Raw genomic sequence first — 115,343 nt, forward strand, 5'->3', positions numbered from 1 at the left:
GGTGATAACCCCGTCCGGAATCTGTCGACACCGTTGGCGGAGTGAGTTGTGCGTCCTTCCCGTCGGCGAGGGCGTGCAGGGTCCGTCTGGTCGTTACTGACGAACGATCAGACGGACCCGGCTCACGTCGCATGGTCTGACGCCGTTCGCGTACTGCTACGAATCTTCAATCATCAATGTGTGAAGGACCTTTCCGATGAACGTCCCGACTTCGAGGTCGAACTCGCGGCCGGCTGTGCGCAGCGGTTCGATGAGTACTGCCGAGATCAAGGCTCGGATCGAGGCGATGTACGCCGACCGAGGCACTCTCGTTCCGAAAGGCACCGGAACAAAGTCCTGAATATTCGCTGGGGCCGATTGGGGAGCGGCAGCGGGGCCGTCCGTAGCCGCTTACGGAAATTAGTGGGTCAGGGTTCGGTGGGGAAGCCGTAGCGGCGGCGCATGCGGGCGAGGGCGGCGATGTCGTCGTCGGTGCACGCGGTGGCGGCGATCCATCGGCAGGCTTGCTGGTAGGCGGCGTGCGTGCGGGCCCGGCTCTCACCGGTGATGCCGACGTAGGGGCAGTGTTGTGTGTACTCGGTGTCGTCGGTCTCGAATAGGGAGAGGTAGGCGGCGAGGACGGCTGCATCCCGCCGGAATCTATTGAGCACGGAAACCTCCGCCAGAGCAATGCGGGGAGGGACCTGCCACGTGGCGCGGTGCCGAAGATGGGTGTTCTGGCATCGGTTGAGGTGCTCCACTCGGCCCCGACCTGAGGAAGTGCGTGCATGATCAACAATCGAGATTGACGGTAACATCACCCGCCTGTGGCTATCAACAAGCTACCGGGCGCAGTGTTCGGGGTTCCGGGGTGCGGAGAAGGATGGCGGCGATGGAACCGGCGACGGAAGTTGCGGTTTGCGTGCGGTTTTCGGTTGCGTCTTGCGCGAGCGGGCCGCGGCGTGTGCGGTGTTCACGGTCGGAGTGGCCCGCCGACGTCGGTGGTGAACTGTCGTCGGCGGGCCGTGCGCGCCTGACCCTGGCAGGTGAGGCGGGCAGTCTTTTGCAGACCGCGGGTCCGGGCGATGGTGGCGATGGACTCGCTCCGGGTGCAACCTGTGCGCGGTGTGTGCTGCGCCCGATGATGGTATCCAATCGCAGTTGCTGATTATCCGCGGGACGAAGTGGTCGCAGGGAACCTGGGTGCGGAGTTTTCGGTCAGCGATGTGTGACCGGTGGCGATCGGAGACTCTTTCGCGGGCGATTCGCCGGCTGCTGGTGACGGCAGCCGGCGAATCGGGCGTATCCCGTTGGCTCGCGTTGTGTGGGATGCGCGCGGGCCGTTGCCGGTTGGTGCTTGCCGGGAAGGGCCCTGTTCGGCGACTCGTTGCCTGGGCAGCGTTCCGCCGTCAGGGTGGGGTGCCCGGTAAGGCGGGTGGTGAAACCGGTGCAGCGTCAGGACCACCGCGGTACCGGCCCCGACCGCGACACCGGCCACCACGTCGGCCAGAAGAACCCCGACGGTGACACCGAGGACTGTTGCGGCCACGATCGCCAATGCGACATCGGCAGGCGCCGGCCGAGGACTGGTGATCGCACTTCTCCTTTCGCGACAGTCGACGACGTACTCGCACAGATCATCACACGGCGTTTGGCGCGGACGTCGGACCCACGCTGTTCAATGGGACGGGAACCGATTACGAGGAGGTCAGGCCATGTGTGGGCGCTATGCAAGCACAAGCTCAAGCAAGGAATTGCAGTCGTTTTTCGACACGATGCAGACCGTCGGCGACGAACTTCCCCCGTCCTACAACGTCGCACCCACCCAACCTGTCCGGGTGATCCTCGAACGAACCCCACACGAGGAACCCGACGCCGAGCCACAGCGCCAGCTCCGGACCGTCAAATGGGGGTGTTGACCGGACTAAGCGACGACGCGCCGTCCTGGTTGCGGTTCGAGTTGAAGGCAGTGGCATAGACCTCTTTTGATGGCAACGGCTCTCGGAAGGGGTGGATGGTGGATCGCTTACGGATTGAACTTGAGCGATGGGGTGGGCTGGGGGCGTGGCACGGGCTTGTCACGTCGGGTCGGCTTGGGGCGATACCTAGATCATGAGGGTGAGGAAAGTCGCGTCAGTTGCCAGCGCTGTTATCGCGATCGCAATCGCGGCCTGTGCCTGCTCGCCCGGCGATGACGCCGAATCGCACGATCCGACCGTCTTCGTCCAATCCACACAGTTCGCCCCGCCGCCCCCGCCGATCACCGATCTTGTGCCTACCGCCGAGCAATTGACTGCCCTGTACAACGCCACCACCAACTACTCGATACGCGAGGAGGACCGCGCACGACTCTTGGAGGGCCCCAGCGACCAGACGACCTTGCGAATCGCGCGGGCTTGGGGTGCGCTGCCCACACCCCAATACATCCATTTCACTACCGCGGAACCCGTCGGCCCAGACATGATCAACGCGACTGGGCAGGGGCGCGTCGAAGGCATGGATCCTTACCCAGTGGGACCGATCCCCTTCGTGCGTTCCGACAACGAGTGGAAGCTATCTCGCACCCACGTGTGCGACTGGCTGGCCGTTCTCCCAGAACAGAACTGCGACTAAGGATCGCCGGCACGCGCAACCAATTTTTTTCAGATCGGTGACCGGTCGCCGATCCTCATCCGGCGATTCGGCGTTCCTCATTGACCTGGCAGGGGCGCGTTTCGGTAGTCCGGAAAAGGGCCTGTTGCCTGCCTGGTCCAAGGATCGGAAGATGGCGTCCAAACTCATCAACGCCCGCAGTGAAACCGTCACGGAGAAGCCGTCATTCAGAAGTAGTGCATCCAAACGGCGTGCCATAATCCCGGCCACAGGATACTACGAATGGATGAAAAGTGAAGCAGGGTCGAAGATTCCATACTTCCTTCACAGCGAGGATGACATCCTTGCAATGGCCGGACTGTACGAATTGTGGCCCGATCCTGAACTGCCCGAAGATGATCCGAACAAATGGGTATGGACCTGCACAGTCTTGACTCGGCCAGCCAGCGATGCCACGGGACACATACACGACAGATCCCCGCTGATTCTGCCCCAATCGTTCTGGGAACACTGGCTCGACCCGACACTCACCGATAAAGGTGAAGTCCAGGCCATGATCAACTCCGTTCCGGAGCCGCACCTCGAACCCTACGAAGTCTCGACCGCTGTGAACTCTCCGAGGAACAACGATCCGATCTTGCTCGAGCGCGTGGCCCGACAGTAGCGATCTGGACCTCTTTCGATACGGTTCTGATCGAACTTGTGTTCGAGTATCCTGGGTGTGCGGGACGTACGCGCGGATCCAGGAAAGCGGGGCGACGATGAACCAACAGCCCCACTCATCAGCAACAACAGTGCTGACCAAGGCGGAAAAGCTCGAACAGCTACGCCGCAAGATGGCCTCGATCCCTGCCCGCTCCGACGGCACCGAACCCGCTACGCCGTCGGTGATGCTCAAGCCCGTAGGCGAGCGCGAGCCGACCCCGATCGTGGCCACCGCGCAATCGACCCTCCGGATGCTTCCCGTTCCGGAGCCGATCGGTGATCTGCTCCCACGCGGGGGGCTGGCACGCGGAACCGTCGTCAGCGTCGACGGCGCAGCGTCAGTCCTGATCGGACTCCTCGCCACCATCACCGCAGCCGGCGGGCACGTGGCGGTGATCGGAATGCCCGGACTCGGACTCCTCGCCTTCCACGAGCAAGGCGGAGATTTAGCGAAGCTCGCCCTCGTCCCTCAGCCAAAGGGTGCCGGAATCGACTGTGCAGCAATTCTGCTGGAGGGTTTCGACGCCGTTGTCCTGGGACTCTCTGGTGGCGCTGTAACGCCCTCACGAGGACGAGCGGTCGCTGCACGTGCGAGGAGTAAGGGATCGCTGCTTATCGTCACTGAGGGGCAATGGGACGGCCCGGATCTGCGGATCTCGTCCCGCGTCTCCAGATACTCAGGATTATCAGCGGGAAGAGGGCGAGTGACAGGCGTTCAGCTCGACGTCGCGGCCGCCGGCAAAGGATTCCAACAACGCACAGGCAGCCTGGAGATCCGCGATGAGAGCGGACAGCTCCGCTGGGCAACCGTCGACGACAGCACCCGCGCAGCGACACTGCCACTCCGGGCAGCGCAGTGATCAATACCGACCACTGGACCGAACGCTGGCCCGATCACCCTGTGATCAGGACATTCGACGAGCCGAGGGCAGTGAAAGTCGACATCGGCCGCGCGCTCCCGCTCGGGCGCGGGGGAGCGTCACGCGCCGATCATGTGAGCATGCGGGTGAAAACGTCCGCGCTCTACATGTCCGGATACCTCGACGGCGTTCTCAAATTTTGGGCAAGGATGCACGATGGGCAATGGCTGGCCGGAGTAACCGTGCGCGTCACCGATGCCGGCGGAACCAACCTCGTCGAAATCGACATGCTCGTGACCGCCGACGCCGTCACCGAAGCGCCGGGGTGAATATCTCCTGGGTGCACATGTGTTTCGGCTGGGAATAGCGGGTCTGACACGAGGACCTGGGGCTCACCGACAAAAGCGAGACTGTGAGCGCGCTGTCGGTGAGCCGTGCGCACCGAACCCTTGCAGTCTGACGGTGCGCAGTTCAGGTGACCCACCTCCGGGGGAAATGACACCCGGTAGGCGGGTCCGCGCGGCGGACCGTGTGTCCGAGTTCCACCGCCGCGACGAGGGTGTTGCCCTCTCGTTCACTGTTTAAACCCCCGACCGGGAAGCCGATGGATCGGGGGTTTTCGAACGTCGTCCGCTCGCGATGCGGAGACCCACATGCCGTACCGAACCGCCAGAGGTGGCCCGACGGAATCCACTCTAGAACCGCGCCAAGCCTGCGTACAGGGATCAAAGGATTGCTCGTTACGCAGCCCGGCCGGTCGGATCAGCTACTGCATCCGCCTGCCCGGCGGCCCGGCCACCTGCGGTGTCCCCCGAAGAGAACTCCGCTTCGCTCCGTCTGCAAAAGCGTTCTATTTGTTTTCCCTTCTGGCCTTCCGATCTTGACCGGCGGCGACCTGCGCGCAACCGCTGACTCCGCTTCGCTCCGGCCTTCGGCTCGAAAGACTTTTTCAACCCGCACTCGCAAGCTCGCAGAAAAACTCTTCCGCTCACCAGTTGCACTTCGGCCCCCTCATGCCGGTCCAACTCTCCTATGCCAGAAGGGCAAAAAAATTGGCGGGGCACGGGATTAGTCCCCAGCCACGAACGAAAGGTCACCGATGAGCGACGGCTACGACTACACCGAGGGCGGCGACTACAGCGCGGCAACCAGCCACTACGCCGGACTGACTTGCGGGTGCGGTGACTACTCCTGCCCTCGCATGCACAACGACGCCGCACAGTGCGTCAACGCCGAGTAACGACAACCACCCACCAACCTCGAGCAAAGGAAAAACGATGAGCAACGAGACGAACTGCGACTGCGGCCAAACCTCCTGCCCTGCAATGACAGACGACACGCAGATGTGCATCTACCCGGACCCCGGCGACTACGCCTGCACCGCGCAACGATCCGGCGACGAGGAATGCATCTGCGGTTGAGCGACCCACCACCCACCACAAAGGAGCCCCACATGAGCACCCAAACCGACACCCTCGCACCCGCGCTCGTCGCTGTTGTCGAGGCGACCGCAGCGCTCGATGCAGCGATGTTCGACCGCAGCCGCGAAGGATTCGTCGACGTCACCGCCCTGGTCGATGCCTTCGCAGCCGCCCGCGCCGCAGCTCGCGACGCTGGACACACCGAGGAGGACATCGACGCCGCCGCCACCCCCACCAACTAACCACCCACCAACCTCGAGCAAGGAAGCGCAGCATGACCGACCACAACCGCCCGACCGAAGGAGAAAACGATGTACGGCTACGACCTGCACAACATCTGCGAGAAAGCAGATGCCTGGGCGAAGTTGTTCGAGACAGCCGAGTATCTCGCCAGCGTCGTCGAGCACAACTGCTGTTCGGAAATCGACGTGTTCGTGGAGCTGCTCATCGCGCTCGACTACCACGGCCACGCCTCCGCCCTGATGGACGCACACACCCGGGCCGATAGCTGCCGAGAGCGCCACCCCACGGCCGATCACGTGATCTTGGAACCGGCCACCGCTTGAGACCGAAAACCCTACGGAAACAACACAACACCGGGCAGCTGATATCTGCCCGGTGTCGTGTCCCGAAGTCTACGAGAGGCAACACCGTGACCGCAACACACACCGCCCCCGCAGCAGCACTCGAGGTCGCGCAGCTGCACCCCGACGCCCTCGACATCGGCGAGAACGTCCGCGACAGCGTCGATCTGGCGCGGACCCCCGACTTCGTCGAATCCATCCGCGAAAACGGAGTACTCGAAGCGATCAGCGCCGTCCGGACCGCAGACGGCGCGATCGTCGTCCGCGACGGCCAGCGCCGCACCCTCGCCGCCCGCGAAACCGGCCTGGCCAGCATCCCTGTCGTGATCTACCCCGACACCGAAGGCAGCGACAAGGCCCGAGCCGTCGACCGGATCGGCAAGCAGATCACCGCCAACCGGCACCGCGAAGGGCTGACGGCAGCTCAGCACACCCGAGGAGTTGCGCAGATGCTCGAATTCGGCGCATCCATCACGAAGGTGTCCAAGACCCTCGCGATGGACAAAAAGGACGTGAAAGCCCAGGCAGCGGTAGGGAAAGCCGAGGCAGCCCGCGCCGCCCTCGACGCCGGACAGCTCGACCTCGCACACGCGGCAGTAGTGGCCGAGTTCGAGGAAGCCGGTGATACCGAAGCCGTCGAAAAGCTCCTGACCACACGGCCTTACAACTTCGACCACGTAGCGGAGCGACTACGCGGGTTGCGCGAAGAACGGGAGGCATACGCCCTCGCCGCAGCCCCGTTCGAGGAGAAGGGATTTACGATCCTTCCGCACGATCACATCAGTTTCGGGGAGGAGGTGCCGTCCCCGTCCGACCTGGTCACCACAGACGGCGACGAGGTCACCCCGGAGGTGATCGACGCAGCCCCGCAGTTCTGGGCGGTGTTCCTGGGATTGAACGACGCGTTTTTCGACAAAGCGACCGGCGAGCGCGTCGATTACGACGACGTCGATTGGGACACCGAGGACGACGATTCCGCCGTACCCGACGAAGGGCTACGGCACGCCAATACCGTCGACTACCGGCCCGAGTACCTCCCGGAATACTGGTGCATCGACCAGGAAGGCGCAGGACTTGAACCGCGTCCGATCATCGACGCGGTTCCCGCTGCCGCAGGTGGCAGCGGAAACGGCCCCGCCGAGGCAGCTCGGGCAGTGCGCGAGCAGGAAGGGAAGGACAAGCAGGAACGCCGACGAGTCCGCGAGCTGAACAAGCAGGCCGAGGCCGCGACCACCGTCCGCCGCGAGTTCCTGCGCACAACCTTGCTCGCCCGCAAGACTCCACCGAAAACGGCAGCGACCTACGTCGCGACCACCCTCGCCCGCGATCCCGGACTGATCTCGGAATACAAGGCAGCGGAATCACTCGGTGAGCTGCTCGGATTCAAGGGCTACTACCCCGGCCGAGAGTTGGCCGAGCAAGTGGCGAAGGTGTCCGAGGCTCGCGCTCAGGTGCTGCTCCTCGCGCTGGTGATCGCCGCGCAAGAGTCCCGCATGGTCAAGGACGCATGGCGATCCAAGCCCAAGAACGCCGACCAGTACCTCAGTTTCCTGATGGAACAGGGCTACACCCTCGCCGCCGTCGAGGAAATCATCACCGGACAGCTCACATTCGACGAGGTAGCGATCGACTAACCCGATGTTGCGGCGATCCCCGGCCCGAAAGGGTTGGGGATCGTCCGCCCTTCCGCCCCGCACCTTCCACCTCCGGCCGGCGGTCAGAGCCACCGGCGGACCGGAAGGGCGGAATACGGACACCACCACAGACACTCGAGAAAGCGCCCGGCAGCCGGACCCTAACCACACGATAAAAGCGCAAGGAAAAGGAGCCGACCCGCCCCGGTGTGAACATTCTTCTATCCCGACACTCGCGCATCAAGGCCGCTCCAGAAATAATATCCACACGCGCCACTCGCACGCTCGAACAACGGCGCTACGATATTTTTTCCTACACTCACCTTGACCCACTCCTGTCGAGACCAGAATATCGGCACATGCCGGGGGAGGGGGAGAAAGTGCAGGTAGTGCGCTATGAGGGTAGCTGTGTACATCACGGTTTAGATTAGTGAAAGAATGCGAAAAATGATTGAAGATGTCATTAGCTAAAGCGGAAATGAATCTAAGAAATACCTGCGAAAGTATTGGTTTATATCGCATTGTTCGATAGAATGAAATCAATAAAGAATGACCGACGAGGGGGAATGGCGATCACCGTATACACCTAGCCCGCATGTGTGCAATGCAATGCCACGTACCGCGCACTCGACAAAGCGGGAATCGAATACCACGTCATCGACATCACCGAAAACGTCCAGGCCCGCGATTACGTCATGAGTCTCGGATACCTGCAAGCCCCCGTCGTCGTCGCAGGAGAAAACCACTGGAGTGGATTCCGTCCCGACGAAATCTCCAAGCTCACCCCGGCCGCCTGACCACACACTTTCACCAGCGAAACGAGGACACCATGACCGCAGCAGCATTCACCTTCACCCCCGATGCAGACTTCGTCGACCGCGCACTCGACGCCGAGCTCCGCCGAGACAGCGAATCCGTCGACCGCAAACTCCGCACCATGCTCGCCGCCCTCGACGACTCCCTCGCCGGAATCAGTGATGCACGCGAAGAGCTACACACCCTCTACATCGCCCCTGACGCGGACACCGGCGAAGACGTTGTCGCCCATGACCAGGACATCGCCACTCACCTCGCCGAGGCTGCCCGCAACCTCCGCGCGGCCGCCGAGATCCTGCGCAGCCACCGGCAACTCACCTCACCGCGACCCTGACCTCCCATGCCCACCGGCGACAGCAAGGACCCCGACGTGACACTCTCACTGGCCACCGCCCCCGACTTCGACGACCTCACCGACAACGACAGTGAGATCGACGAGTACAGCACCGCCCTCGACGTCGAGGCTCAACTCCTGTGCTCGCTGCTCTGGGCGCCGGCCGAGAGCGCGAAACGCGCCGTCGCAGCCCTGACCAGCGCAGACTTCTACCGACCCGTGAACGCGGCACTGTTCACCGCCATCGAGGAGCTAGTCACTTCCGGCAAACCACACAACAGTGCCCACGTCTTCACCACCTTGCAGCAGGAAGGACGCACCAGCGGACACCTCGGGAAACAACTCACCAAAGCACTCACCGACATCACCACCATCGGCATCCCGTCCGCCGAACTCGAGCACAACATCGCAGCAGTCCTCACCCAGGCCTACCGGCGCGGATTCCGCGAAGCAGCACGATCCCTCGCCCAAGCCGCCGAAGAACTCCCCGAAGACCAACTGTTCGAACACCTGCTCAGCATCGGCCGCGAACGCCGCGCAGCCTCCCAGCGCCTCGCAGCCATCCGCGAAGGCAGGCCATGACCGACACCCAGTCGCAGCCGAAACACCGTGCCAGATCAACACATTTCATCGCCAACATCGCCTTTGGGATCCTCTACCTGGCGCTCGCAGTATTCGTCCTGACCGTCGCCATCACCGGCACCACCGACGGCCCCATCCTCGCGGTACTTGCCGGAACAGGGTTGATCGCGTTGGCATTTCGCTACTTCATCGCAGCCTGCAAACTCCGCCACACGCCCTCAGCGAAAGGTGAACACCAGTGATGAACGACGACGAACACGACGCCTGGCAACTGCACGACCACGGAGCCAGCTGGGAAGACATCGGCATCGAAATGGGATGCAGCCAGGCAACAGCGCAAACCCTCGCGGCCGCCTACGAGAAACGCACCGACACAGCAGCCCACGACGCGCAAAACGCCCTGTTCTGACCCCTCAAAACTGCAATCCCTGTCGGACCCGCACGGCACACTCATCGCCTCCTCACCAGCGAGATCGCCGGAGGCGAAGCAATCGCCCGCGGACTCGCCGAACTAGCATCACAACACCTAGATAGCTTCGGGACCTTGGATGCGCGGAGCTGAAACAGACGAGAGGGCATACATGACCACATCTGATCTAGATCTCGATATCGGAAGTAAGACAACAGGTTCCGAATCCCCTGAGGGGTGTAACGATCCGCGTCTCGTCGAAGCGACATACACGCTTGATGGAATGGTGATAGCGGTGCTGGGCGCGGGAAAGATCGGGGAGGCCCTTATAGCGGGTCTACTGCGCGGTGGGCACAAGCCCGAAGAGCTCCTGTTTACCGCGCGTCGCGCCGACCGTGCGCTGCAGCTGACCGAAGAGTACGGCGTGAAATCCGTCGAGACGTGGGTAGCCGTCGATCAAGCGGACGTGCTGGTCGTGTCCGTGAAACCGCAAGACATCGACGCGATGCTCGAAGAGTTGAGCGCCGGGATGGCAGCCCACAAACTGGTGGTGACCGTGTGCGCCGGCCTGCCGACAGCGCTGTTTGAACGACGCCTTGGCGACGTGCCAGTCGTCCGGGTCATGCCGAACACCCTGATGATGGTCGGCGAGGCGATGAGCGTTGTTGCCGTCGGCCAGCACGCCACCGCCGAACATGTGGCCACCGTCAAGACGATGTTCGAGTACGTCGGCGAAGTTATAGAGCTAGCCGAGCCACAACTCGACGCCGTCACGGCGCTTTCCGGGTCAGGGCCGGCGTACTTTTTCTACCTCGTCGAAGCTATGATCGACGCCGGCATCCTGCTCGGTCTGCCGCGAGGAGTCGCCAAAAAGCTGATCATTCAGTCGGCTGTGGGATCAGCGAAGATGCTCGACGAGTCGGGAGAGCATCCGATCATTTTGCGGGAAGCGGTCACTTCGCCCGCAGGGACGACGATCAGCGCAATTCGTGAGTTGGAAAATCACGGAGTCCGTGCCGCCCTATTTGCGGCGATCGAGGCCGCTCGCGATAGATCCACTGAGCTGGGCAAACAGTATGACAACTAGATTTTCCGTACCGTTGTCGAGTGACACCATGTCTTACGACAGACCTATGTTCATGATCTTCTTGGGCCCGTGTGCCGCCCGAGTAGCTCGGCAGTGACAACTGCCGGCTGTGCGGGCCGCCGGTCAAGCAAGAACTCAGATCGACCATCTGCAGCAGACTATCGCCGAAGGAACCTCTGATGCGCTGCTGCCGTCGACCGGCGAACGTAACGGTGAGTTCAGGACTACTCGCACATCGAACCGAGCGCGGCGGCCGAACGGAATGCCCTCAGACCGTTGCAGAACGTGTGACCCGCACCAACCACAGCGAAAGCAGCGCCGCGACCGCGACGAGCACAAGGCTGCAGATACTGGAGGCGACCAGCGAAGACACGTAGTCGGCGGGTTGCCCTCGGGAACCGAGTACGGCGAAGAACACGCCACCGATGCCAGCGATTCCGATCGTGCTGGAGAACTGCTGGACGGTGGTGAGGACACCGGAAGCCGCGCCCGCGTAAGTCGGGCGGATCCGGGCGAGCACCTGCCCAGTCACTGTCGGGACCGCAATCCCGTTCCCGATTCCGACAAACATCATCGGAATCGCAAGCTCCACGGCGGTCAGACTCTCCAACCGTGCACTAGCGAGAACGATCACCGTCGCGAATGCGACGATGACGAGTACGGTGCCGACGACTATGGCACGTGCACCGTATTTCTGTACATACGGTCGGGCAACGATGGATGCAGCAGCGAAGCCAATACCAAGCGGCCCAAACGTCAAACCGGCATGTAAGGGGTCCAGACCGATCCCGTCCTGTAAAACCAGGGTCACACAGAAGATGAAGCTGAAGAAGGCAGAAAGCAAGACGACTGAGAGGAACAACCCGAGGTTGAATGCCTTCTCGGTGAACAGTTGAAGCGACAAGATTGGTGTTCCGCCGGAGTGCTGGAGCCGCTGCTCCCACGCGAGGGCGGCAACCATAACCGGGACCGACCCGATCAGCATCGCCCAAGACCACCACGGCCAGCCCTGCGAACGACCGACGATCAGCGGGAACAGCAGCAGCCCCAGACTGGCGGTCACGCCCACGGCACCCGGAATGTCGAGTCGAGCGCGCCTACTGCTCTCGTGTAGCGGCAAGCTCCGCAGTGCGAGCGCCACCGTGACGATCGCGATCGGGACGTTGACGAAGAAAATGACTCGCCACCCAAGACCGGCGATATTCGCTTGTAGAAGCATCCCGCCGATGACCTGCCCGGTAACCGCGCCTACTCCGATTGTGAACCCGAACCAGGACAGCGCCTTCGGCCGCTCGGCTGGCGGGAAGGACGAGGTGATCAACGCCAGTACCTGTGGCATCATCGCAGCCGCAGTCACGCCCTGTAGGAGACGGAACCAAACGAGCATGGCCCCTGAAGTGCTCACACCGCACAGCAGCGACGCGACACCGAAACTTGCCATGCCAATGACAAACATTCGACGGTGTCCGATGATGTCGCCCAGCCGGCCACCGGTGATGAGTCCGGCGGCGTAGGTAAATGCGTACCCGCTGACGATCAACTGCAGCGCCGCGTCGCTCGCATTCAGATCGTGCTGCAAGACTGGCAATGCAACATTGACCATATATAGGTCGAACTGCGCCATGAACATCGCGACCAGGATCACCGGCAACATGTGATGGCGTCGAGGAAACCACTCGTGAGTGGGTTCGCCCGGGGACGCATTCGACTGTGGTTGTGTTCCATTGAGTTTGGCGCCTAGTGTTTCCCGAGCCTGGGTCACGACTCTCCTTTACTCGATGATCATCGTAAGGTCAGACTAAGACTGCGCGACTCGGTGGCATCGACGGCACCAGGGCAGATTTGTTGCGCGGACACGAATGCTCCGAGGTTGGTTGTAGGAGCTTCATGCTCACTGATCGTTCGCGTCCGTTCGCTCAAATATCCTGCTGGGCAATAAGTTACCGCAGGACAGTAGCCATTACCGGACTACGTTGCGAACCCTGTGTCGGTGGTGTTCATTCAAGCTTCCTGGCCGGCGGAGTGAGGGCCTGCCTGGGGGCTCCGGCGAGCATCCAGGTGTGGGGGACCGGTGGATTCTGCACGGCTGCTGTCGTCACTGAGCCCTAACCGTCACAATCGAGCGTATGCCCCTGAATATCGTTGCCATGAAATCAGTTTGGTTAGATCGACGTTCGATCAACAACACTTCGGCCAGAATGAGTTTTGTCGCTGAGCTTCGGCGTTGGATCCGAATGCGCAGCCGCAATGGTAGGCGGGCTCTTCGGTTGTCGGCCGCGACGAGCCTCGACTGCCGCAGCGAGGCGATCGAGCTGGGTTTCGGTGGTGGCCCAGTCGATGCAGGCGTCGCTGATCGATTGGCCGTAGGCCAGCTTGTCTGACTTACCGAGGGTCAGGTCCTGGCGACCGGCGACTAGGAACGACTCAAGCATCAGGCCGACCACCCCTCGCTCACCCGCGGCGATGCGGGTGGCGATGTCGTCGACTACGTCAACCTGCCGGTTGTGGTCTTTGTTGCTGTTTCCGTGGCTGGCGTCGACGACGACACGCGGGGCCAGCGACGACTTTTCCAAGCGCGCCTTCGCCTCGGCGACCGAGGCCTCGTCATAGTTGGTGCCGTTGCTGCCGCCGCGCAGGATGACATGGCAGTCGGGGTTGCCGGAGGTTCGAATCAGCGCGGAGCGGCCGTCGAGGTCGGTGCCGGGGAAGACGTGGCTGGCGGCGGCGGCGTGCACACCGTCAACCGCGACCTGCACGTCACCGTCGATGCCGTTCTTGATCCCGACTGGCATCGACAGTCCACTTGAGAGCTGCCGGTGGACCTGGCTGGCGGCTGTCCGCGCCCCGATCGCGCCATAGGAGACCAGGTCAGCGATGTATTGCGGGGTGATCGGGTCGAGGAATTCACACGCGACGGGCAGACCGAGCGCGGTGATCTCGACCAGAACCTTGCGGCCGAGGCCGAGGCCGGTGTTCACATCGAACGAGCCGTCCAGATGCGGGTCGTTGATCAGACCCTTCCAACCAAGTGTGGTGCGGGGCTTCTCGAAATACACGCGCATCACCAAGTGCAGCCAATCGCCCAGCTCGGCGGCCTTCTCGGCGAGCTTGCGGGCGTACTCAAGCGCGGCCACCGGGTCGTGAACTGAGCACGGGCCGACGATCACCATGAGACGGTCGTGGTCACCATTCAGCGCGTCGACGGTGGCCTTGCGACCTAGGCGGACAGTGTCTGCGAGCGCGTTGGTCAGCGGGTTTACTTGGCGGACCTCGGCGGGCGAGCGCAGCGGGCTCACGCTGATCGTGCGCTGGTCGTCCAAAATGGGATGCCACGAGTCGAGGCTGGCTGCGGTGGTCATGTGTGGGGTCCTATTCAACGGCGGCTCGGCTCTACCAGCGACTTATCGGCGAGTGCGCGGGATGGATGGCTGGGCAGTAATACTGAAGCACCGCCAAGGGTCGGCGATCACCATCGCATCGAAGGGATTAGCGTGATCGATCCGGGTTTTCAGTCGTAGGCGTTTCCAGCCATCATCCGCTTGAAGCCATCGTTATGCTCGACGTATTCGGCGATTGTTCCATCCGGAAGCATGGCCCGCATGTTGTGTCCTGAAGGAACCACCTTGACATCGTTAATAATCTTGACCCCAGCCTGGATCAAATATGCGCGCACATCGTCCAGTTCCTCCACCACCCAGGTCAACTTGGTAGCCTCGAACTGTTCAGTATCGGCTTTATCTCCCGCGATCAGCATAATGTTTCCGATCGCTACCAGGTCGAGCCTAAACGCCTCGTAGTAAAATTCGTGATGTGGACGGTCCACTCCTTGGAGTGCCATGTAGAACTTTTTGTATGCTTCAAGTTCTGTCTTCCGCAGGTATATCCTGGCAAAAAATTTGACCATCTTCATGGCTACTCCCGACTTAGGGTATTGACATCACAGCTCACCCTGCACGCAGAATCTGTTCACACTCCGACAAGGACGCGACGGAATTACCAGCTGCCGTCGAGGGCATTTCGAGTTAGCGTCCTAAAACGATCCCAGTGCACGCTCGGTCAGCATCGTCGACCCCTGCACGAGGGTTCTCGCTTTGAGCAACGTGTCCATCAGCTACGAGAGGCGATTCTTACTTACAGGACGATGTGACGGCTTCATCGTTCCTGCCGCCGCTCTGTTAGGAAATTGAACGCCTTATCTTTGATGGTGATGGTCATGTGCATTCCCGACCCTTCGGTGGCCGCTGCACCCGAGATCATGTATGGCATGTGCCACTGATACTGCACGAGGATTCCGCTTTCCGAACCGGAGTCCGACCCGTCATATTGTGAGACGTCGCCGTAGTTGTTGACGCCGAATCGACGGGGGTACGCAGCAAATCCTGGCAACCACGCCGCCCCTGCTCTTGCAAAGTCCTCTGGGGTTTCCAACTGTGCCACTGCTTTCTCAGCTTCGACTGCCAGCTCCTTGTAGTAGTCGCGAATCTGATCTCCACTGCAGCGAGAAACGACCTCGTGCGGAACGAACAGGAACAGGAGATGATTTCCGAAGAGGAGACTCGACGCATACGAGGCGTTCTTCATTACCATAAGGTTTTCACTGGCGCGGTTGAGAAATTCCGCTTTGACCATGTCGAGATGTGCACCGATCTTGCGGGCCGGTTCGACGGTCTCTCGAAGCTTCCAGGGCATGATTCGCGAGCATTCATCATCATCAATGAACGGCTTCCTCGCCGGGAGATATTGGTCCAGGTCAGCGGTCTGCAACTGAATTTCGGCTATCGACTCTGCAATGCGGAAATGGTCCTTGCCCGCCATCATCGTGGCCATCAACGCTTGATGGAAGCGGAAACACCTGTAGCCGTCGTTCATCGACATGGGAAAGACTGTAAAGATGCCCTGAATATCGGGGTTCGACTTGTAGGTGACGGACATCAACAGGAAGCCGTCGTAGTAATTTGGGTACTCGTCGAACACGATCTCTTGGAAGGATGAGATCGGGAATTCTTCCGGACTCTCGAATTGTCGCTCGATCAGATAGCACTTCGAAAAGAATGGATTCTCGTCGAAGTAATAACTGACTGCGTCTCGAAAGTCGCCAAGCGAGAATGGCTGTTCGACGTTGTACGTTGAAAGTGCCGGGTAAAATTGTCCCACACCAAGAGGATGTGGGAAGGACATCAGGGAGAGTCGGATAATTTTGTCAACTATCGACAACGGCATGGTCTAATCAACTCCGATAGACGAGTACGAGGAGAAGTCCCGGAAAGCGTTTCGGTCGGGGCTCGGAAAATCGCGAAAAATGTCCGATTCGGCGGCTAGCTAACTCCCTTCTGCAGGGACTGGCGAAAGCTAGACTCCCGTCGGTTCAATCACTGGCTCGTCCGGAGCGGTGGCCGGAGCCGCGTCCTCCGCTGGTGCGGAAGGGGACTCTGTGCGCCAGGTGCACCCGTCGCCTGACTGTTCGCACGACACCTTAATGTCCGGTTCTACGTAGCGGGTGGCGATGGCCGTGTTGAGTTCCTGGCAGTACGGGCACGGTGACGAGAATGTCAGGGCGACGCCGGCTCGTGCAGCTTCTTTCCGGTACCGGAGGATCCCGCAGTCGGCGTTTCGCAGGACGCTGCCCGAGGGCTGATCCTCGGTGGACACTGCCGAGTCGTACAGCAACAGCTGACGTTGCAGCCGGTTCATGAAGTGATTGGCTGCCGATTCCCCATCGGGCCGTTGGACTCGTAGCAAATCCGCGGTGATGCGGGAATTCGCCTCGATCCATCCGGAGAGGCCTTCTTCGCCGTGCTCTCCCAGAACGAACTCTTCCGCGGCGGCCTGGGCCTCGAAGTATCGCTGACGCCACAGGTCGACCTTCTCTGCCGGCTCGAGCGGGGTCGTTTCACCGGTCATGGTCTGTGTTCTTTCCGGTGACGTTGTCCAACTCGGCGAAGACCTCATGGGCGACACGAAGTCCGTTGTGGGCGACCGGCCAGCCGCCGTAGTAGGCGAGCTGAATGATGACTTCGATGATCTTCTCCCGCGACATCCCGAGGTTCAGGGAGGCGCTGATGTGGCCCCGCAGCTCGAAATCGGTGCGCGCCAGCGTGACCGCGGTTAGTGCGATCAGTTCGCGTTCCTTCAAGCTCAGGTGCGGGCGGGCCCAGATTTCACCGAACAAGTGGTCGACGGTGATCTGGGTGAAGTCCGGGGAAGACACTGGGCGCGGTTCGCGGCCGAAGACCTCCTTGAAGATGGCTTCACCCCGATCACGCCGGGTAGATGGCTGATTCATCGATCAACTCCTCCATATTGAGGCTAAGTTGGCTGCGGTTGGGAAGCTGTCAACATTGGCTGCTGCCTTCGGATTCATCACAGGACGATGCTGAGCTTGCCGTGCTCGTACAATGTCTCGTGGTCGAGCACCACGACCCGTTTCCGGATCCGGAACGATCCGCCTCGAGGGACGAGTTCGAACCGGTATTTTCCGACGTAAACGTCGGAGCGCCGGTGCCCGAAGCGGTATGCGACGACATTCGCCGCAACCTCGAGGTAGCTGCCCTGATCAGCCAAAATTTCCACGTTGCTGACAATGCGATTCGTTCGCGACCGAGGGTTTTCGCACCACACTTCGCCATCGAGGATTTGCTTGATCCGCTGACGAAGTCGGGCTGCATCGTCGTCGATGAGCCCGAGCGCTTCGTCCGACTCGCCACGGACATCTGTAGCAGGCACCACGTAGCGGATGTCATCGGTCAGCATCTCGTCGTACCACTCCGTCAGGCGCCACTCGTCGAGCAGTCGGGCCTCACGGAAAATGAACTGGCTCACCTGGTGCCAAAGTCTCACCTGGGCTGCATCGTCGACCGTCAGTTCGTTGGTCATTGCTGTTTTGCCCCTTACAACTCGGCCTGGTGAGCGACCTCGACGCGACCGTCGTCGCCGTGCATCATCCGGTCCCACTGCCGCCAGAATTCGCGAGCAGGAAGCTCATCGGTCGTCTCGGGAATCTCCTTGTTCATACCGCGTGACAGATCCGAGTAGCGCACCGTGCGGTTGAGATAGCCTCGCTGGCACGACTCGACGATCTCGATGTCGTCGGGAGTGGCGAAGCCGGCAGGGCCGAGGAACGTGAGATAAGAACTCTTCCGGAGTTCCCGAATCTCCGGATCCTCATCCTTGGGGGCCAATGCAACCGATGTAATAGACATCCGGTCGGCACCGACCGGGTCGATCTTGCGAATCGTGATCGCTTGCCCATCGATAATCATCAAGTTCGGGAAAATCAGCAAAGCGCGATTGGTACTGGTGATCCGTTCGGCGTGTTCAGTGCCGAACCGCTCGACGAAATGTGCAGCGATAGCCTCGATTTTCGGCCGGACCTTGTCACCGAACATCGGCGTCCAGTAGGCGAGTGGGCGGGCCGCGGCCGGCGGCATCTCGTTGGCTCCATGACCCAGGCCGAGCGCGCGACCGAAACCACCTCGTCGTCGTGGCGCCTTCCCCCCGAGCGACTCCATGTAACCGACGTAGCGTTTGTGCAGTGCACTGAAGTGATACAAGTCGACGCTGTTCTCCATCAGGAGCTTCCAGTTCGCTTGAGCCCCGTGCAGTTGCGCGCCTTGGATCACCTCCATCCCGGACTCGGACTGGTCATCGATCAGATCGAGGTACTCCGTGGCTCCCGCTAAGTACTCGGTCAAGGTGCGCGGCTGTTCCGGATCGAAGGTGAGGAAGACAAACCCGCGGTAACTGTCACTGTGGTGCTGTGCCAGGCCGAAGTCCGCCTTCTTGAAGCCCGGCCCGTACCCGTCCGGCATTGGGACCCCGGTCAATTCACCCCGATTGGAGAACGTCCAGTCGTGATAAGGGCACCGGAACGACTTCGCCTGCCCGGTCGGCTGTGAACAGATCAAAGCACCGCGGTGAGTGCAGGCGTTCGCAAACACCCGGATCACCCCGTCGGACCCGTGCGCCATGACCACCGGGCGCCCGCCGACATCGCGTGATACGAAGGAACCCGGCGCGGGCACCTCCGATTCGTGCCCGACGTACAACCAGCAGCGATCGAAGATCCTCGCGATCTCGCGCACGGCCACGGCGTCGTCGGTGTAGGCGCGGTGATCCACCCGGAACGAGGGGATCTCTAAATCATCGATGACGATTGGGTCGTCCACCGCCCGCTGCAGTTCAATCGTCACTGCTCCCTCTTTCGCTGTAGTTTCTGAACGGTTCCGGACACAAGAGCGGGCATTGAACCCCAGGGGCAGACTCGGGCGACGCACTGACCGCAATATCGGCTGGCGTCACCACAGCACCTCTTCTCGCACTGTCGGTTTCGAATGTATCCGGTGAGGGAGGAAGCCCACCACTACTCATTCAGGTAGCGACGAAGTTCGGGCGTCAAACGGTTGCGCAGCGCTGAAGGTTCCGATGATGGGCATTGAAAAATCCCGGCTGGCCTTGTTGCGGTACGGATTTGATAGAGCGAGGTGTCGCCGGTGTTCGGCATGGTGTCAGTCAGTCTCCGACGCCCTCGGTGAGCGAGCGCAGGTTTGTCAATGAAGTGCTTCGCGGCGACATCGGTGAACAGCTGGTCGTCGCGGCCAGCGAGCTCAACGACGAACGACGTAGATGACCTTCTCAGACGGGGCGAGAAAATCTGTATCGCAACGCAATTCGCTGTTCCAGGCAGCCAGTTCCATGGATCGCCACACGGTACTGCCCGACCAGCAACACCGAAGCAGAGAGCCCTGATCCGTCAACATATTCGTCAACGTATTCGTCAATATGCAGACAGCTTCCAGTTGTTCGTGAACATCAGATACGCCTCGTCGATCACGAGTACGTGTGTACGGACACGCCCTTATAGGCTCTGCGACAATAACTTTGAAGGCATTGAGGATCAGCTGGCACCTACTGGCAATGCCGCTGCAGACGGACTTTAGCTTTGCAGCGCGATGCGTGGGCTGCCACTACCTACCCGGTTGAGTGGTAGCCGCCCTACGAATCACAGTTGCGTGGCCGCGATTCGCGCTAGTTCCACCCGCGAGCAAATACCGAACTTTTCGAACACCTTTCGCAAGTGGTAGTTGACGGTGTGGGTGGACAACTGCAGCTTCCGTGCGATCTGGGCATTCGTCATCCCCTGACTCACATAGAGCGAGATAGTGCGCTGTGCGTCGGTGAGGGCCGCCCACTCCTCCGCAAATTGTGATTCGACCGTCACTGGCGACACTCCTTCGTGCCGACCCAGCATCAGCTCGGCATATTGGGCGGCCCCAGCCTCGCGGTATCGCCGGGACGCGGTCGTGATACTGATTCCGGTCAGCCGGTGCTGGGCGCCGTACATCTTCTGCCGCAACTGGCCCAGATGTTCATGAGCCAGTGCAGAAGCCCACGGGTCGGCATAGGAGTTCGCGGCGTCGCGAAGTTTGAGTTCATCGCGACCGATCAAGGCCCTGGCGTGAATGGCGGAGTGACGGATGGCGTGCCAGTCGGGATTTCGAGCAGCCAACTCCTCGACCGCATCCAAGACCACAGTGGCTAGCGCAATATCCGCATGGTCCAGTGCGGACTGCACCAACCAGGGTGCTGCACCGGCTTCTTCGATGAATAGCTGCCTGGAAGTCAACAGCAGGGGCAGCCGGGTGGCGGCCAAGGTTTTTGCCCGTTCGAAGCCGAGTTGTGCGCACGCGATCCGGAATTCGCTCCAGTCGGATCTGATAGATGGGAACACCGTGCCAAATTCGGCAGCTTCTGCGCGGGAGCGCCAAACGTGGTTCGCGGCTGCACCGACCTCACCGGCACGCAACCGTACCAGCGCCGCAACTCCGGCGGCGAACGGCTCGATCCATTGATTACCGGAACTCGCGGCCAGCACAAGGGCATTGTTTATCTCCCGCTCAGCTTCCTGGAACCTCCCTTGTTGCAAGCGAATCCGGCTCGAGATCACTCCCGCGCAAGCGGTCGCGGCGAACGGTTCATGGTCGGCGCGCACCAGCTTGTCGACCCGGCTCAGCAGGCTCTCCGCCAACGCGAACCGGCCGTCGTCTGCGAGTTTGGAGGCATACGACAGCAGCGGATACGGAGTCCAAGGCGACGGCGGAGCCGATTCTGCGATTATGACCGCGCGCTGTCCCCATTCAATGCTGTTGTTCAGAGACCCCGTCGCCCACATCAGGTTGGAAATTACTGTGCAGGCCACCAATACGTCCAGGTCCAGGCAGCCTGCTGGAACCTCATCAACAATCGCCATCGCCCGCTCAAGCACGAGGGCAGTGTTGTTATGCAGAAGCCCGACGATATTCGCACTAACCACACAAGGGTTGCGAGCACCACCCAACTGCGTCGACTTGGCCATTTCGAACAGTAGATCCTCACACAGTACGCTGACCAGAGGCTCAGGCAACGGGGTTCGCAATACGTTTCTCGCGAGCAGGATTGCGGGCCACAATCTGTTGGAACCGTCCCGCGCAACATAGAATTGGCGGCGCTTGTCGGGCGTCGTAGTATCCGTGAACCCATGCCCCAGGACCAGGGCAAGATCATTACCACTAGTCGACATCGTATGTAATTGCAAATCCCCGGTCACGAAAAGAATCAACCCCCTGATTCAATGCACTATGAATGGATGGACGGTAATCCGTGTGCCTACCGTCCGGTCCGGAGCGGCTGGGAACATTAATACATAACCTTAGAGTGCGCGCATCACGAAATCCGTTTCAGTGCCCGAGGTCACAAAACGGACCGTTCGACTTCTTATTGAAACATGCTGGTCAGGGTGCCGTAGAGGCGTAGGTAGGTCAGGCTAACAGATGGGAATGATGTCACGACGCATGCCAAAAGTAATTATCTTGCTCTAATAGACTAAAGTTCAGGTAAATTGGGCATTTTAAAGATTGGGTAAATTCGAGCCACTCACGCTGATTTTGTACGGTCTTTCCTTGCCGCTATCCAGTTTATTTCGATTGATGAACAGCGTCCGCATGTCCAGGTCATTTTCATGTAGAGCAAGTTTGCCGCTCAAATTCGCCGGATGTCCTGATGTCGGGCCGACAGTGTCGACTGCGGCGAATGGCGGGAAATTTATCTACTTGCCCAGCTTGTGGCGGCATACGCCGCTTTCGGTTCCCTTGAAGCTGGCCACCATCGGAAGGTGCTACGCCAACGGCCACAACCTCGATGATGCCAGTGCTCCGTTCACACGCAGTGGGTCCACTGAAATCGATAAGAATCGTTGCCGATAAGAGTTATTATGTCACTCTAACGATGAAAAGTGCTGCACTGCAGCGAAATACGTCCGCGTCGAGTGTGCATCGTCAGTATCGAGTGGCGGCATCGCTACCAGAGTGCGAGCGGACGTCCTGCAGCCTCGGCCGCAGCGATGCGCTCTCCGATCGTGGCGACGTCCAAGTTCTGTTCGATCCCGATACGGATCGCGGCAGCGATGGCGCGAGTGCGACCCGCAGGTCCCCGGACGTCGGCGAGTGGGCTGGCGATGTTGCGTCGCCGAAGCTCGTATTCGCTGCGGTTGCTGCGATTGGTTCCCAAGTGCATATGTGCCGGATTGGTGCAGCCTGCGAAGTCGCATTGATGACACAGCACCGCGTCATCGGTGTTGGACCAGCCCAACCTCGATATGACACCGTATTCGAGCTGGTATGCGAACAAATGCGCCGGCACGGTCCCACGCCGCGACGGCCCGGGCAGGCTCGCCGCTCGGAAGGAACCGTGCCCGGTCGATGACACGCCGCCGATCCATGGCCAACACTGCTCCTGGCGGCGTCGAAAGCGTTTGGACTCGAAGCGAGAAACGACGGCAGGATCGTCGAGCCACGAACGCCACAGACGTTCGGGGATACGTACCGGGTGGGGCTGCCCGATCAACGTCATCTGGAACGCCGGTCGCGCGGGAGTGCCGTGGGGCATGCCGGGCAGTGGCGGTGGAGCATCGTTGACGAACGTCATCGTTTGTTCCTGACGCTTGATCCGGGCTGTTACCGGGTCTGAATGTAGAGACAAGTGCCGACAACCAGTTGAAGATCCGGGGTCTGACCTGTGGTGGGGGTCGGTAACAGTCCGCGGGGCGTCTGAGCAGCACCTGGCGCGGAGAGCGGAGTCCGTCGAAACGGGGTGTAGTCCCAAACCTGGAACAACCTGTTCTCCTCTCCGTAAATAGGGACAGGCCAGGCAGGGTGTGTTCTTGCATGAGGCGGGTCATGAGGGCTTGGGAGCATGTCGCGCTCGTCAGAGTCGCGTACGTCGGGCATGGGTCGAGCGTGGTCCCAGCCCTTCAGATCACACGTCGACGCCGTCCGATGGGCTGCCAAAACGAGTTGCATCACCGCATGATGACGACAAACGCCAGTAGGGCCTCGGGTCCAGCCGAGGCCCTACTGGTTTGTCCGGAGGGGATGTGATCTACGAACTGGATGCCCGAGTCCGCATTCCCTCCACATCAGGTCCGGGGATCTAATGCTTTGGACGTAGGTGCGAAAGTTCGTCCGCATTCCCCTCAGGGTTGGCAACCGGGAGGGTTCCTGGCCACTCGCCTTCTCCCCGATTGGAAGTCGGGTTCCGGGCTAGTGGATAACTTGCTTTCGCGCCTGGGAAGAACAGTACAGGGGCTATTTGAACTTTGCAACTGTGGATCGACCTACGACGAATAGTGGCCGAGTTACCCCTTTCGGTCCGACGATCGAGTGTCGCTGCCGATTGATCCTGCGACGGTTGGAGGCTCGAATATTGGGTATGAGCTGCAGAAATGTTGTAATCCTGATACGTACGAGTTGGCAATGTGTCCTGCCGGTCGGCGGATTGGCAAACGTGTTTGATCTTCTGAAGTCGCAGAAAACCTGGAAGACTGCAAGCAGGGGAAGGTGGACAACCGCCTCGCAGTTGATTAAACGAACCACGACTTGTAGATTATTAGGTACACGTTAGTTGATAAGTCAGTCACCGCTAGGTGAGTGAAGTATGGAGGACATGAATATGACCGGGGAGGCCACTGTAGGGAGCGGCGGCCAGGGCACGAGGAAAATGGGCGCTGAACAGCCAGTTAGTGTCTCCAAAGAGTCTATAAAACTCGCAAAGGAGATTCTCAAAACATCGAATCGGCGAGTGGACATACCCGTGCGGAATTCGTTCGTCCGAGATTCGGAAAACAACGGCGAGACACCCCTGTCACGTCTCGTTGCGGCGAGGGGCCGCGGCAATGCCGTCGCCATTCGACTCTTCCTCGCTCTGATCTGGCGTTGCTCGTCGCCTCCCTTCGATACCGAAATCTCATCTCGAAAGTGGGCAACGCTGCTGAGCCTTGACGATCCCGAGAAGGGGGGCGCGAAACGAATCTCGGATGCACTGAAAACCCTCGAGCGCGAAAAACTCATCAAACTGACCCCCCATCCAGGGCAGCCCTCGACCATCGAGCTTCTCGAAGAAAGCGGTACCGGAGCTGCCTACGAGCTCCCGTCCACCGCCTACGTTCGATCTGGTGATCAGAGAGACCGGCATCTCTACTTCAAAGTGCCTTCTAGATTGTGGACTCGAGGACATATTCAGACGTTGTCGGCCCCTGCGCTAGCTGTGCTGTTGGCTGTTCTTTCGAGCCAAGAAGGACCCGGGAAGCCGGTCTGGTGGTCAACGGCGTTATTCCCTGCGCGCTTTGGCCTTTCACCCGCAACCAGAGCTCGCGGAACCAAGGAGCTTGTCGATCATGGCCTACTGAAGGTCGGGAAGACTCTTGTCACAGAATCGAGTTTCTCCAAACGAGATTTCTCCCGAGAGCGGGTTCGAAACGTATATCGTCTGACCGGAGCAGCCGGGCCTGCCCCAGCCGTCAAGAAACGGCCCAACCGACCCGCCGCAGTGAGTCCGCCCGCAGTTACTGCCGGGACGGCAGCGTTTTTCGTCCAGCGGCCGAAGTAAGGTTCCGTGTTAGCTAGATGCCGGCGGCACCCTCATTCCAGCGTCGCTCGACGAGCCTTGGTAACTACACCACCAATGGATCAAGCTGGGAGCACCTCGCCGCTGGCATGGGGTGCCGCCAAACCTGGGCATCCAATTTCCAATTCGGCGCGCCACAGAGAAACGCACTGCCAACGCCCAAACCACACCCCTTTTCCTCCTCCGCACAGGTCCGTTGACCCCAGGAAACTGGCAGTGATCAGGTAGAATAGTCAATGGTGCGCAGCTCCCCTGCGCACCGCCACCCTCGCCCGAGTCGACGAAGGAGCGCCGGTGACCACCGCACGCAACGCGCACTCGCACATGACCGAAGCCCAGATCGACCGAGCCATCGCCGCCGCCACCGCCGGACACCGCATGGCCGGCATGGAACCCAGCGCCACCGACCTCGAAATCGGCCGCCGGCAACTACGCGGAGAAATCACCGGCGACAAAGCCGTCGAACTCGCAGTCGCCGCAGCACTCGCCGAATACGAGGCAACACAGCCCGAGTGAACGATCCCTACGAGATCGCCCCCGGCGTCCTCAAAAACAGATACGGCATCACCGACCCCGCGAAACTCGCAGTAGTCGAACGCGCAGCCGCCTACCAACGCATCCTGCAACTCGAAACACAGCCCATCCCAGGTAATTTCGACTTCGACCACCTCAAAAAGATCCACCAATTCATCCTGCAAGACGTCTACGACTGGGCCGGCACCCTCCGCACCCGCGACACCGGCGCCGTCGGCATGAACCTCCCACACTGCCGACCCGAACACATCGAAAACCAAGCAGCGTTCATCTTCCGCGGAATCGCCAAAGACAACTTCCCCCAAGGACTCCCGAAAGACCGCGCCGTCGACCGACTCGCATACCACTGGGGCGAAACCACCGTCCTGCACCCGTTCCGAGACGGCAACTCCCGCACACAACGAGTCTTCTTCGACGAACTCCTCAAATCCTCCGGCTGGACCATCGACTGGCAGAAAGTCCACGCCTCCGCAGTACAAGCAGCCCGCTACGTCGCCATGGAAGCAACCCACACACCGCTCCGCGACGTCCTCGCCCCCGGCGTACACCGCAACAACACCGAACCGCCCACACTCGCCAGCACCCAAGGCAACGTCATCCACCTCGAGGTAGCCGAGCATCACAAAGCGATGATCGAGCACCTCCGCAGCGGAAACCGCGAACCCTACAACCCCAACGAACTCAGCGACATCGCCAACCGCGCCCGCATGAGCTTCCCCGCATCACCCACGCACCGTGCCCGCAGCGCGGCCCCCGAAGACACCACACCGAAACGGCCGGCCACACCGAAACGCGAACACGACCTCGGCAGAGACTGACCCTCGCGGTTGCGCGGAGTCAGCGCAGGTCAGCCGCATCGACGACATGCGACACTGTCGGCACGTTCGGCGTCCGCCGGGTACTCCCACACGTCTCACACTTCCCCGAACCCTGTGGACTACCGACCACAGTTGGCATCGATACCCACACCCCACCGCACAGAACGCCCGGCGAGATCACTTCTGAACACGGCTGCGTCACCGGCGTTGACTGATCCATCAACCCACCGTAGGACAGATTCCGACTCGTGTCAGACACACTCGCACGTAACCCGAAAACCAGAGCGAAGGCGCCACCGCCGCTTAACCGGCTCATCCCAATCGGGGGTGTAGGAGTTGGGGTCTGAAGCCGCCGGTCTCGAGCAGGCTTCGGGCGATGTAGTTGGTCAGGTTGCGGAACCCGAGTGCGGAGCCGCGCAGGTGTTCGAGCCGTCCGTTGAGCGCCTCGGTCGGCCCGTTGCTGGTGCCGGGTCGTTCGAAGTAGGCGAGCACGTCAGCGGCTCGCTTCTTCAGGGTCCGGCCCAGGGTGGTGAGCTCGGTGAGCACCTTGGGGACGCCGGCGCTGAGGTCGGTGATCAGCTTCTCCATGAGCTCGCGGCCACGTTGCCGGTCCTCGTGGCGATAGGCGGCGATCATGCGCTGGTAGACACCCCAGGTCGCCTCGACCTCGACGTGAGCGTCATCAACGAACAGCGCGCGTAGCCTGTCGCTCTGCTTGTCGGTGAGCAGGTCCGCGCCGGTGTGCAGCGTGCGCCGCGACTTGTAGAGCGGGTCGTCCCTGAACCCACGGTGCCCGTGGATCGCGAGTTGGACCCGGCGCCGGCACCTGTCGAGGGCGTCACCGGCCAGGCGCACGACGTGGAAGGGATCCATCACCGTGACCGCGTCCGGGATCTCCTCTGCAGCGGCGGTCTTGAACCCGGTGAAGCCGTCCATCGCGACCACCTCGACCGCGTCACGGAAGGCGTCGTCGCGGTCGGCGAGCCAGGTCTTGAACGCCGCCTTCGACCGGCCCTCGACCATGTCCAGCAGCCTTGCTGGGCCGGCGCCATCGCGGACCGGGGTGAGGTCGATGATCACGGTGACGTACTTGTCGCCACGCCTGGTGTGGCGCCAGACGTGCTCATCGACGCCAATGACCTTCACGCCCTCAAACCGCGTGGGGTCGTTGATCAGCAGCCGCTTGCCTTCAGCCAGGACCGCGTTGTTGGCGGTGTCCCACGCGAACCCGAGTCCCTCGGCGACATGGGCGACGGTGAGGTGTGCGACCACGATCCCTTCCAGCGCCCGCAGCCCGGTGCGCGAGAGCTTCGCGCGTGGCTCCGCCGCGGCGCTGGTGTCTTGGCGCCACACGTGTCCGCAGTCGGCACAGCGGTAGCGGCGCACTACAACTTCCAGCACGGTCGGTCGCCAGCCCAGCGGCTCGTGGGCCAACCGCCGGATCACGGTGTCACGAGCAGCGCCTTCGCTGCCGCACCGTCGGCACCACTGATCTGGTTCCACCACGCGGCACGCGAGGACCGCACGATCCGGTTCAAGTCGTGTTGTCCGGTCACGCCCTGACCTGACCGCCTTCGCGTCTCATCCCAATCGACCCTGATCGAGTCTGCTGACCCCCTCGACGAGAACGCAGCGACATCACAGCCACCCAACCCCGACCGTCCGGGAAGCCGGGACACGTCACATGGCCTGTGCTGCGGGCGTGTCGAGTGGGTCGTCCAGGGGCGACGCAGGAGCGTCGACGCGACGTGCTGAGAGGTGGTTCCAGTCGAGCACTAGGACACCGGCTACAGGCATGGCGATAGGTCAGGAACGGCGTCGCTCCCTACGCAGGAGGGAGCGCAGAGTCTCGGCGTTCGCGTAGCCGACCCGTAGCGCGATCTCGGCGGAGGTGAGGTCCGTGGTTGCTGAGAGGTGCCGAGCTCGTTCGATGCGAAGCCGTTGGACGAAGCCGAGCGGAGTGAGGTTGAGCGCCGCACGGACTCGTCGTTCGAGGGTGCGCCGGCTGGTGCCGAGCGACTGCGCGACGAAGGCGACGTTGAACGGTTCGTCCAGGCGGGCGCGCACGAAGCGTTCGAACTCGACGACGATCGGGTCCTCGTGCCGGAGATGTTCGTAGGCGACGAAGGCCGCCTGCGACGGACGCTCGTCGATGATGAGGAGCTTGGCGACATGTTGGGCCAGGTCGGGGCTGATCGATCGCACGAGTGAGAGCGCGAGGTCGATGTGGGCGAACGCGGCGCCGGCGGTGACGAGGTTCCCGTCGACCACGACCATGGTGTCGAGATCGAGGGCGACGGTCGGATAGCGCTTCAGGAACTCCGGCCCCAGGAACCAGCTGGTCGTCGCCCGCCGATGATGCATCCGTCCGGTCTCGGCGACAGCGAACACGCCGGTGCACGCCGCGGCGATCCGGGTGGTCGCGTCGTCGAGGCGCCCGAGCGAGGCGATGACCGAACGAGCATCTCGGCTCTGGAGGGCGTCGTTGGTAGCGGCGGCCGTGAGGGTTCCAAGCGCAGGGACGACGACCACGTCGAACTCTGCGGACTCCGACAGCGGGTGGTCCACCGACAGGGTCATCGATGCCGTCGTGGTCACTCTCCGTTTCGGTCCGAGGATGGCGAGTTCGATCGGGTCGATCCGCGGGTCGACATCGCCGCGGGCTCCGTCGGCCACCCGCACGATGTCGATGACCGACGCGACAGCCGAACCGAAGCAGCCGTCGATCGCGATCAGTCCGATACGCATGGCGCGAACAATAGCAATACTGCCGTATACGCCACTTCTCACATGCCCTTGCTCGTCATACGCTGAACTCGCTTCACCAAGAAACCTCGACACCTAGGAGAGCCCCTCATGTCCACACCCGCATCACTTCCGTATGCCTTCGTCGCCAAGATCGTCGCGGCCGATGGACAGCACGACGCGCTCGCCGATCTGCTCGCCGGCGCTGTCGCGCTCGCCAACGAAGAAGTAGGAACGATTGTCTGGTTCGCGGTCAGGACCCACGCCGACACCTTCTGGATCTTCGATGCATTCCCCGACGAGGCCGCTCGCGACGCCCACGCCAACGGCGCCATCGTCGCAGCCCTGATGGCCAACCAGCACCTCCTCGGCGCAGCACCCGAGATCCTGGCGGCCGACGTCCTCGCGTCCAAGCTCCCGTAGTCCGCCAACGCACGAGACGATCGCGCCCCGCCGAGCCGTCGCCAGGTCGCGACGCAACGCCACGCTGCGTTGCCGAGCGGTACGAGGCCTATCGGCACACGGACAGGATGCCGGCCGCGAGCGCTCAGCCGGCGAGGGGTCCGTCGCAGAGGAGAGCGACGTCGGTGTCGGGCAGAGCCGTGAGGCCAGCGCATCGCGCGACCACCAGAACCGAACCGCCCCTGCCCTGCGTTTCCGCAGGTCAGGGGCTGTTCGCCGGAGCCGCCTGTCGGAATCGAACCGACGACCTAATCACGTCGGCTTTGCGTCTATCGCTTGATGCGCCCACTGGGCGAACGAGCCGCTGAACTGCGCAAACGCCGAGCGTGGGGGACGCCGCCATCCGGTGGTGACCGACGACGACCGACCAGTACCGACCGTTTCACCGGAGCTTGCGGCGGCGTCGAAGCCGAGCAAGCTCCATTCCTTTAGCTCACCGCGCCCTCCTCCTCGCCGGTCCCGTCGTCGTCGAAGACGTTTCAGGGGTCTTCTCAGATGACGGTGTAGGTCGGCCGGGCGCGTCGGTCCGCAGATAGACGTCGAGGTCTCCCGACGACGGAGGTTCCTACGCCATCCATCCGAAAGACCTCGACGTGTCCGACGCTACCCCGCCGGCCGGCTTCGGCCGCCCTGACCTGACCGCCTTCGCTCGACTCGACGGCCTCGGTCTGAGCGTGACCGGACAACACGACTTGAACCGGATCGTGCGGTCCTCGCGTGCCGCGTGGTGGAACCAGATCAGTGGTGCCGACGGTGCGGCAGCGAAGGCGCTGCTCGTGACACCGTGATCCGGCGGTTGGCCCACGAGCCGCTGGGCTGGCGACCGACCGTGCTGGAAGTTGTAGTGCGCCGCTACCGCTGTGCCGACTGCGGACACGTGTGGCGCCAAGACACCAGCGCCGCGGCGGAGCCACGCGCGAAGCTCTCGCGCACCGGGCTGCGGGCGCTGGAAGGGATCGTGGTCGCACACCTCACCGTCGCCCATGTCGCCGAGGGACTCGGGTTCGCGTGGGACACCGCCAACAACGCGGTCCTGGCTGAAGGCAAGCGGCTGCTGATCAACGACCCCACGCGGTTTGAGGGCGTGAAGGTCATTGGCGTCGATGAGCACGTCTGGCGCCACACCAGGCGTGGCGACAAGTACGTCACCGTGATCATCGACCTCACCCCGGTCCGCGATGGCGCCGGCCCAGCAAGGCTGCTGGACATGGTCGAGGGCCGGTCGAAGGCGGCGTTCAAGACCTGGCTCGCCGACCGCGACGACGCCTTCCGTGACGCGGTCGAGGTGGTCGCGATGGACGGCTTCACCGGGTTCAAGACCGCCGCTGCAGAGGAGATCCCGGACGCGGTCACGGTGATGGATCCCTTCCACGTCGTGCGCCTGGCCGGTGACGCCCTCGACAGGTGCCGGCGCCGGGTCCAACTCGCGATCCACGGGCACCGTGGGTTCAGGGACGACCCGCTCTACAAGTCGCGGCGCACGCTGCACACCGGCGCGGACCTGCTCACCGACAAGCAGAGCGACAGGCTACGCGCGCTGTTCGTTGATGACGCTCACGTCGAGGTCGAGGCGACCTGGGGTGTCTACCAGCGCATGATCGCCGCCTATCGCCACGAGGACCGGCAACGTGGCCGCGAGCTCATGGAGAAGCTGATCACCGACCTCAGCGCCGGCGTCCCCAAGGTGCTCACCGAGCTCACCACCCTGGGCCGGACCCTGAAGAAGCGAGCCGCTGACGTGCTCGCCTACTTCGAACGACCCGGCACCAGCAACGGGCCGACCGAGGCGCTCAACGGACGGCTCGAACACCTGCGCGGCTCCGCACTCGGGTTCCGCAACCTGACCAACTACATCGCCCGAAGCCTGCTCGAGACCGGCGGCTTCAGACCCCAACTCCTACACCCCCGATTGGGATGAGCCGCCAAAGTTGCCTCGTCGGTGATGCAAGTAGCCAACTTGGATCGGTCGGTGAGTTACTACTGCGACGTGTTTTCTTGCCGTGTCGCCTTGCGTGAACCCGATGCGGTACTTCTTCTGACACCGGATGATTTTCAGATCTACATGTATGTGCAAAAGGGCGCATCCCGGCGCAACATGAGCAACATCGGCGTCCACTACGTCATGTGGTCCGCTGATACAGAAGAGGAACTTACGCGGATCAGTGAGCGTCTACGTGCATATGATGCCTCCACCTTCACCCAAGCAGTCGGTGGAGTGACCTTCGTCGACGGCTGCGATCCTGACGGTATCCGCGTTATCGTCGCCTACCCGGGCCCCGAGCAACTACCCCGAGAGCTGATCGCACAACGATTCCACGGATAACGTGCCCGTCGACCGCAGGTAGCGGTGCGTCGGGCACGTCAGTCCTCGCTGGTGGAGCGGTTACCGATCCACTCCAGGAGGTCGGGATCGGATGACGTCAGGCGCTCTACTTCCTCGCCCCCGTCGCAGCGTCGTAGTGACACCGTAATCGATGTGGAGGTGCGCCGTAGAACCCGCCACGTCGCTCCCGAGTCGGACCATCGCGAAAGCGTCTCCACCGGTTGCTCTTCCGTCATGTCGGCTCCGCTCAGGTATTGGCCCAGCTGTCCGGTCCGAAGACTTCGTAGTGGATATTCTGCGCCGGGACGTCCCTTTCGAGCAACGATGCGCGCATCGCCAACATGAACGGCATCGGCCCACAGAGGAACGCCTGGGTATCCGGTTCGACAGTGATATCGCGCAGATCAGCCCGTCCTTCGTGTACCGATCCGAACGGTACGTGCGTGCCGAGATCCTCGTACCAACGATGCAAGGTTGCGGCGGGAATCTTCTCGACGAGCGTGCTGAGTTCTGCTCGGTGAGCATGATCGGCGATGGATCGATCAGCATGAATGACAGATACCGAACGGTCAGCGCCGGTGTCTGCAAGATGATTGAGCATGCCGATCATCGGTGTGCAACCGATTCCGGCCGACGCGAGCAGGAGCGGTGAGTCGTCGTCCGGCATCATCAGATCACCGAAAGGTGTGGTGACCGACAGCTCGGAACCTTCGAACGCGTTGTTGTAGAGGAAGTTCGACACTTCGCCGTCGGGCGTGCCCGAAATTCGCTTGACGCTGATCCGCCAGTCTGCGCTGCTCGGTATCGAACACAAGCTGTACTGACGGATCTGGCGAGCGCCGTCGGGCAGCGTAACCCCGACCGAAAGGTACTGTCCGGGAGCAAAGGTGGGGAGAACGCTGCCGTCGAGCGAGGTGAGTGTCAGGGACACGGTGTCGGCGGACTGCAATACCCGTTCGGTGATTCGCACCATCCGCCAGACGTCACCGGCCTCGACTCCGACGAGCTGATAGAGGCCTCGCTCCATCGTGATCAATGTTTCGGCCATCAGCCAGTAGACCTCGTCCCAGGCTGCTGCGACGTCGGGAGTGACTGCATCGCCGAGTATTTCGACGATTGCGGCAAAGAGGTGTTCGTGCACGATTGCGTACTGGTCGGGGGTGATTCCCAGCGACGCATGCTTGTGAGCGATACGAGAAAGGATGAGATCGACCTTGGCGCTGTCCGGCTCGAGCTGAAGCGTCGCGAATGCTGCGATGGCGCCGGCGAGAGCTTTCTGCTGTTCGCCCTGCTTCTGATTGCCGCGATTGAACAAATCGCGTTCGAGTTCAGGATGTGCGTCGAACATCGTGCGGTAGAACAGGGTTGTGATATCGCCGATGGCGGCGTCGACCACGGGAAGGGTGGCGCGAATGACCTCGGTTGACTGTGGGGAAAGCATGAGCTGCTCCGTTCGGTCGAAATTGACGTTGATCAGCTTGCTTCGTCGCTCCGGGTGGTGAGGCGAAGCAGAACAGTTTTGGACGGCTGCCGGATGACGTCTTCGATCGTGACCGCGTCGAGTGAAACGAAGAACGCTTCCTGAGCGTCGCGTAATGCACTTCGAAGGAGGCAACCGGCGCGCAGTGGGCACGGCTTGTCGCCTTCGCAGTCGACGACTTCACCCGGGCCTTCGAGGCGTCGGGCCAGCCAGCCGATGGTGGCGGTGCGGCCGAGTTCGGTGATGGAAAGCCCACCGCCGCGGCCGCGCCTGGTTGTCACGATGCCGAGCTCACCGAGCCGTGTAACCACCTTGGTGGCATGGGAATACGACACGTTGAGCTGCTCCGCAATTACCCGCGTACTGGGAGAAGCATCGGCGTCGAGTACGGCCAACCGCATGACGACGCGCAATCCCAGATCGGTGAACTGCGTCAGTTGCATGACCCGAACCTACATAATTCGTATCTGAGATGACTATTTATGTGAGGGGGATCTCAACCGAAGCCTCAACGCATCACGTCGACATGGTCGAGAACGCTGTGAAGCGGCACCGATCGTGCAAAATTGGTTTGTCGACGAAAGATCGAACCGGGCACATCGGCCCGTAGCGCACGCTCAGAGGGCGGAGGTGAAACCGTACCGTCGACGCATTTCCTTGATGGCGGCGACGTCGTTTGCGCTGAAACTCGTTGCAGCTGACCATTGCAGCGCTTGCGCGTAGTCCTCTCGCCACTGGTCGATCTCACGTGCGGTGAGGCGAGTGACGGTCGGTTTCTGTCCCTCGGCTACGGGTTCGAATTGGGCCAGAAACACGGCGAGTAATGCCGCTTCGCGCCGACACCTGTTCGTCATGGTGCCACCGCTTTGATGCTGATACCGGCAACGCGGAACGGTGCTGCAATGATCCCGCAAGCGTCGGTCGGATCTCGGTGAGGCCGATCGATGCGTCGAACGCAACGACGAACAAATGATGTACAGGGACTTTCGTTCCGGAAATGCACTGTGCTACATAGTTTCATTACAGATGGAGCTCCATTCGGCCCCGACCTCATGAAGAACGAACAACTTTCAAGTAGCTCACCGTAGCAGTACGATTCGGATTATCGCTAACCTCAAGCTACCGGCGGTTCGCTCACCGTACATCGCACCGAACGGCAACTGTCAACGGGGGTAGCGACGGTGGACTTGATCTGGAATCGGTCCGCCGCCGAAGTCCGTCGTATATTTTTTGCGTCGAGCGACTCGCCAACGGTCACGCCCGAGATCGCACGTGGAGGCTTCGGCTCCATGGTGTGCGGTTCTGTCTGCCACGATCTTTCTGCCGAAGATTTTGTGGCACTTGTATTACCGGGCTTCTCCTCGGAAGGTCGCGGAGGAGTCATCGAGGGGTGCAATGAGATCCTCAACGACACCCGTCCCGACGTGCTCAAAGACATCCACCGTGCGTACTTCGCCGCTGGTGCCGATGCCGTCGAGACCAACACCTTCGGTTGCAACCTGCCCAACCTCGCCGACTACGACATCTCTCACCGGATCCGCGAACTCGCGGAAAAAGGCACTGCTCTCGCCCGTGAAGTAGCGGACGAGATGGGACCAGGCCGCGACGGCATGGCCCGATTCGTACTCGGCTCGATGGGACCGGGAACCAAGCTCCCCAGCCTGGGACACGCACCGTACGCAGTCCTGCGTGACGCGTACACCGAAGCTGCGCTCGGCATGATCGACGGTGGCGCCGACGCCATCCTCGTCGAAACCTGCCAGGACCTGCTTCAGGTGAAAGCTGCAATCCTCGGCAGCCAGCGTGCGATGGAGCAACTCGGACTGCGGTTGCCGATCATCACGCACGTGACGGTCGAGACAACCGGAACGATGCTCCTGGGCAGTGAGATCGGTGCGGCGCTGACGGCACTCGAGCCACTCGGTATCGACATGATCGGTCTGAACTGTGCCACCGGGCCGGCCGAGATGAGTGAACATCTCCGTCATCTGTCCAAGTACTCCACGCTGCCGGTGTCGGTCATGCCCAATGCCGGCCTGCCGCAGCTCGGCCCCAAGGGTGCCGAGTATCCGCTGACTGCCGACGAATTGGCCGAAGCCCTCAGTGGTTTCGTCTCCGAGTTCGGACTCGGCCTCGTCGGTGGCTGCTGCGGTACGACGCCCGAGCACATCAGCGCGGTCGCCGACGCGGTTCGTCAGGTCGAGAAGGCCCAGCGCACGCCGATCCACGAGCCGAGCACCTCTTCGCTGTACTCGGCGGTGCCGTTCGAGCAGGACGCCAGCATCCTGATGATCGGCGAACGCACGAACTCCAACGGCTCCAAGGCTTTCCGCGAGGCGATGCTCTCCGCGGACTACCAGAAGTGCCTGGACATCGCCAAGGACCAGACCCGCGACGGCGCACACATGCTCGACCTCAACGTCGACTACGTGGGCCGCGACGGTGCCGCCGACATGTCGGAACTTGCCAGCCGCCTGGCGACGTCCTCGACGCTGCCGATCATGCTCGACTCCACCGAGCCTGCCGTGCTGCAGGCCGGCCTCGAGCACCTCGGTGGCCGCTGCGCCGTCAACTCCGTCAACTACGAAGACGGCGCCGGCCCCGAATCGCGTTTCCACAAGATCATGACTCTGGTCAAGGAGCACGGCGCGGCGGTCGTCGCCCTGACCATCGACGAAGAGGGCCAGGCTCGCACCGCCGAGACGAAGGTCGCCATCGCCAAGCGTCTGATCGAGGACATCAAGGGAAACTGGGGACTCGCCGAGTCCGACATCATCGTCGACGCCTTGACCTTCCCCATCTCGACCGGTCAGGAAGAGGTGCGACGCGACGGCATCGAGACCATCGAAGCGATCCGTCAGCTCAAGGCTGCGTACCCGGAACTGCACTTCACCCTGGGTATCTCGAACATCTCGTTCGGTTTGAACCCGGCAGCTCGTCAGGTCCTCAACTCGGTGTTCCTGCACGAGTGCACCGAGGCAGGTCTGGACACGGCGATCGTTCATGCGTCCAAGATTCTGCCGATGGCCCGAATTCCTGACGAGCAGCGTGAAACCGCACTCGACCTGGTCTATGACCGTCGTAGCGAGGGGTACGACCCGCTGCAGAAGCTGATGGCTCTGTTCGAGGGTGTCTCGGCTGCGTCGGCGCGCGAGTCCCGTGCGCAGGAACTGGCGGGACTTCCGTTGTTCGACCGGCTCGAACGCCGCATCGTCGACGGCGAGCGCAACGGCCTTGACGACGACCTCACCGAGGCGATGACGATCAAGCCTCCGCTGGCCATCATCAACGAGACCTTGCTCTCGGGCATGAAGACCGTCGGCGAGCTGTTCGGCTCCGGACAGATGCAGTTGCCGTTCGTGTTGCAGTCGGCCGAGGTCATGAAGGCTGCCGTGGCATTCCTCGAACCGCACATGGAGGCGAGCGACGAGGACGGCAAGGGGCGCATCGTGATCGCGACCGTCAAGGGCGACGTTCACGACATCGGCAAGAACCTGGTCGACATCATCTTGAGCAACAACGGCTACGAGGTCGTCAACATCGGTATCAAGCAGCCGATCGCGACCATCCTCGACGTCGCGTTGGACAAGAAAGCCGACGTGATCGGCATGTCCGGACTGCTCGTGAAGTCCACTGTCGTGATGAAGGAAAACCTCCAGGAACTCAACGCACGCGGAGTCGCCGAGAAGTTCCCGGTTCTGCTCGGTGGTGCGGCGCTCACGCGCTCCTACGTCGAGAACGACTTGCAGGAGGTGTACGAGGGCGACGTCAGCTATGCCCGCGACGCCTTCGAGGGTCTGAACTTGATGGACCAGATCATGACGACCAAGCGTGGTGGCGGCCCGGCGCCGGACAGCCCGGAGGCCATCGCTGCTCGCGAGAAGGCTGCCGAGCGTAAGGCACGTCACGAGCGTTCCAAGCGCATCGCCGAAAAGCGTAAGGCTGCAGCGGTTCCCGTGGTCCTGCCGGAGCGTTCCGATGTCGCAACCGACATCGCGGTGCCGACACCTCCCTTCTGGGGCTCGCGCATCGTCAAGGGAATCTCGCTGTCCGAGTACTCGGGGCTGCTCGACGAGCGCGCTCTTTTCCTCGGCCAGTGGGGCCTTCGCGGTCAGCGCAAGGGCGACGGTCCGACGTACGAGGAACTGGTCGAGTCGGAAGGCCGTCCGCGACTTCGGTACTGGCTCGATCGGCTGACGTCCGAGGGCATCCTCGCGCATGCCGCGGTCGTGTACGGGTACTTCCCGGCGATCTCGGAGGGCGACGACGTCATCGTGCTCACCGAGCCGAAACCGGATGCACCCGAAAGGTTCCGATTCACCTACCCGCGCCAGCACCGCGACCGCTTCCTGTGCATCGCGGACTTCGTTCGCTCGCGCAAGGACGCCGAGGCCACCGGGCAGGTCGACGTACTCCCGTTCCAGTTGGTGACGATGGGTCAGCCGATCGCGGACTTCGCCAACGAGTTGTTCGCGTCGAACTCGTACCGCGATTACCTCGAGGTTCACGGAATCGGTGTCCAGCTCACGGAGTCTCTGGCCGAGTACTGGCATCGACGCGTCCGTGAAGAGCTAGTGCTTCCCGAGGGTCACACCGTCGCGGAGCAGGATCCCACCGAGGTTGCCGGCTACTTCGATCTCGAGTACCGCGGCGCTCGTTATTCGTTCGGATACGGCGCGTGCCCGGATCTCGAGGATCGAGCCAAGTTGGTGGCGTTGCTCGAACCCGAACGAATCGGCGTCGAATTGTCCGAGGAGCTGCAGCTGCATCCCGAGCAGTCCACGGACGCTTTTGTCCTGCACCACCCGGAAGCAAAGTATTTCAATGTCTGAGCTGTCGACCGAAATATTCGAAGACGGCCCCTCGCCGTTCGCTCGCCGCGTCCTCGACATCATCGACCGTATCCCTGCAGGACGAGTGATGACATACGGACTGATCGCTGACACCGTCGACGCGCATCCTCGCCAAGTCGGGCAGGTCATGACCCGTTGGGCGGACGAAACACATTGGCATCGCGTGGTCTACGCCAACGGCACTCCCGCTACCTGTCACGGCAATAGTGCTCTCGTCCTACTGCGCGGCGAAGGGACGCTCATGCGTGGCGGACGGGTCGACCTCGTACACGCGCTGTGGGATGGATGATCCACCGGACGTGATGGCGAGAACCGTCCTGCAATCACCTTTGATGAATGCCATGTCCACCATGTGAATAAGTCTTCTTCACCCTGGTATCTGCTCCCCGGGACCATGTCTTAAATCTGGTATGTCGGATGAGACACGGCCCCTCGCTGCGCGGCCTCGGCATGCTCTCAGTGAAATGGCAGTTGGCGACACATCCGGGGGCAGTGTGTAAGGCGCGAGAGCGTGTAGCGCCGGCGCGGCGTGTGAACGGGGTGAGCTCAGCGTCCGAGAGGTCCGTCCGGTATTGGTTCGGTGATGTAGACGGTCAATTGATCACTGACGAACACAGATGTGTTCGCGCTTCGCGCTTCGCGCTGAACCTCTACGTGAAGGAAAAAGATCTCTCACAGGGCGAGCGAGCGAATTGCGGTCTGGACGATCGGCAACACGTCCTTCTCGAACCACAGGTTCTTGGCAAGCCACGGCTGGTTGCGCGGAGAAGGATGTGGGAGGGGAAGATACCCCAACGGCAGGTAATCCTTCGCTGCTTTCACGGTCTCGGTCAGCGTCGGCTTGCGCCGACCACGTAGATAATGTGCCTGCGCATACTGACCGACCAACACCGTGAGTCGGACGTCGAGCAAACGATCGTTCAGTGCCTCATGCCAATGAGATGCGCATTCGGATCTCGGTGGTTTATCGCCCGACCTGGCTTTGCCTGGATAGCAAAAGCCCATCGACATGACGGCTACCTTGTCCGGGTCGTAGAACTCTGTGGGCGTCAGACCGAGCCACGTGCGCAGACGGTCACCTGAAGGATCGTCCCAGGGAACGCCTGTCGTATGGACTTTGCGGCCGGGCGCCTGGCCGATCACACGCAGCCGAGCCGATGAGCCTGCTTGCAGCACGGGACGCGGTCCGCACGGCAGGTGGTCCGCGCAGAGCGTGCATCGTCGGATGTCCCTGAGCAACTCAGCCAATGGTTCCGGCATATTCCCTCATCTCCGGGGTCGAGGCAAGCATTGAAGTGACCTCGTTATCAGATGCGTTCAAGGTCGTCGGCGTACCGGGAAATCACCGAAATCTAGTTGGAAGGCTCGCAGTCGCGTCGGTAGGCCGGCTGACAGGTCCCTCAGTCAGCGGGCAGCGGGGGCGTCGAGTCCCCCAGTATTTGGCACGGTTTCTCCTATGTCTCCAACCGTGCCTCGAAGACGCATATACCCGTCGGACAATGTGTAGGTGACGCCGACGATCGCGCAGGCGCCTTTGTCCACTTTTTCCGCGATGATCCGCGACCTCTGCATGATCAACGACCCTGTTTCCACCACATGACGACCTTCGAGTTCGTCGACCGTGGACAATCCCTCGCGACGGCCCATCAGGATCGAGGGGGCGACGCGTTCGATCACACTACGAATGAAACCGTCGGGCACCGTGTTCTTGTCCAAGGCATCGAGAGTGGCTTTCACTGCGCCGCAACTGTCGTGGCCGAGGACGACGATGAGTGGCACGTCGAGCACGTCTATGGCGTATTCGATCGAACCGAGCACCGAATCGTCGAGCACGTGACCTGCGGTGCGGACGACGAACATGTCGCCGAGACCCTGATCGAAGATGATCTCGGCGGCTACGCGCGAATCACCGCAACCGAACAGGACCGCGGTGGGATGCTGTTCGTTGACCAGTTTCGCGCGGTCGATGATTCCCTGGCTCGGGTGAATGGACGCGTCGTTGACGAATCGCTCGTTACCTTCGCGAAGAGACTTCCAAGCGGAAAGGGGGCTTGAACGTGGCATTCATTCATTGTGCACACGACGTCTTCCGCATTGCTGACAGGGTTGCACTAATCCACAAGTGGTGAGGTACGACCAGAAGGTAAGCACGAACGCGTCCGTTCGATACACGTATCTGTACTCCGTGATCGACTGCAGTACCTCGTCGACCTCACGGCGAGAGTCGACAACGAACCTCCTGTACCAACGGTCGCTGTGAGAGCGAATGACCGCATATGTTCGTGACTGCGCGGGGACGTGGCCGGATCGAGCGCGCGATCACCAACAATGGATCATGCCGTCGGGTAGTTGGGTTTCCGTGTCTGCGGAAACTCGTCGGCTCACTTCGTCACCGCGCCCACTCAGCCCAGTACGCTCAAGGCGACGTCTCCGACGAGGCCGGGTAACTCACACGCGACCCGTCAACGCGCGCGAACGAGGTGAGCGTATGCGGAGGTGCCGACTTCTTGGTCATGATGTCGAGGACGAGGACACCGCGCACCACGAGCGCATCACCGATCATCGAGCGATGGCATCGCCACGGCACAGCTTCCGCGCACATGATTGCTGCATCGCTGTTGTGGCCTCGCTTCACGAGCAGGTCGATCGCGTCGGCGAACTCATCCGTCTGCATGTAGTCCGCGTAACCCTGGAATGACGCGTTTCGCCAGGCGCCGTTGACGCTGTCTTTGCGTACATGACGTAAACCGCCCAATGCCGTCATACGGCGGTACGTGATCTTGCGCGCGCGCACGCTCGCCGCCAAAGCAGCCTCACCGAACTGCGGATTGTGCCGGGACTTGGCGATGGTACGGACGTCGATCAACTTCCTGATCCCGTACGTCTCCAAGAGATCGACGAACTCGTCGATCGGGTGCGTCGAGTGCCCGACAGTGTAAATCGTGATAGCTGACATGACGCCACGCTACGTCGCATCCACCCTCGCGGAGACGACGTACCGAACCGAAACATGCGGTCGTCGATGCCCGACGCCTGCCCGGCGGCGGGCCACCTTCGGTGTCCCCCGAAGAGAACTCCGCTTCGCTCCGTTCTGGAAAAGCGTTCTATTTGTTTTCCCTTCTGGCCTTCCGATCTTGACCGGCGGTGACCTGCGCGCAACCGCTGACTCCGCTTCGCTCCGGCCTTCGGCTCGAAAGACTTTTTCAACCCGAACTCGCAAGCTCGCAGAAAAACTCTTCCGCTCACCAGTTGCGCTCCGGCCACCTCATGCCGGTACAACTCTCCTATGCCAGAAGGGCAAAAAAATTGGCGGGGCACGGGATTAGTCCCCAGCCGCGAACGAAAGGTCACCGATGAGCGACGACTACGACTACACCGAGGGCGACGACTACAGCGCGGCAACCATCCACTACGCCGGACTGACTTGCGGGTGCGGTGACTACTCCTGCCCTCGCATGCACAACGACGCCGCACAGTGCGTCAACGCCGAGTAACGACAACCACCCACCAACCTCGAGCAAAGGAAAAACGGTGAGCAACGAGACGAACTGCGACTGCGGCCAAACCTCCTGCCCTGCAACGACAGACTGCCCTGCAACGACAGACGACACGCAGATGTGCATCTACCCGGACCCCGGCGACTGCCCGCGATGTCGGATGGGCCATCGAATGGCGCGAACTCAGCGTCGACGCCGTCCAAGCCGCCCGCAACTTCGCCTACATCGATGGCGGCACCATCCTCGCCGACGTCCTACGGCCCGCGATAAAACCCGTCACCGAAGTGCCCACGGACTCCATCGCCACCGCACCCCGCGAGAACGCCATGGTTTTCCCCGAGCACTGGCAGTCCATGATCGAGCACTACGACACCATGCCCGAACAGACCTGCACCTGGGCAAGTCAGATCAAACCCGAAGCACCACAACATGAACCACAGTCGACCGAGATCCGGCCAACGCCGAAGCCGGATGCTCCGGAGCGAGAACTAGCCGACCTCGACACCACCAAGCTCCACACCCACTGGAGCCCCGAGGTCGACCAGCAACTCATGAACAGCCGCACCATCCCACAACACAGCAGCCGACCAGAAGGACCGAGACTGTGAGCATCGTCGGATGCGCCCGCGTCTCCACCCTCGAACAAAACCCCGAACTGCAAGAACATGTACTCCGCCAAGCCGGCGCGATCCGCATCTTCACCGACTACGAATCCGGCTCCAAAACGCAGCGCCCCCAGCTCACCGAATGCCTGAACTACCTACGTGACCACGACGGCGATGTCCTCGTCGTCTGGAAACTCGACCGCCTCGGACGATCCGTCCGCCACGTCATCGACACCGTCCACAACCTCGGCGAACGCGGCATCGCATTCCGTTCCCTCACAGAAGGATTCGACACCACCACCGCAGGCGGCGAATTCTTTTCCACATCATGGCAGCCCTCGCTCAAATGGAACGCCGCATGATCGTCGAACGCACCCACGCCGGCCTCGAAACCGCCCGCCGGCAAGGCCGACACGGCGGTCGGCCCACCGTCATGACACCCGAGCGCACCGAACTCGCCCGCACCCTCCGCGAACAAGGGAAGAGCCTCGACGCCATCGCCAAGGCTCTCGGAGTCGGCCGATCCTCCGGCAGCCGTGCACTCCTGACGGCTGCTCAATAGCTCGATCGGTGTCGACAATCAAGTGAGCAGGGTATCGAGCTGGGCGATGGTGGAGCGGGTGTCGTGATGCAGGACTGTCGTCATTCTGACAGCGGCCGCGCCGTCGACGGCGATCTGTGCGTCGTCGACGAATACGGTCCGTGTGGGGTCCACGTCGAGCCGGGTGAGTAGCCCGAACCTCGTTCAGGCGGTGGGTTGAACGCAGCCGGTGAATGTGCCGGCTACGCCTTATCGATAACGAAACTTGCGCCGATAACAATTATGTCACTCTAACCCCTGCATATACTGCGCCGCAGCATCTTTCGCGCTGTCACCGCGCAACCGCGCTCCAGTTTATGCAGTACTCGAAAGCCATCCGTAGAACGAATTCTTTTGCCGCCGTGACCACCCGGTAGCGAGCATCGACGGCATGCTCCCGCCCTTCTGGTGTCATCGGCGAGCACCTCGATTCGGTTCGTCGCGGGAGTGGGTTTATGGCAAAGACACGCGTGGACACTACTACCGTGACAGCATCAAACCGATCAGTCCTGATCACCCATAGCAAGGAGCCCCTGATGAATTTCCCCGCACGCCGCCTGGCTGCCGCCGCTGCCGTATCCGGCGCGACCGCTCTTGCTCTGATTGCCAACCCCGCCCTGGCTGGAGCCGTCGTTTTCGCAGGCAACGCCGAGGTGACCGCCAACGGCAACGTGATCACTGTCCAATTCGCCGGTGTCGCCTCGGACGGGATCAGTTTGAGCTGCGCGGTCCGCGTTACCGACGACCCCGCCACTGTCGTCATCATCGAGCCGCAGTTCGTGCCGGTCGTTGGAGGTTCGGCGACGTACACCACGACGCTGCCCGACGGCGACTACCTCGTCGTCGCCGGCTGCAGCGACTCTGACACCTTCCGCACAATGACCCCCGACACCCCGCCCGTCGACGCATTCAATCTCGGTGACGGCGAGCCGGTCACCCTGGTCACGACCCCGCCTCCCGGCGGCGGGTTCTTCGGCAGCGTGGAGATGGGGAACCTGTTCGGCAGCTCGTAGCCGCCCACACCCTGATCACTCCGCCCCACCCCGCCCGGTGACCGACACGGACGTGGGTGTCGGGTGGGGCAGGTGGCTAATTGCCCACGACAGCGACAGCTGCGATCGTCTATTGTCTGCACTTACGGATTCGAAGGCCCCATCTCGGGTTGGGATAGTTTCTGCACGCTGAGAGAGGGCTGCACCCCGCCCGTACGCCGGCGTGAGCGTGAAGCAATACGGCGAGTTCTGATATGCAGGGTTACCAATAGACCTCTGCAACTGCTGTGCAGCAACACTTTTCGCCTCACGCGACGTCGATGAACCTGCGGAGACACCGATGAAGCTTGATTGTGCGCTGGACGGCGGACTCGCGCCGATCGGCATGCTTTCGACCCATATCGACTCCGCATGAACGTGTTTCACGCGCGGCTCTGGCATCGTTTTGCGGCACTCACGTCGTGCAGATCGGCTCTGCTGCTTCGGTGTCTTCCTCGGAAGACTCGGTTCGACGAGGCGAGAGGGGTTATGCGTCGTAGGCGACGTAGTGCAATTCGGCGTCCTGGCGCTGGTCGTACAACGCCGTGTATGCCTTCGCGATGACGTCCGGTTCTGCCTCCGGATGACCTGCCCCGATGAGGGCGGTGATGCCGACATGGGCAACGTGGACGCCCTTGGATTCGAGAGCGTTGTGCAGGTTCAGCACCCAGTTGCGAAGGCCCGCAGCGGCGATGTTCAGGTTTCCCAGGAACGGCATCGGACTGATCGAACCTCCACCGGTGGTCACAAGGATGATTCCGGTGCCGGCGGCGACCATGTCGGGATACGGTTCCGGACTTGCGTGACCATGCCGAAGATGCGGAGTGCCTAGTCGACGGGGGTAGACGCTGGTGGCCGAGTAAATATGTCCGCGAGTTGCAGCCGGGAGATGAGATCCCTCGATACCTCGGCAAGTTCTAAGAGAGTGAATCCTACGACTGGATGTTCGTCGAATCCGTTACTGACTGCGGGGGCGGGCGGGTGACTTCCGTCCAGCTCGACGTCGCGGCCCTGGGCAAGGGATTCCAACGGCGCACAGGACGGATGGAGATCCGCGAAGAGGTAGGGGTGTCAGTCTGGCGAACAATCGCACCGACCGTCGACGCCGCACACGAGCCTGCCCGGCTGAAGAAGGCGCTGTGTTCAACACCGATCATTGGAACGAGCGCTGGCCGGACCACCCTGTGATCAGGACATTCGAGCCAGCGAGGCCGGTGAAAGTCGACATCTTGTAGATCGGGTTTGAACGTGTCCAGTGTCCAGTAGTTGGTCGGCATAGTGTTAGGTATGCGGCGATCTCGTGTGGGGCTCATAACGATGGTTTCGGTCGTTGTTCTCGCAGTGGGCGGAGTGATCACCTTCCGAATCCTCGACGAGCGACGCGAACCCGTGGCATTGCCATTGGGGGTGGTGGTCGATCGCGCCACATGTTTGGCGCCGGAAGTGCTGGCGGCGGCGATCCCTGTGCCGGTGCAGCCCCCGGAGTCGTTGTCGGATCCTTTACCTCCTGCGGGCACGGTTCCTGACAACTTTGAGCCGACATCGGTGGTGGTGTGCCAATTCCTCGAATACACAGACGATTCGAGCGAGGCAGTGCTTTCGCAGACAACCGGAACGGGGGAAATGACGCACGTTGTGGCGCAGCTTAATCGAGAGTCACTCAAATCGCCGTGGGTCGGTGAGTGCCCCACAGCCTCGAGCATTCCCACACCTGTGGTGTGGTTGGTTGACGCCGCAGGAAGCGCTGTCAGGGTTGCTTTTCCCGTCGATGGAACGTGTCGGCTACCCCTTCCGGAGGCGTACGAGGCAGTGATGGATTTCGCGGTGCGAGACGAACAGATCTACCATCTTCCGGGCATATTGTGAGGTCGGGGATGTGCGCCTGATAACAGGCACACACCCCCGAAATCAGGGGATGCGAAATCTATTCCACGGTGAGCGGGTCAACCGGATCGGCGATCGCGTCACGCATGACGGTGATTGCCTCGGGTTCGTTTGCTGCTCCGCCTCGCTGCGGCGGAGCTTCCTCGATGGCCTTCGCCTCGTCGGCGGGAATCTCTTGCTGGCCGGCAAACGCGATGACTGTGTAAAAGTTGACAGCCGGGAGCTCAACGCAGCCGCTCAGCGAGTGGTCGACGAAGCCTCGCGCCAGTCACGTGTAGTCGTCCACGACCTGCGGCAGCGCGGTCTGTCCGTCCGCGAAATCGGCGTCATGCTGGGTATCACCCCCTCGCGGGTCTCGCAGCTCGGCAAGGACAAGGCCACGGCCTGAACCATCCATGTGTGGCGTTGCTCGCGCGGGTTGTCGAAGTGGGTGGTTTCACGGGTTCGTGAGAGTGGCAGGGACCTGCGCCCAGACAGCTCTGTGTCGTCGCGGAGTGCGGGCTTTCCTTGCTGCGTTGATCCATTCGATGGCGTCAACAGGCACTGCGCGTGTTCGAGTGGGTCGCGGCGGGGCGTCTGCCTGTCTTCTGTGCCGCCAACAAAGGGCCGTGATGATTGCTGTTGCGACGAGGATGACGGTGGGTGCAGTCAGGTCCTCGGACCTGGCCGTGGCGATCATGGCGGCTATAACGCCGGTCAGCGTTGCGATGAGCGCGGCCGTCGCCCAGTGATTTTTTACTCGGGCGGTTCCGCTGGTGTGTAGTTCGTTGAGGAAGGCGCCGCGCCATTCCTTCGCGTGTGAGGAGTTCACCGCGTTCATTTGTTCGAGTTCGCGGCAGCGTTCACGCTGCGCGTCGAGTTGTGTTTGTGCGGTTGCGGTTTGTGAGGTGGGCGCAGGCACTGTTGCGGCGCGTGGCTTTCGCGCCCCGTTCCTTGCGTACAGCTTGCGGACGAGTTCGTGTCCGAAAGCTGTTGGAGTCGGGAAGCGATCTACTGCAAGACGTTCCGCGTTGCTTGTGTGATCGGCGGCGTGTCCGATCGCAACCATGACCGGTACCGGGCATTGGTGTATGGCGCGAGCGAGTTCCGGATCGTTGAATGACCAGAGATCGGTCCAGTGGCCTCCGCCGCGAGTGATCAGGATGAGGTCGGCGCTTCCTTGGTCTATAGCTGTGAGGGCCTTGACGAGGTTTTCTGCAACAGTGTGGCGGTTCATCGAGACGGGTACATGCGTGAACTTTGGGAGTTGGATGGTTCCTTTGCCCTTGTTTTCGATGACCGCTTGAATGTCGGTGACTGCTTTGGACTTGTCGGGAGACAGGACTGTGACGCGTTCAAGCTTCTCGGGCCATGAACCCTTGGGAATGTCGCCGCGATGGGTCAGCTGCTGCAGGGCGGTGAGGTGCAGCTTCTCGGCGGCACTCACTGGGCCTTGAATTGTTTTCTCGGGTTGCGCTTGCCGTGCCTGCAAGACCAGTCTGTGAGTGGCGGGATGGTAGGTGAGGTCGCCGGCGATTGTTACTCCGGCTCCTACGGTGAAGTGCTGGAGAAAGTTTCGCTGTGTGTGACGGTATAGGTACTTGCGTACTGCGTCTGTCGTTGCGCGGTCGAACTGAACAGGGATGCTGACTACGGCTCGGTCAACGGGGACTGCGAGTTCCATGGTCCATCCGGACTTTAGTGGCTTCAGTTCGCGGCACTCTCCGGTGATGGCCACCCTCATTTTCGAGCTCGAGGCCAGATGCGAACGTACGAGTTCGCCTGCTTCTGTGATGGCAATCAAAGGCCCTCGCTTTTCGGCCCACTGCTCCAAGTTTTCCATCCCCCGCCTACTTCCCCTGTGAATTCGACCTTGGGTACGAGCCTGTCAGAGGCCTCCGACAGGTTCGCCGTCGAGGTGCAGGAGGCAGGCAGAGCGCGAGGTAGCGAGACGATTCGCGAACATTGCCGCTCAGTTCGTGTGCCCACGATGAGAGATCGAGCGCGTGGTCGTCGTGAGTTCTCGACTGAAAGGGATCTGAGTTGCTTGGAAGGTTCGAACGATTTCGATTCGGGTTGTTTCCGTCGCTCTGCTCGCATCGCGCTTGCGGAATTCTGCGCGTCGTTGGGATTGTTCCGAGCGTCGAAGGCGATCGTGTTCGAGCCTTCGTTCCGTCGGCGAGCTGACGGTCCAATCTAGTTGGGTCATTCGCCCGCGTAGGAATTCGCTTGGCCGTGGGATGTGGTTGGGCCATGTCCAGCCTCGTTGTTGGGTGTCTGTGGTGAGTTGGTGTGCGATGTCGCGGCCGGTCCATCGGGTGGTGTCGATTCCGGTTTGTTGGAGGGCGTCGCAGATTGTTCCGATGTGGCCGGCTGGTTTCAGTGCTGGTGCGTGGGCGATGAGTTCGGCTGCTGCGCGTTGGAGGTGGAGGGGTCGGGGTGTGGTTGTTGGTTGGTGTGTCGTCTTGCCCGCGTGTGCTTGTGCGCGCGTTGGTGAGATCTTGAAAGCAAGAGCTTTAAGTGCAAATCCCCCGGAGGGGGATAGGGGGTCACAGGTGCCGGATTGTGGATGGTTCCGTGTGGTGGTTCTGGACCGGTATGCGTTGGTGCGCAGTGTGGCTCGGGAGGGTTTTTTGGGCTTCTTGGACGGAGGGGTGACGGTCGTGGCTACCGGGCGGGGTGTGGTGAGCGTCCAGGTGGAGGCTGCACGGAATTGGCGGTAGCCGTGGTGTGATTCTGCAGCCATAGCTTCCAGGCGGCTGAGGTAGCGACCGCGGACGAGCTCTACTGCGACTCCGAGGGCTGTGAGGACTCGGCGGGCACGTTTGACGGTGGAGGCGCTCACTCCTGCACGGCGGGCGATGGTCTCGCGTGAGGCGGTCACTGAGCGTCCGGTTGCGCTTTCGGCGAGGGAGGCGTGAATGACAGCGACGGCGAAGACGGCTTCGGTGCTGATGGTGTGGTTTGTGCAGAGTGTCGTGCCGGTGGGGGAGTTGAGGAGGGTGCGGACTTGGTGTTGCCAGTGTGTGCGGCTTGTCCAGGTGGGGGTACGGCTGTAGGTGCCGTCGGGGATGGGGAGGGACCATGAGTTTCCGCGTTGGTTGCTGGTTCGGTTGAGTGTTTCGATGCGGGCGACGTTTTCGGTGGCTTGTTGCACGGCTTGTGCCCATTCGTCGTCGGAGATGGGGGCGTGGCGCGTTGACGGTGAGCGGTCGAGGATTGTGTTGTGTGGAAGTGTTGAAGCTGGTTCAGGGTGTGCGTTACCCTGAGATGTACCTGGCACAGGTAAATCCCTTCATGTGAGTGAAGAAGTAGTGCAGTACAGAAGGCGGAGCGGTTACTTCGGCTTCATCAGTGACAGCGAGCCGGGCATGGCTTTGCTGTTGATTTGGCTCAGTGTGTGGCGAACCCCCGTAAGGGGGTTTCGTCGTTTCTGGACTGCGTCTATGGAGTTGTGTGTCAAGGTCTTTCGGATGTCACGCTGGGTGGTGGCGGGGGGCTCCCGTTTTCGGCGGTGTTCGGGTCAGGCCGGGTGTTTATTGAGGTCAGTTGCCGCTGGCGGTCTGTGACGGACATGGCCCCCGATGTGCGGATCTGTCGCGTGTCGAATGTCAGGAACGTGTGGGGCGAAGCGAAAACACCGATCCCACAACACCGGCGCACCCCAACGCGACAGCGAGAACGAGCGCAATCACGAATGATTCGATCGAACGGGGATGTGCAGATCCAGAAGCCCCCGGAGTGCAACCGCGACTTCGTGAATCTGATCGACCGACGCAGTTTCCGGATCGGAGGCAACGAGATCTGCCACGTCGATGAGGTTGTCGCGTAACCCGACCGACAACTCGCGAGGTCCGGCGAGCGCGTCGACGGTGTCCCGGACGATTGTTTCGGCGAGTTGGCGTACTTCGGCCATCTCGGCGTCGGTGGGGAAGGTGATGCCTACTTCTTTCAGGAGCGCTGTGGAGGCGGTGCTGATCATGGATTCGATCAGCGGCGATCGATGCGGTGTGGTTTTCATGATGCTGCCCCCAACTGTGTCGAAACAGATGATGCGATGGTGCATGTGGGATGAATCCAGTGTTCGACGGCAGCAGTGATAGCCGTGCGGGCGGTCGCAGGGTCCTGTGCGGTGATGACGGCGGTGAATGCTGAGGTGACTGCTTCGATCCCGGAGGTCTCGAGTCCGTTGCAGTGGTCGAGTCCGTCGGTGATCAGCTCCAGGGCAGTGTGGAGGACTTCCCAGTGACCGTCCTCGTGCGGGGAATGCGCTGCGATGAGTTCGATGGTGGGGAGTTGTTCTGCGGCCCACAGGTCTCGCACGTTGAGGGGGTGGATGGGGTGGGCGGTGAGTTGGCACAGCCGGGCGACGGGGGCGCAGACGTGGTCGAGTCCGTCGACGATCGCGGTCATTCCCCAGCGCGGGTGGGTGAGGAGGTCCGCGAGCCATTGCCATCGTTCGGCGGGAAGGCCGGTCGAGGCGGGGGATGGGAGGGCCCCGGTACTGATCCCGTAGATGATGTCAGGGAGGGGGTGGTGGGGGTTGGTCAGTTCGTCGAGCAAGCGGTGTGTTGTCATGTGGGGCAGTCCAATCGGGTGACGTCGAACGAGGCTTGTGACGTGCAGGTGGGAAGGTTCGCGGCATCCGTCGTATCAGTACGGAGGGGTGCGAGGACCGCGGCAGGGGAGGGGTCGACCCTCAACGGGCCGTGGGCTTCGATCAGATCGCGGGCATGAAGAATCGCGCGGGAGTCCACGTCGATCAACCCGTACACATCAGGTGAGTCACCGATGTGCGGGTGATCGTGAATGAAGGTGCGGCGACTACGCAGGCGGCCGGCGACTTCGACGAGGATCCACAACCGGTCGTAGCGGTCCCGTACCGGCACATGGCCGTGCGTGTCGGCGAGGATTCCGTACACAGACCACGTTGATTCGAATGTCCTCAAGATCAGCGCCGCGGATTCTTCGGATACCGGTGTGTCGAGCAGCTGTGTGAAGACCGGATCGAACGACCCCATTCTCGGGGTCACGCAGCGGTCCCACGAGAAGTACCGCGATGCCCGTCGACCCGCCGGTAGTACGAACGCCACACCACATCCGAGGTAATCGGCCGGCCACGATGACTGAACGGCACACCCGCCCAAATCATCGACCGAGGCGGAGTATCCGCCGCCACCATCGACGACAACTCCTTCCAGCAATCCGCCAAACGAGGGCATCGGAAACACTCAGCCTGCGCATCCACGCCCGCGCGATACGAGCCCTCATCCAGATCCCACGATTGAGGATCGACCGCGCACGCCAACACCGTCGGCGGCGGCACCGCGGCCCTCACGCGGCCACCTCCGAATCCCGGCGACGGCGCGTTGCTGTCGTCAACGACTCGTACAGGCCCAAGCGTTCACCGTCGACGATATTGCCGTGACTGTCATACACGTTGCCCGCCATGATCATTCGCTGCGGACCATCCCCACGTTCCACCGCCGCGGCCGCATCCATACGGCACTGCGCCAACAACGGGCACGTCTCACACGAGGAGATCGCGCGGCGCCACTCCACCACCGTGCGGCCATCCATCTCCCACGAACGTGACTTCCCCGCGCACAAACCCTTACCCGGATCGGCACCAACAATCGGCACCACACCCCGAACCTCCAACTCCACACGAACAGCTCGCACAGTCGGGCACACATCGCACTCCGACGAAAAAACGAACCCGCACCGCGCGCACCGACCAACCCGATCAGGATGATGCAAAGCAGCAACCCGAAGAAGATCGTCAGTACTGAACTGCGGCAACACGACCGCAGATGATCCCCGGCCCTCACGGTGCGTCAACTCACGCAACGCGGCCGCAGCCTCCGGGCACAACGGAACAAGCTCCGAAACACTCAAACCGCAACCATCGCAACGCCCGCCGATCGACGAATGCCGCGCAACAAGCCGACGAAGGACAAGTGTGGAGAGAGCTGCATACCGATTGCGGAACACGTCATCCGGACCTGATGGGTCCACTAAGATAGACATCGCAGAATCCTTTCTGCATCTGAAGAAAATGCTGGACGGGTTGCATCCCGTTTGGTCTGGTCCCTCGGTCGTTGGCGCGACTGGGGGACTCTTCCGTTTTTTGCTCTAGTTGTCTCCCTTGAGGTCGTTGACTATGACTTGGCCGCCATCTAAAACCGGTCATCTAAAAATAGCCGCGTGTGCGAATGGTATCGAGGAGGCGGCACAGTGTCTACTAATGACAACGAGATGCGAAGGGTGCTGGCTGTGAGTCGGCGAGTGATGCGGGGGTTTTCCCCGTCAAGTCTTGTGGCTGCGCGCCGCACTGCGGGGATGTCACGTGCGGAATTGGCGCGGCGGGCGGGAGTGGGTGAAACGACGATCCGGCGCTGGGAGCAGTCGAATTCCTCTCCGCAGGTTGATCTTCTGGCGACTGTGGTGGCGGAGTTGGGTGTAGAGATCGCCGATATCGTGCAAGTGCCTGAGGATGACAGGTACCCGGGTGATTGGCGCGTCTTGAAGGGTTTGACCCAACCGCAACTTGGGATGCAGGCCGGCTTGCGGACACCGATCGTTGGAGGCATCGAGCGGGGCGAGATTCCGTTGTCAGACCTCGTGGCGGAGAAACTTGCCCCGGTTCTAGGTGTCTCGGTTGACGAGTTGTTCGCTGCGCATATGCGGGTTCGTCATCGGGGGCCTGAGGCGCCCGCCTAGGTCCAGGCTTTTCTTTGGTCGCCTTCGCTGTCGTGCTGACTGATGAAGTTACGTCGTTTCGGCTGCGGTGGGTCACCGCCTGTCGGTCCTGACTCTGTAAAACATTGCTGCCCCTCACGGTCGAGGTCAGCCTAAAACCGAAAACTTACTATTGCAAGTTGCGTTGGGCAGCGGGACTTGCCAGTATTGGAAATTGAACATTGGACCAGTGCGCCCATCCAGCATGGCGATTGAGGACGGAGGGACGAACGATGAGCACATTCGCAGAACGGCTCCGACATCTCTTCGACACGGTGCACCCGAGAGATCGTGGTCCGTACACGCAAACAGAAGTTGTGGACATAATCCGCTTCGGCGGCGGCAAGATGACTACCGGGTACATGTCTCAACTGCTGAGTGGTAAGCGTCAGTCGCCAGGCGTAGAAACTGTTCGCGATATCTGCAATGTTTTTCATGTTCCGATGGACTACTTCAGTGACGAAGAAACGTATGAGTTGGTCAAGCACACCATCGCCTGGATCCAGGATGTTCGTGATAGTGAAGGTCAGCAGGTTGCAGCACGTGCCTACAACCCGTTTCGGAAGATGATGCAGTCTGGCGATGACTAGTTTCTAAGCGATCAACGCATATGCAATCCCCGTTGTGACCGCTCCGGCGATAGCTCCGACGATCACCTGGCCCTTGGTGTGATCTCCCAGGTGAACCCGTGACCATCCGATTAACGGAGTCAATGCGAGAGCAAGTAGCCACCAGGGCGACAGCGCAAGCGCCAAAACTATGGTGACCCCGGCTGAAACTCCAGTGTGCACACTGACTTTCCAGTGGAGAACGCTAGTGATCAATGCAGCCACCACAAGCGCCGACAATCCGGCAGTCATGAACGCGATCATTTGAATGGGTGCGCTCGCGATAATCTGAATGATCAACCCACCCAAGGCAACTGCGAGCAGTATGACAATGAGCAGGTGTCGTTCGCTGATGCTGGTGACGTGGTGATCGCCGATTTTCGACTTTCGCATCCCGTAGAGGATGACGCCCATCGGGACCACACCTGTGCAGATCGCGACGAAGATTCCCCATCCTGGCGCCCCGATGGAACACCCGAGGATCAATGAGGTCACGATGTTGATGACCCAGGGTGCACCAATCTCGGTGAGCAACCGTGCGATCCGGTCGTGTCCTGAGGCTTTTCCCTGTACTCGTGTTTCTGTCATTGCTCAAGGACCAACTTTCGCTCGATTTCACGGGCGTACGCATCACCCAGTTCTCGCGCCCAACGGACATCTGAAGTAGCTGCCCGTGCTCGGAGGTTGTCCGATCCCAATCCCTCCGGAATCCGATCAGTAATAATCCATTCCGCAACAGCATGTGCCACCTCTGTCCGGCTCAAGGCTGCACCTTGGTTCGGTAGAGCCTGTCGCTTGGCCTCCAAGCTCAGCGCGTCCAGCAGTTCCGCTGCGCGATCGGCGGCCCGATCAGCGGCGCCGCTTCCGGGCTCGGATGGCCGTAGGGCACCAGGCCAACGGGCAAGTAGCTCGGTGCGAAGGTCGTCAAAGGCCCGAAGTTGCGCTCGTGAGACGAGCGTAGTTCCCATCGCTGTAACCAAGACTCCCGCTGCGACAAAGAGAACGCCGACAACGGCCAGGAAGCGCGAGATTGCAAAGGGTGTCGGGGTCGGATCGATCAGTCCCCACCGTGCCGACCCCAGGTAGCCAATTCGGAGTGCGGCGTATGCGCTGAGTGCAGCGGCTCCGGGGGAAATGATGATGAGCCCCCAGCCGGTTGCCGTCCGCCGGTCTGCTTGCCGAATAGCGACGATTGTCACCATCAAGCACAACAGAAACGGATAGGCCATGCCCAGCATCAGGCCCTCTGCATACCCCGGAAGAAATGCGTATTGGTTGTCGAAAGTCCGGTTGTCGGGGTTCGATGCCGGCCACGGAGTCTTGAAGAAGAAGTAGAACGAGAGCGCTGCGGTGACAACTGAGAGTGAAATATGTAGCCAAAGTAGCTTTTTGAGATGCCGGGAGCTGGTGACGGTTGTGAACACAATGGCGGTGCCGACGCAGATACCGCAGACGAGCAGCATTTTGATTGTGCCGGGTATTCCAGCCCCGAGTGTGACTCTGACAGCGCTCTCGACCGTTTTCACGTTGAGCGCCATATGAATCGACATGCACAGTAGAACAATGACTGCGCCTGCCAGAGTCCACGACCTGGAAAACCACCAACGCTGGATCCGGGTGGCCGCTGCAGTGGCGAGTACTGCCGCCGCGAGAGCAGTGATCAACCGAGTGCCTCATCCAGTCGTGAACGAACCGAAGGATTCTGCGCGCGACGTGTGACGTGAAGCCGCCGCAGAAGCAGACTCCCGAATGCTTCAGCCTCGGCTTCTTCCGTCGAGACGGTGTCCACACAATCGCGTCGAAGCATCAGAGTTCCAAGATCACGCAACGCGGGTGGGAGGAAGTCGGTGGCCAAATCGATGGCCGGTCTGCCGGAGTGGTTCAACGCGATATGTCCCAACTCATGAGCAATCGTTCGGTCGCGAGCATGAACCCACCCTGCACAGGACACTTCATCGCGGTCGTGGTGTCGGACCCATTGACCAAATACACCGGGCGGGAGGACTGCGTCGTCCAGCACGGACAGTGGGCGTCCGCGGTCGCGCGACAATGCTTCGGCCATACCTTCAAGGGTTCGCGCTTCGTCGCCTACGGCAATGCGGAACAGGCGCTCGACTGCTCGAGCGACGGTTTTGTCTGCCACTTCGGGGCACCTCCTCACCGAGTATCCCCTACGGCCCCAACCGAACACCGTAGTCGTTGTTGTTGGTATCGCTCAACTGGGCGCTCAAGACTAGCGCAGTCACGGGCTCGCACAGTCGAGCACAAGACACGCTAGGGTCGTCCGAATGTCGCCTAACTTGCGCCCCTCACGTCGACGCGCTGCCTGCGTGGCTATTGCGGCGGCAGGTTTTCTGCTGACAATGAGTGCGTTGGCGCCCACCTATGCCAAGGGTCAACTGGTGAAAATTCCGTTGAGCATCGATGCGGCAACAGTGTCGACGGGTACTGCAGTATTGCTCGATGCTGCGGCGTTAGCGAAGGGCAAATTGGTTGTGGACAGCAATGTTCCGATCACAGTCCAGCAGCGCGTCACTGCCGAAGATCCGTCAGGATCCGACGTGGTGACCCTGCAGTCGGCGGTTCAGATGGTGCGGGACGATCGGGTCGGTACGGCAGCGATTGTGAATGCGAGCATCGATCGTTCCACTGTCGACAGGATCTCGGCGATCCCGGTCGAGGAGCCGATCGGCTCGATCCAGACCGTGATGGACAAACCGGCGGAAGTTGTTGCCCATGAGGGACTTCAATTCAAATTTCCGTTCGACACTCAGAAACGAACGTATCCGTATTTCGACTCGACACTGCGGGACAGCTATGACGCGACCTTCATCGCGGAGGGTGAAATTGAAGGCGTTGACGTCTACAACTTCCGTCAGGAAATCGAGCCCGTGGAGATTGGTACGGAGATCACATTGCCCGCCTCCAGTTGGGGGAAAACAGGAACAAGCCCAGTCACCATGAAGCGTTTCTATGGCATCACGCGCGAACTGTCAGTCGAACCCATTTCCGGCGCCATAATCCAAGTGCAGCAACACTATAGGCAATATTTTGCGACATCCGCTTTAGCCCCTGAAACCATCACGATCATCGATGTAGCCCCCAAACTCGATTCCCAGACGCAGCACGAACAGATCGAACGAGCCGTCATGTATCGAGACCAAATCCGGTGGGGTACGGATTACGGCCCGGCAATCGGGGGCTCGGTCGGGCTACTGCTTCTACTTGGTGGGATATATCTCGGATGGATATCAACGAGACCCGGACCACAATCTCTGATAGTCCAAAATGAGAAGTCCGGCGATCTTGTGACTCGATAGATGCCGGAACTGATCGCGTCGGACCGCACTTTCGCTGTTGCTAGTGAGAGTTGCAATCGACATGCATGGCGAGGTTAACCTTTTCGGCTGAATTGATCACCCAGTGTGGGGGTGTTCGCTCGTTGAGTTGGATTTCCACGTCACCTGGTTGGGGGACGTCCCAGGTGACGCCTCTGAGGAACTGGTTGGTTGTTCCGAATTTTTCGTTTAAAGCGATTTCGTGGTCGAGTGAACTCTGCGAAGTCGTGAATTCTTGCGCGGCGTAGTTCAGTTGAGGGTTTTCGATGGTGACGGTTTGGGATCCGTGGGTGAGGACTGCATGCCAGCCGTTGGGCTCGGTGATGTCGACGGTGAGGTTGTCGCCTTCGCCTATGCACTGTGCGTGGACCTGGTTGGCGGCAGGGAGTGTGATTTTGTCGTCGGCTTGTTGGTCGCCGACTCCGATTACCAGGTCTCCTCGCCACGAGGAGGATTCAGCTGGTGTGACGGTGCCGGCACGACCGTTGTTTGCGCTGGTGGTGGCGCTGCCGCCGTTGTCGTTGGCGGATGTCGAGTCCGAGCATGCGGTCAGGATCAGGGGTGCTGCGAGGATCCCGGTGACTGCGATGGCGGTGGTGGTGCGCTTCATGTGTGTTTCCCTCCAATGTGGGTTCGCGGGCCTGTTAGGGTCAGTTTCTCCTGAAAACGTTTGTGCCTGAGTCTTGTTCGGCGGTTCGTTCCTGTTGGTACGAACATAGTCGATCGGTACGAATCCTTTGTCGTACAGCCACGGTGGGGAGTGGTGGTCAGTAGCGGATGGTGTCGAGGAGCCACTGGTCGCCACCTTTGGTGAGGGTCACCCAAACCGTGGTATCGGTTGCGACAGTGCTGGTTTCGTTTTCGTTGATTGCGGTTTGGTGGATGCTTGCGACTCGGTGGATGAGTGCGTCGGTGTCGGGTGGGCAGCCGGAGCATCCAAGGGTCACGTTGGCGGCCACTTTGGCGTTGTCGGAGGCCCATTGTTTCCACTGTGCTCCTGGTCCTCGTTCGGTGTGCGTGTCGACGAGCAGGGTCTGTGCCAGGGTGTCGGTGAACCATTCCCGGGCGCGTGCGTATCCATTGGTGGGGCTACGGTCCGTTGCCGGGTACCAGGTGAACGCCACGGAAAGTGCCTGGCGAGCGATGTTTTCAGCCACCTCCGTATCCGGATCCGCGGTGACGTCGATTGCTGTCGGAGCCGGCGAAGTCGAAATGGTCAGCGGCGCCGGTGCTGGGGCGATCTGTTCAGCTGTCTCGGTTTCCGTCTCGTTGCCCCAATCGAAGAGGAAGTACACCAGTCCACCGACGAGGAGGACAGCGACGGCAAGCAGAACCAGTTTGCGTGCGTTGCTCACAGAACCCTCCTGGCTTTCATATCGCTCTGTAGTGGAGCTTGTTTGACGACGTCCCCCGTAGTGGGAGCATGGATCATCTGGCCTCCGCCGATCGCGACGCCGACGTGCCCCGGACCTGTTCCGGCCCACGAACCGAACACCAGATCCCCGGCTTGTGCTTGGTCGATAGGGATCTCGACTCCGACGTTCCACTGCTGTTCGGATGTCCGGGGCAGGGTGATCTTGTTTCCACTTCCCTGGTAGATGGCGTAACTGGTCAGTCCGGAGCAGTCGAATCCACCGCCGGTAGTACCGTTGATGTTGCCGCCGCCCCAGACGTACGGGGTGCCGAGGAATTGGCGGGCAGCGTCGACGACCTGCGATCCGGACGCCGAACCGGGCGAGACGATCAGTTCCCCGCTACCTCCGGGGGACGCGAACTCTGCTTCGTATGCAAGGACTTTCGCGACGTAGGGCTGTGTCTGGGTGGTGTAGTCGCCGCCGCTGGGCATTCCGCCGGCATTCTTCACCGCGCCTTCGCCCGCGTTGTAGGATGCGATGTAGAGCGATTTGGGATCGCCTTTGACTGATCCGTCGGTAATCCATCCGTCGACCTGGGCCGCGATGGCGCAGAAGTATCGGCCTTGAGCCATGATCGCGTCCCCGTCGTCCCAGATCGAGATCTTGCCGTTGCTGTCGTCGTCCTGGCCGTAAGAAGCAAATGTTCTCGGCATGAACTGCGTGATTCCCTTAGCGTCGCTCGCGGAGGTCAGTCCACGGACCAGGCCGGATTCGGCTTTTGCATCTGCGGCCAGCAGCGAGGGCTTGATCTGGGGGCAGATCGATCCGGCTTTGCGGAACCACGGCTCCATCTCTGGGGGAACGGATCCGGCTTTGAGATCGCCGCCACCTGCCACGCCGAAGCCGCCGCAGTCGATCGCCGATGCCGAGGCGGCCAGCTCGATGGCAGGAGAATCACTGCCGGCTTCGCCGGCGGGGGAGGGCGCTCCGCCGAGTTTGGTCATCGGATCGACGGCGGTTCCGCCCTGCAGTCGTCCGCCGTCCCAGTATTCGAAATGCAAGTGTGCGCCGGTGGATTGGCCGTTGTTTCCGATGTTCGCGATGTGGTCGCCGGCCTTGACCTGCTGGCCTTCCGTGACGAGGACACCGTCGTCGAACATGTGGCCGTAGACGGTGCTCACGGGTTTGCCGTCGACGAGCGAGTCGAGCACGATCCAGTTCCCGAACCCGGATGCGGGCCCGGCCTTGACTGCAACGCCGTCGAGTGCCGCGTAGATCGGTGTCCCGACGGGGCCGGCGAAGTCGACGCCTTTGTGTTCGGTTCCCCAGCGAGGCCCGAATGGGGACGTGAACGTCGTCGTTCCGTTCTTGGTTGGCTGGGTGATCGGCCCCGATGCTTTCAGTTCGGTGTTGCCGGTCGCCGAGGTGGCTTTGTCGTCCCCCTCGCTCGACGAGTATCCGCCGCAACGGTTGTGGGGGATCACCGGCTGCTGGGTGCATCCGGACAGCCCTAGGATCGCAGCGGTGGCAGCGGTGACGATCAGGGCCACCGCCTCACGGCGGAGACTCACAGCGTTCCTGGGAGCGGTGTGTCGAGGTCGGGAATCGGGATGGGGCCGGGAACAGGAACAGGTGCCGGTTCGAGGTCCGCCGAGGGAACAGCGACCGAGCTGGTCGATGTCGGCGTCGTGGTCGAGGTAGCGCTCGGCGAGGTCGTCGACTTCGGAGCCGTGGTGGTTGTTGGAGCTTCCGAGGTCGGTTCGCTCGCGAGGGAAGGTGCGCCGAGCTTGTCGATCTCGCTGCGGTCCAGGGTGGGCAATGGATTCTGGACCTGCCACGTCGAACCCTTTTCGGTGCCCGACACTTTGAGCGTGATCCGCAAATTCCCCGCCTGCGTCGGGACGATGACCTGCACGGCGCTCTCACCGCCGGTGCCGGCCACGATCTCACTGCGCGTCGGGCCGGTGATCGCGACCGGTACGAGCGGGCGGGCATTGACCACCGTCACGCCGGGCGCTTCGGCGGCGTGCACGCCCAGCTTGGTCTTCCATTCGCTGTTCGAGAGTGACTGATCGACGTAGACGTGCGCGTAGGCCATCGCTGTCGCCGGTGCACTCTCGGCAACCGAAGCGATCGACTTGCCGGCAATCGAGGATTCGGTCACCTCGGTCAATTCATAGCTCAGATCCGGCGCCGCAGATTCTGCGTCCGTCGCAGTCGTCGCGGCGGAGGCTGGGATCTTCGAGGCAGTGTTCGACGGGGTCGGGGATTGGCCGAACACCGCTCCCGCCACGAACAGCACACCGAACGCAGAGACGATCGTGATCGTCAGATTGGTGCGCGAGTGCAGCACCCACCGCCGGATCGGTGCGAGTACGGGATTGGCTGCGCTGGAGGACATCAGCTGAACCTGCCGGTTGAATCAGACGAAGTACCTGCGGAGGTCAACGACGGCGTCCACAGTCGTGCCGTCGACCGCGGAGGAGTCGCCGAGTTCGAGCGCGTCGCACGCGAACGGGGTGTCGTAGACCCGGTGGGGGCATCCCGCAAGGGCGGTGTGAACACCTTCATCGGCGCGATACTCGACCGCGGGCCTCCGTCCCATGTCTCACTCACCGACGAAGTGCTGCGCGGTGAACCGGCTTCGGTTCCGATCAGCTGTCGAGCGAGGGTGCGGCTAGGTTTGGCAGCGGGACCGGCGGTTTGTGGTCGATCCGACATGGGCCGCTTGGTGCCCGCGGAACTCTTGGCGGTACCGGCGAGGCTTCGGCGCCGCACGTCCTGGGCGTCCTTCCGTGAATCCGTCAGACGCTGTTGGCGATCCATCGTCTTGCGTGCCTCGACACGCGATTTGTCGACCTCGTGCCGGCGTCGCTGATTCAACTCGCGTCCTTCCGGACGCACTGTTGTCACCGAATCCTTGTCGAGGTCACCACCGCGTTTGGTCGCCTTCCGAAGCGCGCCGACACCTTCCTCGACCATCGACGCTGCGGGACCGCCCACGACGGCGCTGCCAGCCTTGAAGAACTTCTGTTTCATCGATGTCTGCGCGTGACGAGCTTTGCGATTGAGTGCGCCCGCTTGGTTCTGGGTGAAGGTCTGAGTCATCCGTTTGAACGGGCGCATGATGAACCAGCACACCGCCGTCAAGATGACCATGAACCACAGCCGCCACGTGCCGTCGACGAGACCGTTGTCGGTGTCGTACAGCTTGACCAGCGCCATCAGGTACAGCGCGATGATGACTGCGCCGGCCACGCCCCACATGTAGGCGGTGGCGATCATGCGGCACACGCGCGAGAGGGTGCCGCCGTGTGCGGCGGCGATTGGAACCCAGATCGCTGCGAAGAGAATTGCGAGTCGAATGGCTAGTAGCGCAGTGAGTTTGAGGATGGATGCGCCGATCCAGAGGATGGAGGGCATGGCGAGTTTGATCATCGCCATGAACCCTGTGCCGGTGCGTCCGGAGTCCTTGCCCTGGAACTGGCCGTACGAGAGGTTCAATCCGTCGAGTTTGTCGATGATGCCTTCTTGAAAGTCTTTCGCTTTCGTGTCTGCCAGCTCGCTCGCGGCTTCGTTGTCGCCGGCCACTTCTCGCTGCTCCGCGTACGAAAACGCGAGGGAATTCCGGAGCTTCGGTCCGAGTTGCAGTTCCTGGTCGTTGAAGTTCGTCCCGAACCATCCTTTGCGCCAGTCGTCGAGGAAGATCTTGTCGATCAGCACATTGCGGGGGTCTCCGGTGTTTCCGGACACGGACAGCATCTGACCTTGTGTGTCGGTGATGACCGATCCGAAGGTGTCGTCGGCGACCTGGATGGCTTTTTGCGGTGCGCCGACGAACAGTGCTCCGATGGCCATTGCAGCGCCGGCGATCGCGACGGTGCGGGTCACGGCCGCGGCGTTTGATTTGAGGGCGTTCCAGATGATGATCGTCGCGACCACCATCAATGCCACACCCAGCCACGTTCCGTAGACATCGAGCATTCCGTTGGAGATCGAGGCGACGATCTGGTCGAACTGCACCATCGCCGGGGCGATCCCGGCCTCTTCGGCAGCTGCACCGGTTTTCGTCTGGTCGTCGAGCCAGAACGCGGCAGCAGCGAATCCCTTGCCGATTGTGAGGAATGTGTTGCCCAGGGTGGTGTCCGCGACTGCGTCGGGTGCGCGGACCAGGTCGTTGCCGCAGCCGAGGTCGTAGGTGTACCAGCGTAATCCGGCCCACCCGTAGGTTTCGTAGCCGGTGCCACCCTGTTTTGGTTCGCGGTCTTTGCTCGAGGAATCGAATTCGGCAGCCATGACCGAGTTCGGGAACTCGGGGGAGGGGACGTCTTTGCAGTCGAATCCGCCGGCAGATGCGATCGGCCCGCCCGGGGCGACGAGGGACACCAGCACCAGCGCTAGAACGGCGAGAACCCGCGCCAGATTGACGGTCAGCGCCCGAATGCGCGATCGGTGAGGGATTACTTCATCCAGCTCTGCCGAGGGTGGATTGAGCCGCCTGATGGTGTTCATGCGGCTCCGCCGAGCGCGTTCTTCGCCGACGAGGAATTCAGCGCCGTGAACACATGCGCGAGATGCACGTAGTGAATCCAGCTCGAACGCACCAGCTCCACGTCGTCGGCCATCCGGATCATCCAGCGCCGCGCTTCGTCCTGATAGGAGGTGTCGGTGTCCTCGTCGAGAGTGTCCTCGCCGCCGCTGCCCAGTTCAGCGAGGAACTGCTCGAACCCTTGCCCGGTGGGAAGTTTGAGCAGTTTCAGCGCGCCTTCGATTGCATGCGGATCACCGCCGACATCACCGACGAACACCTCGTAGGTCAGGGCGGTCTTGTCGTCGCTGCCGTCCAATCCGAGGAAATCATCCGGAAGCTGTGAGCAGACCAGGGCGCGGACCTTGAATTTGCGTGAGTCGCGCGCGATTCGGAGGTTGAGGGTGCGGCCTGCGCCAGTGGATTCGAGGTATTTGTTTTCGTCGAGGAAGAGCACCTTGCGCACGTGGCGAGGCTTTTCGTAGACGAGTCTGTTCGCCAGCCACGCGGCCATGTGCATCAATGGCGCCGTCATCCGTTGCTGCGGTGTCCACTGCGAGGACGGCGTGCCTTCGGGCGGTAGCTGCAGGCCCGGCATCGTCAGGATCGTCAGGCGGATGTCGGCGTCGAATGCATCCGCTCCACTGCCGATCGTGCCTTCCTCTGGGAATAGCACACGCGCTTCGGTCAGCTCCGACATCAAACTGAGCTGCTGGTACAACCCGTTCGCGCAGGTTTTGACGGCTTGGTCCGGATCGCTCACTCCGATGGATTGGATCGCGGCCAACACTTCTCGGAGGTTGTGGTTGCTGTCTCCGCCGACCATGTTCGCGGCCATGTGCAGCACGGGTTCGGTGTGCTCGAGATGCAGATGCCGTTCGGTGAGCATCATCTTGAGCACTGAGACGGCGACCTCGACACGCTCGGCAGCGGCTGCACGCATATCCGCATCGAACTTCGACTGCGCCGCCGCGAACGGATCTGCATCCCGGGCGAACTCGACGTTGCGGGCGTCGTACTCGGGATCGTCGCGACGCGGATCGGTGATCACCCGGTACGGGTTCAAGGCGCCAGCGCGTGAATCGCGACCGGTGAGGGCGTAGACGCGGGCGATGTCGCGAAACTCCGGTAGACCGGCCAACGCAGCGAGCGGACCGGAGGGGTCGAGGACAACGCCGTACGCGCCGGCCCTGACTGCTTGGTAGACGATCATGCCGGCCAGGAATGTCTTACCCGAACCGGGTACGGCGACGATCGGTGTCAGACCGGACTTGTGCTTGATCTCGTGCGCGGCGAACAGGTCCCAGATCACAGGGCGCGGCGAGATGGATCCGGTCTCGCCCAGGACGACACCGCGGCGGTCACCGATCCGGTCACTGACGGTCGCCATCCCGGCGGCGACTGCTTCGACATCCATGTGTCGTCTGTTGGCGATGTTGGCTTGCGGCTCACCGGGTATGAACTCGCGCAGCAACTGGTATTGGCCGTGCTCTTGTTCGAGCGCGATGTGGGGGGAGTACATCTCCTGCAGATCGGAGACTTTCTGCCTCGCATCGTCGGGGTCGGTGCCGACCACTGCGAGGCGGTACCACCCGGTGGTTCGAGTCGAGAGTCCGGAATGGTCTTCTTCGACGTCGGAGATCACGTCCTGTGCGCGGGCGTGCTGCTCCGCCAACTCTTTCGGCGGGACCTGATCGTGTTCGACGGTGTAGTGGTCGAACTGCGATTCGATCTTGCCGGTCAGGGAGCGCATGGTGCGGATCGTTTTCGCTTTGTCGTGCAGTTCGATGCGATCGGACCATTCGAGGGGTTCACCGGACGGATCGCCGATGATCTGCCACGGCAGCATCCGTTCCGGAATTGGTAGGGGAGCCATGCGGCCGATCGTCAGCACGATCACCACGCCGGTGTACTTGCGGCCGTCGACGATGCCGGAGACGGTGGTGTACCCGTCGCCTGGGGTGAGGGAGAGGTCGGTGAGGTCTTCGAGGGCGGCGACGTCGGTTTCTTCCCAGTCTCCGGCTCCGGCGATCGCACCGCCAGTTTCCAGCGGTAGACCGATGGTCGCTGATCGGCGCAGCAAGTAGTCGATCGCGGCGGGTGTGGCCGGGGTTGCTTTCACTCCGCGGCTGGACATGATTCGTTCGAGTGTGGCGAGGTGGTCGGCGAGGGCCTTCTGCTCGCGTTCGAAGGCGTCGTCGGCCCAGCTGTTCACCCCGGTGCATACTCTGCCCAGCAGTGGCCAGTGGGCGAGGTGGCGCAGCATTCGGGCGGTCCAGTCCAACCCCTGGCCGAGTGAGGAGCGTTGCGGCAGTTCGATACCCCAGTAGCGGCCTTTGATTGTCGCGTTGGACCACAACATCGCATGCTGCTGCCCGCGCAGGTAGTCCGCCCATGACAGTGCGCCGGGAACATCGGGAATCGGGGTTGCCCACGTGTCGTGATCGATCGCCCACTGCGCGACGGGGAACGGGGTGCGCACGAGGCGGCGATGCACCTTGTTGACGCCGGCCTTCTGCAGGTTGGTCAGGATGATTGCTTCGTCCTGGATGAAGCGGCGCTGCTTTCCGGTGGTGCGGAAATTCCACGGCCCCTGGCGTTGGACGAACCATGCGGTGGAGGTGGTTGCGGTGCGGGTGATGTTCGCTGATGTGCCGGTCAGTTTCAGGCGCACCGCTTTCCGTTCGCGGTCTGCACGTTTCTTCGCTGCTGCCTTGTCCCGATCAGTGGCCGACTTTGCCCGCTTCGTGCCTCTGCGGCGACGCTGACGGCCGGGCACCTTGTCCGCGACGTGGTCCGGATCGGTTGCAGGGGAAGTGTGGCCGTCGGTGTCGTCCTCGCCGTTGTCGTATTCAGAACCATCCGGAGCGTGTGCGGGTTCGGCTTCGGACCACGCACGCGCAGGTTGCGGAGCGCGCGACTGCACTGCTGCCCACGACGGAGGGAGGGCACCGGGAGGAATGACCGGAACCGGGTCGTCGAGCTTCGGATCGAACAGCGCCGCAATGTCGTTCTCGGGAACGGTCATCGGTGATCCTTACCGTCGATGCGAACAGGTACGACGGCGCGTTCTCCTGTAGTCAACCGCTCGGGTAGTGAGATGAACACGGGTGCACCGCGCTTCGGTGGGCGCGGTGCAACGAGGTCGTTGAGGGCGGCCGTGAGAACCGACCGCAGTGGGCGGTCCGGGGTGACGAACTTCGCGATCCGGGTCGTAAGCCACACCGTGATCACGGCCATCACCATCAGCGATTTGAACCCGAGTGGGACGTGCAGAATTCCGCGACCGATCACGAACACCACCACGAAAGCAACCACGCCGACGATGCCGGCCGTGTAGCGGATCCGGACGGGCAGTGGATAACCGGTCGGGCCGAGGTAGTGCCGGTCCACGCGGTACATCAGGTCGTCGTTGTCGATCACCGTGCATCCCCTTCGAATGTTCTCTGCGCAGGCATCAGCGTTAGGTCGAGATACCGACGAGCCCGAGAATCCAATTGCCGATCCCCGTGGCCGCCGATTCCGATGTCGCGATACCGAGGTAGGCAAGCCCGAACAACCCGAGTCCGCCGACGGTGAAGACCCGCGACAAATTGCCCTTGAGCCCGCCGACGAGAACCACACACGCGAGGGCGATGAGGATGGTGAAGACGATGTTGTCCTTGATCCACGCGCGCAGACCACCGGTATTGACGTCCGTCGACTGCGCGAAGGTCACCGCGTCTGCGGCGAGCGGTGGATGCGTCGCCGGGATCGACACGTCGATCACGGTGGAAGCAAGAGAAAACATGAGCACTCTCCAACACAGTGGTGAAACCAGACCCCACGAATGTGGTTGCGCGGAAACGTAGAAGAGTGGAGGCAGGAATTTCAATGCAACCTGTGGATAACTTTTCGGCCCCCGCAGTTGGTGCGTCTGTCGATCAGCGCTGCCGCGTGTCGTCGCGTGGGGGTGTGTGTTCAGGTGTCGCGATTCACCCGTCGGGAATCTCTCGGCGATCGCAGGAATGACCGCGAGTGTGGGGCGTGCGTGTCGACGCCGTGGTCTTCATTGTGGGTGGTCCGCGGGGACTTCCCAGACCTCGACGGGAGGGTTCCTTCAGTGGAGCGGCAGAGAGATGCGAACGGGCATCGTCGACGGACCCGCCGCAGACCATGGAGATCCGCACGTGTCTCCCTCGCTGTGCTTCGTGGCCTTCGTCCGCCTGAAGAACCTGGCACAGAACCATTTTCGGAACGTGTCCGCCAGCTGTGCGGGTGACCCCTGCTGGAGCTTGCTCAAGGCACCCGCGGCGTGGCCATGATCTGAAGTACGAAGAACAGTTTGTCTCCACCGCCTGCGTGGTGTGCATGCGCTGCATGCATAGCGTGTTCAGCACGCACGCGTGGCAGGCTGCGCACCCCGTGCTCGAACAGTCCCGCATCGAGGGGCGTGCAGTGGTCGCGGACAGGGGTGAAATTCAGGGCCCGATTCACGCTTCCCCTTCGGGGTCACTCCCCCGGCCCTTCGGGCCTAGGGGGAGTGTACTTCTCAAAATTGCTTCGCGCCAACATATTTCAATCAACTGCTGGTCAGGGTCCTGTACGGAGGATCCCCGGATCATCCTGGCGCGACGCCTGTCACGGTGTCGTCCACACCGCTCTCGGCTATTCGAGCACCGGGTTCCGTGCCCCATGAAGCGAGGCGTTCGAGAGCCCTGCAGGGGTTCACGAACAGTGACGCAGGAAGACAAAAACCACCCGAGATGTACATCGTCATCGGGCCCGTGCCGTAGGGGGTCGAACAAGTCCTCACGCGGTGTATCAGCCATGCCGTCGCGCGGTCTTCGACCGGTAATGCGCAGCGCCACAACCAGAACCGTTTGCGGGTAGAGGCGATGGGTGTGTATCACTCCCCGGTATCACCGCTAGGGCATGTGATGCGCGCTCCAGCCATGCACCCGCGAAAGAAGTTATCCACAGGCGGGTTGAGATCGCTTCCCACGCTCTGTGACAGTGCACCCCACACACCCCCGCGACGACCGCCTCGGGGCTGGAAACGAGCGAGAGGAGTAGACGGTGAGCAGAAGCCAGCAGGACCCGCTCAAAGACTTTCTCGTCGACCTCTTCGGCTCCGACAAACCCCACGCGCGAACAAGCCAGGCGGGGGAGTCCGCCATCCGCCCGTACAGGGCATGGGCGCCTTTCGCCGTCATCGCAACAACACTCGCGTTTCTCGCGCCGCAGCTCCTCGAACTCATCGAACAATTCTCGAACCCACAGCTCGATCGCGCAGTCTCCGCAGTCCATCAATATCGATGGCCGCTCGTCGCCCTCACTCTCGGCCTGCTCGCCTGCGATATCGCACGGTTCCTCACCCACCGTCACCGCGCCGGACTCGACGCCCAAATCCGGCAAAGCACCCGCCACACACCGGTCAAAATCACCGTCGGATACCCGCCCGGCATCACCACCCTGCGCAACTCCACCATCACCCTGGCACGCGGCGCCATCATCCGTCCGAAAGAGCTCGACGAATTCACCACCGCAGTACGAGCTTCCGCGAGCAAGCGCACCAGCACATGGACCTACACCGTCGTCCACGACGCCCACCGTGACCGAATCCGCATCACCCGCACGCTGACTCAACCCGACCTCCGATCACCGCGGCACAAGGCGCTGGCGAACTCCCTCAAAGACGGACCGCTGAAAGAGCCTGCCGTGAGCGTCGCCGCGCTCGACGGCGACGTCGAAACTGCCTTCAAGATCACCTTCACACCCACCCTCTCCAGCGGTGCCCGCGGATTCCAGAAGAAGGTCGACGAAGCCCTCGCCGCCCTCGCCGGCGAGCACGAATCCGGCCGCACCTGGGCCACCGATTGGTTTCCGTCCGAGGGCTACCTGCTGATGAGCCTGCGCGCCCCACTACCGACCCGCGTCGATCACCCTCTCGAATTGGTCGACGAGAACCTGCGCCACCTGCCGTATGCGACGGCAGCATCGGAGGTGAACATGTTCTGGGACATCTCCACCAAGTCGAACAAACCTCACTGCCTGATCGTCGGCCCCACCGGCGGCGGCAAGACATCGGTGATCCGCACCCTGCTCACCGAAGCATCGCGACGAGGAATCCCGTTCCTGGGAGTCGACCCGAAAATGATCGAACTCGACGGACTCGAGGGCTACCCCGGGTGCGCCGCCATCGTCTACGATGCCGTCCGCTCCGCGATGCTCGTGCGTGCCCTGCACAGCGAAATGATGGCCCGCAACCACTACGTTCACGTGAAGAAGATCGAGCCGTCCCAACTTCCGCTGCTGATCGCTGTCCTCGACGAGTTCTTCATTCTTTCCGGTAAATGGCAGCGCCTCGCCAAAACCGGTGACGACGAAACCCGCGATCTCCTCAAAGAACTCGACCCACTGGGCGCGTGGGCCGATCTCGCTGTCCTCGCCCGCTCGGCTGGTATTCGGCTCCTGCTCGGTGTGCAACGACCCGACGCGTCCCTCTTCGGCGGCGCCTCGGGTAACGCGCGTGACAACTTCGGCACCCGTATCTCCCTCGGCAACCTCTCGCAGGACGGCGCGATGATGCTGTGGGGTGACTCGCAGATCGGCCGCGAGATCGACACCTCGGTCCCCGGCCGCGGAGTCGCCCTCGGCAACGATGGTGTGCCCGTCGATGCGCAGATGTGGTGGACACCGAACGTCGACCCGCACCCCAACAAATGGAATCAACTCTCGACCTCGGAGAAGAAGATCATCGACGGGCTACGGCCCCAGCAGGAACCGCACATCGCGTTCTACTCGACCGAACTGCGCCACTTCATCGAATCCGAACGCTCCGTCGCCGTCGCGGCCCGCGCCTACGGCCGAGCTCCCGAGCCCACCGTCCTCGGCCACCACGACGACACGCCCACTGCGGACGCAGGGGGTGACTTCGCCGACGCGATACCCGCCGCCGCGGTCACCGAAGGAATGACCGTCCTCGTCGACGACGGACACGGAAACGAACACCCCGCGACTGTCGCCGCGGTCACCGTCATCCGAGACAAAGACAGCGGCGCCGTCACCGAAACCACCCTGACCTTCCACGGCATCGGGCGGGTCAAGAACCACATCACCTACGGACCACACGAAGTCGTCCTCCTTCCCGAACCTGACACCACCGCACCCGCGACCTGACACCGCGGCCCCCGACTTCGATGACACACCTGCACAACACTCACCCGAAAGGTCCACCCATGAGCCGCCGCATCTCCCAATCGATCACCCCCACCGCCGACGACATCACCGTGCTGCGCAACCCCTTCGCAGCCCCCAAAGGCGGCGGCGACCCCGTCATCACCGAACTACGCCGCGTCCTCAAAAACGCCATCCCCACATGGCTGCCGAAACTCAGCGAAGACCAGGAACTGACCGCTCCGCGACTCGACGAAATCAAGAAAGCCGTCGCTACCCGCCGCCAGATCATCGAAGTACTCCCCGACGGCAAAGCCCGCGACGACGCCCTGGCAGCCCTCGACAAGGCCGACACCATCGTCCTCGAAATGGACACCGAACTCTCCGGCGTCGGAGCCTTCACCGGAACCACCGCGTGATGTCGACCCTTGCCATCGAAATCACCTCCGAGCGAACCGCACTCGTGAGCGGGGCAGGGGACGAGAAGGTGGAACTGTCCGCCGAGAACGGGCAGTCGATCCACGCGGTGATCGCACAGTTCAGCCGACAGCACTCCGCCGACGCAGGCTCACCCGTCGAGGTCACCGTGCAGGAAGCGGGCCGCTCCCGCCAACTCACCGTCGCACCGGACGGGAAGGTGGCGCAATCGCTGCCCACCGGCCCCATCCCCTCACCCTCCGAGACACCGCAGACGCGGCCGGATGACCTCGTGGACGAACCCGTCACAATGGCGGTGACGCCCCTCAGTGACTCACCGCCAGCCGGGGGAGTAGACGCCCATACTCGGCCAGTCCCCGCTGCGAGCACACCGACCTCGACATCCGTGCTCGCAGCACCCGAGATCGCGGCCGGCTCGCACGAACCCGCCCGCACCGGACTACGCGGCCGACTCAACACCATCCTCAAACTCCGGATCGCCCCGAAACCCGAGTCCACCGAAATGCGCCACCGCGCCGCCATCGCATCCATCACCGGCCCACTCCCGGGGTTTTCGATCGTGACCATCGCCAACCCGAAAGGCGGCGTCGGCAAAACCCCACTCGCGGTAGGGCTGAACGCGATCATCGCCGAACACCGCGGAGCCGCAACCACAGTCTGCGTCGACGTCGCCGACGTCGGCGGCAGCCTCGCCGACCGCGTCAGCATCCCACCCCGCGACGGAAATGACGTGCTCTCACTGATCGCCGCAGGCGCAGCCGAGCCCGGCAGCATCCGACCCTCGGCGCTCTCGCAGTACCTCACCCGCCAACCAAGCGGGGACGACATCGTCGCCGGAAACAACGGCGCCCACGGATCCAGTCTCAGTCACGACGACGCCCAATCGGCGGCGCAGATCTTGTCCCAGCACCGCGAGATCCTCATCGCCGACACCGGCAACAACCGCCTCGCCGGCAGCTGGCAGTGGGCAACCAGCCACGCGGACGTCCTCCTCGTGCCGGTACCGCTCCGCCGAGACGCCGCCGCAGCCGCGCACCGCATGCTCCTCGACCTCACCGCCACCGCAGGCCCGGCGATGATGGCTCGCACCATCGTCGTCATCACCGACGGACCCGGGGACGCACCGATGGTCGAAATCGACGCTGTCGACGCCTTTCTCGACGCCGGAGCCCATTCGGTCGCCCGGATGCCGTTCGAGCCACTCTTCGCCTCCGGCGAGCGTATCGCGCCCTCGAAGCTCCGGCGCAGCACCACCGAAGCACTGACCGTCGTTGCCTCGACCGTCATCGATCTCATCACCCACGCCGCTGGCTGACCTCGTATCAGCCCGGGGCCGCACACCAGACCCCCTCCCGGCACCCATCCGCACCCTCCTGAACGAAAGGCACCACATGAGCACCGACACCACCGCAGGAAACCGAGCCGCCCGCCGCGCAGACCAACACGGCCGACACCGCAGCCGCACCCTCGCCCGCCAGAGCGCCATCGCCGTCGTCGCAGCCGCAGCAGTGGCCGCAGGAATCACGCTCGCACCACCGGCAATCGCAGCGCCCGGGCAAGCCGGCATCACCGACGGAGGAGGACAAGCAGGCATCAACGACGGAGGAGGACAAGCAGGCATCAACGACGGCGGCGGACAGTCCGGCGTGACCACAGAACCCACCCCGCCGCCGGCCACAGAAGCTCCAGCCCCGACCGAGCCCATCTACTGGATCGACCCACCCGCGCAATACCAGAACATCGAGTACCAGCCGCTACCGAACTGGGACTACGACACCAACACCTACACACCACCCACCTACACCGACACCACCCCGACCGACTACACCCAGCTCCATCTCCCCGGCCCCGGCCCCGTCGACGTCGTCGCACCGATCATCGCCCCCCGCGACACCCTCCGCATCGGAACCTTCCACATCGCACAACCGAACTGGGTCTCCGACGTCGACCTCGAACGGACCAACAACACCACCGCCATCATCGAATCCGGAGTCGCCACCGGCTGGAACTCCTTCGGCGTCCCCGTCGACAAAGCCAGCCGCGACGCAGCCACCCAAGTAGGCGGTGCCGCCGCCGGAGCACTCGCCGGAGGAATCGGCCTCGCGACCCCGTTCGCCATCGGAGGAGCACTGATCGGAGGCACCGTCGGCGGAAACATCGGCCTCGGACTGGGCAACGTCTTCGTCCCCGGAATCGGCTGGGTAGCAGGCGGGCTCGCCGGAACCGCCGCCGGCGCCGGCGCGGGCGCACTCCTCGCCGGCGCACCCGCATTCGTTCTCGGCGGTCTAGGCGGAGGAATAGCAGGATTCACCGCCGCCGTCGCGTATGGCGCAGGTGAACTCGGCGATCCCGTCGAAATCGAGGTCCCCGACGTCGACCAACCCGCCGTGACCTCCCAGACCCAGGACACGCTCACCGAGTGGGAGAACTCCGGCCCGATCGGTGAGGCCGTAGCCACCACTGTCCGCGACACCGTCGCGGCTGCCCCTGCGATCGACCAGCAGGCCCGCGACTTCGTCGCAGCCCAGCCCGGAGGCGAGCAGATCATCGAACACGTCGACACCGCACTCACGGAATTCCTCACGAACGCGACCCCGGGCCTGGCGTCCTCGCTGATCAGCGACGCAGTCGGAGCGGGTATTCCGGCGTAAAGCTCGCATGATCAGAGCCGTTCAGGGCGGGTGGCAACGCGCCGCCCACCCTGAACTTGTCCATGCGCCACTGCAGAACCAGGCGCGAGCACCGAAAGGACGACAGCGATGACGAACACGAAAAGGCACCCCGCAGTGATCGACCTACTCGGCGGCACGCCCCACGGCGCAGGCGCAGGCGCGGACACGGCCACAACAGTCACCGCACCCAAGCCTCCGAAACCGCCGAAGCGGCCGCGCAAGAAGGATTCCCGATCGCCCCGCCTGCGCTACGTCGCTGCCCTGATTGTCGTGGTCGCGCTGCTCGGTTGGTTCTCCCCGCGTCTCCTCTCCAGCAATGACGAGAGCGCACAGGAAAGAATCGCCGACGAGACAGACACCACGGAAACGGCGCCCACCCTCGACGTCACCCCACCCGTTCTCGCTACGGCACCGACGACTGAAACCGACCCGACCGCATGCCGCACCGACCCCGGCGACCAGAAAAGCGGCCCCGGAGTCATCACGGCCTTCGAACACGCCTACTACGTCACCCGCTCCGGAACAGCCGTCCGTGAACTCACCACCCCCGACACCTCCCTGTCAGCGAAGGAGAAGATCCAAGCCGGAATCGACACCGTCCCAACAGGCACCACCCACTGCGTGCGCATCACACCGATCTCGACTGGTATCTACTCCGTCGCTCTCACCGAAATACGACCTGACAAAGCGCCGGGTCAGTTCTCGCAGACGATAACAACCAAGGACATCGACGGCCGTTGGTTCGTTGACAGCATCAGCTGACCCACGACAGCGACGGCATTCTTCGAGAGAGATGAATTCCCAACGAATGCTCTGTCAACCGAACCCGCCGCGCCGTAACTGTCGCGGTCGCCGCCGTTGGCGTTACTGCCGCACCGCATGGGGGAGTGATGACACGAGTGCAGTCGCCGGGTTGCCCGCCTCTACCAAGCGGAGCGATGGTCACCGATTCTGCCGACGATCGCCCGACCAGGCCGACATCAATTCCGCTGCCGACGTGCCTCTCGACTGGAAACTCTCTATTCGAGTAGGGCACTGCTACCTATCCTTCCACGTCGGCTGAACCTGACCAGGAAAGGGTGGATAACGCGAAAGAGCTTTCGAAAGTTGTTGTTCGGTGACGTGCGGGACCAGTGCAGATCAGAACCCTCGGCTTCGGTTTTCAGGGGGAATGGGGCCATGTAATCTTCAGTCATCTATCGGAATTTGAGTGGAAGTATCGATGGTTGGAACAATCGTCGAAAATGTCGTCATGAATCGACTGGCGATTCAAATCCCCGCCTTCTGTGGTGCAGCAGTGCGGCCTGAGAAAGGCGAATATGGCAGAGACTGGACTGGCGTTGCAGCGTGCCGTCGAGCAGGCCGTGCGTAGTGGAGAGCGAGAGTTGGATAGTCTCGATTCATTGGCTGACTCGCTTATCAGTCAGTTTGCCGCAGCGTCTGATCCTGCTTTGGCCGCTTCGGTTGGTGCAGGGCTGACGGTTGAGCTTGCTGAAGTGGCTGACGGTTTCGCAAGTAGCCTTCGAAATCACCTCACCGAGCAGCGCAAGGCTCTGTCGACGTTCAATGTCGCGTTCTTCGGCAGAACAGGTGCGGGCAAGAGTACGTTGCTTTCTGCGTTCGGTGGGCTTGACGGTGGTTACGTATCGCCTGGTGAAAGCGATTGGACCACAGATGTCACGGAAATCGCTTGGCATGGATGTCGACTCTGGGATACGCCGGGAATCAACGGCTGGGGTCGTACTCAGACGCGGGTTGACCTCGAGGAAACTGCACGGCGAGCTGTTGAAATTGCCGATGTAGTTCTGCTGTGCTTCGACAGCCAGAGCCAGCAGGCATCAGAGTTCACGAAAGTAGCTCAATGGGTGCGTGCATACGGAAAACCGGCAGTGGCCGTTCTGAATGTGCGTAATCTGCGGTGGCGTCACCCGGATAAAGTGGCCAGTCATGTTGCACGACAATCATTGTCTCGCGGGGTCGGTGAACATGTCGACAACATCCGGACTGAATTGTCCAAGATCGACCTTCCAAGTACGCCGGTCGTTGCTATCCAGAGTCGACGCGCCCTATTCGCTCGTGCGAGTACCCCGTTCAAGGGCCCTGCGGAAGCCAACTTCCTGTCGGATCGCGAAAAATTTGGCACCGAGTATTTGTCGCGTTGGTCCAACTTCGCTGTACTCGAAGAGTTGCTCGTTGCGTCGATAGTTGAAGGAGGGTCCGACCTTCGGCGGACGTCCTTGCGGGAGGGGTTGCGCGGGATGCTCGACGCAAAAGCCACTGCACTCGATCAACTAGGGCAGTCGATCGATCCGCGGATCGATGCTGCAGAACGTCGGATCGCGCAGCTTCTGGATGTGTTGGGGTACGTCGACGGTGACGAACGCACACGATATCTCGGCGGCGACAGCCCGGACCTGCTTTCTGCTCTGGAAGAGGCGCGGGGTCGGCCGTTCACAGCAAGCATCGAAGGTTCGCTGGATCGGCAGATGAATCGTCTGATCACCTTTCATCTGTCGGGGCTGCGTGAGGACTCCATCACGAGGGCCAAAAAACTTGTGGAAGCTGTTTTCGACGACGACAAACAGATCGGCCAGGAAACCTTTCAAGAGGCAGTCTTCACAATGTCTGCCATTCAGGCCGCGGTGGAGAGCATGTGGAAGTCCAAGACTTCGTTCCTCTTGCGGGAACTGCAACTGGCCAGGGCCGATGAGGCGCCCGATATCACCGGGACTTCAACCGACTCGGCGAACCTGGATGGCACAGGGGGTGCGCTGACGTCGAATCTTGCGCGGTCGATGCAAGCTGCCGGCATGGTCGCCAGCGCCGCTTCGGGCGCCCTACTCCTACCCGCTGCGGCCAATTTTTGGAACCCTGGGGGGTGGGCGGGCATAACCGCATCCGTCAGTCTCGGGGCAGTGTCCTTTGTCAGCCGTTTTGCCGGAGATCGTATCGCAGCCAGTACTGAAAAGCAGGGCGCAGCAGCCAAATCAAAGGCAATCAGTGAATCTTTAGCCGCAGTTCATCAAACTTATGATCGAATCGAGCAAAGCTTGCTGGTCCAGGGCCGCGTCCTGTCCTGGCAGGTGGCTAAACCAATTTTGACGGAGTTACTCACGGAATCGCTGTCTTTCCGTGGCGGCAAGGCCGCTACGGGAGAGCTGCTTGTGAATCTTCGTGAAGTATCGGCGTCCTTGCCCGTAACGGTAGGCGTTCAAACGGTGATGACGCGCGCGCAAGACCGTGTTATTGCTGATCGGTTGGCACTCATGCTGCAGGACAACGGTTCTGAAGGCCCTGACGTCGAAAGATCAGCGTGTGGTCGCAAGGTCTGGTTAGGTGAGGATTGGTTCGAATACGACAGCGGAAACGTCGACGAGATTCCGTCGGAAGCCTCGCGTCTGCCTGTGTTCGTCGAGCAGGAGAATACTGATCGCGCGGATCTAGTTCAGGCATTGACGCATGCCTGGCGCATACCGTCGAATGACTCTGTTGCCGAGTTGATTCGGGAGATCGAAGCCGCTGCCCGCCCTGATGCTCAGGTTGTCAAACCTATGTCGGCGCAGATGGTCACAAAACCGACAGTTGTGGTGCTCGGAGACTACAGTTCCGGCAAGTCGAGCTTGATCAAACGTCTTCTCGTGGAGATGAGCGGTAAAGTGCCTGAGAATCTACACGTGAGAGGTAGCGCGACAACAAGTTCGGTTCAGCGCTACAACCTCGGACATGTGCAACTACTCGATACTCCCGGGTTCCAGAGCGGTAATCATGACCACGACGCACTAGCCCTTGCGTCGGCCGGCGACGCCTCGCTGATTCTTGTCGTGCTGCACGTCAACCTCCTTATCGGGGATATGGCCCTGCTTCAGGACATCGTCCAAGGGACGCGAAATACCATCGCCAAGAACAGCCGAACAATCTATCTGATCAATCGGTCCGACGAGTTGGGCGTAGACCCTACCGCTGCACCCGACGACTTCCTGCTGCTGAAACGACGTAAGGAATCGGAACTCATTGCGGCGTTGGCCTCGCGTGGCATCGAGGTCGATCCGACTCATGTGCACACGCTCTCCGGCGACCCGTTCGGAGAAGTAGGCGCGCGCGTGGATGTCAGTCGCGCAGACTATGCCCACCACCGTGATTGGGATGGTGTTGCTCCACTTGTTCGGATGCTCGATTCGTTCTCGGCCAAGTTGGGGCGTGCGGGGGTTGCCGGCGCTCAGCTTGATACAGCATTGAATGCAATGTTGGACGAACGCAGTCGAATTGAACAGAAGATTATCGACCTCGAATCCGAAACAACGGCTCGCGCTTCGGTACAGCAGTCGATCAAGAACAGCGTGCAGGATTCCGAACTCTTGGAAGCGTCGGTGAGGGAGCGGGCGCGTCGCATCGTTGCTCCGCATGCGAATGCAGCCAGGGCGAAAATACAAGCGGCAGGACCGGACGAGATCGACAATCTTGCTGCCACGATCAATTCGTGGAAGTCCAGCAGTGAACTCGACTCCGATATCGAACGATTCTGGATCAAGGCGCAGGCAGAGATTGAAGACTGGTTCCGAATTCATGCCTCGACTATTGGCCGTGAGATGGCATCTGTTGATTTTGTCTCAGGGTTACGCCTCGACGACGGCGTCGACGGAGCGCTCCTGCCGGCACTGGATGGAGCCGAGCTCGCGGCCGACATAGCCAAGGGGGGCGCGAAAATCGCGAAGGCACTGGGCAACCGCGATGTCATCTATGCAATCGGCAAGGGCCTTGGCCACAACTTCAAGCCCTGGGAGGCTGTGAAAACCGCGGGTAAGGTCGCCAAGGCTGCGCCGATCCTGGCTGCAGTAGGTGTGGCAATGGACGCGGCCGCGATGATCAAGGGTGAAGTTGCTCAGAAAAACAGGGAGTCAAAGCGTCGGGAATGGGATGCAGACATCGCGGAGGCGGCAGACGACCACGTCATGTTGATATTGAACGGGGCGGCAGAGGACGGGTTGATACCGGTCCTTCATGGATGCACACGTTCACTGGCTGATTACGGCGAACTCCTCGAGGCCGAGCAGACGATAACGGACGCTGAGAGAGCCGCGTTGACGGCATCACATTCTGAGATCGAACAGTTGCTTGCCCGAACTGAAAATTTGCGCCAACACGAACGGAGAGCGTGAGTGAACGAAATCGACATCCCGAAGGTCAAAGAATGGCTAGCCAACTTGCCAGGAGGGTCACTCGCAGACGGCTACCTCAAGGGCTGGCAGCAGTTCGCATCGACAGAGCTGCCCGTCATTACGGTATTCGGCTCGTACGACACGGGAAAAAGCTCGTTGATCCGGCGGCTGCTGGTCGATGATGATGTGCCGGTACCGGATTGGCTGACAATCAGCGCCCGGCATGAAACGTTTGGCGTGAACAGTGTTGAATTTGCCGGCGCGCTACTACGTGATACCCCAGGGTTGGCAGTCGGGGCGGACGACGTCCGCGGCAAACTGAACACCGAACTTGCACGCGAGGCCATCAGCACAACTGATATCGCGATCGTCACCGTCACACCACAATTGGCAACCGGTGAATACGAGTTTCTACGGCAGATCGTGGAAAACGGGTGGACTCCGGAGAATCTGTGGTTTGTCATCTCCCGATTCGACGAAGCCGGTGTCGACCCGGACGGCGATCTTGACGGATATCGACAACTGGCGGCACGAAAAACGTCAGAATTGGTGAATTCACTGAAACTTTCGTCAGCGTATCCAGTACATGTCGTATCGCAGGACTTTGCTCAGATGGCTGGGGGAGCAAGAGATGTTGAGGCAGACACGTGGGACGACTCGCGTGAGTGGGACGGTATGGACGGCTTCGGAGCGGCGATCAAGAATGTCACGTCGGGTGATGTGGCTTCCCTTCGGGCTTCGACTGAGCAGCGGTATTGGCGGCACGCTGTCCTACTCACAGTGGACGAACTGAAAGACCAGCTTGCAGCGTGTGAACCGCTGCTCGTTCAGGCTGATATCGCGTCCGCTCGCCGCGAGCAGTGGAAGCGTTTACTCGACGATGTCGACCATGATGCGAGGGCCGATTTGCGGGGGACACTGGGCCAGGCTGTCCGTTTGGCGGTTGCAGGTGGGGAACACAACTCCGCGAATGTCGCAAAAGACTTGCAGTCGGCGCTCACTGATTGGTTCAGGAAGCATGAGCGAGAACTTGATCGGCTGCTCCAGGATGTGGTGAGAACCGATGAGCGGCAACGACAAGAGCCGTCGTGGAAGAACTTGGAAGAACTCACAGCACTCGCTGTGGACATCAACGAGGTACCGGAGGTACGAATTGAAACGCTAGCCCCGTATGTCAGCAAGTTCGGGCCATTGCTTATCGAGGGTCTCCGCGAGTTCGAAAGGAGCCAAGCGGGCGGTTCACTGAAGAAGAGTCAGGCGCGAGCTGTCGCCGCGAAGGCGGTCGACAACGTCGGGACTTTCGGCAAGGGGTTAGCTTTAGCCTCCGAATTGCTGCCGCTCGCCGTCGAGATTGTCGAGGCGATCGATGGTTTGCGAGCTCAACAAGCCGTGGCAGTTCAAGAACGTCGAGCACTCAACAGTCAAACTGACAAACTGGCTGAGGAAGTGAGCGCACTAGCTCTTGATTCATGGGCGGAAATACTTGCAAAGACACGCAACGAAATCGATCAGACGGCAGCACAAGCAGCGCTTTCGGACACCCTGCATGATTCGGTCGAGAAGTTGCGTGCTGCGATCGCGGAGGTCGTTGGGATTCTGAATCTCTGAAAAGAAGCCTGATGACCCTCGATGGGACGGGCTGGCGCTGTCCCTGGATGATGTCCTGATCTACACGGTGTGGTGGGTGCCGAGGGTTGTCACCGAACAGTCCACTGTGGTCCCTGCGGCGGTCGATGTCTTGGCAGGGCAGTAGATCGACGAAATATCTTTGGCACCATAGTTTTTCGATTCCGCGTGCACGAGTAACCTGGCGGCGGACTTGCCGCTGGCGCAGATCGTCCCCCGAGCCTGACGCGCCAAGGCGGCGGAACAGCGGGGCGAGTGCCGAACTGCTGTGCAAGCAATTGGACCGCGCCGCCGCCGACAGCATCTGTTGGTCAGGTGCTGCAAATCGAAGACAGGTGCTTCTGTGTCAGTATCGGCATCAGTTTCGCGTAGGTCAGCCTGCAGAATGAGACTACTGAGAGCCGATTCGGCACTGCTCGAATGCTGAATCGAATAGCCAAATAGTTTGGGGAGGACCCGAAAAATTTCCTCTCCAAACTATTTGGCATCAGGGCACTGCATCGCGCAACGTCCAGCATTGACGTGGTGGCGTCAGTTCGAGCAGTGACGTGCCGCTAGGTCGAAGATTGCCTGCGACTGTTCGGCAGTGGGGTTGATGCTCTGGTATGCCGCTCGCTTGCCGACGTTGGAGACGATGATGTGAGGTTCTTTGTCGATGCTGATCTCTTGGCAGGTGTTTTCGAGTAGGTTCTTGATCGGGTTATCTTTGCGGCCCAGTGCGAACTCGGGGAACTGGGCGCGAAATGCGGTGACGAATGCGGCGCTGTCGGCCGCCGACGGCTCATTGTTGATCGCGGGCGAGGGCGCGGGAGCGGCAGCGGGGGATGTCGTCGACGTGGCTGCGACTGCAGGTGCGGTCGTCGTGGCGGCCGCGGTCGATGTTGTGGTCGACTTCTGTTGGGAGGTCTCCTTGTCGCCGCTGCATCCAGTCAGGGCGACGGCGGCGACAATGGCAAGCGGGAAGGCAATACGGATGAGTTTCACAGATGACTATGTTAAACGCTGTGTATGATCCAAGATTTCGGGTGCTGGGCGATACTCGTCTGAGGCTGTGAGTGTATAAAGGTGCTGGTCTGACAAAGTTCGCCGAGGTATCTGTCGTCCGTGCAATGTATCGCCAGTGCCCGATTCGGAATTAGTTGTGAGACAACATTGATACGAAGTTCCTTTCAATGTGCGTCGAGCAACCCAATGGTGTGGAGTCCGCTCACGGATGACTCGGGAATATACGGTTCGCCACTCCCGAACAGTAGAGCGCACGTTCCTATCGAACGTGATCACAGAGAATTTTGTGTTTAGGCGCGCGCTGGATGATCTGGCGCAGAGTCGCGGATAGTCGCTGGACCCATGGCATCAAGATAGGCGGAGGGAGCTGGTAGCGGCGGATAGCCTACCCGCGTGAATTATCGGTTCGCCGTTAATCTGTCGGTGCAGTCTGCAAAGGTAGTTCCATCCGCCACACGGTCGTTAGTCGAACATTGGCTGGCCTTGGCGGTTTTCAGTGCGGACATGATTCGCTGACGATAGGACGGATATGGGTCGATTCAAAGAAGACGTATCGCGGCAGGTCATCGATGAGACGGTCGAGTTGTGGCGGACGAAGTGCCTCATCGCAGACGGTTCAGTGACTCAGTCTGAGGAAACCGCGATATGGACGTCCGGCATCGCGGCGGATTTGGCGACACGGTTCACCGAGAATCCGATTGTTGGTTCAGACGGGGGAGGGACGTTCGCCAGTAAGTTCGAGGTCCAGCTCAAGGGAGCTTCGCCGGAACTGAGACTGTTCGCAGCCGAATTGCTTCTGGTCCACTTCCTTTTCACCAGTTCAGTGAGTCGCCGAGGCAAAGTCGACGTCATCGAAAAGACGTTGGCGGATTCCGGATACACCCTCGATGTGGACTCTGTGCCGTACCTCGCAATGTCTTCGGTGATTGGACACCCCGGTATCGGGTTCAATACGCGGCGTGATCTCCAGCTCGGATTTCTTATCGACTTCGTGATCCGGTTGAAGAAGCTCTCGGTGGAGGATCGCACAGAACTGCTCTCCGATCCTTGGGCCCTCGAAGATTTCGTGAGAGAGGCGCCAAGCCAGAATCAGCGGGAGATGATGCACATCCTGCTGCACCTTCTCCATCCCGATTCGTTCGAGCGAATCGCTTCTGGTACCCACAAACGCGAGATCGCGGACGCGTTCTCCCAGCTTCTCGATGGGGAAGTGCCTGACGACTGGTCGACAGATCGCAAACTACTCGCGATCCGCACCGCCTTGGAGGACGATTTCCTCGTCGGAGGGAACATCGACGGCAGCATCGATTTCTACCATCCTCCGCTGCAAGGGGTTTGGCAATCCCGAACAGGCGGCGAAGGCGAGGGAACCAGCGACATCGAGTCCCTCGAATGGAAGAAGCAACTTATCCTGTACGGCCCTCCCGGTACCAGTAAAACTTTCACTGCGCGTGAGCTCTCGAAGACACTGATCCTGAGGGAAGCGCTCCGAAGCTGGGGGCCTCGAAAGTTCTTCGACAACAAAGACTTACTCGATCGCCTTGTCATTGATCACGTCGAGTGGGTTCAACTCCATCCGGGATACGGCTACGCCGAGTTCATTCGCGGCCTCCGATTGGAGAAGGAGGAGACTCGCTACCAGCCAGGACTTCTGCCGAATCTCATTGAAAGGATAGTGAGCCAGGATCTGCCCGATGGGCTGACTCCGCTCCCATTCGTGCTCGTTCTCGACGAGATCAACAGGACGGACCTGTCCGCAATGCTCGGTGAGGCGTTCTCTCTCCTCGAACGGGACAAGAGAGATTTCTCTGTCACCTTGCCTGGCATCAACAATGGTGAGGGGCCCACCACTTTGGCGATGCCCAGCAATCTGTACATCATCGGCACCATGAACGAGATCGACCAATCCGTCGAAACCCTCGATTTCGCTTTGCGCCGCCGATTCCTGTGGAGGGAGTGCCCCTTCGAGCGCGACACACTACTCGAGATCGTCCGGCACAGATGGGAAGAAGATGTGCCGGCGCGGTATTCGATCGAACACGCGATGGGGCAGATCGAGATCTTCGCCGACCGGGCACAAGAACTCAACGATGCGATCTTCCACATGGACGAACTCGGACGTGCGTACCAGATCGGGCATACATACTTCGCGGACATCACGTTCTTCCTCGAACGGTGGCTCAGCACTGGCCGCTCCCGCCCACAATCGGGCACATATCTGTGGTCCCCGGCCGGTCATGTGAGGGCGCCACTGAAAGATCTCTGGGACCGTTCGTTGAAACCACTTCTCGAACAATATCTTTCAGGAACCGATGATCGGGAGAGTTCATTGTCGGCGCTGGAATCAACGTTCCTGAAACGATGACCCGCCGAATTGTCTTCCAGGACCTCGGTGGCCAGGTTCCCGGCACCGGGAGATTGAGGAATGACGACGACAAGTGGCTCGCAGCTTTGGTCGCAGAACTTGATGCTTCCACGCTGGTGGTCCCGATGAAGTCCTCCTTCGCAAAGCATGACGATCAGGCCGAACCTGTACTGACTCGCCAAACGGACGGGACATGGCGGGCGGGCCGCTATATCGGGGAAATCCGTCGCGGTGACCGGATCTTGGAGATCCGTCCACGTCTCGGTTTCCCCGTCATCTCAGCCTGGGCAAGTGCGGCACTGAACCTGAAAATCGTTCCGCGCGCTGCAGGTAAGAACGGGGTCTCGTTCCTGATCGCTGAACTGCAAGCCGCAGCGTGGCGCCGCGCGCTGGTGGATGCGTCAAGGCACGGAATGCCGGCAATCCGCACCACCCGCCGCCATGAGGGGCCGACCGTACGGGGTCGACTCGATGTGGTGGGAACATTGCCGCTGCGCATGAAGCGAAGCCCCAACCTGGCCTCGATCACCCAACCCAAGGTCGTCGACAATCCCGTGACCCGGGCGATCGTGTTGGCCGACAGGGTGCTGAACGCTCGCATCCAGCGTGCCGGGTGGCGAGGCGCACGCATTGAGGAATTGATTCCGCACTTTCGTGCCGAGACAGGTCCGCGTCCCGTTCTGCCGTCCAGGCGGGAACTGCGCTCGGTTCGGTACACCCCGATAACGCTGCCGTACAAAGCAGTTGCAGATCTGTCGTGGATGATCGCGAAGAACAGGGGACCGCACGGAGACAGCTCGGCAGATAGTCACGATGGTGTTCTGCTCGACGTAGCGGAACTCTGGGAGCTGTTCCTGCTGCACTGTATTCGCGGCGCAGTGCAAGGGCACCACGTCACACACGGAACAACGGCAGAGACATCGAGTCATCTGCTTCATTCCGCAAGCGGAGCGCGCCCGATGGGGCGGCTGTTGCCGGACTTCATCGTCGGTGACCTCTCCCAACCTGACGCGATCATCGATGCCAAGTACAAGCGGCTTACCGACCCATTCCCGGTGAATCGTGAAGACTTGTATCAGCTCACCAGCTATCTGGCTTCCTATTCTGGTGGAGTGGTCCGGCCGCGAGGGATCCTCGCCTATCCACTACTTCCCGAATCTGCAATGTCGAGCGCCGAGGCTGGTGGACCGTGGAGTTTGCAGTGGGATGCGGGAGGCACGGCAGAGTTCCTACGTTTACCGATCGACGAAATTGCCTGTGTCGCACGATTTACAGAAATACTGGCAGCTGGCGTGCGCACTGATATCCGACAATCCCGTCGGTAGGGGTGCGCCGCAGCGTTCGCTAGGGTCATAGTTCCCATCTCAGGTGCGTGAAATCATGAGGCGGTCAACAGCTATGCAGCCGGAGCCGGAATGGCGCAGAGTCCGAGATCCGCTGGCCGGAACGCAGCTATCCGGAAGTGCGGCGCGTGAAGGCGCGTGAAACAGTAGATCAATCGAGGCCAGATTGCGGCTGACACGGACCGTAATCGTGAACACTGCACAATTGTGGCGCGCAGGAGGAGGACGTAGATGACTTTGGTGGCACTGCAGCCGGCGACCCCGAACACAAAGGAGGCCGTCAAGCACTACCTCAAGACGGTGGTGAATCCGATCAACCTCTCGGCCTACAGCTCGCATATCCCGGCTGAGCAGATGGCGATACTCCAGAAGCTGTACCCCGCCGGCGAAGCGAGGCTCTGGGGGGTGAGCCCCGGGGAAAGCCAGCGTAAGTTTAATCGTTGGAATCAGCTGTCGCCCGGCGCGAAAGTCCTCTTCTATACCGGCGGGCCGAACAAATCGTTCACTGCGTTGGCTACGATCACCTACACCGTCGAGAACGGAGATCTCGCAGGCGCACTGTGGTCCCTCGACAATGGGGAACCATTCAAGTACCTGTACTTCATCGACGACATCCGGGCTATCAACGTGCCGTACCAGGAACTGATCCCCTTCATCCGAACCAAGCCCGACTGGAGGAACACCAGCCAACGCGCCTTCGACGTCCTTACCGAACAGCAGAGCGCTGGACTGCTCGACTACCTAGGAGTCGAGGACGAAGAACGTACTCCTGCGATCGACCAAGCCGGCTATACGGCGGCGGTCCACGCGGGCATCGCTGCAACAGACCGCGCCTACACCGCAGTATTCCGGCAAGAGCAGAAGTACCTCCGCGCATCATTGATCCCCGGCGACACCGGGACCTGCGATATGTGCGGTCGTGAGTTCGCCCGCGAATTCCTCCGAGCCGCCCACATCAAGAAACGCTCAGCCTGTACCGAGGCCGAACGCCTAGACGTAGACAGCATCGCGATGATCGCGTGCGTCTTCGGCTGCGACGCTCTCTACGAATCCGGAGACCTCGGAGTCAATGCCAACGGCCACATCGTGATCAGTCCCACCACGCGGGCGGGCGGCCCGGAAGAAGACTATGTACGAATGCTGATCAAGGGTCGACGCTGCGAAAAATGGTTGTCGCGCAAAGGGAGCCGTCTCTACTTCGACTGGCACTGGCGGACGACCTACAAGAACAAGTTGAGCATCGTTGGTGCTTGACACTCGAAACGTGAATAACGTTGGTGCGGGATAGGTGGCGGATCAGACCGATCAAGCTCGGCCTGATTCTGAAGTGAATACTCTTCAACCATAGGCACTTTCAGATTTGATTGCGGTAGCGGCCAGCTGCTTTGTGCCTTGGATTGAGATGCAAAGGAGCTGGTGCTGTGCTGGGTAGATGGGGTCGACAATGTTCGGAGTGTGTCAATGATGTGGTTGATGCTTCGTTGAACGCATCGTCGTCGTCATGCATAGTTCTGTAAACGTTGTAAAGTGTTGCCAAATAACGAAATTCGTTCAGTATGTACCCCAATTACTCGTTGATCGAAGTGTGCGGAAGTCTCGATCATCTAGGAACCGAACAGTGAAGCCAACGAACCAGCAGACGCACTTGAGTTGTCGGTCGGTAGTTCCTGTTGTTTGGGTTCTAGAAGTGTCCAGGTTCCACAATTCGACGAGCGGAAGTACCAGATATTCTCATCGGTAGTGTCCACGATAATTCGATCTTGCCGGACCGAATGTTGCTCTACAATATTGTCTTTGGTACCCATCGGGTAGGTCATAGTCTCCCATTGACAGACGCTGTTCACATCAGGTCGCCCGGAGGATGCATATACGCCTCGCGGCCCTCTGTTCATCGAAAAGTTGTATGTCTCAATCGAATCTGCGGGCAACACCACGGCAGGATTGGGGACCATTCCCGCGCCGACCGATGATGGGATCGTGGGCTGAGGTGGATCAACCAAGATCCAGACACCACAGTTCGTAGACGACATCGCCGCGTCCCCCACAGTCAAGTTGACCACATGACTGTCTCGATACGAACTGTGCGACTCCACAAGTCCGGCATCGTCATAACGACTCCAGGTGCAACGCTCATCTTTGTCCGGTCGTTCAGTCGCGACATATTGCCCACCAGGAAAGTCCGGGTGCACAAAGTAGAAGTGACCCTCGAACGTGAGCAGCGGCTCCCACGGATCGGGTTCCCCACCGCCGCAATCGACAACCGGCGCAGGGCATGGCATTCCGGGTTCCAGGATCTGGTTATCGGCAAATGCGCTGGTCGGCATTCCCAACGCCACGACTGCGACCGCAAACACTGCACCGACCGTACCCACCGCGGAACGCTTCACAGTCATCTCCTCAATCCTTCGATATCAACGACTAATTGCGACTCGCACCAGCGATGCACACGAAGTATTCACTCGTCGACGGAAAGGCCACCTTATAGGGTATTTCCCGTCCGTCGCCGCCATCGATAATCCCATGCCTGATGTGTCGCGCCAAGGCATAACGAACGGTGAGATCGGTGCCCCATTCGATCGCCACCAGATAGTGGATCCACCGCTGCCGTCTTCGAAGTCCAAGATCTCGATGTATCCGAAGGTCGCGGACGCATGATCGGACCGGCCCCGCCGCTTCTGACGACTCAAGGGGTGGACCTGCATCGAGGACTAGCAAGACTCTCGATGTCGCCATGCTGCGCTTCCGAGCTCTATCGACCGGCCGTTGTGGTGTCGTCACGACCTCTGCCCAGTTGTTTCTCGGATATCTTCCGTGCGCGATCTGTCACGTACAGCCACCAGAAAAGCGGTGAGCCGAGAAGACACATGGTCAGCGCGGCTACGCCGTCCGCGCTTGTCTGTCCCGCCTGTGGCGAAATGACGCTCGAGATACTCGAGAAAATTCCGACCGTGAAGACGACTGCTCCGATGATGCGCCAGTGCGTTTTCAAGAACGGCCACGCCACCCGGGGCCAAAATCCCTGGTTCGGGTTCGACGCTGGTGCTGCAATGTAGGGCGGCTCGTTCCGGGGAGCCTGTCCGACGACGCTGTGGTGTCCGCCATGCAGGATTCGGGTAGCGTGCTGATTCTTCGGCACGAGCGTCCCCGTCGGTTCGTAGACGAACAGGGCAATCTGTGAGTGATCGGCGTATTCGACTGCGTGCTGCGAATAGCCCGATGCAGCGAAGAACAGCAACTGCTTCGAGAAGTCGGAGCCACGGGCTCCGAACAGCGCTTGGAGTTCGGGGCGACCGACCATGCCTCCTCGCCATTTCACCTGAGCCAGGGCAGCCGATGAGCGGACGTCGATTCCGCCGTCGGCGCCGCCCGCGGTTACTCGGGCGTCGGTGAATCCGAGCTTACGCATCCGTAGGGCCGCGTTCGCTTCAGCCTCTTGCGGTGTCGTTATGTACTGCACGGCTACTTCTCCAAGAAAGTTGAGGTTACGTGGATGAACTATTGCAGACACTGGAAATCCGGACTGGGCCGTAATCGCGTGGCCAGTACTCCCCGCGGAATTGCGTTCGGAGGAACGTCTGAAAACGGAGGTTTCCAGCTGTCACTGGTTTTTGTCAGCCAGCCCTATCTCCGCGCGACTAGCTTGTCTAGATGCGCGGGTATCTTCTGCCGGGAGAGAAGCTCGGGAGAGTTCGAAGTACGTGCCATCCACCGGATGTGATGTCGGTGGATGGCGATATGGTGTCGCCGTGACCCTCGCTGACGTGACACGTGAATCGGTTCTCAAGGCTATCGGCGAGTGCGACGAGCTGGGTCACGAACAGTTCCTCGCCAAGCACGGTTTCGCTCCTGCTCGTCTCTACAAGATCCAATACGAACAGCGGGAATACGATTCGAAAGCGATTGTCGGCGTCGCTCACGGCTACGCAACCGGGAAGGTTTTGGACGCAGCGCAGTTCTCCGGCGGCCAAGCGACGGTCGTGCGGGCTCTCGAGGCACTCGGATTCGCATTCGCCTCCACCCAGAAATCGAATGCCGCTCCGCGTCGGGCGTGGCTGGTCATGACGAAAACCGAATACCGGCGACTCGGCGGAGGGGAAAAGTACGACGATGACGCTGCCAGCCACTACAGCTGGGACAGTAACGTCGCCAACTCACGCCAAGTATCGCCCGGTGACGTCATCGTCGTCTGGGATCAAGTAGACCTCATCGGCGCATCCGTCATCGAACGAATCGACCACGGCGAGAAGAACAAACCCATCGGCCGCTGCCCGGAATGCGCCACCACCAACTATCTGGAACGGAAAACCATTCAGCCGCGGTTTCGTTGCTACGACTGCGGACATGAATTTCCGAACCCGACTTTCACCGACTCGACTGTCAAAACTTTCCGCACGACACACGACCAAGGTTGGGTCGAACTCGCCGGCGCACTCGATGCGAAGCAACTTCGAGCGTTGTGCGTGAAATCCTACTCGCAGAACAGCATTCGAGAACTTCGGTGGGACGACTTCGCAGCAGCGATCAAGGGTGCGACGCCGGGGGAGCCTCTGACGATCGTCGAGGTGACGAGCACACAACTTGCCGGCGGTCACACCACTTGCCCGGTGCGTGTTCGTCTCGGACAACCCGCTTTCCGCGCTGAACTACTCCGCCGCTACGGCGCGAACTGCGCTTTCACCGGGCCCTCGCCGGAAGTGGCGCTCGAAGCGTGCCACCTCTACAGCTACGCCGAAATCGGCGTCCACGACGACGAGGGAGGGTTACTGCTGCGCCGCGACCTGCATCGACTGTTCGACCATGGGCTCATCGCAGTGAATGAGCTCGGAACGGTCGACGTGGCTGAAGAAATCCGTAAGTACCCGCTCTACGATTCACTGCACGGGGCGTCTTTGACCGTTCCGATGACCAAGAAGCAGACGGTGTGGTTGCAGCGACACTGGCAGGAATGGCGAGCTTCTGCATAACCGGTGGGGGATCCCCGTGAAGAGGTCTATGCAATAGGTCTGATCGAACCGCATCTCACTCATATGGACGGCGCACTATGCCGGTGCTCCACCGTCGAGTTTCGCACACGCTGAGGAGTTGGCATCGCACGGCGGATAGGAGCGTCGACCGCGATGGGGCGGAATACAAGTCTTGGAGCTATTTTCTACCGGCGCTCCACTTCAATCCCCAGCGGTAGGCCTTCGAGACCTCGGATTGGGTTCCGTTGATGTAGCGCACTTCTCGGGTGACCGTCAGTTCGTTCTTCTCGTTCTTGAGCAGAGCGATGGCGCAGGAACGCGCGCGGTTGTTGTGAGAGTCCAATCGAACTTCCACTTCGGGACCGTGTGGCGGGTACAGGGTGACAACTCCGTCGGCTGACGACCAGTTCGGGGTCCCGTCGTAGATGTAGGCGAAGATCAGGATGCGCTTGAACTCGCTCAGGTGAGCGAGGTTGATGTGGAGGTTCTCGCCGCCGGCGGTGTTACCTGACCGGTCATCGCCGTCGAGCGCGATGTACGGCGGGTAGTTGAGGTTGCCGAATGACTTGCCGAGGGCCTGGATGACACCCTTGGACCCGTCCTTGAGTTGGTAGAGGCAGGCGAGATCGAGGTCGACTGCACCGCCGCCACCGAAGAGACCGCGACGTCCGCGGGTCCAGTTGAGATTGATCTGCATGGTTGCGCTCTGATCGCCTTTGGCGAGGGACACTGTAGGACTGGTTTTTGTCAGGGTGATTTTGCTGAGCTGGACGCGCTGTTGCGAAACGGGTGGTGCGGCAGGCGGCGGAGAAACAATCGCGGTCGACGCAGGCTTGGTGGGAGGAGTGGGAGGATGATGCGGCGCATCGTCCACCGCGACACCGTGTTCGGTAACAAGGCCTTTGAGGCCGCTGTCCCATCCGGCCGAGACGTTGCGGATCTTCCACTGATCGCCGCGCCGATAGATCTCGGCCAGGATTGCGGCACGTTCTGTACTCAGGCCCAGCGCTGGTGCCGAGACGTCGCCCAGTGTGGCGCCGAGGCCGCGAATGCCGGCAAGGGTGCCTGGGGCCGAGTCATCCATGCTCACTGCAAAGCGCAGTGTGTTGATGTTGGAGGGCACTCTGGTGACATCGATGGTGACCGTGCTTGAGCCGGTCAGTCGGACTGCCCTTTCGGGGGATGTCGGTTGATTGAAGAAGACGAAATCGTGGTCGTTTCGTACTTTTCCTGTCGCTGTCACCTGGAAGACCATGAGGTCGACCGTGCCGGGGGTGACGCCGGTGACGTTGACCGTGAGCTGCGGCGAGTTCAGTAGTGTGTTCTGGCCGCGAGTAAGTGAAGTCATATTCTCTCCTGGAGCGGTCGTCGCTTGTTTGGTCTGAATTGATGATGCTTTGGGTGCGCATGGGTGACTCGATGTTTCGCGCCGGTGGCTGCCGAAGGGGCTCGCCGAGGCTGCCGAAGGGGCTCGCCGAGGCTGCTAGCGGGGATCTGGATGATCTCCCGGGAACGGTCAGCTCGGTGCTACGTGCCACCGCTTCGGTTTGGTCCATGTTGCTTTGCAGAAACTTTCGAGGCACTTCCCGTCTTCGGGGTCATCGATGATGCGGAACATCCACGGCCCGTCGAACTGGTAGCCGTCCTTGACAGCATTCTTGACGGCCAGCCCGATATGGAAGATCAGCGCCTTGAGCTCACATGGGCCGGTGCCGACGCCGCCTCTCCACTCTGACCAGTCCAGATCAGGACGATGGCCGTGTTCGGTGGTCATTCCGTCCTCTTCGAACACCATCCGGATACCGTGGGACGGGCGGGCGTGGCCGGGCCGGACGGTGAAAGTCATACGGCGAGCGGTGTATTCGTTGATTTCGTCGGCAGGATCGAATCCGAGTTCCCACCAAGTATTTTCAGCTTCGATTCCGGTGTTGGTCAACGCGACGTCGAACATCTGCTCGAGATCGAGATGAAGTATCTCGAAACCCTCGGGAACGTTGTAGCGCGATTCCGTGTCGCCACGGTTGACGACGAACTCCTTCTTCACCGGGTACACGGTGAGCACGGCTGACTGAGCCGGTACTGCGCTGTGGATCCGAGGCACCGTACCCAACGGCCGACCCTGAGCGGATCCGCTCGTGTTCTTCTTCGTGTTCACCGGTACCGGGACTGTCTCGGCGGGGGCCTCGTCGACGGTGACGCCATGCTCGGTGACGAGCGCGGCCAATCCCGTATCCCAGCCGGCGGAGATGTTCCGGACTTTCCAGGCGCCGTTGCGGCGATAAATTTCCAGTAGCACCGCGGCGCGTTCAGTACTCAAACCCGATGCAGTGGCGACTATGTGCGTTCCCGAGGGATCGGTGAGGGTGACACCGAGTCTCGTGATCGTAGCGAGGCTCCCCGTCACAGAATCATCCAGTGAGACCGCAACACGAAGAAACTGCACCACCGCGGGCACCTGATGGAGGTTGATGTCGACTCGGTCACCGCTGAGCGCAACTGCGCCCTCAGAAGAGACAGGGGAGTTGAAGAAGATCAGGTCCTCGTCGGAGCGCACCTTCTCGTTCATTCCGAGCTGAAACACCAACAGATCCACTGTGCCGGCGGCGACCCCTGACGCAGTGACGGTGATCCTCTGGTGGGGGAGTGTCGTGTTTTCTCCGCGCGCGAGTGTCGCCATTGTTGTGGTGGCCGAATCCGTTTCGGCGCTACCTTTCAGGTGCTAGTGGGTTGGTCTCCCGCGCATCCGCGGGTGGAATTCGATGGTCTGCCGAGGTGTACCGCCACGGCGATGCACAGGCGGCCGGGCTACATGCTGGCTAGAGCCAGCTGGCAACGCCCCCGTGACCCGAGCAGGTACCTCGCCGGCTTTGGCTGAAACTGTAGGTTCCGTCACTACATTTCGCGGTGGCACCTGAGGGCGCTGAGGGTGCTTGCCGCGGGGAGGGAATGCAGTTGCCCGCGGTGTTGATGTATCCGCCGGCGCATTCGCCCCCACCGCCTCCGGAATTTCCGCCCCCGGTCGTGCCTCTCGACGGCGGCTGGGGTGGCGTGTACTCCGGTACTGCGGCGGGCGGCACGAAAGGAGCAATCGCTACCTCGGTCGGTGTCATCGGGGCGAGAGTTGGGGTCGGCACGAGTGTCGTCGTAAGCGGCGGCGGGGGAGGCGTTGTCGTTGTCAGGCTGGCCGGTGTTGCGGTCGGCGTGGTCGTCGTTGTTCGGGCTGCTGTAGTCGAAGAGCTGGTCGGTGCGGGAGCGGACGTCGACGTGGTGAGAATTCGGTCGGAAGTCGGGGCTGGTGAGGCGGGCGCCAGTGCGCCGCCGGTCAGCATCACACCGAACGCGACGAGACTGACAATGACGGCAGTTCGACGGTTCGGGATTCGAGCCCAACCGATGTGACCGCGTAGCAGCGCGATCACGCCGACGACAAGCGCGATCAAACCCACGAACACCAATAACGTGGCCACGATTTCTCCCAGAGTCAGCAATTCCAAAGCAATATTTTTGAAGATTCAACCATGGCGATTTGAGTGGAATGTGACCGACGTCCCTTTTTTTGGATAATGCTGGGCGGTTCGGGCTTGCAGCGACGGGGGGTGGGGTTGCGCACTGCGAGGGTTCGGCCACCGAAGCTGCGGTTGATCGCCTCTGCGTCGGAACCCGAAGCGTGCACGGCCCAATTGAACTCGGTGACGCCGTCGGCATGTCATGCTGATTTCCGGCGATCACGACAATTTGTCTCTAATTGCGTTGCGCGACAGCAGCTTACTGCTCATTGTGCTCAACGGTCGGTGAGGGTTGGAACGGTTCGGCACCATCATGTCTGCAGCCGTAAGACGAGTGCCTTCGAAGACATCGGCTGCGAGTTCCGCTGCTACACCGGCGTTGTCGCCGTCCACCTCTCACGACCACTACCGGGTATTCACAGAAAGGGAGACTGCAGCTGAACTTGCATCAGGCCGGCGCTGACTGCGCCCGACGAGATACACGGGGAGGGAGTGACCTGTAACTGTGCGGCACAATCACGCCGTCAACCGAGCCTCGCAATCTCATGCCTTGCGTGTCGGTGAATGTCGCTAGGGTAAGCACTCGTGACAACCGTCGAGGAAGTAATCATCAGGCAACGGGCCTTCGCGCAGGCACGTGACTGGGAACAGTTCCATTCGCCGAAAAACCTGTCCATGGCGTTAGGCGGTGAAGTCGGAGAACTATGTGTCGAGATCGAACCGCTTTTCCTCGAGACGCCTCCACCTCTCACCCCCGGGGGTCTCGAGAGCGTGCGCCATGAGATCGCCGACGTCGCCCTCTACCTGCTCCGCCTCTACGACGTGGTGCAGATCAACCCACCCGGCAGCTTCCCGCAGACAGTGGGACACGGTGCGCCGGTCGATAGTTCGGCCGCCGCTTCCCTCGGTCTCGCACGCGCGGTCTGCCGGCTCAGTGGGGCAGTGGGTCTGTTGCTCGAAGTCTTCCAATGGGAAGACGGCGCATCGCATGCCCTCCCGTCACGGATCGACAGAGCTGAATTGGGTAACCGGTTGGAGCGTGTCTGGACCGCCCTCAACACCGCCGCGGGTCTTCTCGGTATCGATGTCGCCGCCGCCGCGGTCGCCAAGATCGACGCCAACGAACAACGCTATCCAGTCGCGTCGAGCCGCGGATCGAGCCGCAAGTACACCGAACTGCCCGGGGCGGGCGAATGAGCACAAGCGTGCTAATCCAACCGTCCTTCGGTAACCCGCAGGCACGCAAGAACTACAGCAAGACACTCGCGCAACCGTTTCCATTCGACAACGGCGCGCTCCGTAGTGCGCTGACCGTCACGGAGTACGAGCACCTGCTCACTGCGCACCCGGAAGGGTCGGCACGGTTTTGGGCGACCCCGCGCAATCAGGACAAGATCATGTCGCGATTGAAGCACGGCGATGTTGTTCTGTTCACCGGACAAAATCATGTCAAGGCGATCGGAGAGGTCGGACTGAGCTTCCGCAATCCGGACGCAGGCAACGCGATGTGGCCGCCACAGGAGACACACGGTCCTTACCTGAATGTGTACTCGCTGATCAGCTTTCAAGAAACCGAAATCCCTTACACCGATCTCCGTAGGTTGACCGACGCCCCGAACTCCAAGGGCGGGGACAACTACATGGGCGCCCGGCTCTACGACAATGATCGGGCAGCGCGGATCCTCGACGGTCTGCTGATCGAGACGGCCACCGAATACGCCGCTACCGCTGAACTCGCAGCCGCCGGGATCCCCGATGCCCCGTTGTGGGACCAGGGCGCGATTGTCGGGGCGGAGGCCCACCACACGGACTCCGCCACCGGAACATCTCCAGCCCGCACATTCGTGGCCGATCGCGCGGAGGCGCGACTCGTCGTTGACTACAAGGGCTTCCTCCGTGCGAATGGTGATCGGCGTAGTCAGCAGCGCCTGAAATCGGTGGTGGGATTCTCCGATATCTATCTCCTCCCCGACGCCCCTGGCCGTGGTGCCGCGGAGATCGTGGAAGCCAAAAGCTCCGCCTCGCACAGCAAAGTACGGGAAGCGTTGGCGCAGCTCCTCGACTACGTCATCCACGCCACCATTGAAGTCGACGCACTGACAGCGCTGTTCGAAGGGGCACCGAGTGCACGCGACATCCACTGGCTCAGCAATTACGGGATCGGGTGCGCATTTCGCGACGGCCAGGGCGGGTTCGCGATGCTCACCCCGCCTGAATCCCGGGTGTCGGCGATGAAAGCGGTGTGGCAACCCACCGGCCCGGTCGGCGCTCTGTAGCCGTCGACACCGGATGTGCTTGGGTTGAATCGCACCGGCGACGATCGCTTCTGGCGCCTATGTAAGCTCGATATCAAAGATAAGCACCATTTGCTGATCCTGTCGGTACAGCGGTGTGGCAGGTGCGGTTGCGAAGAACATCGTCTCCGATGACCCTCACATTGATGGCATCCTGCTCGACGTCGCGAAAGACAAGGGGCACCTCGATCGCGCGGCCGCAGCACGCGCACGCCGGATCGAAACTCTGGAGGCGGTCAAGCTGAGGCTCATGCAGCCTCTTGGTTGGCTTTTTCGAACCGGGCAGTATTTCGAGGGGCAATTCCAAGAGGACATGGCGGCCCGTCTTGAGGAGATTCCACCAGAACAGATTACAACGCCCGCTACTTCGATTGCGGCTCCAATTCTCGAGGGGGATCAGCCACACGATTGATGAGCCCGACCTTCGAGAGTTGCACCTGAACCTCCTGGCTTCGGCATCTGACGAACGTCATCGAGAGTCGGCGCACCCGGCTCTGCGCATGTGATCGATCAGATGACGGCTTCGGAATCTCAAGCACTACAAGTGCTTCTATCGGATGCACTTCGCGGTTTCAACCATGTTCCTGCTATTCGGGTCAAGCTATCCGATGTCGGAACGGACACAGGATTTCGTGTGGAAATCCACTGTCTGACTTCAGCATTGATGGTGAGTGACGAGAGGGCCTCGCAGGCAGAGGCCTTGTATGAGCGGCTGGGCATTTACTACGACAACTGGCAGCGTATGGGCCTGATCGAAGTCACCTTCGTACGCTACCCGAGCTATCCAACCGCGTTCGACTGGGTCACGGATCATCCCGAATACCAGCGGATTGTTAGGGAAAAGTGAGGAGAAAGGGTTCAAGACGGATTCGTGAAGGGGTCGATTTGGTTTACTCGCTTCGGAACAGCATTTGCCAAGACGGTCCTTCCGCGCGCTTCCAGCGCCGCTATTGTGGTTGAGGACAATTCAGAGGGTGAGCCCGAGCGAACTGCATCGGAAACGTATTCGCAACGCGCTGACTGAGGCCCCTCACGCCGAGGCAGGAATAGCGCCCAATATTTGTTGCCGATAACTTAGATTTTGTCTTCGAACATTGCGGTTTTCATCTGATGAATCATGGGCGTTCGTGGCGGCCAGATAGTAGCTCTGATGCACAGCACCGAGTTTATGTTGTCGCAAAAGCTACTTCTGGTTGAGGAATCGCCGGCGGCCTCCTCACTCGACCGCTCCTTCTCGTTTAAGCAATTTGGCGACAGCGGCAGCAAGTTGATTTTCTAGGTCGCTCAGCACGACGTCACAAATAGCGAGGAAATTGGTCATGTTGTCGGGAAACGCGTAGCCCTCAAGGCCATCTTTTGCGTGTGTAATACTGACCGGCCAGTGCTTCTGTCGTAGCTGTCTTCAGCGCGCCGGCGCGTGCGCCAATCACGATGTCAGGCCAGTCGAGTGGGTTGTCGTCCGGATTTCGTAGCTTCTCGAGTTGATTCGAATGAAGCGCGGTCAAAATGCTGTCGCATCTTTGGCATATTCGGTCGCATTGGCGATCGTAGTACTCGCCTTTAGTACCTTCCTTTAGTTTCTCGAGGCTGGTCAGAGTCATGTTGCTTCTTCGTGCCATAGCAGGAGCTCCCGACTGAAAACCCTTCCTGCTGAAGATGATTCCTCGATCTGCGCCGACGTCCAACACAATTGCCGACAGCGTGGCGACCGTCGCTTTCGGTACAGGACGATCCCAAAATTTGCACTCGACGATCCAGAGGAATTCAACCCCCGCCCGGTAGCCACGTACTGTAACGTCAACCGAATGATTACCCCGCACACCGTCAATGCTGGCATCTGTTTCGGCGGACAGTCCTAGCTCTCGGTAGTACGTTGCGGTGGCTTCTTGGTAGTCTTTCCATGCGGGCGGCATGCGTCTCAGGTTATCCCCCGCCGCCACACACGCCCAGGGACTGACATGACTCTGTGTCAGGCCAGGGTCACGGAATTCATCAAAGCTGCTTACGTCGGACCACCGGTCGATGAACAACCCAACACGATGATCCCCGCTGAATCGCTGGTGATAATGGGTCTGGCTACTGGCATGCTCACAGTCGAGCCGGGAAATCGTCGCGGGAAACCTTAGCGGCGACCAACATGACCTCGCGACAGCATTTCCCCCGTTGGCGCGACACGGCTTCGCAAACCCAAATCGTTCACCCTGCTCAGGGATCGCGCGCCTCTGCTGCTGTTCGTGGGCGATTTCGACCCCGGCAAGTTTGCACTCGCGGAAAGCTTCGGATGCGACCTCGCCCCACAGATGGGTACCGAGTTCGAATGTGGCGACAGAAGCTCTCGACCCGCGGCTCGGGATACGTCCGGTGAAATGACTGCCCTGATCAGCTCGGCGTTCGAGGAAGGCGCGTCCGAGGCCAAACACGGCCGGATTTTCGAACGGTAAATGTACGGACACGCGCCGGATTCGACCTACTTCGGAAACGAATACTCCTCAGCGACTGACACTCTCAGGAATGATCACGGGAAATGGGCCAGAGATGTCGTTGACAAGGTTTGGCGCTCACGCTCGCGGTGTTCACGCCCGCCCGTGTGAGCTGGTTTTGGGCACTGCTGAGAACTATCGTGATGCCGGCCTCGATGTCAGTACAGTGACGGTCGCAAGGCTCGCGGAGGTCGGTCTCACAGTCGATGAAAGCTCTGCTCTGGGTTCGCGGCTTGCGTGTTGGTTGGTCACAGAACAGGCAGAGAAGCACACGAACGTACAAGCTGTCCGCTCTCGCCGATAGTCTCGGCGATATTGGTGAAGAACTGTCCCCATGTGTATCTACCCCATAGGGTTTGGGTATGGGTGTCACGAAGAGATTGTTGGCCGAGTTCGAAGAGCGCGGTTGGGAAAGCGTGGACCGAAGTGTCTGCGCGGAATGTCTGACAGACGAAGTGCTCCAGGTAGAGGTACGTGCTCAGTCGGGTGCGAACGAGTGCGACTTCTGCGACAGGGGCCTGCCTGCTGCGTCAATCGATGTGGTTCTTGCACTGATCAGCGACGGAATACACGCTGAATATGAAGACCCCATCGGAATCATGGGCTGGGATAGCGAGGAAGGCGGCTACGTCGGGGCGGGTACCTGCGAAATTGAAGACATTCTGTGGTCTCACGAAGTCTCAGACGATTCGGTTCTCATCCGAACACTGTCCGGAGCCTTCCGAAGTCAACAAAGGTGTCAGCGTAACCCCTACGCACCATCCCCGGAGCAGGCATTGTTGTGGGGATGGGAGCATTTTCGTGAGCATGTCATTACTCGCCGTCGTTTCACGTTCCTCCTCGAAACCCCTGCAGTGACTGAATCATTGGGGGCTGGGGAACATGGACCAGAGACGATGCCCGAGCATATTCGAACAGCGATAACCCATGGCGGGCTCGCTACCGTTCTTCCCGCCGGCACCAAACTGCACCGCGCCCGTGTCCATGACGCAACCATCCGTCCCACCCTTGCAACAGAGCTGGGCACGAGCCCCATCGAGTACGCACGAGCGAATCGAATGACCCCAGAAGGCATACCTGCGTTCTACGGCGCAAGCACCGCCGCCGGCGCGGAAGCCGAAGTTGGCTACGCCTCAACCGGTCTCATCACGCTCGGCACTTTCGAGACGTCTCAGGACCTTCCGATCATCGACCTTACAGACGTGGGTCCACCTCCGTCACTGTTCGATGGCAGTCGACGGCATTTACGTGCATCGTTTATGTTCCTGCGTGCATTCATTGATGATGTCAGTCGCCCTATCAAAGATGGCGACGAGCATCGTCAATACATCCCCACGCAAATCATCACCGAGTACCTACGCTATGAGTATTCTCATCCGGCCGGGCAGGTCATGGGAATCCGTTGGTGTTCAGCGAAAGACACGTCGGTGGTCAACACTGCTCTGTTCATCGAAAACTCAAGTTGCGTCGAGCAGGCTCATGGATGGAATACGGGCCCTGGTCCCACACTTGGCTTAGTGCCAGGAAGCGTCAGCCCGAAGGCCCTTCCGGTTCCGACTGCGCCAATCGCTGCCACGGGGTGATCCGCGGGTGAAACCTTCCTTCCAGGCGTCGCGGGAATTGATCGGACTGTCCGGGCCATGGTCAGCTCAGTCTTCGACTGTGCTCCGCTTGGGCGGACGTCTTGAGCTTCGCACTCGAACAATGCCTGAAGACGTGGGGCGGTCCGTCGCGAGCAACCCGAACTGCTTCGTCAGCCTAAGGCCGTGACACCGCTGTCATTTGCATATCGTTTGCGGCTAGGCTCCGGGATCGATTGATCGTGCAATTTCCCAAATTAAGCTGATGACTATGGACCCAGATTAGGCGAAGCGGCACCGGGCGTGTATCACTTAGACCCTAGTCTCACTAAGGTGGGCATGTAGGGCCGGAGCACATTAGGTGCGGCGATTCACTATCGCGCCGGTCCACCAGGGAGAGATCGTGGGTTCGAGTCCCCGGCCCGCTACTATGGCGAGCTCGTTCAATTGGCAGGACACTCCCTCTCTTCAACTGACCTGGATCGTCGGTTACGTACGGTCCCATCCAGTTGAGGTCGGGCTTGTCAGGTGGGTTACGTTCAGTTCTATTCGCGTGCCGCCGCTAAGCTTTGCCACCACGGTCCGTTGGCGTTCGGCTAGATGGCTGATGACGGTGAGCGCGGTCCAGTTCGCTCGCTCCGGAACAGCGTCGGCTGCCGGTCCGTACCAGTTGCCCAGGAACTCTAGCGTCAGGTCTACGAGGGCCCGTCCGGCGTGGACGTCCAGCATGTCGGTGGTAATCGTGTATTGGCCGTCGTGCAATGCGGTGTTGCGTAGCGCATACAGCCAGTCGAGGCTCATCTCGAACCGGCCTGCGATGGTTTTGATTCGCTCGGCAAGGGATTCAGGGGCGGCCAGCAGCGCAATCCAAGTCCGCAACCGCGCGCCAGTTTCCCCGCGGAGATTTTCACCTAGGTAAATAACGGCGGTACTGGCTGCGCTAAGTTTCGGTTCCGCGTCCGCGGGATTTGCGAGCACGTCGAGCCAGCGATTGGGGTCATGCAACCTTCCGTCGCCGCCGACTTGAGCCCAATCATTCACCGTCGTGCGGTGGGCTTCGACTCTGAGCGCCTCGTTAAGTGCGGCGCGCTTAACGAGTATGGCAGCCTGGGCCTTCGCTCTCTTGGTTTCTAGCGTTGCTCTTCGGTCGTCGGCGGTTGCATCCGCAGTCTCCAGCTGGCGGGAGGTGCGTTCCGCCGCGTGGAGGGCGTGGCGTGCGGCTCTCGTCGTGGCCGTAACGGAGGTGGCCATCTGCTGGTACAGATCAATAGCCTCTTGGCGGGTCGCTTGCAGACTAAGCGCCCGGGCCAAATCGCCTGTACTGGTGGATTTCACCTCCAGTGCTTCCAATGCCGCCCAGCACAACCCTGCGGCCGTCATTGGGGCCTCTGTGACCCGGGCGATATGCGCCGTGCGAAGGCTTTCGCGCAGCGGGGTCGGCCAGCTAGGGGTCAGGGGCTCGGTCGGGCCCGACCCTAGACCGGGCACCGCGAGCCGCAGTGTCCGCCCGGAGCCTAGATCGTGGGCGAGGGTCTCCGGCCGCAGCCGAATTTCCGCAATCCGTTGCCCTGCTACATATTGGTCGAGTAACTCTGATGTCTGGCGTCGGCCCAGGAACGCGGCACCGCCCAAGTCGCAAGCGCGGACCGTGAAGGTCAGCAGCACGTGGCCACCTGCTTGGTTGCCTGACCAATCGCGGCGCGCGGCGGACGCGGCTTCCGCGACGGCGGCGAGAGCCTTCAGCTCCGGCGTGCCGTTGCCCCAACCGGTCACCAGTTGACCAGCGGTGAAACACTCTGGTGCCGCCGTCTGAGGCAATAGTTCTGCCACCTTTTCGAGCCGTGAGGCACCTTCGACGACGACAGCCACCCGGAAGCTCCGTTCCATAGGTAGCAGAACTTCCAACAACCGTTGGGCATCAATCGGTCCCGAGGCCAGGGCGGCACGTACATCGTCGGACAGCTGGGGGTGCCAGCGACCCAGTAAAAGACAAAGTGTGGCAAGCTCCATTGCGAGCCATTCCACAGTGTGCTCAACCGTCCCCGTCCGCCAGGCTCCAATGAACCGACCAGTGATCGCGGTTCGTACATCGATCACGCGGGCTGCTAGATCCGCGGAAAATGCTCGGCAGGCCGCTACGTCCTCCAAGCCAGATTTGCCGCCCACCGTGATATTTCGCAGAGTGCTGATAGCGGCGTCGAATTCGCCTGATGGAAAATCCGGCAGCCTCGATTCGAGTATTTTTGTTGCCGCAGAAACCAGACGCAACGTCGGCGCTGTGAACGGTTGCGGGGTCACTCGGCCTGGCCGCGCCCGGGACTGCAGCGCGGATTGTGCCTGGGCAATCGCGGCGACCGCAGTCTGCGTGCCGACGACGTGTCGGGTGAGCACTGCCTCTGGGGCACAAGCCGTTAGCACGGTCTCGAGCAGGAGTCTCTGATCATCGTTGAGACGGCTTACGTCGCACAGTCGGATCCAATCAGCATGGTCCCGCGCTTTTGACATGTCCGGAACTCTAGAGGCGCACCGGTTGGTCGGATGAGACTGGGGGCTTTATTCTCAGGAACCTGTCCGGATTTGCGTCGAGTTCGCGAACATTCGGCTCTCAAGTTGTACGTACTGCGGACGGAGTGGGGTAGAGCCTTGGTGGATTCGCTCGGAGTGGCATGACCAGGTTGTCGGATGTGTCGATGGACCGTCCTAGAGGATTCATCCGACAGGGGTAACAGCTTGGTTCGTCTGAGCTAGTGCGAGGGTGCTATTAGTGTCGCCGTTTGGTATAAGCGACTACGGGTGAATGGGGCTGATGTGAAAAGAATAGTGTCCCAGATGAAACCAAGCGCTGGCGTCCATGTGCGTCAAGTGTTTAATTGATCCGTGGCGGACTGTTTGTAGACAGCGAAGATTTCGGGAAGTCATCCTAAGAGGATTTCGCGTAATTGCGATGCGTCGACGACGCACTCATCGCCGTCGACGGCGCGGCCGCAGTCGGAATGACGACAGGTCTGCATCACGACACCCACTCCACCATCGCCCAGCTCGACACCTTGCTCATATGATTTTCCCCACCACGATGCTTCTAGGTAGGTCCTGGGAGGGATTCCACATCGAAACGGAGCTTGATCCGTATGACAGTCTCACTGGTTTTTATGCAGCATGTCGAGAAGAAGGTCGTTGGGGCCGCGGTAGTACAGCTTATTGAGGAGTCGTCTGGGCTGCGTCGCGCGTATAGGGCGCCCTTCCGGTCGGGATTGATTTCGACGCGAGCCTCGCCTAAATAGGTGAAGCCGGTCGACCACAGTTCGACGACACCTGGGCCAAGGTCCGTGACCCGCAACGGCGCTTCAGGATCGGGTAACGCTTCATCCCATTGGACATCCTCGACCTCGTACGTTCGAAATTCCCAGGGGAAGGCGCGTGATGCGCGTGTGTGATTTATGAATTGCAGCCAAGCTCTGCGGGATTCGGGTGTCGGCCAGGATGGATCGGTCATCAGAGAGATGGGTAGATCTCGGATCCAACGCCGCATTCTGGCGCTCGAATTGAAGGTTGACTCGACGCTTTCGACGGCTTTGATTGCAGCGGATCGGTAGTCGAATCCCGATCGGATGATTATTGCAGCCTGCGGGTTGAGTGCCCCGGTCTCAACTGCGGCCGTAGCTGTGCCGGCGAGCAGTGCTGTGAAGGGATTGAACTGTGCTTTCTCGTAGACTCTTGCGGCTTCCATCCCCCCATACCAGTCGATAGGTGAGGTCCGATTCGATGAACTGAACGATGTCGTCTCGATTGCCGCCCAGTCCCTCCAACGGACGACCACTCAACCAGTGAGCCAAGACTGACCGCCACTTGACCGATGTTTCGGGTGCGAATTGTTTGGTCTCGGGTGTGAATGTGTCGATAGTGAACAGCAACTCGGCGATTCGAGTGATCAGATCGACTGCAACATTGGAGTCGTCCGCTGCGATGGCGGCTTCGGCGTCAACTGTCATGGCGATGATGTCGGGTGCGACCGCGGCCAGGGCGGATCCGGCGCGTGCTCCCACGCCAGCTAGGTACCAGCCGCGGCGTTGGCTTGGAGTGGAGTTGTTCCAGATGTATTGGGCACGGCTGGTGACGACAGCACGTAGTGCCAAGACCGAGTTATTTTGCTGGTAGCGCGCAAGTTGTCGTTCCCACTGGGAGTTTCGCAGTATGTCGAGGAGTAGTTGAGTGACTTGGTCCGGGTCGGCTTCATCATCTCCGATGATGCTGAGAATGCTGGCGTCGAGTAGCAACAGATTGGACTGCCAGGACTTTCTGGCATCTTGAGTCGCTTCGGCGCTCTCGCGTTCCCGTTCGGGGAATGACCAGTCGGGTCCGCCGGTCAAGTAGTCGAGGAAGCTCTCCACGCGATTAGTGCCAGATGCGAGCATCACACGCTGGATCAGTTCCACGCCCACCGATATCAGACCGGATCGCAAATCCTTGCCCTCTTCGCCTGTCGTGAGTCGCTTCCAATCGTCAAGGCCTCGTTTGTCTTTAAGCGTGTCGCCCGAGGGGAATTGGGGGTAGAGCACCGGGCCCTCTGTATCGACGAATGCGCGGCCGGCGCGTCCGATGACATTGGAAAATTGCGCTCCGGTGAGGAGTTCTTTACCACTACGAAGTCCGTGGAAGAGTACGACGGAGGCGGACAGATTCAGGCCTTGTGCAAGTGTCGGGGATGCCACGGTGACTTTGATGGCGCCGTCGTGCAGGAGGCGTTCGATTTCTTTTCTGAAGGGGCCTGGCAGTGTGCCGTGGTGAATCGCGACTCCGAGGTATAGGCATTTGAGGATGGGGTGGTCCACTCCGAACCATTCGGTGCCCACTGCGCGGGCGTCGGCGAGATCGGCGCCGGGGGAGAGGATCGAGCAAGAGGGCCGGTTCTTTCGTTCGAACGTGCACCTGAGCCAGATCTATCGCGCGTTGGCTCGGATGGTCGACTCTGGATGGGTCAGTTACGCCGTTGTCGCGAACGACGGCCGGCCGGATGCGAAGATCTACCAGCTCACACCGGTGGGGGAAGAGGAGTTGCGTAGCTGGATCACCAGTCCGTGCACACCGCCGAGCCGCTTTCAGGACCCGGAATTCAAAGCGCGTTTCCTGCTCGGTGGCCCGTTCGGCAAGGATGCGTTGATCGATCTGGTTGCCACCGAACTCGAGGCGCGGTGAATTCAGGCCCGCGAGGATCGAACGCGGAGTCGGGATCTCGGACTGCTGGCACCCATCGACGGCGTCGACGAATCATTGGTGAACCGGCTCACTCAACTCGCACACGAACACGGCACCAGTGCCATCGATCAGTGGATCGTATGGCTCGAGCGTGTGCTCTCGGAATTGACCGTCGACGCGGACGTGACCGCGGCAGTGTCCTTGAGTGAGGGAAGACCCGAATGAAAGCCGGCATGGGTATCCTCAAGGCCCTCTTCCGGCGCTTACCGGGCCTCTAGGAGGCGCCGGAGTTCGTGCTCCAGCTTCACCAGGCTGGCTGATCCTCGGGTCGTTCCTCAGCTGCTACGCGGGGAGCGTGCCGTGTATGTCTGCGTGACAGAGAACTGATACACCGGTCGGTGCAACGTCATGGGCCAGAGCTGAAGGGTGATCGCGCCTTTCAGTGACTCATTGCCGAATGTGTGCCGAATCGGCAGGTACTTTGAGTGTTTGTCTTTAGCGATATTCTGTGGCCACGAACTCGAATTACACATGGCCGCTTAACTTGTCGATGATTTTCGAATCGCCGCTTTGCGCCCGTGGAGCACGGTGTGAGCGGGTCAGGTTGACCAGCTCGGTGTCAGTTACAGGTGGTCACCGCCCGCGAGCACCAAAGTTCGCAGATCGAGCGATTCGTCGCCCCCCTGCCCCGGCCGTAATGAATCTGGGGTCGCTCAGTGACCGTGCAGCAGCCCGCAAATCGGCGTCCGACCCACCGCCGGATGCGTCGTCGTGAACTGCCCACCCGATGCCGACGCGACCCCGATGATCCCGTAACAACCGTTTTCCGTCCGATATGCGGCTCGGAAGGTCTGAGCTCACAAGACCTCCCACCCCAATACCTATTCGAAAAGAGCCCTTCATGTGCGACCCCCGAACTGAAATCACCCGATCTGCTCTACAGCCCGCGATAGCACCGACACAGACGAACTGCCGAGTAGACCGACAAGGAACCCAATCGTGACCGGGCGCATTACCGGCAGTGAGGCGCCCCCCGTCGGTGTCGTAGGCGAGCCGCACTCGGTGGAGCGCTCGACAACCCACGTGCTCCGCGCTCCGGTCTCGCGGGGTCTGATCGCGGCACTCGGCGGAACGTACCTGGGTACGTGGATCGCACTACTGCCGGTGATTCAGCTGACGCTTGCCCTTCGAGTTCGGACGCTGGAGTGTGCAGATTCGCGGTTGCGACGACTTCCGGTTCGGTGATGGGGTCCTGTTCCTTCGGGTCCAAACCACGATATCGAGAAAGCTGACGTTTACGGTCCAGGTGCCGGTGCCGGTGCCGGGGCCGGGTCGGAAGACTGGCCGAGGCTGGGGCCATACGAGACGGCTAAGGACACGATCTCTGTCCCGGAGAGAATGACGCGCTTCCATTTCTCAGGCATGTCTGTGATGAGTGCACTGCCGGCCGCTTTCGTCGCGAGCGGATGGCTCAGAACAATGTCCCGATCTGCAACTTCATGATCTGGGGAGTAGTGCGCCACTTGACCGAACCATGTCGTGCCGTCTTTGAGTTTGGCACGCACGTGCACAGAGGAAGTCGTTGTGGGCCGGTCGTCGCGGAGCACTTTGCGCCAGGACGACGTGTACGAGATCGATGCATCATCGCCTCGATGAACAGCTTTGACGGCGATGGTGGCCGCGCCCATCGACACGGTCAAACCAAGTGTGACCGCCCATGCAACAGCGACCAAGTGATCCCCGACGTACCCGAGACCTCCGTCGATCATGCCCGCCGGGTCGGGAAACGGATGCATGCCCCAACACCGCGCGGCGATACCGCCGACAGCAAGCAACGTGAGTAACGCCACGAGACTGCACACCGTCGAGACCAACGCGATGCGACTGATCTCGGTGAAAGTCGACTCGCGCCGCCGGATCTCCTTTTTGGCGCTCAGCAGGTCATACCACAGCCCCGGCGCGACGAACACGAAGAACGCGAGGATCGTGAAACCTGTATTCGGTGTCACGGTCAGTCTGCGACGTCGCCCCACTTCGTCGCGGAGTTCGATGCAGTTTCCTGTTGTTGGGCCACTTCGACGGCCTGTGCAACGGGGAGGGAATCGATAGACTTCTCATAATACCCAGCAGATCCCAGAACACTCTTCGGCTCTGAGTGGCTTTCCTGTTCCGACATGTGTGCAGTCCGATCTTGTTCGTCCACCGACTTCAGCTCGACAGTTACCATAAATTAGTACCAGGTCGCCGTCATGAACGGTTTTCGAGTGGCCGCCCGACTCGATCTTCCAAATATTTTCTTCAGATCGACCAGTGCCCAGTCGAGAACCATTGGCGGGTGTCGGGTAATTATCTTCGCCCTGAATTCGAGATCGGGGAATGAATGCTCTCCGCTCGGCTACCATCTTTCAGACAATTCGACCTGCGGACAGGTGGACTATTTGATGGCTAGCGAGTGGGTCGCACCCGCATTCACCCTTGGTGGTGTCCTCGTAGGTAGTGCGGGCACCGTTTGGGGTAACTGGCTTACAGCGAGGCGTTCGTCTTCCGACAAGAAGGCTGAGTTGGATTTCAAGCTACTCGACGCAACGCGAGTTTCGGTATTGGAAAGCATCCAGAAGTACGTCATCACCTGCGATGCATGGATCGACTTGATCGCCGAATACCACGACAGACTAGATCAGGTAGGCCGAAGTTATCAGGACCGGAACAGTCACGACGACATGGTCAAGGATGCCCGCGAACACCCTGACGGAGAATGGGATTTCGTTGAACTCGATGCGCGGGCCAATACCTTGGACTCGCAATTTCAGGCTGCTTGTCGTGACCTCAGAATAAGCGGCGGGTCCCTGTCCGAGAAATTTGTCGAGCTCAAAGCGGTGTCGACGATCTGTGAAATTACGGCACCGTCCGACATCGCCGTGACGATCGAAGAGTTCACCAAGCTGGCGCGCACAGTAGAAGACAAGATTCAGAAGGATCTCTCCTGGGAGGACGTCAAGAAGGATGTCGACCAGATAAGTGTGTCGAAATTTGCCGCAGCCCGCTCGGCGATCACCCTCCAGTCGCGAGCCTGGAGTCATCCGAAGCAAAAGAAGTAGACCGCCCCATACCGCGCGCTCGGACGGATCCCGACCTCGGTAGCGGTAGTGACCGCAACCGGCGCGACGGTCCGATCGGGATGCCTGTCGGATCGTTGACCTCGGTGTCCTCGGATCCACCGTTGGTCGCGTTCTTCGCACTCGCCTCCTCCGCCACCTTCTCGCAGCTGCACACGGCGGACCAGTTCTGCATCAACGTCCTCGCCGAGACACAGGGAGACGTGTGCTTCGGTTTCGCATCGCGTAACGGGGCAAAATTCGAGATCGGGCAGTGGGAACGCTGCTGCCCGGAATCCCCACGCATTCACGGCGCGACCGCCTGGATCGAATGCACCCGCGAATCGGTCTTCGAAGCCGGAGACCATCTGGGCATGATGGGGCGCGTCCACCACGTCGAATACAGTGACAATCGCCCCCTGGTATTCCACCGAGGAAACTCTCCCGCCTGCACCCCGGCGCCGCCCGGGACCTCTGCAGCACCCGCCTGGACTGGTGGGCGCTGTGACCGGCGTTCGCCCCGGCGACATCCGCCACAACATCCACAACCTGCTCGGAACCTACGCAGAGAACGCCGACGAACGCGACGCCGACGCGGTCGCCGACGCGGTCGCCGACGCGGTCGCCGACGCGGTCGCCGAACTGTTCGCCCACGCATCGGTCACCTTCACCGGCACCACCCTGCTCGGCCGCCACAACATCAACGCCCACTACAAAGCCCTGTTCGCCGCCGCACCACGCAGCCGGCACCTGCTGACCAACATCATCATCGACGTCACCGACGCGGAGCAGGCAGCCGCCCGCTGCCGCTACTCCCGCTGGTCCATCGACACCGACGCAACCCTCCTCGCCATCGGCGACTACCACGCCACTTTCCGCCGCTGCCAAAACAATTGGCGATTCTCTTCATTTGCAGTCACACGCGCCTGGCAGACCAAATCCTGACGCTGTCACGGTTGTGTATTTCGACATATGAACTCAATTGCCATACAGCCCAAGCATTTTCGGTAAATTGTTCACGTGCGATGTATCAGTCCTGGTTGCATCGGTAGTGCCAACGGACGCCCAGCCCGGGTGGTATGACATGCCCATTGGTTGCCTACCTTGGTGTGTAGCTCGCACGGAGTGGTCGCCTGCTCGACCCTTTTTGTCGGTAATGTTTCAGGTCGCCGGGTAGACCAAACCTAATGGACTGTTTTAGGGTGGAGATGCAGGGTTGAACACAGAGCCCGGCACGGAAAGTGGGTCCCCGTGCTGTGTGCTCAACACGGGGACGTCTCACCTCGTGGAGTCCCTGCCCGGCATCGGCCGGTGGGGGCTCCACTGAGAACGTACGCCGTATTGCTGTATCTGCGGGTTACGGAAATGTTTTCCTTCGTCGGTGACCGACTTTGCGTGATACTGCCAGGGGGTAGCGCAGGACGTGCGGGATGCCGCTCCCGTGCGGGGATCTCGATACTCGTAACCACCTGTGCAGCCGCCGTTGTCATGCCACTGAGCAGCGACGACATGAAGTCACGATGGTGGCGGGGAGGTGTTGGTGCCGTGTGCAGTTTTCAGTCGACTCTAAGCTTCAGGTCTGTCATTCTCTGTCATGATCGGGACAAAAGTCCAGGTCAAACTGTGTCTATGAGATCGGAGTTTTCGATGGGTCTGACAGAACGCTGCCCGAAGGACGGGGCGGGACTGAACTCTAATGGCACATGTCTGAACGCCCCGGGGTGTGACTACCAGCTGTCGGCGGAGACGATTGTCGACCGTGAGGACAGGCGTAACGCTTGGGGTGGGCGCGGCTGATTCGGTGGTGGTCGACGGAGGAAACCCTCAACCGAGCTTCGGGTTGAGGGATTTCTCTGCCGCGTAATCGCTTGTCGGGGGGCTTGTTTGGGATTTGGCATGCGGCTATGGCGCGTCCCCCGGGCCATCGAGGGTGTGGGGAAGTGCCGGCGGATGAGAGTCGGTGGGGTCGCCGCGGTGGTCTGATTGTGGGCATGTTTTCGGTTCAACGAGTATGTCCGTGAGGGTTTTTCATTTACTTAGCGTGTGAAGAACGTGGTCAAGGGCTTTCAGGGGCTTCCATCTGGGATCGGGGTACTAGCTCCATGCTCTGCGACGACCTCTTGTGAGATCTCTTCCACTCGTGCCCACAAGGTCGGGAGGTCGATCGCATCTCCTGCTACGGTTTCGGTCCATCCGTCCTCCATTGCGAGGTAGGGCGGCAACGAGATGTCTGTACGAAGCCAGCGAAGGGTCAACTGCTCGACCAAGTAGGCATCAGCACCCACCGCGAATCTTCGTGCCTTGTACAGATTCCACCCCTTCTTCTTCCACACCTGCACACGGTTGGATTGCAGACCGCCGATTCCGACTTTGTGGACACCTCGCAGAGGATCGGTGATGAGATAGACCTCTGCCGGCAAGGCTGGTTTGAAGCCGCTCACCGCGCAATGAGGGCAGATAGCTGATCCCACACTCATCACGCTATGAAATGTCGGGTTCACGATTTGCTGGCACGTGGTGTGGCGGGCTTTCCATTTGGTGTTGCTGCCTGGGTAGGGTTCGAGCGGCTCGAGTCCGACTGTGAGCATCAATTCGGCGCACTCGACGGCATCGCGGCGACGTAGAAGCCCGGCGCTGCGTGCTGTGCAGACGCGGCACCCACTCTGTGCCGAGCGGACCGTGTTGAGGTTGGGACTGACGAGTGAGTCGCAGGTCAGGCACCGACAACGCCACGGGCGGGAGCTGCCGGGATAAGGGTCCAACGGCTCGAGCCCGACTTCGCGCATGGAAGCAACTGCCTCGGGAGCGGTGACGGCGCGTTTCGCACAGTACTTACAGCCTGGAATTCCGGACTTCACGTCATTCCAGCGTTTGGTGGTCTCCCGATTGCATTTGAGGCACCTGACCTTCCATGGTGTCTGGCACCCGGGATATGCCTCCAGCGGATCTAGGTCGTGTTGGCGGAGGGTAGCGACTGCTTCGGCCTGGTCGATTATGTGTCCGGAACAACGATTGCAGCCGCCGTTGCCCTGGTCGACGTTGTTGTACCGCGGTGTGACCTCGGCGCCACAAGTGAGGCATCGGCAAAGCCAGGGCGATTTTGTTCCAGGGTATGGAACCAGGGGTTCCAGTCGAGCCGCACGCATCACCAGTACCGCCAATTCGGGGTGCACAGCTTTCCCTGCGCAATATGCACATGGCCCACCTTTGGACACTTGACTCAACCGAGGTTCGATTTCCAAGCCACATCGTGTGCACTGGCACCGCCAGCGAGCCCCCGCTCCGGGATACGGATCCAACGGTTCCGCACCCGCTGCTCGCATTCTTGATTCGGCGTCGGCGTCCGATATTCGAGATGGCACGATGGAGAATCTATCCGATAAGTTCTGGTCAAAGGGTGGTGGGAGTCGTCATCTTCGTTTGATCGGAATAGCCGAAAAATTCGAAGAATTCCCATCAACGGTTTTGACGACGGTCACAATGCGTAGCCAAACACGGAGGAATGCCCGCAGGCAGGAGGCCGAGTAGGCGGTGGGCATGATGACCGGCGGAATCGAGGGTGACCGGCGAAGCAGACTCGACGCCAGCTCACCGCTTCGCTGCGCGCACTCGACGAGGATAAGGGCCGGGACGCGGACGGCGACTGCACCAAAGTTACCTGCAAACTGAGCTTGACGGTGTTTCAACCGCACTTCCAGTTGCGCGTCGCTCACCCGCGTGGCTTGAACTGGGTGGATACCTGCCCCGAGGGCTGGTCCTTACGGTCCGCCGGGAGGAGGAACGACCGTGTAGGTGATCGTGTCTGGTGCTTTAGTCTCATCGAGGATCGTGCGGAGAGCTTCGGCGGCGCCGGTGGCTAATGTTCTTGCAGCGCTGGGTGTTCGACCTTGGGCGGTCACGACGAACCCTTGCGTGTCCGCTGCGGCGATCGTCAGATCCGACTCGTAGTCAGAGGCATTGCCGCTGAGGTCCTGTGCGACGCGTTCGGAAGGTAGAGGCACATCGTTGGGGGTATTTGACTCCGGTGGGAGAGGAAGGCGTGCATTGGTCAGTTGTACTTCTCTGACGACCTGACACGGCAATTCAGGTGACAATCATCAATCGGGCGTCGCCTTAATGCAACAAGCTGCCCTCGACTGTGGGGCGTGGGAAACCCTGTCGGTGCCGTAGCGTCTCGACCGATACGTTGAGCTCTCGCCGGAAGCCCGTGGTCAGCTGATCTGACGGATTAGCCAGGCAGGGATACTCAAAACGGGGTTGGTCTCCCAGACATTGAGGATCCCATCATCGCCCCAGTACGTGTATGCCGCTACGGCCGTAGCGGGGGGATCCGAGACAAATGCCAGGGCTACCTTTGAGCCTTTGTAGTTGAAATCGAACCGCGTACTCGTTGAGGTCTTGGTGATAGCAACATGTACGTGTGGACTCACGCCCTCGATGTCGAGATCAATGGTTTGCTCTTTAAACCAATCCGTCGGCAGAAAGATTCCTGGAACGAGTTTCATCGCTCGGTCCAAGTCTCGGGTGGCGTCGTCGAAGGTAGCGAACGAGGTCCTTCTGTCACGAACGATCTCCGCCGAGTCGGTGGATTCAACCTCGATTACAGCGCCGTTCTCCAGTCTGAACATCAGAGCACATTCAATCTCCAGACCAACTTTTCGGACGGAGTCGATGTACGGGTCACCGCCGTGGACGAGACGGTTGATGGTGGCCTCGGCCGTCGCAACGAAATGGGCAGTGGCGTAGACCAATGTCATCGAATCGTCAGCAGACTCGGTGCCGCTTAGGTCGACATCGACCTCCGACAAGCCAACAAAGGCAGTGATCTCGGTTAGGCCCGCGCCATATACCCGTGCGTCATAGTTCTGATTATCGGAATCAGTTGAGAACCAATCGCCAACCCCAGAAGCGGCGGCCTTGATAGCGCTCGTCAGTACAGTGTCTTCGACCTCGTCCTCGCCGTGATCCCACTCCGGCTCGGGGACTTCGGAGATGAGGTACTTCAACAGGACATCGGTTGCGCTGCGGGTAGCTGGCCTGCGCGTGGAGAGTGTTTTAGCGAGCTGTCCTGTCTTTCGAGTCAGAGGCTTTGCCCATCCCAACGTGTTGCAAGCGGCGGGGATGTCACCGTCCTCGGTTACGAAGAGGAGTCGCTCAGCGCCGCCAGCCTTGGCGACGACGTCTCGAAGCCACGCAGAGTCACTGGCCCCAGTTTTGACACCTTCCTTTTTACGCCCAGGCGCCTGTTGCAACACTTGATCTCGCAAGCCTGCGATCGCGCTCTCTCCGCTGAGCGATACAACCTTCAGATGTTTGATGGAGCTGATGTTGTCAATTACCTGGGTTACTGCCTCGGTCTTCGATGAATAGTCAGGTAGCTCTGCGGGTGCCAGGCCAGCGGCTGTCAGGGACGTGTTTAGGGTTTTGACGAGGCTGGCTTGCGCCTCCCAATCCGAGGCAGCATGCTCTGCGAGTTCCCAAACAACGAGTTCAGGAATCCATGCTTCGAGCTTGCTTCTATGGATCCGTTCTGCGGCATGTTTCAAAACCTGCAAGTTCGGACGGCCCTTGCCGAAAGCGTTGGTGTCGAAAACAACTGCGACAAGGTCTTCTTCTTGCTGGGCGCTCAAACGAAGCGGGTCCAGGTTGCCAGCCGGCACTGATTTGGTCATTGCCTAATCATTCACTACTGGGGCGCTGAAAATGAGCGGGTGTGAACCATCGCCGAGTCGTATCCCCACAGCTACGACCGGAACAATGACTTTTGACTCGGCGATGGACCCAGTCGGCAAGAAACCCGGCACGGTTCAGTTGCGGACTTTGGTGACTGGTGATGTCTACTCTCACTGTCAAAATCGATCTCGAAGTGATCGTGAGGGCGCTGACGGCAAACTGTCGGTGAGATGGTTCGCGGCTTGCCCGAGTGCACGCCATCGGCTGTAGGGGGTGTCTCCAGATCTACTGGGCCATCTGGACGCGGAACGGAGTGCAGCACATCGAACTCACCCGGTTCGGTCCGAATATCAGCGGCCGCGAAATCATCGGCAACCTGCGTCCAGTCGGCGAGCCGGTTGAGATCTATCGGCATCATATTCTTCGTTCGAAGATCCACTCAGTTCATTGACCGCTGACGGCCGTATGGATATCTGCTGGACTATAGGAGTCAGGAGTCAGGAGTCAGGAGTCAGGAGTCAGGAGTCAGGAATCAGGGAGAAGGGGGGATATCGTTGCAAACCAAAAGCTTGTTCGCCGCACACAGGATTCGATTGCGTGCCCGGTCGACCTTGTTCACGCGCTTCATCCATTCATCTCGAGCGAAAGCTGGATTGAAGTTGATTGCGTTTCCGATAACGCGGTCGGTGTTGTCGAGATCGCCTTTCTTCAGATCTGCAAGCTCCATTCGAACGGCAGTAACTCCGTGAAGAGCTTTCGTGACGCAATCTTGAACCGTGGGCTCCTGAAGCCATTCAGCCGGGAATGAAGCTGGCAGAATCACTGTTCGATCTCGTCGTGACAGCACCTGTCCGGTGCCAAGAGCGTGGCTCACATCTTGTAGGGCATCATCGAGATCTTGCATCGATACCTCTTTCCGTATCGGGCCCTTGATCGCCGGGCGATTGAAGATGCTTTGAAGTCCGGAACCAATTGTCTGAGCCATCTGATCTACGGCGGGCAGCTGAGATGGGACGAACCAGCCAGCGTAAAAAACTTCGTTCCCCCAGCCCGCCACGGTGTAAGCGTTGGCGACGGCGTACGCCTCCTGCGGCGACGCGGCACTCCCGATTAGATGGTGGTAGAACTTCTCCGAAAGCTGGGCGGCAAGCTCGTCATAGACGCCCGATACCGTACCGATCACCCACCCGGCCGTCGGTGGCAGATCGTTGAGGAGTTCGGGGCCTGTTTTCGCGGTGAAGCACCCACTGAGATAAACACCCTCTAGGCTCGCGCTGGCTGCGCGGACGACCCGGATGATATCGGCGGCTGATCGTTTTACGCGATTGCCGTCCTCACGCACGACGAGCTGCTCATTGGCGTCGCCATGTCCGATGAAGTAGAAGATTGTCGGCTTCCACCCACTCGCAATTGCCGCTAGGTGTTGTGGGTATGGACGTTGCTGACGCTGGATTGAAGTAGACGGGCTGGCCCTTCGCGGCAGGATGGAAGTTGCGAAACAGACCATCAACAGCAAAGGGACCAGCCCTGTGACACACCGTAATGCTCCGCTGACTGTCGAGGGAAGACGACGACTCGTCGAGCGGTGCCAGAGTCGTCCGATCACCCACGTCGCCGCCGAGATGGGCATCTCCCGACAATGCGCCTCCAAATGGGTCAACCGGTACCGAAAATACGGTGACCTGGGATTACAGGATCGATCCAGCACACCACACCATCAACCGGCCGCCACGGCGGCAGGGCTTGTGGCCGAGATCGAAGCGATGCGGCGAACCCGGAAATGGTCGGCCGCGCGCATCACGTTCGAACTCCGAATGGATGGAACGGTCATCGCACGCCGGACAGTCACGAAAATTCTGCGGAACCTGGGATTGCACCGTCGCCGGTTCATCGACCCGAACGGCGAGAACAATCGCAAACCGCAGGTCATCGTCGCGAAACGACCAGGCCAGATGGTGCACGTCGACGTCAAGAAAGTCGGCCGAATCCCGGACGGTGGTGGTTGGCGCGTTCACGGCCGCGGCTCCGCACAGGCCAAACAATCCCAGCGACGCAAGGCGCGAGCGAAGCAACCCCGGATCGGTTACACATACCTGCATTCCGCGATCGACGGCAACACCCGTTTGGCATACACCGAGGCACGCGATAACGAAACCGCCGCAACAGCCATCGATTTCATGAACAACGCCCGACACTTCTTCGCTGCACATGGCATCACCCGTATCGAACGGGTGATCACCGACAACGGATCATGCTATCGCGCAGCAGATTTCACCGCTTCACTCCGCGAGGCTCGGCATTACCGGATCAGGCCGTACACACCGAAACACAACGGGAAGGTCGAACGCTACAACCGCATCCTCGCCGAAGAACTGCTGTACTCCCGTGAGTACATCAGCGAAGCCCAGCGGCGCATTGCCGTCGAGGTATGGAACGTTCACTATAATTATCACCGACCGCATTCAGCACGCGGAGGACGACCGCCCGCCGCTTACC

108 protein-coding genes and 7 pseudogenes (1 of these 115 cut by a window edge) are annotated in these 115,343 nt (G+C 60.8%); 59 read left to right on the top strand and 56 right to left on the bottom strand.

From position 1 onward, the window contains the following. Positions 1-196 precede the first annotated feature (196 nt). Entirely contained in the window at positions 197-340 is a 144-nt protein-coding gene (locus ACVZUB_RS32190; protein WP_287484048.1) for a hypothetical protein, read from the top strand. A 67-nt stretch (positions 341-407) separates the two neighbouring features. Here the strand turns inward: ACVZUB_RS32190 and ACVZUB_RS32195 are convergent, their stop codons facing one another. Then, complete coding sequence (locus ACVZUB_RS32195; protein ID WP_482628623.1) at positions 408-650, bottom strand: hypothetical protein; 243 nt, start codon at positions 648-650, stop codon at positions 408-410. Between the two features lie 497 nt (positions 651-1,147). After that, positions 1,148-1,528 carry a hypothetical protein gene (locus ACVZUB_RS32200; protein WP_287484046.1) on the bottom strand — a complete coding sequence of 127 codons (381 nt, stop codon included), beginning with the start codon at positions 1,526-1,528 and terminating at the stop codon, positions 1,148-1,150. A 166-nt stretch (positions 1,529-1,694) separates the two neighbouring features. Here ACVZUB_RS32200 and ACVZUB_RS32205 point away from each other — a divergent pair. From ACVZUB_RS32205 to ACVZUB_RS32215, 3 genes and pseudogenes are all read left to right on the top strand, one after another. Then, positions 1,695-1,892, top strand: a pseudogene (locus tag ACVZUB_RS32205) (SOS response-associated peptidase family protein); the annotation flags it as partial. Positions 1,893-2,091: 199 nt separating this feature from the next. Next, positions 2,092-2,592 (top strand): MTB12 C-terminal domain-containing protein, encoded by a 501-nt coding sequence (locus ACVZUB_RS32210; RefSeq protein WP_482628624.1) that lies wholly within the window; start codon positions 2,092-2,094, stop codon positions 2,590-2,592. A gap of 118 nt (positions 2,593-2,710) precedes the next feature. After that, positions 2,711-3,235, top strand: a pseudogene (locus ACVZUB_RS32215) (SOS response-associated peptidase); the annotation flags it as partial. Here the strand turns inward: ACVZUB_RS32215 and ACVZUB_RS32220 are convergent. Then, positions 3,160-3,366, bottom strand: a complete 207-nt coding sequence (locus ACVZUB_RS32220) for a hypothetical protein (protein ID WP_482628963.1) — start codon at positions 3,364-3,366, stop codon at positions 3,160-3,162. The pseudogene ACVZUB_RS32215 and the gene ACVZUB_RS32220 sit on opposite strands and share 76 nt — an antisense overlap. Between ACVZUB_RS32220 and ACVZUB_RS32225 the strand changes: the two genes are divergently transcribed. From ACVZUB_RS32225 to proC, 13 genes are all read left to right on the top strand, one after another. Further along, complete coding sequence (locus ACVZUB_RS32225; RefSeq protein ID WP_482628625.1) at positions 3,333-4,136, top strand: hypothetical protein; 804 nt, start codon at positions 3,333-3,335, stop codon at positions 4,134-4,136. The two genes, ACVZUB_RS32220 and ACVZUB_RS32225, sit on opposite strands and share 34 nt — an antisense overlap. Then, entirely contained in the window at positions 4,133-4,465 is a 333-nt protein-coding gene (locus ACVZUB_RS32230) for a hypothetical protein (protein ID WP_287484043.1), read from the top strand. The genes ACVZUB_RS32225 and ACVZUB_RS32230 overlap by 4 nt, the downstream gene beginning before the upstream one ends. Before the next feature lie 770 nt (positions 4,466-5,235). Next, positions 5,236-5,376: a hypothetical protein gene (locus ACVZUB_RS32235; protein WP_317419522.1), complete on the top strand. Its 141-nt coding sequence runs from the start codon at positions 5,236-5,238 to the stop codon at positions 5,374-5,376. A 37-nt stretch (positions 5,377-5,413) separates the two neighbouring features. Beyond that, positions 5,414-5,557, top strand: coding sequence for a hypothetical protein (locus tag ACVZUB_RS32240; RefSeq protein ID WP_482628626.1), 144 nt, complete (start codon positions 5,414-5,416; stop codon positions 5,555-5,557). Positions 5,558-5,589: 32 nt separating this feature from the next. Next, positions 5,590-5,799, top strand: a complete 210-nt coding sequence (locus ACVZUB_RS32245; RefSeq protein WP_482628627.1) for a hypothetical protein — start codon at positions 5,590-5,592, stop codon at positions 5,797-5,799. A gap of 69 nt (positions 5,800-5,868) precedes the next feature. Continuing rightward, a complete protein-coding gene (locus ACVZUB_RS32250; RefSeq protein ID WP_482628628.1) occupies positions 5,869-6,123 on the top strand; it encodes a hypothetical protein in 255 nt (84 codons plus the stop codon). 86 nt (positions 6,124-6,209) lie between these two features. Next, positions 6,210-7,775 (top strand): ParB/RepB/Spo0J family partition protein, encoded by a 1,566-nt coding sequence (locus ACVZUB_RS32255; protein ID WP_482628629.1) that lies wholly within the window; start codon positions 6,210-6,212, stop codon positions 7,773-7,775. Positions 7,776-8,374: 599 nt separating this feature from the next. Beyond that, complete coding sequence (gene nrdH, locus ACVZUB_RS32260) at positions 8,375-8,572, top strand: glutaredoxin-like protein NrdH (RefSeq protein ID WP_232330113.1); 198 nt, start codon at positions 8,375-8,377, stop codon at positions 8,570-8,572. Between the two features lie 32 nt (positions 8,573-8,604). Next, entirely contained in the window at positions 8,605-8,925 is a 321-nt protein-coding gene (locus ACVZUB_RS32265) for a hypothetical protein (RefSeq protein ID WP_482628630.1), read from the top strand. Positions 8,926-8,931: 6 nt separating this feature from the next. Continuing rightward, positions 8,932-9,507: a DnaB-like helicase N-terminal domain-containing protein gene (locus tag ACVZUB_RS32270; protein ID WP_482628631.1), complete on the top strand. Its 576-nt coding sequence runs from the start codon at positions 8,932-8,934 to the stop codon at positions 9,505-9,507. After that, positions 9,504-9,749: a hypothetical protein gene (locus tag ACVZUB_RS32275; protein WP_076948872.1), complete on the top strand. Its 246-nt coding sequence runs from the start codon at positions 9,504-9,506 to the stop codon at positions 9,747-9,749. Before ACVZUB_RS32270 ends, ACVZUB_RS32275 begins: the two co-directional genes overlap by 4 nt. After that, a complete protein-coding gene (locus tag ACVZUB_RS32280) occupies positions 9,749-9,916 on the top strand; it encodes a hypothetical protein (RefSeq protein ID WP_179090797.1) in 168 nt (55 codons plus the stop codon). The genes ACVZUB_RS32275 and ACVZUB_RS32280 overlap by 1 nt, the downstream gene beginning before the upstream one ends. A gap of 283 nt (positions 9,917-10,199) precedes the next feature. Further along, the gene (gene proC, locus ACVZUB_RS32285; RefSeq protein ID WP_076948871.1) at positions 10,200-11,003 is read left to right on the top strand and encodes a pyrroline-5-carboxylate reductase; all 804 of its coding nucleotides are present in this window, start codon (positions 10,200-10,202) and stop codon (positions 11,001-11,003) included. A gap of 268 nt (positions 11,004-11,271) precedes the next feature. Here proC and ACVZUB_RS32290 read toward each other — a convergent pair whose 3' ends face one another. The 10 genes from ACVZUB_RS32290 to ACVZUB_RS32335 all read right to left on the bottom strand — a co-directional run bounded on the left by ACVZUB_RS32290 (position 11,272) and on the right by ACVZUB_RS32335 (position 22,961). Continuing rightward, positions 11,272-12,765: an MFS transporter gene (locus ACVZUB_RS32290; RefSeq protein WP_143541233.1), complete on the bottom strand. Its 1,494-nt coding sequence runs from the start codon at positions 12,763-12,765 to the stop codon at positions 11,272-11,274. A 400-nt stretch (positions 12,766-13,165) separates the two neighbouring features. Beyond that, entirely contained in the window at positions 13,166-14,362 is a 1,197-nt protein-coding gene (locus ACVZUB_RS32295; RefSeq protein ID WP_083745033.1) for a 3-deoxy-7-phosphoheptulonate synthase, read from the bottom strand. 149 nt (positions 14,363-14,511) lie between these two features. Beyond that, positions 14,512-14,913: a hypothetical protein gene (locus ACVZUB_RS32300; RefSeq protein ID WP_482628632.1), complete on the bottom strand. Its 402-nt coding sequence runs from the start codon at positions 14,911-14,913 to the stop codon at positions 14,512-14,514. A 242-nt stretch (positions 14,914-15,155) separates the two neighbouring features. Further along, a complete protein-coding gene (locus tag ACVZUB_RS32305; protein WP_076948868.1) occupies positions 15,156-16,157 on the bottom strand; it encodes a hypothetical protein in 1,002 nt (333 codons plus the stop codon). Between the two features lie 195 nt (positions 16,158-16,352). Further along, positions 16,353-16,904, bottom strand: a complete 552-nt coding sequence (locus ACVZUB_RS32310; RefSeq protein WP_076948867.1) for a hypothetical protein — start codon at positions 16,902-16,904, stop codon at positions 16,353-16,355. Next, positions 16,894-17,286: a carboxymuconolactone decarboxylase family protein gene (locus ACVZUB_RS32315; protein ID WP_081559503.1), complete on the bottom strand. Its 393-nt coding sequence runs from the start codon at positions 17,284-17,286 to the stop codon at positions 16,894-16,896. Before ACVZUB_RS32315 ends, ACVZUB_RS32310 begins: the two co-directional genes overlap by 11 nt. Positions 17,287-17,363: 77 nt before the next feature. Beyond that, positions 17,364-17,876: an aromatic-ring-hydroxylating dioxygenase subunit beta gene (locus ACVZUB_RS32320; RefSeq protein ID WP_076948865.1), complete on the bottom strand. Its 513-nt coding sequence runs from the start codon at positions 17,874-17,876 to the stop codon at positions 17,364-17,366. Positions 17,877-17,890: 14 nt separating this feature from the next. Then, the gene (locus tag ACVZUB_RS32325; RefSeq protein WP_076948864.1) at positions 17,891-19,192 is read right to left on the bottom strand and encodes an aromatic ring-hydroxylating oxygenase subunit alpha; all 1,302 of its coding nucleotides are present in this window, start codon (positions 19,190-19,192) and stop codon (positions 17,891-17,893) included. A gap of 809 nt (positions 19,193-20,001) precedes the next feature. Next, positions 20,002-21,354 carry a helix-turn-helix transcriptional regulator gene (locus ACVZUB_RS32330; protein ID WP_482628633.1) on the bottom strand — a complete coding sequence of 451 codons (1,353 nt, stop codon included), beginning with the start codon at positions 21,352-21,354 and terminating at the stop codon, positions 20,002-20,004. 980 nt (positions 21,355-22,334) lie between these two features. After that, positions 22,335-22,961 carry a hypothetical protein gene (locus ACVZUB_RS32335; RefSeq protein ID WP_076948862.1) on the bottom strand — a complete coding sequence of 209 codons (627 nt, stop codon included), beginning with the start codon at positions 22,959-22,961 and terminating at the stop codon, positions 22,335-22,337. A gap of 2,271 nt (positions 22,962-25,232) precedes the next feature. On the opposite strand from ACVZUB_RS32335, the gene ACVZUB_RS32340 reads away from it, so the two are divergent. Together ACVZUB_RS32340 and ACVZUB_RS32345 are read left to right on the top strand one after the other, a co-directional pair. After that, positions 25,233-25,454, top strand: a complete 222-nt coding sequence (locus ACVZUB_RS32340) for an antitoxin VbhA family protein (RefSeq protein WP_076948860.1) — start codon at positions 25,233-25,235, stop codon at positions 25,452-25,454. Continuing rightward, entirely contained in the window at positions 25,451-26,290 is an 840-nt protein-coding gene (locus ACVZUB_RS32345) for a Fic/DOC family protein (protein WP_076948859.1), read from the top strand. Before ACVZUB_RS32340 ends, ACVZUB_RS32345 begins: the two co-directional genes overlap by 4 nt. 312 nt (positions 26,291-26,602) lie before the next feature. Here ACVZUB_RS32345 and ACVZUB_RS32350 read toward each other — a convergent pair. Both ACVZUB_RS32350 and ACVZUB_RS32355 read right to left on the bottom strand, forming a co-directional pair. Continuing rightward, a pseudogene (locus ACVZUB_RS32350) lies at positions 26,603-27,891 on the bottom strand (ISL3 family transposase). 205 nt (positions 27,892-28,096) lie between these two features. Then, positions 28,097-29,038, bottom strand: coding sequence for a GlxA family transcriptional regulator (locus ACVZUB_RS32355; RefSeq protein WP_003941078.1), 942 nt, complete (start codon positions 29,036-29,038; stop codon positions 28,097-28,099). 108 nt (positions 29,039-29,146) lie between these two features. On the opposite strand from ACVZUB_RS32355, the gene ACVZUB_RS32360 reads away from it, so the two are divergent. After that, positions 29,147-29,458, top strand: coding sequence for a putative quinol monooxygenase (locus ACVZUB_RS32360; protein WP_003941073.1), 312 nt, complete (start codon positions 29,147-29,149; stop codon positions 29,456-29,458). A 291-nt stretch (positions 29,459-29,749) separates the two neighbouring features. Here ACVZUB_RS32360 and ACVZUB_RS32365 read toward each other — a convergent pair whose 3' ends face one another. Continuing rightward, positions 29,750-29,914, bottom strand: a complete 165-nt coding sequence (locus ACVZUB_RS32365) for a hypothetical protein (protein WP_482628634.1) — start codon at positions 29,912-29,914, stop codon at positions 29,750-29,752. 176 nt (positions 29,915-30,090) lie between these two features. On the opposite strand from ACVZUB_RS32365, the pseudogene ACVZUB_RS32370 reads away from it, so the two are divergent. Together ACVZUB_RS32370 and ACVZUB_RS32375 are read left to right on the top strand one after the other, a co-directional pair. Continuing rightward, positions 30,091-31,415, top strand: a pseudogene (locus tag ACVZUB_RS32370) (ISL3-like element ISPfr2 family transposase). A gap of 24 nt (positions 31,416-31,439) precedes the next feature. Then, complete coding sequence (locus tag ACVZUB_RS32375; RefSeq protein ID WP_054828530.1) at positions 31,440-31,820, top strand: VOC family protein; 381 nt, start codon at positions 31,440-31,442, stop codon at positions 31,818-31,820. Positions 31,821-31,858: 38 nt separating this feature from the next. Here the strand turns inward: ACVZUB_RS32375 and ACVZUB_RS32380 are convergent, their stop codons facing one another. From ACVZUB_RS32380 to ACVZUB_RS32395, 4 genes are all read right to left on the bottom strand, one after another. After that, a complete protein-coding gene (locus ACVZUB_RS32380) occupies positions 31,859-32,056 on the bottom strand; it encodes a hypothetical protein (RefSeq protein ID WP_076949374.1) in 198 nt (65 codons plus the stop codon). 11 nt (positions 32,057-32,067) lie between these two features. Further along, positions 32,068-33,261, bottom strand: coding sequence for a globin domain-containing protein (locus ACVZUB_RS32385; RefSeq protein WP_076949375.1), 1,194 nt, complete (start codon positions 33,259-33,261; stop codon positions 32,068-32,070). Positions 33,262-33,293: 32 nt separating this feature from the next. Then, complete coding sequence (locus ACVZUB_RS32390; RefSeq protein WP_076949376.1) at positions 33,294-33,743, bottom strand: RrF2 family transcriptional regulator; 450 nt, start codon at positions 33,741-33,743, stop codon at positions 33,294-33,296. Between the two features lie 174 nt (positions 33,744-33,917). Further along, on the bottom strand, positions 33,918-34,154 hold the full coding sequence (locus ACVZUB_RS32395) for a hypothetical protein (RefSeq protein ID WP_076949377.1): 237 nt from the start codon (positions 34,152-34,154) through the stop codon (positions 33,918-33,920). 435 nt (positions 34,155-34,589) lie between these two features. On the opposite strand from ACVZUB_RS32395, the gene metH reads away from it, so the two are divergent. After that, positions 34,590-38,132 carry a methionine synthase gene (gene metH / locus ACVZUB_RS32400; RefSeq protein WP_482628635.1) on the top strand — a complete coding sequence of 1,181 codons (3,543 nt, stop codon included), beginning with the start codon at positions 34,590-34,592 and terminating at the stop codon, positions 38,130-38,132. Then, complete coding sequence (locus ACVZUB_RS32405; RefSeq protein WP_076949123.1) at positions 38,125-38,442, top strand: MGMT family protein; 318 nt, start codon at positions 38,125-38,127, stop codon at positions 38,440-38,442. Before metH ends, ACVZUB_RS32405 begins: the two co-directional genes overlap by 8 nt. 383 nt (positions 38,443-38,825) lie before the next feature. On the opposite strand, the gene ACVZUB_RS32410 is transcribed toward ACVZUB_RS32405, so the two are convergent. The 3 genes from ACVZUB_RS32410 to ACVZUB_RS32420 form a co-directional block, all read right to left on the bottom strand. Next, the gene (locus ACVZUB_RS32410) at positions 38,826-39,413 is read right to left on the bottom strand and encodes a uracil-DNA glycosylase family protein (RefSeq protein ID WP_076949122.1); all 588 of its coding nucleotides are present in this window, start codon (positions 39,411-39,413) and stop codon (positions 38,826-38,828) included. A 144-nt stretch (positions 39,414-39,557) separates the two neighbouring features. After that, the gene (locus tag ACVZUB_RS32415; RefSeq protein ID WP_076949121.1) at positions 39,558-40,217 is read right to left on the bottom strand and encodes a carbonic anhydrase; all 660 of its coding nucleotides are present in this window, start codon (positions 40,215-40,217) and stop codon (positions 39,558-39,560) included. Positions 40,218-40,569: 352 nt separating this feature from the next. Beyond that, positions 40,570-41,109 (bottom strand): DUF488 domain-containing protein, encoded by a 540-nt coding sequence (locus tag ACVZUB_RS32420; RefSeq protein WP_076949120.1) that lies wholly within the window; start codon positions 41,107-41,109, stop codon positions 40,570-40,572. A 397-nt stretch (positions 41,110-41,506) separates the two neighbouring features. Here ACVZUB_RS32420 and ACVZUB_RS32425 point away from each other — a divergent pair, with 397 nt between their 5' ends. From ACVZUB_RS32425 to ACVZUB_RS32440, 4 genes and pseudogenes are all read left to right on the top strand, one after another. Then, positions 41,507-41,647, top strand: coding sequence for a hypothetical protein (locus tag ACVZUB_RS32425; protein WP_179090822.1), 141 nt, complete (start codon positions 41,507-41,509; stop codon positions 41,645-41,647). A 287-nt stretch (positions 41,648-41,934) separates the two neighbouring features. Next, positions 41,935-42,258, top strand: a complete 324-nt coding sequence (locus ACVZUB_RS32430) for a hypothetical protein (RefSeq protein WP_076949119.1) — start codon at positions 41,935-41,937, stop codon at positions 42,256-42,258. Next, positions 42,255-42,607, top strand: a pseudogene (locus tag ACVZUB_RS32435) (recombinase family protein); the annotation flags it as partial. The gene ACVZUB_RS32430 and the pseudogene ACVZUB_RS32435, both read left to right, overlap by 4 nt. Before the next feature lie 6 nt (positions 42,608-42,613). Then, positions 42,614-42,817 carry a helix-turn-helix domain-containing protein gene (locus tag ACVZUB_RS32440; protein ID WP_308252621.1) on the top strand — a complete coding sequence of 68 codons (204 nt, stop codon included), beginning with the start codon at positions 42,614-42,616 and terminating at the stop codon, positions 42,815-42,817. A gap of 18 nt (positions 42,818-42,835) precedes the next feature. Here the strand turns inward: ACVZUB_RS32440 and ACVZUB_RS32445 are convergent, their stop codons facing one another. Then, on the bottom strand, positions 42,836-42,970 hold the full coding sequence (locus tag ACVZUB_RS32445) for a hypothetical protein (protein WP_256718329.1): 135 nt from the start codon (positions 42,968-42,970) through the stop codon (positions 42,836-42,838). Positions 42,971-43,127: 157 nt separating this feature from the next. After that, complete coding sequence (locus ACVZUB_RS32450; RefSeq protein WP_256718328.1) at positions 43,128-43,250, bottom strand: hypothetical protein; 123 nt, start codon at positions 43,248-43,250, stop codon at positions 43,128-43,130. 121 nt (positions 43,251-43,371) lie between these two features. On the opposite strand from ACVZUB_RS32450, the gene ACVZUB_RS32455 reads away from it, so the two are divergent. After that, a complete protein-coding gene (locus ACVZUB_RS32455) occupies positions 43,372-43,848 on the top strand; it encodes a hypothetical protein (RefSeq protein WP_076949118.1) in 477 nt (158 codons plus the stop codon). A gap of 505 nt (positions 43,849-44,353) precedes the next feature. Here the strand turns inward: ACVZUB_RS32455 and ACVZUB_RS32460 are convergent. Continuing rightward, the gene (locus tag ACVZUB_RS32460) at positions 44,354-44,644 is read right to left on the bottom strand and encodes a Rossmann-fold NAD(P)-binding domain-containing protein (RefSeq protein ID WP_076949117.1); all 291 of its coding nucleotides are present in this window, start codon (positions 44,642-44,644) and stop codon (positions 44,354-44,356) included. A 203-nt stretch (positions 44,645-44,847) separates the two neighbouring features. On the opposite strand from ACVZUB_RS32460, the gene ACVZUB_RS32465 reads away from it, so the two are divergent. The 3 genes from ACVZUB_RS32465 to ACVZUB_RS32475 all read left to right on the top strand — a co-directional run bounded on the left by ACVZUB_RS32465 (position 44,848) and on the right by ACVZUB_RS32475 (position 46,138). Further along, entirely contained in the window at positions 44,848-45,054 is a 207-nt protein-coding gene (locus ACVZUB_RS32465; RefSeq protein ID WP_250888058.1) for a hypothetical protein, read from the top strand. 99 nt (positions 45,055-45,153) lie between these two features. Beyond that, the gene (locus ACVZUB_RS32470) at positions 45,154-45,732 is read left to right on the top strand and encodes a hypothetical protein (protein ID WP_143541280.1); all 579 of its coding nucleotides are present in this window, start codon (positions 45,154-45,156) and stop codon (positions 45,730-45,732) included. A 49-nt stretch (positions 45,733-45,781) separates the two neighbouring features. After that, a complete protein-coding gene (locus ACVZUB_RS32475; protein WP_076949115.1) occupies positions 45,782-46,138 on the top strand; it encodes a hypothetical protein in 357 nt (118 codons plus the stop codon). Between the two features lie 48 nt (positions 46,139-46,186). Here the strand turns inward: ACVZUB_RS32475 and ACVZUB_RS32480 are convergent, their stop codons facing one another. The 5 genes from ACVZUB_RS32480 to ACVZUB_RS32500 all read right to left on the bottom strand — a co-directional run bounded on the left by ACVZUB_RS32480 (position 46,187) and on the right by ACVZUB_RS32500 (position 51,375). Next, on the bottom strand, positions 46,187-47,176 hold the full coding sequence (locus ACVZUB_RS32480; protein ID WP_482628636.1) for an exodeoxyribonuclease VII large subunit: 990 nt from the start codon (positions 47,174-47,176) through the stop codon (positions 46,187-46,189). A 2,244-nt stretch (positions 47,177-49,420) separates the two neighbouring features. Then, positions 49,421-49,750: a hypothetical protein gene (locus ACVZUB_RS32485; protein WP_482628637.1), complete on the bottom strand. Its 330-nt coding sequence runs from the start codon at positions 49,748-49,750 to the stop codon at positions 49,421-49,423. After that, the gene (locus ACVZUB_RS32490) at positions 49,747-50,307 is read right to left on the bottom strand and encodes a hypothetical protein (RefSeq protein ID WP_482628638.1); all 561 of its coding nucleotides are present in this window, start codon (positions 50,305-50,307) and stop codon (positions 49,747-49,749) included. The genes ACVZUB_RS32485 and ACVZUB_RS32490 overlap by 4 nt, the downstream gene beginning before the upstream one ends. Beyond that, on the bottom strand, positions 50,304-50,951 hold the full coding sequence (locus ACVZUB_RS32495; protein WP_482628639.1) for a hypothetical protein: 648 nt from the start codon (positions 50,949-50,951) through the stop codon (positions 50,304-50,306). Before ACVZUB_RS32495 ends, ACVZUB_RS32490 begins: the two co-directional genes overlap by 4 nt. A gap of 112 nt (positions 50,952-51,063) precedes the next feature. Beyond that, positions 51,064-51,375: a hypothetical protein gene (locus tag ACVZUB_RS32500; RefSeq protein WP_482628640.1), complete on the bottom strand. Its 312-nt coding sequence runs from the start codon at positions 51,373-51,375 to the stop codon at positions 51,064-51,066. Positions 51,376-51,987: 612 nt separating this feature from the next. On the opposite strand from ACVZUB_RS32500, the gene ACVZUB_RS32505 reads away from it, so the two are divergent. Next, a complete protein-coding gene (locus tag ACVZUB_RS32505; RefSeq protein WP_482628964.1) occupies positions 51,988-52,452 on the top strand; it encodes a helix-turn-helix transcriptional regulator in 465 nt (154 codons plus the stop codon). Positions 52,453-52,703: 251 nt separating this feature from the next. Beyond that, a complete protein-coding gene (locus ACVZUB_RS32510; protein ID WP_212633709.1) occupies positions 52,704-53,060 on the top strand; it encodes a helix-turn-helix domain-containing protein in 357 nt (118 codons plus the stop codon). Positions 53,061-53,063: 3 nt separating this feature from the next. Here ACVZUB_RS32510 and ACVZUB_RS32515 read toward each other — a convergent pair whose 3' ends face one another. The 3 genes from ACVZUB_RS32515 to ACVZUB_RS32525 form a co-directional block, all read right to left on the bottom strand. Then, positions 53,064-53,666 carry a phosphatase PAP2 family protein gene (locus tag ACVZUB_RS32515; RefSeq protein WP_019749737.1) on the bottom strand — a complete coding sequence of 201 codons (603 nt, stop codon included), beginning with the start codon at positions 53,664-53,666 and terminating at the stop codon, positions 53,064-53,066. Then, positions 53,663-54,628, bottom strand: a complete 966-nt coding sequence (locus ACVZUB_RS32520) for a hypothetical protein (protein WP_287488973.1) — start codon at positions 54,626-54,628, stop codon at positions 53,663-53,665. Before ACVZUB_RS32520 ends, ACVZUB_RS32515 begins: the two co-directional genes overlap by 4 nt. 110 nt (positions 54,629-54,738) lie before the next feature. After that, on the bottom strand, positions 54,739-55,221 hold the full coding sequence (locus ACVZUB_RS32525) for a hypothetical protein (protein ID WP_019749735.1): 483 nt from the start codon (positions 55,219-55,221) through the stop codon (positions 54,739-54,741). A 187-nt stretch (positions 55,222-55,408) separates the two neighbouring features. On the opposite strand from ACVZUB_RS32525, the gene pgfA reads away from it, so the two are divergent. After that, complete coding sequence (pgfA, locus tag ACVZUB_RS32530; protein ID WP_482628641.1) at positions 55,409-56,398, top strand: cell envelope lipid trafficking protein PgfA; 990 nt, start codon at positions 55,409-55,411, stop codon at positions 56,396-56,398. Positions 56,399-56,438: 40 nt separating this feature from the next. On the opposite strand, the gene ACVZUB_RS32535 is transcribed toward pgfA, so the two are convergent. The 8 genes from ACVZUB_RS32535 to ACVZUB_RS32570 form a co-directional block, all read right to left on the bottom strand. After that, positions 56,439-57,026 carry a hypothetical protein gene (locus ACVZUB_RS32535; protein WP_287488979.1) on the bottom strand — a complete coding sequence of 196 codons (588 nt, stop codon included), beginning with the start codon at positions 57,024-57,026 and terminating at the stop codon, positions 56,439-56,441. A 157-nt stretch (positions 57,027-57,183) separates the two neighbouring features. After that, on the bottom strand, positions 57,184-57,771 hold the full coding sequence (locus ACVZUB_RS32540) for a hypothetical protein (protein WP_287488980.1): 588 nt from the start codon (positions 57,769-57,771) through the stop codon (positions 57,184-57,186). Next, a complete protein-coding gene (locus ACVZUB_RS32545; protein ID WP_482628642.1) occupies positions 57,768-59,342 on the bottom strand; it encodes a peptidoglycan DD-metalloendopeptidase family protein in 1,575 nt (524 codons plus the stop codon). The genes ACVZUB_RS32540 and ACVZUB_RS32545 overlap by 4 nt, the downstream gene beginning before the upstream one ends. Next, positions 59,339-60,172: a hypothetical protein gene (locus ACVZUB_RS32550; protein ID WP_212633715.1), complete on the bottom strand. Its 834-nt coding sequence runs from the start codon at positions 60,170-60,172 to the stop codon at positions 59,339-59,341. Before ACVZUB_RS32550 ends, ACVZUB_RS32545 begins: the two co-directional genes overlap by 4 nt. Continuing rightward, on the bottom strand, positions 60,172-62,283 hold the full coding sequence (locus ACVZUB_RS32555) for a hypothetical protein (RefSeq protein ID WP_482628643.1): 2,112 nt from the start codon (positions 62,281-62,283) through the stop codon (positions 60,172-60,174). Before ACVZUB_RS32555 ends, ACVZUB_RS32550 begins: the two co-directional genes overlap by 1 nt. Continuing rightward, positions 62,280-65,327, bottom strand: a complete 3,048-nt coding sequence (locus ACVZUB_RS32560) for an ATP-binding protein (protein WP_482628644.1) — start codon at positions 65,325-65,327, stop codon at positions 62,280-62,282. Before ACVZUB_RS32560 ends, ACVZUB_RS32555 begins: the two co-directional genes overlap by 4 nt. Next, the gene (locus ACVZUB_RS32565) at positions 65,324-65,722 is read right to left on the bottom strand and encodes a hypothetical protein (RefSeq protein ID WP_276117656.1); all 399 of its coding nucleotides are present in this window, start codon (positions 65,720-65,722) and stop codon (positions 65,324-65,326) included. The genes ACVZUB_RS32560 and ACVZUB_RS32565 overlap by 4 nt, the downstream gene beginning before the upstream one ends. 40 nt (positions 65,723-65,762) lie before the next feature. Continuing rightward, positions 65,763-66,089, bottom strand: a complete 327-nt coding sequence (locus ACVZUB_RS32570; RefSeq protein WP_113683832.1) for a hypothetical protein — start codon at positions 66,087-66,089, stop codon at positions 65,763-65,765. Positions 66,090-67,357: 1,268 nt separating this feature from the next. Between ACVZUB_RS32570 and ACVZUB_RS32575 the strand changes: the two genes are divergently transcribed. The 7 genes from ACVZUB_RS32575 (at position 67,358) to ACVZUB_RS32605 (ending at position 79,331) form a co-directional block, all read left to right on the top strand. Further along, complete coding sequence (locus tag ACVZUB_RS32575) at positions 67,358-69,460, top strand: FtsK/SpoIIIE domain-containing protein (protein ID WP_482628645.1); 2,103 nt, start codon at positions 67,358-67,360, stop codon at positions 69,458-69,460. Between the two features lie 59 nt (positions 69,461-69,519). After that, positions 69,520-69,876, top strand: a complete 357-nt coding sequence (locus tag ACVZUB_RS32580; RefSeq protein ID WP_024487971.1) for a hypothetical protein — start codon at positions 69,520-69,522, stop codon at positions 69,874-69,876. Beyond that, positions 69,876-71,210, top strand: coding sequence for a CpaE/TadZ family protein (locus ACVZUB_RS32585; protein WP_482628965.1), 1,335 nt, complete (start codon positions 69,876-69,878; stop codon positions 71,208-71,210). The genes ACVZUB_RS32580 and ACVZUB_RS32585 overlap by 1 nt, the downstream gene beginning before the upstream one ends. A gap of 76 nt (positions 71,211-71,286) precedes the next feature. After that, positions 71,287-72,546, top strand: a complete 1,260-nt coding sequence (locus ACVZUB_RS32590) for an insoluble domain protein (RefSeq protein WP_482628646.1) — start codon at positions 71,287-71,289, stop codon at positions 72,544-72,546. 108 nt (positions 72,547-72,654) lie between these two features. Further along, the gene (locus ACVZUB_RS32595; protein ID WP_482628647.1) at positions 72,655-73,329 is read left to right on the top strand and encodes a DUF8176 domain-containing protein; all 675 of its coding nucleotides are present in this window, start codon (positions 72,655-72,657) and stop codon (positions 73,327-73,329) included. Positions 73,330-73,886: 557 nt separating this feature from the next. Beyond that, the gene (locus ACVZUB_RS32600; protein ID WP_482628648.1) at positions 73,887-77,723 is read left to right on the top strand and encodes a GTPase; all 3,837 of its coding nucleotides are present in this window, start codon (positions 73,887-73,889) and stop codon (positions 77,721-77,723) included. Next, the gene (locus tag ACVZUB_RS32605) at positions 77,724-79,331 is read left to right on the top strand and encodes a GTPase domain-containing protein (RefSeq protein ID WP_482628649.1); all 1,608 of its coding nucleotides are present in this window, start codon (positions 77,724-77,726) and stop codon (positions 79,329-79,331) included. Positions 79,332-79,391: 60 nt separating this feature from the next. On the opposite strand, the gene ACVZUB_RS32610 is transcribed toward ACVZUB_RS32605, so the two are convergent. Both ACVZUB_RS32610 and ACVZUB_RS32615 read right to left on the bottom strand, forming a co-directional pair. Next, entirely contained in the window at positions 79,392-79,523 is a 132-nt protein-coding gene (locus ACVZUB_RS32610; RefSeq protein WP_482628650.1) for a DUF4333 domain-containing protein, read from the bottom strand. Positions 79,524-79,880: 357 nt separating this feature from the next. Continuing rightward, entirely contained in the window at positions 79,881-80,333 is a 453-nt protein-coding gene (locus tag ACVZUB_RS32615) for a hypothetical protein (RefSeq protein WP_482628651.1), read from the bottom strand. A gap of 550 nt (positions 80,334-80,883) precedes the next feature. Here ACVZUB_RS32615 and ACVZUB_RS32620 point away from each other — a divergent pair. From ACVZUB_RS32620 to ACVZUB_RS32630, 3 genes are all read left to right on the top strand, one after another. After that, positions 80,884-82,719, top strand: coding sequence for an AAA family ATPase (locus ACVZUB_RS32620; RefSeq protein WP_482628652.1), 1,836 nt, complete (start codon positions 80,884-80,886; stop codon positions 82,717-82,719). Continuing rightward, positions 82,716-84,044, top strand: a complete 1,329-nt coding sequence (locus ACVZUB_RS32625; RefSeq protein ID WP_482628653.1) for a 5-methylcytosine restriction system specificity protein McrC — start codon at positions 82,716-82,718, stop codon at positions 84,042-84,044. The genes ACVZUB_RS32620 and ACVZUB_RS32625 overlap by 4 nt, the downstream gene beginning before the upstream one ends. Before the next feature lie 249 nt (positions 84,045-84,293). Further along, positions 84,294-85,316 (top strand): hypothetical protein, encoded by a 1,023-nt coding sequence (locus ACVZUB_RS32630; RefSeq protein WP_482628654.1) that lies wholly within the window; start codon positions 84,294-84,296, stop codon positions 85,314-85,316. 350 nt (positions 85,317-85,666) lie between these two features. Here ACVZUB_RS32630 and ACVZUB_RS32635 read toward each other — a convergent pair whose 3' ends face one another. Both ACVZUB_RS32635 and ACVZUB_RS32640 read right to left on the bottom strand, forming a co-directional pair. Next, the gene (locus tag ACVZUB_RS32635; protein WP_482628655.1) at positions 85,667-86,455 is read right to left on the bottom strand and encodes an Rv1352/Rv1906c domain-containing protein; all 789 of its coding nucleotides are present in this window, start codon (positions 86,453-86,455) and stop codon (positions 85,667-85,669) included. Positions 86,456-86,811: 356 nt separating this feature from the next. After that, the gene (locus ACVZUB_RS32640) at positions 86,812-87,519 is read right to left on the bottom strand and encodes a restriction endonuclease (protein ID WP_482628656.1); all 708 of its coding nucleotides are present in this window, start codon (positions 87,517-87,519) and stop codon (positions 86,812-86,814) included. A 289-nt stretch (positions 87,520-87,808) separates the two neighbouring features. Between ACVZUB_RS32640 and ACVZUB_RS32645 the strand changes: the two genes are divergently transcribed. After that, on the top strand, positions 87,809-89,026 hold the full coding sequence (locus ACVZUB_RS32645; RefSeq protein WP_482628657.1) for a ScoMcrA-related endonuclease: 1,218 nt from the start codon (positions 87,809-87,811) through the stop codon (positions 89,024-89,026). Between the two features lie 178 nt (positions 89,027-89,204). Here the strand turns inward: ACVZUB_RS32645 and ACVZUB_RS32650 are convergent, their stop codons facing one another. From ACVZUB_RS32650 to ACVZUB_RS32660, 3 genes are all read right to left on the bottom strand, one after another. Beyond that, on the bottom strand, positions 89,205-90,374 hold the full coding sequence (locus tag ACVZUB_RS32650) for a TerD family protein (protein WP_482628658.1): 1,170 nt from the start codon (positions 90,372-90,374) through the stop codon (positions 89,205-89,207). A gap of 168 nt (positions 90,375-90,542) precedes the next feature. Then, a complete protein-coding gene (locus ACVZUB_RS32655) occupies positions 90,543-91,703 on the bottom strand; it encodes a TerD family protein (protein ID WP_482628659.1) in 1,161 nt (386 codons plus the stop codon). Positions 91,704-91,842: 139 nt separating this feature from the next. Continuing rightward, entirely contained in the window at positions 91,843-91,995 is a 153-nt protein-coding gene (locus ACVZUB_RS32660) for a DUF3761 domain-containing protein (RefSeq protein WP_257216779.1), read from the bottom strand. Here ACVZUB_RS32660 and ACVZUB_RS32665 point away from each other — a divergent pair. The 5 genes and pseudogenes from ACVZUB_RS32665 (at position 91,973) to ACVZUB_RS32685 (ending at position 95,673) form a co-directional block, all read left to right on the top strand. Next, positions 91,973-92,425 carry a hypothetical protein gene (locus ACVZUB_RS32665; RefSeq protein WP_482628969.1) on the top strand — a complete coding sequence of 151 codons (453 nt, stop codon included), beginning with the start codon at positions 91,973-91,975 and terminating at the stop codon, positions 92,423-92,425. The two genes, ACVZUB_RS32660 and ACVZUB_RS32665, sit on opposite strands and share 23 nt — an antisense overlap. A gap of 692 nt (positions 92,426-93,117) precedes the next feature. After that, positions 93,118-93,729 (top strand): nucleotide pyrophosphohydrolase, encoded by a 612-nt coding sequence (locus ACVZUB_RS32670; RefSeq protein ID WP_482628660.1) that lies wholly within the window; start codon positions 93,118-93,120, stop codon positions 93,727-93,729. Between the two features lie 8 nt (positions 93,730-93,737). Further along, positions 93,738-94,808, top strand: coding sequence for a hypothetical protein (locus ACVZUB_RS32675; protein WP_482628661.1), 1,071 nt, complete (start codon positions 93,738-93,740; stop codon positions 94,806-94,808). 115 nt (positions 94,809-94,923) lie between these two features. Then, the gene (locus ACVZUB_RS32680; RefSeq protein WP_482628662.1) at positions 94,924-95,238 is read left to right on the top strand and encodes a hypothetical protein; all 315 of its coding nucleotides are present in this window, start codon (positions 94,924-94,926) and stop codon (positions 95,236-95,238) included. Next, positions 95,198-95,673, top strand: a pseudogene (locus tag ACVZUB_RS32685) (Abi-alpha family protein). Before ACVZUB_RS32680 ends, ACVZUB_RS32685 begins: the two are co-directional and overlap by 41 nt. Positions 95,674-96,169: 496 nt before the next feature. Here ACVZUB_RS32685 and ACVZUB_RS32690 read toward each other — a convergent pair. After that, positions 96,170-97,279, bottom strand: coding sequence for a restriction endonuclease (locus tag ACVZUB_RS32690; RefSeq protein WP_482628663.1), 1,110 nt, complete (start codon positions 97,277-97,279; stop codon positions 96,170-96,172). Positions 97,280-97,668: 389 nt separating this feature from the next. Between ACVZUB_RS32690 and ACVZUB_RS32695 the strand changes: the two genes are divergently transcribed. Next, a complete protein-coding gene (locus ACVZUB_RS32695) occupies positions 97,669-98,889 on the top strand; it encodes a HEPN-associated N-terminal domain-containing protein (protein ID WP_482628664.1) in 1,221 nt (406 codons plus the stop codon). A 486-nt stretch (positions 98,890-99,375) separates the two neighbouring features. Here the strand turns inward: ACVZUB_RS32695 and ACVZUB_RS32700 are convergent, their stop codons facing one another. Next, positions 99,376-101,391 (bottom strand): hypothetical protein, encoded by a 2,016-nt coding sequence (locus ACVZUB_RS32700; protein ID WP_482628665.1) that lies wholly within the window; start codon positions 101,389-101,391, stop codon positions 99,376-99,378. A gap of 1,139 nt (positions 101,392-102,530) precedes the next feature. Then, positions 102,531-103,736: a helicase-related protein gene (locus ACVZUB_RS32705; protein WP_482628666.1), complete on the bottom strand. Its 1,206-nt coding sequence runs from the start codon at positions 103,734-103,736 to the stop codon at positions 102,531-102,533. On the opposite strand from ACVZUB_RS32705, the gene ACVZUB_RS32710 reads away from it, so the two are divergent. From ACVZUB_RS32710 to ACVZUB_RS32720, 3 genes are all read left to right on the top strand, one after another. Beyond that, a complete protein-coding gene (locus tag ACVZUB_RS32710; protein WP_482628667.1) occupies positions 103,702-104,079 on the top strand; it encodes a PadR family transcriptional regulator in 378 nt (125 codons plus the stop codon). The genes ACVZUB_RS32705 and ACVZUB_RS32710 overlap by 35 nt on opposite strands. 78 nt (positions 104,080-104,157) lie before the next feature. Then, the gene (locus tag ACVZUB_RS32715) at positions 104,158-104,304 is read left to right on the top strand and encodes a hypothetical protein (RefSeq protein WP_482628668.1); all 147 of its coding nucleotides are present in this window, start codon (positions 104,158-104,160) and stop codon (positions 104,302-104,304) included. Positions 104,305-105,078: 774 nt separating this feature from the next. After that, on the top strand, positions 105,079-105,324 hold the full coding sequence (locus ACVZUB_RS32720; RefSeq protein ID WP_482628669.1) for a hypothetical protein: 246 nt from the start codon (positions 105,079-105,081) through the stop codon (positions 105,322-105,324). Positions 105,325-105,374: 50 nt separating this feature from the next. Here ACVZUB_RS32720 and ACVZUB_RS32725 read toward each other — a convergent pair whose 3' ends face one another. Further along, a complete protein-coding gene (locus tag ACVZUB_RS32725) occupies positions 105,375-106,088 on the bottom strand; it encodes a DUF6338 family protein (RefSeq protein WP_482628670.1) in 714 nt (237 codons plus the stop codon). 240 nt (positions 106,089-106,328) lie between these two features. Here ACVZUB_RS32725 and ACVZUB_RS32730 point away from each other — a divergent pair, with 240 nt between their 5' ends. The 3 genes and pseudogenes from ACVZUB_RS32730 to ACVZUB_RS32740 all read left to right on the top strand — a co-directional run bounded on the left by ACVZUB_RS32730 (position 106,329) and on the right by ACVZUB_RS32740 (position 108,119). After that, positions 106,329-107,177, top strand: coding sequence for a hypothetical protein (locus ACVZUB_RS32730; protein ID WP_482628671.1), 849 nt, complete (start codon positions 106,329-106,331; stop codon positions 107,175-107,177). A 74-nt stretch (positions 107,178-107,251) separates the two neighbouring features. After that, a pseudogene (locus ACVZUB_RS32735) lies at positions 107,252-107,602 on the top strand (flavin reductase family protein); the annotation flags it as partial. Between the two features lie 76 nt (positions 107,603-107,678). Then, positions 107,679-108,119: a nuclear transport factor 2 family protein gene (locus tag ACVZUB_RS32740; RefSeq protein WP_482628672.1), complete on the top strand. Its 441-nt coding sequence runs from the start codon at positions 107,679-107,681 to the stop codon at positions 108,117-108,119. A gap of 1,121 nt (positions 108,120-109,240) precedes the next feature. Here the strand turns inward: ACVZUB_RS32740 and ACVZUB_RS32745 are convergent. The 3 genes from ACVZUB_RS32745 to ACVZUB_RS32755 form a co-directional block, all read right to left on the bottom strand. Continuing rightward, on the bottom strand, positions 109,241-109,615 hold the full coding sequence (locus ACVZUB_RS32745; protein WP_482628673.1) for a hypothetical protein: 375 nt from the start codon (positions 109,613-109,615) through the stop codon (positions 109,241-109,243). A 1,770-nt stretch (positions 109,616-111,385) separates the two neighbouring features. Next, positions 111,386-112,846, bottom strand: a complete 1,461-nt coding sequence (locus tag ACVZUB_RS32750; RefSeq protein ID WP_482628674.1) for a hypothetical protein — start codon at positions 112,844-112,846, stop codon at positions 111,386-111,388. Positions 112,847-113,379: 533 nt separating this feature from the next. After that, on the bottom strand, positions 113,380-114,189 hold the full coding sequence (locus ACVZUB_RS32755) for a hypothetical protein (RefSeq protein ID WP_482628675.1): 810 nt from the start codon (positions 114,187-114,189) through the stop codon (positions 113,380-113,382). Between the two features lie 187 nt (positions 114,190-114,376). Between ACVZUB_RS32755 and ACVZUB_RS32760 the strand changes: the two genes are divergently transcribed. Then, positions 114,377-115,343, top strand: the 5' portion of a protein-coding gene (locus tag ACVZUB_RS32760; protein ID WP_482627798.1) for an IS481 family transposase. 41 nt of this gene lie beyond the right edge of the window; 967 of the gene's 1,008 nt are visible here — the first part of the coding sequence; it begins with the start codon at positions 114,377-114,379; its stop codon lies off the right edge, out of view.

The organism is Rhodococcus sp. OS5, assembly GCF_056837585.1.

What these genes read in the sequence shown, in the direction of transcription:
- ACVZUB_RS32190 (WP_287484048.1), top strand. Translation starts at nt 197, where the DNA reads ATGAACGTCCCGACTTCGAGGTCGAACTCGCGGCCGGCTGTGCGCAGC.
- ACVZUB_RS32510 (WP_212633709.1), top strand. Translation starts at nt 52,704, where the DNA reads ATGAGCACATTCGCAGAACGGCTCCGACATCTCTTCGACACGGTGCAC.
- ACVZUB_RS32470 (WP_143541280.1), top strand. Translation starts at nt 45,154, where the DNA reads ATGCGGCGATCTCGTGTGGGGCTCATAACGATGGTTTCGGTCGTTGTT.
- ACVZUB_RS32385 (WP_076949375.1), bottom strand. Translation starts at nt 33,261, where the DNA reads ATGCTTTCCCCACAGTCAACCGAGGTCATTCGCGCCACCCTTCCCGTG.
- ACVZUB_RS32485 (WP_482628637.1), bottom strand. Translation starts at nt 49,750, where the DNA reads ATGAAAACCACACCGCATCGATCGCCGCTGATCGAATCCATGATCAGC.
- ACVZUB_RS32750 (WP_482628674.1), bottom strand. Translation starts at nt 112,846, where the DNA reads ATGACCAAATCAGTGCCGGCTGGCAACCTGGACCCGCTTCGTTTGAGC.
- ACVZUB_RS32270 (WP_482628631.1), top strand. Translation starts at nt 8,932, where the DNA reads ATGCCCACCGGCGACAGCAAGGACCCCGACGTGACACTCTCACTGGCC.
- ACVZUB_RS32635 (WP_482628655.1), bottom strand. Translation starts at nt 86,455, where the DNA reads ATGACTGTGAAGCGTTCCGCGGTGGGTACGGTCGGTGCAGTGTTTGCG.
- ACVZUB_RS32355 (WP_003941078.1), bottom strand. Translation starts at nt 29,038, where the DNA reads ATGCGTATCGGACTGATCGCGATCGACGGCTGCTTCGGTTCGGCTGTC.
- ACVZUB_RS32330 (WP_482628633.1), bottom strand. Translation starts at nt 21,354, where the DNA reads ATGGCCAAGTCGACGCAGTTGGGTGGTGCTCGCAACCCTTGTGTGGTT.
- ACVZUB_RS32520 (WP_287488973.1), bottom strand. Translation starts at nt 54,628, where the DNA reads ATGTCGATTCATATGGCGCTCAACGTGAAAACGGTCGAGAGCGCTGTC.
- ACVZUB_RS32410 (WP_076949122.1), bottom strand. Translation starts at nt 39,413, where the DNA reads ATGCCGGAACCATTGGCTGAGTTGCTCAGGGACATCCGACGATGCACG.
- ACVZUB_RS32620 (WP_482628652.1), top strand. Translation starts at nt 80,884, where the DNA reads ATGGGTCGATTCAAAGAAGACGTATCGCGGCAGGTCATCGATGAGACG.
- ACVZUB_RS32320 (WP_076948865.1), bottom strand. Translation starts at nt 17,876, where the DNA reads ATGACCAACGAACTGACGGTCGACGATGCAGCCCAGGTGAGACTTTGG.
- ACVZUB_RS32425 (WP_179090822.1), top strand. Translation starts at nt 41,507, where the DNA reads ATGAGCGACGACTACGACTACACCGAGGGCGACGACTACAGCGCGGCA.
- ACVZUB_RS32210 (WP_482628624.1), top strand. Translation starts at nt 2,092, where the DNA reads ATGAGGGTGAGGAAAGTCGCGTCAGTTGCCAGCGCTGTTATCGCGATC.
- ACVZUB_RS32585 (WP_482628965.1), top strand. Translation starts at nt 69,876, where the DNA reads ATGTCGACCCTTGCCATCGAAATCACCTCCGAGCGAACCGCACTCGTG.
- ACVZUB_RS32310 (WP_076948867.1), bottom strand. Translation starts at nt 16,904, where the DNA reads ATGACCGGTGAAACGACCCCGCTCGAGCCGGCAGAGAAGGTCGACCTG.
- ACVZUB_RS32250 (WP_482628628.1), top strand. Translation starts at nt 5,869, where the DNA reads ATGTACGGCTACGACCTGCACAACATCTGCGAGAAAGCAGATGCCTGG.
- ACVZUB_RS32300 (WP_482628632.1), bottom strand. Translation starts at nt 14,913, where the DNA reads ATGAAGATGGTCAAATTTTTTGCCAGGATATACCTGCGGAAGACAGAA.
- ACVZUB_RS32245 (WP_482628627.1), top strand. Translation starts at nt 5,590, where the DNA reads ATGAGCACCCAAACCGACACCCTCGCACCCGCGCTCGTCGCTGTTGTC.
- ACVZUB_RS32275 (WP_076948872.1), top strand. Translation starts at nt 9,504, where the DNA reads ATGACCGACACCCAGTCGCAGCCGAAACACCGTGCCAGATCAACACAT.
- ACVZUB_RS32280 (WP_179090797.1), top strand. Translation starts at nt 9,749, where the DNA reads ATGAACGACGACGAACACGACGCCTGGCAACTGCACGACCACGGAGCC.
- ACVZUB_RS32475 (WP_076949115.1), top strand. Translation starts at nt 45,782, where the DNA reads ATGCGAAATCTATTCCACGGTGAGCGGGTCAACCGGATCGGCGATCGC.
- ACVZUB_RS32730 (WP_482628671.1), top strand. Translation starts at nt 106,329, where the DNA reads ATGAACGGTTTTCGAGTGGCCGCCCGACTCGATCTTCCAAATATTTTC.
- ACVZUB_RS32495 (WP_482628639.1), bottom strand. Translation starts at nt 50,951, where the DNA reads ATGCCCTCGTTTGGCGGATTGCTGGAAGGAGTTGTCGTCGATGGTGGC.
- ACVZUB_RS32700 (WP_482628665.1), bottom strand. Translation starts at nt 101,391, where the DNA reads ATGTCAAAAGCGCGGGACCATGCTGATTGGATCCGACTGTGCGACGTA.
- ACVZUB_RS32420 (WP_076949120.1), bottom strand. Translation starts at nt 41,109, where the DNA reads ATGTCAGCTATCACGATTTACACTGTCGGGCACTCGACGCACCCGATC.
- ACVZUB_RS32315 (WP_081559503.1), bottom strand. Translation starts at nt 17,286, where the DNA reads ATGAATCAGCCATCTACCCGGCGTGATCGGGGTGAAGCCATCTTCAAG.
- ACVZUB_RS32630 (WP_482628654.1), top strand. Translation starts at nt 84,294, where the DNA reads ATGACTTTGGTGGCACTGCAGCCGGCGACCCCGAACACAAAGGAGGCC.
- proC (WP_076948871.1), top strand. Translation starts at nt 10,200, where the DNA reads ATGGTGATAGCGGTGCTGGGCGCGGGAAAGATCGGGGAGGCCCTTATA.
- ACVZUB_RS32555 (WP_482628643.1), bottom strand. Translation starts at nt 62,283, where the DNA reads ATGAACACCATCAGGCGGCTCAATCCACCCTCGGCAGAGCTGGATGAA.
- ACVZUB_RS32570 (WP_113683832.1), bottom strand. Translation starts at nt 66,089, where the DNA reads ATGTTTTCTCTTGCTTCCACCGTGATCGACGTGTCGATCCCGGCGACG.
- ACVZUB_RS32490 (WP_482628638.1), bottom strand. Translation starts at nt 50,307, where the DNA reads ATGACAACACACCGCTTGCTCGACGAACTGACCAACCCCCACCACCCC.
- ACVZUB_RS32515 (WP_019749737.1), bottom strand. Translation starts at nt 53,666, where the DNA reads ATGACAGAAACACGAGTACAGGGAAAAGCCTCAGGACACGACCGGATC.
- metH (WP_482628635.1), top strand. Translation starts at nt 34,590, where the DNA reads ATGGTGTGCGGTTCTGTCTGCCACGATCTTTCTGCCGAAGATTTTGTG.
- ACVZUB_RS32535 (WP_287488979.1), bottom strand. Translation starts at nt 57,026, where the DNA reads ATGAAGCGCACCACCACCGCCATCGCAGTCACCGGGATCCTCGCAGCA.
- ACVZUB_RS32710 (WP_482628667.1), top strand. Translation starts at nt 103,702, where the DNA reads ATGGGGTGGTCCACTCCGAACCATTCGGTGCCCACTGCGCGGGCGTCG.
- ACVZUB_RS32295 (WP_083745033.1), bottom strand. Translation starts at nt 14,362, where the DNA reads ATGACCACCGCAGCCAGCCTCGACTCGTGGCATCCCATTTTGGACGAC.
- ACVZUB_RS32335 (WP_076948862.1), bottom strand. Translation starts at nt 22,961, where the DNA reads ATGACGTTCGTCAACGATGCTCCACCGCCACTGCCCGGCATGCCCCAC.
- ACVZUB_RS32595 (WP_482628647.1), top strand. Translation starts at nt 72,655, where the DNA reads ATGACGAACACGAAAAGGCACCCCGCAGTGATCGACCTACTCGGCGGC.
- ACVZUB_RS32380 (WP_076949374.1), bottom strand. Translation starts at nt 32,056, where the DNA reads ATGACGGAAGAGCAACCGGTGGAGACGCTTTCGCGATGGTCCGACTCG.
- ACVZUB_RS32580 (WP_024487971.1), top strand. Translation starts at nt 69,520, where the DNA reads ATGAGCCGCCGCATCTCCCAATCGATCACCCCCACCGCCGACGACATC.
- ACVZUB_RS32235 (WP_317419522.1), top strand. Translation starts at nt 5,236, where the DNA reads ATGAGCGACGGCTACGACTACACCGAGGGCGGCGACTACAGCGCGGCA.
- ACVZUB_RS32600 (WP_482628648.1), top strand. Translation starts at nt 73,887, where the DNA reads ATGGCAGAGACTGGACTGGCGTTGCAGCGTGCCGTCGAGCAGGCCGTG.
- ACVZUB_RS32460 (WP_076949117.1), bottom strand. Translation starts at nt 44,644, where the DNA reads ATGGTCGCCGCCGGCACCGGAATCATCCTTGTGACCACCGGTGGAGGT.
- ACVZUB_RS32625 (WP_482628653.1), top strand. Translation starts at nt 82,716, where the DNA reads ATGACCCGCCGAATTGTCTTCCAGGACCTCGGTGGCCAGGTTCCCGGC.
- ACVZUB_RS32550 (WP_212633715.1), bottom strand. Translation starts at nt 60,172, where the DNA reads ATGTCCTCCAGCGCAGCCAATCCCGTACTCGCACCGATCCGGCGGTGG.
- ACVZUB_RS32360 (WP_003941073.1), top strand. Translation starts at nt 29,147, where the DNA reads ATGTCCACACCCGCATCACTTCCGTATGCCTTCGTCGCCAAGATCGTC.
- ACVZUB_RS32650 (WP_482628658.1), bottom strand. Translation starts at nt 90,374, where the DNA reads ATGACTTCACTTACTCGCGGCCAGAACACACTACTGAACTCGCCGCAG.
- ACVZUB_RS32395 (WP_076949377.1), bottom strand. Translation starts at nt 34,154, where the DNA reads ATGACGAACAGGTGTCGGCGCGAAGCGGCATTACTCGCCGTGTTTCTG.
- ACVZUB_RS32695 (WP_482628664.1), top strand. Translation starts at nt 97,669, where the DNA reads ATGGGTGTCACGAAGAGATTGTTGGCCGAGTTCGAAGAGCGCGGTTGG.
- ACVZUB_RS32665 (WP_482628969.1), top strand. Translation starts at nt 91,973, where the DNA reads ATGCAGTTGCCCGCGGTGTTGATGTATCCGCCGGCGCATTCGCCCCCA.
- ACVZUB_RS32655 (WP_482628659.1), bottom strand. Translation starts at nt 91,703, where the DNA reads ATGGCGACACTCGCGCGCGGAGAAAACACGACACTCCCCCACCAGAGG.
- ACVZUB_RS32560 (WP_482628644.1), bottom strand. Translation starts at nt 65,327, where the DNA reads ATGACCGTTCCCGAGAACGACATTGCGGCGCTGTTCGATCCGAAGCTC.
- ACVZUB_RS32440 (WP_308252621.1), top strand. Translation starts at nt 42,614, where the DNA reads ATGATCGTCGAACGCACCCACGCCGGCCTCGAAACCGCCCGCCGGCAA.
- ACVZUB_RS32505 (WP_482628964.1), top strand. Translation starts at nt 51,988, where the DNA reads ATGCGAAGGGTGCTGGCTGTGAGTCGGCGAGTGATGCGGGGGTTTTCC.
- ACVZUB_RS32405 (WP_076949123.1), top strand. Translation starts at nt 38,125, where the DNA reads ATGTCTGAGCTGTCGACCGAAATATTCGAAGACGGCCCCTCGCCGTTC.
- ACVZUB_RS32390 (WP_076949376.1), bottom strand. Translation starts at nt 33,743, where the DNA reads ATGCAACTGACGCAGTTCACCGATCTGGGATTGCGCGTCGTCATGCGG.
- ACVZUB_RS32375 (WP_054828530.1), top strand. Translation starts at nt 31,440, where the DNA reads ATGCAAGTAGCCAACTTGGATCGGTCGGTGAGTTACTACTGCGACGTG.
- ACVZUB_RS32590 (WP_482628646.1), top strand. Translation starts at nt 71,287, where the DNA reads ATGAGCACCGACACCACCGCAGGAAACCGAGCCGCCCGCCGCGCAGAC.
- ACVZUB_RS32415 (WP_076949121.1), bottom strand. Translation starts at nt 40,217, where the DNA reads ATGCCACGTTCAAGCCCCCTTTCCGCTTGGAAGTCTCTTCGCGAAGGT.
- ACVZUB_RS32240 (WP_482628626.1), top strand. Translation starts at nt 5,414, where the DNA reads ATGAGCAACGAGACGAACTGCGACTGCGGCCAAACCTCCTGCCCTGCA.
- ACVZUB_RS32225 (WP_482628625.1), top strand. Translation starts at nt 3,333, where the DNA reads ATGAACCAACAGCCCCACTCATCAGCAACAACAGTGCTGACCAAGGCG.
- ACVZUB_RS32265 (WP_482628630.1), top strand. Translation starts at nt 8,605, where the DNA reads ATGACCGCAGCAGCATTCACCTTCACCCCCGATGCAGACTTCGTCGAC.
- ACVZUB_RS32450 (WP_256718328.1), bottom strand. Translation starts at nt 43,250, where the DNA reads ATGACACCAGAAGGGCGGGAGCATGCCGTCGATGCTCGCTACCGGGTG.
- ACVZUB_RS32455 (WP_076949118.1), top strand. Translation starts at nt 43,372, where the DNA reads ATGAATTTCCCCGCACGCCGCCTGGCTGCCGCCGCTGCCGTATCCGGC.